Raw genomic sequence first — 114322 nt, 5'->3', positions numbered from 1 at the left:
GCTCGGGACGCTGCTTGCCGCCAAGACGGATAATTTGCTTCAGGCACTGAATTCTTCCGGTTCGGCACTAGCATCTGAATTCGATTCCCGCCTCGGAGCGCTTTCGTCGGCGCTCAGCGAACGCGGTGCACAACTGCTTGGCCAGTTCGAGACGCGCGCGTCCACGCTTGATGTCAGTACGGAAAAGCTCAATGCCGCGCTCGACGAGCGCGCCCATCAGCTCAATGAAATCCTGATCGCCCGCACGCGCGAACTTAATGAGAGCCTGACGGGCGGCGGGCGCAGCATTAGCGGCACCTTGGACGACGTTCTTTCCAAGCTGAACAACGCCCTCGATGAAAGGGGCGCAAGCTTCCGTCAGAGCCTGCAGTCCAGTGTCGACAACGTCGTGATGGATCTTGACCTGCGTTCCGGCTTCTTCGAAGAACGGCTTCAGGGCACTGTCGCGCAGCTCTCCACGTCCTTCGACGAGCGCGTGGCCGAGTTTACGTCCGCCTTTGATAAGCGCGCCGGCTCGCTTGATACCAAGCTCATGGAAAGCCTGGCCCGCATCAACGAGACGCTTGCCGGCGGTTCGGATGCCATCGATGGCGTCCTCAATACGAGCATCGAGCGCATCGGTTCGGCGCTTACCGATCAGTCCTTCGCGCTTGCGACGGCGCTCGGCACGGGTCAAGAAGTGCTGGAAAATACCCTCAGTGGCAAGGTCGACGAGATTACCGGCGCTTTGGCCACCCGCACCGGCGAACTCACCTCCGCTCTGGAGGCGGCAAGCTCAGAGATTTCCTCGACGCTGGCCGGCAGAACAGCCGAATTCAACAACACGCTGGCAGTTCGCGCGGGCGAGCTCACGTCGGCTTTAGAGACGGCAAGCTCAGAGATTTCCTCGACGCTGGCGGGCAGAACGGCCGAATTCAACAACACGCTGGCAGTTCGTGCGGGCGAGCTCACCTCCGCTCTGGAGACGGCAAGTACCGAGATTTCCTCGACGCTGGCGGGCAGAACGGCCGAATTGAACAACACGCTGGCCGTTCGTGCGGGCGAACTCACCTCCGCTCTGGAGACGGCGAGTTCCGAGATTTCCTCGACGCTTGCAGATAGGGCGGCTCAATTCAACAGCACGCTGGCCACACGCACGGATGAACTGACCTCGGCGGTGGAGACGGCAACGTCTGAGATCGCGTCTGCGCTGGCCGGCGGAACGCGCGAGCTCAACAGTACGCTATCGGCACGTTCTGCGGAAATCACGTCCGCTCTGCAAACTGCCGCATCGGATATGTATTCAAGCTTCTCCGACAGCGCCAGCGAGCTCGGCGGAATGCTCACCGCGCGCTCCTATGAATTCACTTCGACACTGCGCAACACGGCATCCGAAGTTACATCCGCGCTCGCGTCCGGAACAGAGGAACTCACCACGGCTTTCGCAGGACGGACGGGTGCCCTGAACGACATGCTTTCCGCCCGAAGCGGCGAGATAGCACAGGCGCTCGGCTCCGCTCACGAGCGGATCGACGCCGTCATGGCTGAACGCAGCGGCGCGCTTTTCAATGCCCTTTCCGACAGCCAGTCCCGCTTCGAGCAGACGCTTGCCAGCCGCTCCGAGGCCATTATCAATACCGTATCGGGCAGCCACGAGCGGCTGTCGGATGCGCTTGACGAGAAGGCGATGGCGCTGGCGATTTCGTTCGATGACAGCCAGAGCCGCTTCGATCAGGCATTGGAGGCAAGGACGAATGCTATACTGGATACGGTCGCCGGCGCGGAGACCCGCATTGCGGAAGCATTCGGCGAGAAGGCTGAGGTAATCCATACCGCCTACACCCAGAACCAGCAGCGGCTCGACCGGTCGCTTGCCGATCACGCAGAGACGCTGTCTGGTGTGCTTGTCAGCGGCGGCGATCGTCTGCAGGAGGTTGTCGGTGGTTCGGCGTCGCGCATTGAGAGCGCCCTCTCCGACACGGCACGCCGTCTCGAAGATGCGGTCGGCGGCGGCGTGTCGAAGCTCGAGGACGGCCTTGTTTCCGCTCATGAACGCATCAGCAAGACGCTGCAGGATCGCACCGACGCGATCAATCTGACCCTCAACAGCGCGCACGCACAGATCAATGAGACGTTGTCCGATCAGGCGACCACCATTGGCACTTCCATCGCGACGAGCGTCGGTCTGCTCGAAATGTCTCTGGAGGATCATGAGGCATCGCTGCGCCAGACGATCGACAATGGCGCGAAGTCGCTCGAGGATCGTCTGCGTGACAGCGCCGGGCATCTTGCGGGTCGGTTCCAGGATGCCGCCGGAGAAATCTCGCGCTCGGCCGAAACCTTCTCTTCCAACCTCGATCAATCGATCGATAGCATGGCGAACCGTTTTGCCGAGACCGGATCCCGCGTGGAAACAAGTCTGTCGGCGCTCGAGAACCGGATTCGCGATGGCGTCGGTGGAATGGCCGATCAGGTGGACGCGGCTGGAAACAGGCTTTCAGAAACGCTCTCGGACGGCATTTCCCGTATGGGAACCATCGGAGACCAGGCCGCAGCTCGGGTGACGGCTGCGATCGACGACCGAGCCGCCGCTCTTGCTGCTGCTGTCGATGAACGGGCTGCCGCACTTGCCACCGCCATGGACGCCCGTGCGACAACCCTTGCGGAAACAATTGAAGGCCGCACCTCAAGCCTTACTCAGGCATTGGATACCGGCGGTGCGCGCATCGATGAACGACTGTCGACCATGGACCGGGCGTTGAATGTCGGCCTCGATGCCGTCAATCGGACGATCGAAGGCAAAGCAGCAGGTCTCGCTTCGACGCTGCGTAGCGCCGTTGCCGAGGCTGCACAGGGAATGGATAGCGAGGCGACCCGCACGGCAGAATTGCTTGGCCGGACGGGGCAGCAGTTTACGGAGCAGCTCGAAGCCAGAAGCGGCGAATTTACCCGTGTGATGGACGAGCGTTCGGAGCAGATCGTCGGCCGTGTGTCCGAGGCGCAGAACCGTCTGGCAAGCCAGGCAGCCGCTGTCGCACAGACGTTCTCGGAAGCCGGGAACGCGATCGTCAACAAGGTCGCGGAGGCGGAGGGCCTGGTCAATAATCAGGTCAGCGCCATTTCGCAGGCGCTATCGCAAGCCGGCGAATCGCTGGAATCCCGCAGCGAATCGATCCGTGCCACGATCTCAGGCAGCACGCAGGAGATTTCGGCGACGATGGCCGAGGTCGATCGCGCTCTGGAGGCTCGCAGCAGCGCCATCCGCTCGAATCTCGAAGAGCGGACCCGGGAACTCGACGACAAACTCACCGATGTCGACAAGGCCCTGGAGGCGCGTGGAAACGCGATCCGTTCCGTTCTCGACGAGCGTACACGTGAACTCAATTCCGTGCTCTCCGGACACACGAGCGAACTGTCACGCATTATTGACGAGAAAGCTCGTCCGGTCATCGACCGCTACGCTGAAACCGGAAAAGAGGCCGCCGAGCGCATTGCTGCGGCTGCACAGACGAGCGCGGAGCGCCTTCGTGCCGAAAATGCGACGCTTGTTGAGGCGATTGCCGCGCGCACCAATGATACCCTTGCCGCGATTACCGCCCGAACGCAGAATACCGCCAGCGCGGTCAATGCGATGGAGACGAGCCTCATCAGCAACGTCAACAGCCTCATCGAGCGGCTGGCGGAAAACAACAGTGCGATGGCGGCGATGATGAGCAAGGCCGCCGAAGACCTGACGGAGGTCGACGGCCGCCTCGGGAACACCACGACCCGCTTCACGGACTCGGCTGCCAAGGCTGCGGAAATGGTCTCGGCCTCGACCCGCCTTCTCGAAGGCAAGGTGGACCGTCTCTCCGACATCTCGGGACAGACGCTCGCACAAGTTGGCGGCATCATCGGCCGCTTCGACGAACATTCGAAGGTCCTGGGCCAGGCCTCCCAACTCCTGTCGGCGGCGCAGTCCAACCTCGTCTCGACACTCGAAGAACGTGAAGGCGCCCTTCAGAGCCTGGCGGTCGGCCTCGTGCAGCGCTCGGAGGAGATCGAGAACACCATGCGCATGTTGAGCAACATGGTGGAAAGCGCCTTCGAACGCGCCGAGCAGCGTTCGACCCAGGTCACAGGAAACCTGCGCCAGAGCGTACAGTCCTCGTTCTCCGATATCGGGCGGGTTCTCGCGGAAACCGAGAAGCGTGCGGAGGAGACGGCAACTGCAATGCGCGAAGCGCTCGCTCGGGCCGGGGAAGAGGCGAACCAGACGATCAACAACACGTTCACCAGCGCCGAACAGCGCTCTGGTGAATTGACCAACCGCTTGCGCGGTGGCCTGACAGCTTCACTCTCCGATGTCGAGCGCATGCTCGGTGAAGCAAACCGCGTCTCCGATAGCGCTGCACAACAGCTTCGTGAATCACTGCGTGAAGCCGTTGAAGAGGCGATCGGTCGCTTCTCTGGCGCCACCGACGAGATCCGTCGTTCCGCCGGCGAGATCCGCAAGGAGCTCGATCTGACACGCAGCGAACTGAAGCGCGGTGCGTTCGATCTACCGGAGGAAGCCAAGGAAAGCGCCGCTGCGATGCGTCGTGCCGTGGCCGAGCAGATCAAGGCGTTGCAGGATATTTCGCTTCTCGTCGGCCGCTCCACCCAGCAACTCGAAGTCTCCGAGCCGGTGGCCCGTTCGCTTGCCGAAATTCAGCCGGCACCACGGCCTTCGCGTCCGGCCCAGCCGACGGCGGCGGTGCCGCAGCCCGCTCCGCAGCCACAGCCGCAATCGGCCGAAGGCATGGGGCTGCGCGGCAGCATCTCTCCTGCGCCGGCGCGTGCCGCGCCGAGCCAGAATCGTCCGGCCGAGCCTGCAACGCCTGCCCGTCAGGAAACTGGCGGCTGGATCAGTGACCTGCTGCGCGGGGCCTCGCGCGACGAACTGCCAGAGGCCGCGGCCCGGGCGGCTCCGCAGATCACGCCGGCCCAACCGGCGCCCGCAGCCCGCAGCAGCGATAGCCGCAACCCGCGCCATGTGGTCGAATCGCTGAACTCGCTTTCCGTCGATATCGCTCGCGCGATTGATCACGACGCTTCCGTCGAGCTCTGGCGGCGCTACCAGCGCGGCGAACGCGATGTCTTTACCAGACGTCTGTACACGCTGAAGGGTCAGCAGACTTTTGACGAGATCAAGCGCAAGTATGATCGCGAGCCGGAATTCCGCACGGCTGTCGACCGCTACATCGGCGATTTCGAAAAGCTGCTGGCAGACGTTGCCAAGACCGACCGCGACCGGACGATCACTCAGTCCTATCTCACGTCGGATACGGGTAAGGTCTACACCATGCTCGCCCACGCCGCTGGCCGGTTGAGCTAAAAGCAACTAAAAATCTTAAGGAAAAAGGGCCGCCTTACAGGGCGGCCCTTTTGATGAAGGTTCTGAGATTAAGCGCGTGAGAACTAGAGCTTAATGCCGAAAAGTGTGCGCGGTTTTTGGGCGACATCCCGTTCTAACTTTTGATTGAGACGATTTCAGGTCGATTTGACCTGAAATCATCCGGCCCTAGCGGTAACGCTTCCGGGAATGAATCAGAGCGCGCGAAGGGTCCAGTCGACGATCTCCCCCGTCACCTGCGCAGCCGCACTGTCCAACGCGCGGACGAAGGCTTCGTTCTGCGCCGCGGCCACGGGAACGGACTTGCGGAAGACATTCTGCGCCCTCACAGTCCCATTGCGGTCATTGAGGATCTTGGCGGAAATCTCGACAACGGCTGATCTTGTGCCGGCCGAAACGATTTCAAAGGATCGGATATCGGTCACGATCTGATAGTCGATGGCCAGCCCCTGCCCTGGCATGCCGACGCCGCCGAATTTGCCGGAGTTTTCGAAAGCCTCAACCAGTCTCGATTGCATCAGGCGAGGAAGACTGTCGCTCCATTGTGCTCTCGAGAGATACTGGATCTCGGATGGAGAGGTGCGCACCACGATCTGCTCGCTGTTCAGCGCCTTCAACGCAGTGGGCGTGGGAATCAGGATCTGGCGGTTGCGGGCGGAGGGACCTTCCACGCTCGCCCTGGCGGTGAGGTCGAATGTGTCTCTTTTGGCGGCGGCTGTGCCGCAGCTGGTCAGCGAAATGGTCAGCAAGGGGAATACTACCGCTGTCCTCAAAATCATCGACGAGCGGCGCAGCACCGGACCCGATACAATCATAATATTATCCCCATTATCGCCGCGTGCGGCCGTCATATTCCTTGACCGTCTCCCCGCCGAAAAGCAGCCTCTGCGGATTGCGATCGAAATTACTAATAGTATTGTTTAGATTGTCCACGGTGCGCCGGGCATCGTTGACGAGCGTCTGCACGTCACGCAAGCCACCCCCCGAAAATCGCTGTAGATTGTCGGCAATCGGCCCGATCCTCGCATTGAGGTTATCGGCCATTCTCTTGAAGGACTCGAGCGTCGTGCGCGCCTCGGTGAAGAGCGATTGCGTATTTTCGCTGCCGAGGAGCGAGTCCACTTTGACCAGGATGCCGTCGACGCGTGTGGAGGCAGCATTTAGCTTGCTGGCGATCTGCGTTACGTTCTGGATCGTCTGGTCGATATCCTTCTGGCGTGTGGAAACCGTATTGGCGACATCACGGATGGAAGCGACAGCCATACGGGCATCCTTCGTCGCCTGGGAGATATCGTCGACCGTGCCCCTCACCTTCGCAGGATCGATCTGGGCCACCAGAGTATCGACGCGATCCAGCGTGCGCTGCGCATTCTGGCCAAACTGATTGAAGGTGCTGGTCGCCTGCTGGAAACTTTGAATGGCGCCCTTGAGATCGCCGGACGCATTGGCGATATCCGAACTGACCTTTTCCGCATTGCTGACAATGTGGTCGATCTTCTGCGGATCGACGGCTCTGACCAGCTTCTCGATGGCATCGACTGTTGAGTCGACACGACCGGAAACACGGGTAACGGTATCGGAAAGCGTACCGACGCTTTTAAGGAAAGCATCGATACTGCCTGAATTGGCAGCCAGCGCATTCGAGAAGGTTTCGGCATTCTTCAGCGTATTGGTAAGAGGACCGCGCGCGTCCTGAACGAAACCCTGAATCTGTCCGACAGCATCGTTCGCCCTGTCGAGAATCTTGTCGGCGGTCGCGAGCAGATTCGTGACACTCGACTGATCCGCCACGAGAACCGCCCGCTTTCCGGTCTCGAGCGACCGTTGCAGGATATTCTCCTCACCCGTTCGTCCCCCTGAAAGTTCAATATAGGCCGCGCCGGTAAGGCCCTGGATTTCGAGCACGGCACGTGTCGAGGGGTAGACCGGCGCGTCGGCGCGCACCTGGGTGAAGGCGAGAGAATACTGCGGGTCGTCGGCGTCGATTGAAAGCGTGCGTACAGAGCCCACCTGAATGCCGTTGAAGCGAACCGGCGAGCCGACGCTCAGACCGTTGGCAGAGCCGGGAATGCGGATGATCAACTCGGCCATGGGACCGCCGCGACCGTATTCTGCCATCCAGTACACGAAGCCAAAGGCAGCCGCGATGACGAGAACGGTGAAAAATCCGACGATCGTGTAATTGGCTCTCGTTTCCATTGTCTCTCGTCACTTCTCGCGCATGTCTTCAGCGCGCACTCCGTTACCGGTACTGCCGTTGCCGTTCGGCACAATCGAACGTGCTCGTTTACCACGGAAATAAGCCTTTACCCACGGATCGTCGCAGGCGAGCATGTCATCAATCGTGCCTTCCACCAATACTCGCTTCTGTCCGAGCACAGCAATACGGTCGCAGACCGAAAAAAGACTGTCCAGATCGTGTGTTACCATATAGACGGTGAGACCCATAGTGTCCCGCAGCCGGGCGATCAGTTCGTCGAATTCTGCCGCTCCGATCGGATCGAGACCGGATGTGGGCTCGTCCAGGAAGAGAAGATCCGGATCGAGGGCAAGCGCGCGGGCGAGTGCCGCCCGTTTGATCATGCCGCCGGAAAGTTCGGACGGATATTTGTCCGCCGCGTCAGGCGCCAAACCGACCAGACGAATCTTCAGATGCGCAAGCTCGTCCATGACCCATTTCGGCAGGTCCAGATATTCCCGCATCGGCACCTGGATGTTTTCCTTGACCGTCAGCGACGAGAACAACGCACCCTGCTGGAACAGCACACCGAGCCGCATGTCGAGCGCGTTGCGATGTGGTTCGTCCAGTTCGTCGTAATTAGCGCCTAGGATTTTGATCGTTCCGGACCGGCGCGGCAGCAAGCGCAGCACCGTTCGCATCAGGACGGATTTGCCTGTTCCGGATGCGCCTACGAATCCGAGGATTTCACCGCGGTAGACATCGAGGCTCAGTTTGTCGAGAACCACCTTCGAACCAAAGCCGACGGTGACGTCACGCACGGACAGGACGACGTCCGCATGGTTCTTCCCGTTGCTTTCCGGCTGCTGGTCCACTCTGTCCGATCCCTCAAAAATCAATGGCTGCGTAGAACATCGCAAACAGCCCGTCCATCAGGATCACCACGAAAATCGACTTCACCACGGATTGGGTCACATGCTGGCCAAGTGACTCGGCACTGCCGCCGACCTTCAATCCCTGCACTGCGGCGACAATGCCGATGATGAGCGCCATGAACGGCGCCTTGATCATTCCGGCAAGAACCGTCGACAGGGTTATAGCCTCGTGCAGGCGCGCGAGAAAGTTAGCGAAGGTGATGCCGGAATAGCCCCAGGCCACGGCCGCTGCGCCCGCAAGTGCCGCAAAATTCGCAATCACGGTCAGGAGCGGCAGCGCGACGGTCAGCGCCACCAGGCGCGGAAAGATCAGCACGCCGACTGGATTGAGGCCCATGACCTTCAGCGCGTCGACCTCTTCGCGCATCTTCATGGAACCGATTTCGGCGGTGATCGCACTGCCGGAACGTCCGGCGATCATGATCGCAGTCAGTAGCACCCCGATCTCTCGCAACTGCAGAATGCCGACCAGATCGACCACGAAGACTTCCGCTCCGAAATATCTGAGCTGAAATGCGCCCTGCTGGGCAATGATCGCGCCGATAAGAAAAGACATGAGCAGGATGATCGGAACGGCCCGCACGCCCATGTGGTCGATCTGATTGACGATCGAGGCCGGGGAAATGCCACTGCCGCGCCCGAACTTCATCTGCGCGCCGCGGACCGCCGAGCCGAGGATATACATGCCGGCGACAAGATTGTCCCACAGGTCGTAGACCGATTCGCCGATCGGCGCGAAAATCCGGTCGATAATGCTGACCTTGGGCTTCTGCTCGGTGTCGGTCTTCTTCGCCGTATCAGCAAAGACCTCCAGCAGCTCGTCGACCCGCTTGCTGGATCCGGTGAGCTTGACCGTCTTGCCCTTGGATTCCTGATCCTTCCTCAAACGGCTGATCAGCCAGGCGCCCGCCGTGTCGATTTCCGAAATGCCGGAAAGATCAAGTGTCAGATCGCTCTTGCCGTTGCGCTTTGTAAGTTCTTCGAGCGGCCGCAGGACCTTGTGAATATCCGCGCTGCGCCAACTGCCTTCGAGATGAGCCACGGGACCGGAATCATCGGTCCGGTCATCGACGTGCAGAGAGGCGGCGCTGGAATTTTCGGAGTTCAAAACTATTGTATCTCTCAGGACTTGCTGCAAACGCACCGACTCTGGAATCTCTCCATCTGCTCGGCGCGTTAATATAACCGAGCCGCCTACAATTTCCATGCTTTTGGGGTCGCAAAATATGCTGCGTTACATCGATGCACAGATGTCTTCCTTTCCGATCGCCGGCTCGTTCACGATCTCGCGTGGCGCCAAAACCGAGGCGGAAGTCGTCACCTGCACGATTGCCGAGAATGGCGTCCGTGGTATAGGCGAATGCGTGCCCTACCGACGCTATGGCGAAAGCATCGAAGGCGTGCTGGCCGATATCGAGGCCATCGCTCCGGCCATTCGGTCCGGACTGACGCGGGCCGAATTGCAGAAGGCGATGAAGCCGGGCGCTGCGCGCAATGCCGTGGATTGTGCGTTGTGGGATATCGAGGCGAAGCTTTCCGGAATTGCGGTCGTATCGCGCATCGGCATCGATGCGCCGAAGTCCCTGACGACCGCCTACACGATTTCGCTCGGTGAACCGGAGGTCATGGCCGCTCAGGCGCGTGATCACGCCGGGCGCGCGCTCCTCAAAGTCAAGGTCGGAACAGGTGATGACGAAAGCCGAATCCGTGCCGTGCGCGCTGCCGCACCCCACGCCGAGATCATTCTTGACGCCAATGAGGGGTGGCCGGAGGATACGCTTTCCCGGCACCTTCATATTGCCGCCGAGGCCGGTATTGTTCTTGTCGAACAACCCCTGCCCGCTGGAAGGGATGCGCGTCTTGCGGCCATCGATCGGCCGGTGATCGTGTGCGCGGACGAAAGCGTTCATCATACCGGTGATCTTGCAAGCCTTCGTGATCGCTACGACGCGATCAATATCAAGCTGGACAAGACCGGCGGCCTTACAGAAGCGCTTTTGATGAAACAGGAGGCGCAGCGGCTCGGGTTCCAGATCATGGTCGGCTGCATGGTCGGAACGTCGCTCGCGATGGCGCCAGCTGTCCTTCTGGCGCAGGATGCGGATTTTGTAGACCTTGACGGCCCGCTCCTGCTTGCCCGCGACCGCCAGCCCGGCCTGCGCTATGCCGATTCGCTCGTCTTTCCGCCGCCAGCCGATCTCTGGGGTTGAAGATAGAAGGCGATCATGACGAGCGCCATCCCGAACAGGGCGACCAAGGCCATTGCATAGTAGCTCGCAAGTCCCAACCGCGCATAGAGATACCCCGAGGCGACAGTCATGAGGCCGAGGAACATGCCGTTATAGAAGAAATAGGCGCCCTGCGCGGAGCCTTCCTCTGATTCATGCACCGCCTCGACGATGCGCCGTTGCATGCCGACATGAACGAAGGCGTAGGTAAAGGCGTGAAAGCACTGCAGCAGGAAATAGCCGGCAAAACCAAGCGGCATCGGAAACAATATCCAGCGACAGACACACACCGCACAGCCAAAGCGGATCATCGTCCAGGCGCTGAAGCGCCGTGCAAGGAACCGTGCCAGAAAAAATACCATTACCTCTGAAAGAACGCCCGCGCTCCACAGGATACCGACCGCCGTGCCGGAAAAGCCGATTTCGTGCCAGTAGATGGACGAGAATGTATAAAGCATGGCGTGGCTGGACTGCTGGATTGCGACTCCCAGCAGCAGAACGAGGAGATGCGGCTGGCGCAGCGAGCGTGCCGGTCCAGTCAGATCGACCGCCTTGCCATATCGACGCGTCGGCCCGATACGTGGACAGAGCGTCGCCATGATGACGGTCGCGATGAAACCGAAGACCATGACCGGCAGGACCATATGTCCTCCCCATCGACCGACGAGCCAGCCACCCAGGAGCGTGGCGAAGATGAAGGCGATCGATCCCCAGACACGCATCGAGCCATAATCGAGGCCCCAACGGCGCACACCCGAGATCGCGATGGATTCCACGACGGGCACATACGGAGCATAGGTGGCCCCTTGCAGGCTGTAGATGATCAGGACCGGCCAGAAGTTGCTCGTCCAGTAAAGGGCGATGGCGGTCAGGAGAGACAGGCCGCTCGACCAGAGCAGCACATCCGCCCGCTCCTTTATCCGGTCCGCGTACATTGCAACGACAGGCCCGACCAGGACACGGACCACCATCGGGACGGCGAGGATCAAACCGATTTCGTGCTCGTTGAAGGAACGCGTCTCGAGCCAGATGGGAAAGAACGGCAGCACGACACCGCTCACAATGAGCGGAGCGCAATAGGAAAGCGCAGTCAGGAGTTGGAAACGCGGAGGCGCGTCGCCGCCTGTCGCGACGTTATTCGCGATATTCATGAGTCGACCTGAAGGAAACTGAGGGTTTCCTATCACATCAACCTATGCGCGACCATCAAAGCAGATGGCGCTGTAGGAGATTTGTTGAAAAAATCGGCGATTGTCGCTGGCTTGCAACGACACCAACAGAAAACTGGTAAGATTCAGAACCGCAAAAAGCGTCTGCTCAGATGGAAGCAGTTCACGCGGCCTGCGGCGCCAATTCCTCGTCATCCGTTTGATCAACGAGGGCAAGAGCGGTTTTCGGGCTCATGATCGTGCGCCACGTCAGCAATTCGAATGTGCCGTCGTCGTGCTCTGCGATCGCCGTGCAGCTTTCGACCCAGTCACCGGTGTTAATGTAGCGGATGCCTTCCATCTCCTCGATGACGGCATGATGGATATGACCGCAGATGACGCCGTCGGCGCCATTGCGCCGAGCCTCTTCGGCCACCACCCGTTGGAATTCACCGATGAAGTTGACCGCGTGCTTAACCTGCAACTTGGCCCAGGCGGAAAACGACCAGTAAGGCATGCCGAGACGGCGACGCACTGCAGCAAGCCCGACATTGATCATGATCGCCATATCGTAGGCCCAATCGCCGAGATAGGCGAGAAGACGGGCATTTCGCACGACGACATCGAATTCGTCGCCGTGCAGAATGAGATATTTTCTGCCGTCGGCACCGTCATACATCATGCGCTCGGCGACCTCGATGCCACCGAAATGGGTGCCGGGAAAATCACGGAGGAATTCGTCGTGATTGCCGGGGATGTAAACGACGCGCGTGCCCTTGCGCGCTTTGCGCAAGAGCTTCTGGACGACATCGTTGCAATCCTGCGGCCAGAACCAGCTCCGCTTCAGTCGCCAGCCGTCGACGATATCTCCGACGAGGACGATGGTATCGGCATCATGGTAGCGCAGGAAATCCAGGAGGAAATCGGTCTTGGCTGCCTTCGAGCCGAGGTGCACGTCGGAAATGAACAATGTCCGAAAGCGTCGGGTTTCCATGTCCTCATTCACGAACCTGATGTTCGTGCCCTATCTATCCCTTTGTCGTGGCTTTCCAAAATCAGACTCGTGTTTCAGGAAGATGACAGAATCGCTGAGACCAGGCTGCAGAGCCGTTACTGCAGCGATCGGAATCAACTATTTGATGCAGCGATGGCGAGGTCGTGAAGCTCGTGATACCGAGTAGTTCGGCTTACTATCGTTGCTGCAGGTGCGCCGCGCCAGGCAGACGTTAGGCTTCTCGTGACATCTCGTGATACCTGGGTGCTATCCCCTATTGGTCCCCAATTCCTCTTGTTCGCGCCGTTTGGGCCGGCGCATGTTCGGCATCTTCGGATTTTTGCTGCGACATGCATTTCCGTACTGTGCGGTTCGGGCGATTGATGTATGCAGGGACTTTCACGACTGCGCCGCGCACTCCGTCCGGACGCGCAAAAGACGCAGCAATATACTGAATCTGCGTAAGTGGAGGTCGGCTATGGACAACAATGACAGTTTGAAGGCGCAAACTAATCTGACGAGCGCGGATCTGGACGAGCAGGCGCTCTATTTTCACCGCTATCCGCGCCCCGGCAAACTGGAAGTCCAGGCAACCAAGCCGCTCGGCAATCAGCGCGACCTCGCGCTTGCCTATTCTCCTGGCGTTGCAGCCCCCTGCCTTGCCATCCGCGACGATCCCGAAACGGCGGCCGACTATACGTCGCGCGCCAATCTTGTCGCCGTCATCTCCAATGGAACCGCCGTTCTCGGCCTTGGCAATATCGGTCCTCTCGCCTCCAAGCCCGTGATGGAAGGCAAGGCGGTCCTCTTCAAAAAGTTCGCTGGTATCGACGTCTTCGACATCGAACTCGATGCCCCCTCGGTCGAACAAATGGTTTCGGCCGTTGCCACGCTGGAGCCGACCTTCGGTGGAATCAATCTGGAAGACATCAAGGCGCCGGAATGTTTCGAGGTCGAGCAGCGCCTGCGCGAGAAGATGAAAATTCCCGTCTTCCACGACGATCAGCATGGAACTGCGATTATCGTTGCCGCCGCGATCCTCAATGGCCTGGAATTGGCCGGCAAGAAGATCGAAGACGTCAAGATTGTCACGTCAGGCGCCGGTGCCGCTGCGCTCGCCTGCCTCAATCTGCTGGTGATCCTCGGCGCAAAGCGCGAAAATATCTGGGTCCATGACATCGAGGGGTTGGTCTACGAGGGCCGGACCGAACTGATGGACAAATGGAAGGCCGTCTATGCGCAGAAGAGTGACATGCGCACGCTTGCCGACAATATCGGCGGCGCCGATGTATTTCTCGGCCTTTCCGCAGCCGGGGTCCTGAAGCCAGATCTGCTCGCGCAAATGTCCGAAAAGCCGCTCATCATGGCGCTCGCCAATCCGACCCCGGAAATCATGCCCGACCTCGCGCGCGCCGCGCGTCCAGATGCGATGATCTGTACCGGCCGTTCGGACTTCCCGAACCAGGTCAACAATGTTCTCTGCTTCCCATATATCTTCCGCGGTGCGCTCGACTGCGGCGCAGAGACCATCAACGAGGAAATGAAGATGGCGGCGGTCCGCGCGATCGCGGCGCTGGCGCGCGAGGAGCCATCGGATGTGGCTGCCCGCGCCTATTCCGGCGAAACACCTATCTTCGGACCGGACTACCTCATTCCTTCGCCGTTTGACCCACGCCTGATCCTCCGGATCGCCCCGGCGGTGGCGAAGGCTGCCGCGGAAAGCGGCGTGGCGCGGCGACCGATCGCGGACTTCGACGCCTATCTCGATCAGCTCAACCGCTTCGTCTTCCGTTCCGGTTTCATCATGAAGCCGATCTTCGCCGCCGCCAAGACGGCAGAACGCAAGCGCGTCGTCTTCTCCGAAGGCGAGGACGAGCGCGTCCTGCGCGCCGCCCAGGTCTTGCTTGAGGAAGGAATCGCAAAACCAATCCTGATCGGCCGCCCCCAGGTCATCGAGACGCGCCTGAAGCGATATGGCTTGAAGATCAGGCCGCATGGCGACTTCGACGTCATCAATCCGGAAGACGATCCGCGCTTCCGCGAATATGTCGATCTCTATTTCTCGCTTGTTGGCCGCCGCGGCGTCATTCCCGAAGCGGCTCGCACGATCGTTCGTACCAATACGACCGTTATCGGCGCCTTGGCTATGCGACGCGGCGAAGCCGATGCCCTCATCTGCGGTCTCGAGGGTCGTTACGAGAAACACCTGCGCGACGTCGGGCAGATCATCGGCAAGCGCGAAAACGTCCGCGATTTCTCCGCTCTTAGCCTGCTGATCTCCCAGCGCGGCGCGACGTTCTTCACCGACACCTATGTGACTTTCAATCCGTCCGCAGAGAGCATAGCCGAGTCGACGGTGCTCGCTGCTCAGGAAGTCCAGCGTTTCGGTATCACCCCACGTGCCGCGCTCGTCTGCCACTCGAATTTCGGTTCGCGCGAATCCGAGAACGCCACGAAGATGCGCAATGCGCTGGAACTCATCCGCAAAGCCGCACCCGATCTGGAGGTCGACGGCGAGATGCACGGTGACAGCGCTATCTCCGAGAGCCTGCGCAAGCGCGTCATGCCGAACAGCACACTCTCAGATGAAGCCAATCTGCTGGTCTTTCCCAATCTCGACGCGGCCAACATCACTCTCGGCGTCGTCAAGACGATGACGGATGGCTTGCATGTCGGACCGATCCTGCTCGGTGCCGCCAAACCGGCGCATATATTGTCGCCCTCTGTCACCTCGCGAGGAGTTGTCAACATGGCCGCTCTCGCGGTGGTAGAGGCATCGCATCCGGATTGAGCCGTAGGTAGTTGGTGTGACGCAAAACAGGACACATGCTGCGCGTCACACCCTTAGATTATTAGGGGTTGAATCGCATTAAACTCTGAATTGCTCTAGACGTTCCCGTTCCGGCCATCGATAGTCGATCCCTATGAATGCTCAGGGTTCAGAAATGGCCGGAAGACACGCCTACTTTGACATGCTTGATTGGCTCGATGCGCAGTATCCGGCCGATCCTTATGAATTTTTCCGGCGGATGCGCTCGGCCTACGGGATCTCTCATCTCTTTTATGCGGACGCGACAGTCTTTGCCCGAACTGTCCATCTGCATCGTGCCCATCACACGTTGACGGCCTCGCAAGAGCGCGAAGTCGCAAGCCTTGATCGGGTGGTATTGCTTTCGGTGCTCAGAACCATACTCGGCACGGTCCGGCCGCTGGAACATGGGACGCTTCGCAAACGCCTTCCCCTTGCCGCTCCCCTTTTTCACCTCATCGAAGCACTCGGGCTGCCGGTAGAAGGGATATCCTATCCATTGGTGTCGACGGCTGGCCGCGCGGCCGCACTTTCGATCACCATTCCCACGTCGCATGCTGATCTCGCGAGCTATCTTAGATGCTATGGCCGCGACATTCATACGCTCTCGGCGCTCTTCCATGCAGGACACGTCGATACCGAGCATAGCGCACCGGCCGACGATAACCCCATATCTCTCCTCACCCCTCGAGAACATGAGGTGCTGCGCTGGTCCGCTGCCGGCAAGAGTTACTGGGAGATCGCTGTCATCCTTGGTATTTCCGAGCGCACCGTACGTTTCTTCATGGGCAATGCCCGGCGCAAGCTTGACGTCGTGTCCAATACACAGGCCGTTGCGGAGGCCGTCTGGCGCGGTTTCCTCCCCCAAGCCTGACATTCGTACATAACTAACAACATAATAGTGTCGCGTATACTGTCGCTAGTGACAGTTTAGGAGGCCTGCTCCTTTTGCCAGTCTTCTTCGGCCAACCCGAAGGAGACTGCCATGATCAAGCTTTTCAACGGAGTGAACCGCCACCAGCACCCCGGCGCAATGGACGCCATGTTTCGGCTCCGCAAAAAGGTCTTCCACGACCTTCTGAAATGGGATGTTCATGTCGAGGACGAATGGGAGATCGACGGATATGACCGGGCCAATCCGATCTATGTGCTTTCCCATGCGCCCCGCACGGGCCGCCTGCGCGGCGCGCTAAGATTGCTTCCGACACTGGGTCCCAACATGCTGGATGATACCTTCCCGATTCTGCTTGGCGGCAAGCCGGAGATCCGCAGCGAAACGATCTGGGAATCCAGCCGCTTTTGCATCGATCCCGAGATTTCCCAGGACCGCGCCTCCAACCAGGTGACGATTGCCGCCGCCGAGCTCATGTGCGGCGTCGGCGAACTGGGTCTCGCCTCCGGGCTTTCCCATATCGTCACGGTGACGGACGTCTTTCTCGAACGTATGTTCCGGCGCATGGGATGCCCGGGCGAGCGGATCGGCGATCCGCAGAAGATCGGTTCCGTCCACGCCGTCGCCATCGCCTGGGAAGTCACGGAGGATCTTCTTGAGAGAATGAAGTCCGTCGCCGAGATCGAGGGGGAACTGCTCGCAAGAGAGACGACACTGGAACTCGCCCGGGCAGCATGATCAGCACAGCCGGCGAGCGTCCGTCGTGGACATTTCTCGCCGGCCGTTCTAATTTTTTGCAAAGGCTTGTTAAGGCTGGAGCTGTATACGATAGCCAACTTAAGTCTTGATGCCCCGTGAGCCGGCTGGAACCTTTCGCCGGTCGCCTGCGAAGGAAGAAACAGTGAAACGCCGGAGCCTTTCCTTTCTTCTCGTCCTGCCCCTCCTTGCAGCACCCGCGGCAGCGCAGACAAGCGCGCTCTGTGACGATCTGAGGGCGCGTCTGGCGGATCTTCGCGAAGTCGTCGGCAACAATCCCGAAACGCGGCAATACGCAAATGCAATCGCCCAGCAGAACCTCGAAATGCGCAAGGTGCAGAACGATCTGCGCGATTACGGCTGCTCGGGCGGCAGCTTCGTCATTGTCAACGGCGAGAACGCCCCAATGTGCGAGGAACTGCAGGCCGCACTTGATCGCATGCGCGACAATATCCGCTACCTGATCGACAGGCGGAACCAGATCAATCTGACCAGTCGTCCGGATGACGGGCTCCGGCGCCATCTGCTCGCCTCGCTGGAGGAAAACGGCTGCAATGAAGCCAGCATTGTGACGCCCGATGCACTCATTGACCCTGACCGGGACATCGGCCGACGGATGCCGCAGGAGACTTTCATTCCGCCGATGGGCAGTGATCCTCGCGACATCGGGAATTATTCTGACCCACGCGAATATCCCGCCGATGTCAGCACCGTCTGCGTGAGAACCTGTGACGGCGGGTTCTTTCCGCTCTCATCCCATGCGGGGCCTAATGATTTCCAGCGGGACGCGGAAACTTGCGCACGGATGTGTCCGGGCGTTCAAACGGAGCTTTTCTATCGGGTCCTCTCCACTCAGGAGGCGGACGACATGGTTTCGGTTTCGACCGGTGCCCCCTATAGCGCAATGCCCAACGCTTTTGCCTATCGAAACCGGCCTCCGGGAGAAAAATCGTCCTGCACCTGCAATTTCTCGGCCTATTACGAGCAGTTGCGGCGCAACGGCGAACAGGCGTCGACACCGGAAAGTTCGGTCACCAGGATAGAAACGAAGAAATCCCAGCCGACGTCGACCACGGCGCTCAATTCGCCAGCACCGCCACCGGAGCGACCTTACGACCCGGCAGCAAACAAGGTCCGCCAGGTCGGTCCACAATTCCTCGACGACGCCCAAGGGAAGATCGACCTGAAAAAACCGGCCCTTCCCGGCCCGCAGCCGCAGCAATAGAGCAGTTCCAGGAAAAGTGCGAAGCGGTTTTCCGTCCGGAATTGCGCAAAAATAAAAAGTTAGAGCGGTTCTGCGCCTCCATGAAAAGCTGAAACGCTATAGGCAAACAGCTCAGGGAGTGTTTCCCCAGCGCTCGCTGAAGACCAGTTCTTCGAGCGGCAGACGTTGCCGCCAGCCCTTCACTGCCAGTTCCGGTTCGCTGTAAAGCTTATCGACATATCCAACACAGAGCCAGGCAACAATCTCGATCCTTTCTGGAATGCCGAGGATATTACGGATGTCGCTGTTATGAAAAATGCTGACCCAGCCAACCCCAACCCCTTCGGCGCGGGCCGCCAGCCATAGGTTCTGAATGGCGCAGACCGTCGAATAGACATCCATGCGCGGATTGTGGGTCCGCCCGATCACGACCTTGCCGCCGCGATCCGGATCGCAGGTGACGCAGATGCTGAGCGGCGCCTTGCGGATGCCTTCGAGTTTCAGGGAGCGATAGGTCTCGCGCCGTTCTTCCTCGAACATCAGCGCCGCCTCGCGGTTCGCCCGGTCGAAGGCCTGCCAGGCTCTCTCACGCACGTCTGCATCGCGCACGAGGATGAAGTTCCATGGCTGCATGAAGCCGACGGAAGGTGCGTTGTGCGCCGCCTGGAGAAGCCGGTTCACCAAGTCATCGGGCAAGGGATCAGGCAGGAACTGGTCACGGACATCCCGCCGTGTTTCAATGGCGTGGTATACAGCCTCACGTTCAGTGACGGAAAAAGCTTCCGCACGGACAAGAAAGTCCGCAGATTCTGGTCGCATCGTCAACTCCCCAACAATGCTGACCTCCCCGCCGTCCACGCGGGTCAGCCTATCTCGCCAGGCCGGTCTTCTGACTAGGCTTCCTCTGCCCGCCGCTGCCTTCCCGGTTCAGGAACCAGTGGCAACCATCTGAAAAGAGCTTGAGAAAGCTCAATCCTGCGGCAGGCATCCGCCATACAGCGTTGGGCACGTTCCGGATTTTCACCGGATTCCCGATTCTCCCGCTTGCGCGGGCACCTGACCCCACCGGTATGCGCGATGCGCTCGCAGAAAGCAAGCGGATCGCAAGGCGCCGGCCGAGGCTCACGTCATCGGTGTGTGGCCGTCAAGAATCGAGAAGAGCGCTTCATCGCCCATTTCCCGTGCCACATGCTTCAGCGAACGGCCGGATGTATTCCTGATCGTGGGATCGGCACCTCGCTTCATCAGGAAATGGATTACCTCGAAGCGGCCGTTGAGAACGGCAAAGCCGAGCGGAGTGAGCCAGTCGCGATCCGGATCCGCTCTGCCGCTGGGCCGGAAGCTTCCAAATGTTCTCTCCATCAGTGACGGATCGGCGTCAAGCAACGCAGTGAGCTGATCCATCATGCCATAGGCAGCCGCAGCGAAGATATCGAGCGACTGATCTCTAAGAAAGTTGACCATGTCCGGCTGGCCGTTGTACTCGGCCCAACCAATCGGCGGCGCATAGTGGTAAGGATCGCGGATTTTCGTATCGGCGCCATGCTCGATCAGGAGCTTTGCCATCTCGATATGGCCATGCAGGGCTGCCTCATGTAGCGGCGCTCGGCTCGTCATGGCGTTGACATCGAAACCGAGCGTCAGCATGCGTCTGACCGGTTCGAAAGCGTTGTCGGCGACCGCTTCATGCAGCATTGCTGGATGGACGCGTTGCATCTGCGCCGGACTGGTGAGCTCCCGCATCATCCCGACCACCTCTTCGATCGGAAGTTCCGTATTCATGATCGAAATATGGAGCTGGTCTTCTGGCTTCAGTCGGACCGCAACTGCTCCCTTTCTCACGAGATACAACGCCAGCTCCCGGTCGCCGCCGAGCTGGGCCCATTCGAAAGGCGTCCGTCCGTTGACCGGTCTGATGACATCGGCGCCGTGTTCAACCAGCAGCCTGACGCGCTCGGGCATGCGTTTTTCCAGTGCCCAGGCGAGCTGGTAGTCGAACACGGTCTGCGAATTCTCCACGAATTTTCCGTCTGTCCGCACCAGCCAATTGTTGCGATGCTGAGCCGAGAGCCCGTATTCGAGAAGCAATTTCAAACATGAATTATCCGGTTCGAACATGCGATTATAAAGCGCCTGGCTGTCGTTCGGATCGGCACCGGCATCGAGCAGATGCGCGCGAAAGCGATGCAATCCGGATGTTCGGGCTGACGCAGCTTGCCCGCTTCCCCCTCGCCGAAGGCGCCAGTTAGCGCCGTGAAACGATATTGTCCGTCATCGAGGTAGAAGGCGTTGGGACTGGCGCCGCGTTCGATCAGCAGTCGTGCTGCCGGAAGGCTTGAGCGACCCGGCACACGCGCATAGGCGGCATAGAGCAGCGGTGGCCAATCATAAGGTCCGCCCTTGCGGTCGAGAAGCTGCGGCTGGCGGTCAAGCCAGCGGGCAACGCGCGTGGCGTCGCCGATGGCAGCCGCGACATGAATGTTCTCGTCCGCAATGACGGGGTGGTCCTGCAGCAGGCGGAGAGCTGCCTCGAAACGGGCTGGATCGGCGGAAATGCGGGCGAAATAGGAAACCGTCGCAAGCGAGAGAAAGTGATTGGCGAGCTGATCGCGCGGCAGTTCGTCGGGACTGATCCTGTCGAAATGGGCCTTGAGCTTGGTCCAGCTCGAAAAGCCATGTTCACGGGCGATGACAAGCTGGACGTCCTGCAGTCCGACGTCCTCGATTTTGGAGAAATAGGATTCAACGCGAGCGCGGGCCGACGCATCACCGGATTGCACGGATCGGAGGAGAAGTTTCGCCTTTTTTTTAGGGATTCAATGCTGGCGCTCGCGGCAGATGGGCGCGTGGTCATGACGACCTCCTTTCGTTCACGTCCGGTATCCGCGCCCACAGACTGAAAAGAGGTGTGGCAGTCTATAAATTCAACATCAGGTGGGCTTTGCCCTTCCCGCGGATCGGATGCGCCCTGCGAACGGTCAATTCCTAACGAGGAAAGCTGTCACTGTCCAGAGAGGTCATTTCTCGGGCGCGTATCGAACATAGGCGAATTCGTCACCGTCCGGTGACCAGTTCGGCACGTTGATCGTCCCCTGCCCGCCGAAGAGCTCGAACAGCGTCGTCAGATTGCCCCCATCCATATCCATCAGGCGCAACCGCACATGGAGATCGCGCGGATGGTCGAAGACATCGGGGTCATAGGAGATCAGCACGACCTTCTCGTTCCTGGGGCAAGGATGGGCGAACCAGTTGCCGTAGTCGTCATGGGTGAGCTGTTGCAGACCGCTGCCGTCAGGACGGATGCGCCAGATCTGCATGAGGCCAGTACGACTGGAATTGAAATAGATCCACTCCCCGTCCGCAGACCAATCGGGGCCATCGTTGCGGCCTTTGCCTTGTGTCAGCCGCGTCTCCTCGCCGCCATCGATCGAAATCGTATAAATATCGAAGACCTGATCACGGATGCCGCAATAGGCGACGCGCTGCCCGTCCGGAGACCAGCCGTGCCAATAGGAAGGCAGGTTTGTCGTCACCTGGCGTGGCGTTCCGCCCGCAGCCGGCAGCACGTAGATGCAGGACTTGCCGAATTCCGTCTTGTCGGAAATGGCGATAAGCGTGCCATCCGGCGAGATGCCATGATCGTTGTTGCACAATCGCGCGAAGCCGGTATCGATGAGCACCGGCTCTGGATCGCCTTCGAGGGCAAGACGATAAAGCAGCCCATCGCCGTTGATGAGCAAAAACCGGCCGTCGCGGGAAAAATTCGGGGCTTCCACGAGCCGCTCCGTCTGCCAGACGATCCGGGAACTGCCCGTAGGGATATTGTAGATCTCGACCGAACTGCGCATTGCTCCCCCAATGTGCCCGATAGGCGGTAGACTTACCGATCCCGGAACCGGTTGGTGATCGGATAGCGCCGGTCGCGGCCGAAATTCTTCTTGGTGATCTTCACGCCGGGCGCCGACTGCCGCCGTTTGTATTCGGCGAGATAGAGCAGATGCTCGACACGATGCACTGTTGCAACATCATGACCGCGCGCAACGATCTCATGGACCGCCATCTCTTTTTCGACAAGGCATTCGAGAATGTCATCAAGCACGGGATAGGGCGGCAGCGAATCCTGGTCCGTCTGGTTCGGGCGCAATTCCGCCGACGGTGCTTTTTCGATGATATTGTGTGGGATCACCTCACCCGACGGGCCGAGCGCGCCTGGTGGCACATGCGCATTGCGCCAGCGCGCCAGCGCGTAGACCTGCATCTTGTACAGGTCCTTGATCGGATTGAAGCCGCCGTTCATGTCGCCGTAGAGCGTTGCATAGCCGACCGACATTTCCGACTTGTTGCCGGTGGTAACCACCATCGAACCGAACTTGTTGGAGATCGCCATCAAGATAGTGCCACGTGCGCGGCTCTGCAGGTTCTCCTCGGTAATGCCGCTGTCGGTGCCTTCGAAAAGGTCCGAAAGCGCCGAGCTGAATCCCGTTACCGGTTCCTCGATCGGTACGATATCGTAGCGGCAGCCGAGAGCGCGCGCACAATCGGCGGCGTCCTTTAGTGAATCACTCGAAGTATAACGATACGGCAACATCACCGTACGGACGCGCTCCTCACCGAGCGCGTCGACCGCGATCGCCGCGCAGATCGCGGAATCGATGCCGCCGGAAAGGCCCAGTACGACAGTCTTGAAGCCATTCTTGTTGACATAGTCGCGGAAGCCGAGCAGGCAGGCGCGATAGTCCGCCTCCTCGCGTTCGGGAATATGCGCCATCGGGCTTTCGGCGCAGTGCCAGCCATCGCCGTTCTTCTTCCAGGTCGTGACCGCCACCGCCGTTTCGAACTGGCTCATCTGGAAGGCCAGCGTCCTGTCGGCATTGAAGGCAAAGCTCGCCCCGTCGAAGACAAGTTCGTCCTGGCCGCCGAGCTGGGCCGCATAGATCATCGGCAGACCGGTCTCGATCACCTGCTTGAGGACGACCTGATGACGCACGTCCACCTTGCCGCGATAATAGGGCGAACCATTCGGCGACAGCAGAATTTCGGCACCGCTTTCGGCTAATGTCTCGCATACGCCGAGCTCGCCCCAGATATCCTCGCAGATCGGAATACCCAGCCGGACGCCACGGAAATTTATCGGACCCGGCATGGCGCCCTGGTCGAATACACGTTTCTCGTCGAATTCGCCGTAGTTCGGCAGATCCACCTTGTCACGGACGGCGATGACCTTGCCGCCGTCGAGCACGGCGATGGAATTGTAGCGACCACTCTGATCCTGACGCGGAAAACCGATAACGACGCCTGGTCCCCCATCGGCGGTGTCGGCGGCGAGGCTTTCGACTGCTTTCCAGCAAGCACGAATGAAAGCCGGCTTCAGTACCAGGTCTTCCGGCGGATAACCGGAGATGAAAAGCTCGGTCAGCATCAGCAGATGCGCGCCCTCGCGCGCCGCATCAGCACGTGCCTCCCGGGCCTTGGCGAGATTGCCGGCAACATCGCCGACGGTTGGATTGAGCTGTCCAACGGCGATGCGAAGGGTCTGAGCGATCGAGTTTTGTTCTGTCATGCCATTCATTTAGCTCTAGCCGATAGGCTCCGCAATGATCTGCGCGCAGAAATAGATGGGCTGGTGTCGAAAGAAAACAAGCGCGATGGCATGAGTCGGTGGAACCGGCACGGTTCATCCCGCATTCATGACAGTAATGTGACAATTGCATGAAATTTCTTTAAAGACCGGAGAAGCCGTTGGCCGCACTGGTTTGGAAATTTGTACCGTTTCGCGGATCGGCTATCTTCTTTCTCAGTACACAGGAAGGAAGCTTTTCTGCCCGTGCCGCACGTGGGTTGTGTAACTGTCTGATTTCGTTGCTACTCGCGCTCGGGACCGTGGTGGCTGTGGAGTGGGTCGCCAGCGGCTCCTTTGTAAACGTCCGAGATTTTCTGATATCTCCCATTCGCCCAGGCCTGACGACAGTCGGCGTTCTCATGCTCCTGATGGTCCTGCTGGATGCGCTTTCTGGCCGCGCTTACCTGTCTGCGCTTGCTCTTGCTCCGCTTGCCGCCGTTCCCGCCTTCGTGTCGAGCCAGAAGCAGCTCTACCTTCCCGACCCGCTCTATCCGTCCGATTTTCTCTTTACCGGACAGATCCTGCAGTTAATGCCCGTGATCGTTAGGGATCGTCCCTGGTTTTCGACAATGGTTGTGGTTGGCGTCGTCGCTCTCCTCGTCGGTCTCGTCTTCCTCTGGCGTTACGCGTGGCGGCATTTTCCAAGACTGACGTGGCGTGCGCGAGTGGCGCGTCTTTTGATCTGTCTGCCGGTCCTGGCGGCCTTCGTATCGCTCGTAAGCGATTATTCTCAATATTCCTGGATCCGCGACCGGCTGCAGGTCGTTCCGATAATGTGGGACCAGAAGGAGAATTATCGCCAGAACGGTTTCATCATGGCCTTTTCGCTCAACCTGCCGATGGCCCATGTAACCGCGCCCTCCGGATTTAATTCCGAGGCCATCGACGCTATCCCGGCACGCAGCTACGGCTATCCGGCGGGACCGGACGAAAAGCCGGATGTCATCATGCTCATGAGCGAATCTCTTTGGGATCCGACCCGTCTTGCGACGGTTAAGCTGACGCCGGATCCGATGCCGACCATACGCGCATTGCAGTCTGGCTACGTCTTTTCACCGGAATTCGGCGGAATGACCGCAAACGTCGAGTTCGAGGCGTTGACCGGCTTTTCCAACGCTTTCCTGCCCTATGGCAGTATTCCCTACCAGCAATATATCCGCCATTCGCTGCCGTCTCTTGCGACTTTCTTTCGTGGCCAAGGCTACACGACACGATCCATTCATCCCTTTACCGGATGGTTCTGGAATCGCAGCGAAGTCTACAAGGATTTTGGTTTCGATGCGTTCCGTACCGAGGAAAGCATGCCACCGATGGAAAAACGCGGCATCTTTACCTCCGATGATGCTCTGATGAAGGAAGTCATGCGTGAAGGCGATGACGTTGATCGGCCCTTCTTTTTCTTTGCAGTAACCCTGCAGGGTCACGGCCCTTATGAACCGAACCGCTATGCACGCAATACAGTTGCCATCGAAGGCAATCTGACGGATGGCGACGGTGATGCACTCGCCACCTATACACAAGGTGTCAGGGAAGCAGACGAAAGCCTCAAAATGCTTGTTGACTGGGCTTCAAAGCGCAGCCGCGAGACAATCATAGTGCTCTGGGGAGATCATCTGCCTCCGCTGGGAAACATCTATCTTGACACCGGCTACATGCCTGAGCAGGTGGCCACCAGAAAGGCCCCGCTCGACGTCATGAAGCGCGAGCACGAGACACCGCTCGTCATATGGTCGAGCAAAAAGGGTATCCGCAGAAATGTCGGCACCATAAGCCCGGCGCTGCTGCCTTACCATGTTCTCAAATTCGCCGGTTACGAGCATCCCTTTTATACTGGTTTTCTTGGCCGCGTGCAGAAGAAGTATGCGATCCTCGATCGGTATCAACTCGCCGCACGCGATGGCAGCACCTCACCCGGATGGATTCTGCAGGAGAAGAAGCTCGATCCGCTTTTAAAGGATTATCGATACCTGCAATACGATATCATGTTCGGCAAACAGCATTCGCTGGAGCGCTTCTTTCCATCACATTATTGGCTGACGGATTCCGGCCTCTGACGGATTTCGCATTGCAATTTACCGGCGCAAAAGAATACTGGCGCGGAAAAGAGCTTGTTCGCGGAGTCTCCCATGTCCAGTTTCCCAAATTTCGCCCACATGCATTTCGGCAAGACCATGGAAGAGCTTGGAGATATCGAAAGACGTGTGCTGAAGAAGGCGCATGAACGCAAGGTCATCTCGACGGACATCAACGCCGCATTTTCCGCCGAGGCGTCTTTCGGTGAGCGGTTTGCCGACAAGATTGCGCGCGTTGGCGGTTCCTGGACTTTCATCATTGCCTTTCTTCTGTTTCTCGCTTTCTGGTGCGTGATCAATACCATCGTGCTTTTGACACGTGCCTTTGATCCCTACCCCTTCATTTTTCTCAATCTCGTACTTTCCATGGTCGCTGCCATCCAGGCCCCGATCATCATGATGTCACAGAACCGCCAGGCTGAACGTGACCGCTTCGAGGCTGCCAAGGACTACGAAGTCAATTTGAAGGCGGAGCTGGAAGTGCTCTCGCTGCATCAGAAGATAGATATGCAGGTTATGACGGAGTTGTCGGCTTTGCGCCAGGAAATCACACGGCTGAATGAGCTTCTTTCGAAGTCATGAAATGAATTGCGCGGCTACGCTGTCATGTCTCGAGCACGCCCGTCCCGCCGGACTGTAATGAAAAACGGGCCGGCTTTCGACCGGCCCGTTCCACAGCTATTCTGGCATCCTTGCCGGTTCAGGCGTTGACCGCCATCCGCTTCTCGTCCCGACCGCCCTTCATGCGCTCGGCAAGCAGGAAGGCAAGCTCGAGCGCCTGATCGGCGTTGAGGCGCGGGTCGCAATGCGTATGGTAGCGATCCTGCAGGTTCTCGGCCGAAACAGCGCGTGCGCCACCGGTGCATTCGGTCACGTCCTTGCCGGTCATTTCGACATGGATGCCGCCTGGATGCGTGCCTTCGGCGCGGTGAATCTGGAAGAAGCTCTCCACTTCCGAAAGAATGCGTTCGAACGGACGGGTCTTGTAGTTGTTGAGGGTGATCGTATTGCCATGCATCGGATCGCATGACCAGACGACCTTGCGGCCCTCGCGCTCGACGGCGCGGATGAGCTTCGGCAGGCAGTCGGCGACCTTGTCATGGCCGAAGCGGCAGATCAGCGTCAAGCGGCCGGCTTCGTTCGCCGGATTCAGGACATCGATCAACTCGATCAGGTTGTCGGCCGTCAGCGACGGGCCGCACTTCAGGCCGATCGGGTTCTTGATGCCGCGGAAATATTCGACATGGGCGTGATCGAGCTGACGCGTGCGGTCACCGATCCAGATCATGTGGCCGGACGTCGCGTACCAGTCGCCCGAGGTCGAATCCACTCGGGTCAGCGCTTCCTCGTAACCGAGCAGCAGCGCCTCGTGGCTCGTGAAGAAATCGGTCTCGCGCAGGCTCGGATGGTTTTCCGAGGTGATGCCGATCGCCTTCATGAACTCCATCGTTTCGCTGATGCGGTCGGCAAGCCTCCGGTAGCGTTCGCCCTGCGGACTATCCTTCACGAAGCCGAGCATCCATTTGTGCACATTTTCGAGATTGGCATAGCCGCCCATGGCGAAGGCGCGCAGCAGGTTGAGCGTCGCAGCCGACTGCCGGTAGGCCATCATCAGGCGTTCCGGATTTGGCATACGCGCCTCCTCCGTAAAATCCGTGCCGTTGACGATATCGCCGCGATAGGTCAGGAGCGTCAGGTCGCCCTGCTTTTCGAAAGCTGAACTGCGCGGCTTGGCGAACTGGCCGGCAATACGGCCGACCTTGACCACCGGCAACTGGGCGCCATAGGTGAGCACAACGGCCATCTGCAGGAAGGCGCGGAAGAAGTCGCGGATCGTATCGGCGCCGTGTTCGACGAAGCTCTCGGCGCAATCGCCGCCCTGGAGCAGGAAAGCGTCCCCCTCGGCGACCTTGGCAAGAGCCGTTTTCAGCCGGCGCGCTTCACCGGCAAAAACGAGCGGCGGATAGGTCGCAAGCGTTGCTTCCGTAGCAGCAAGAGCTGCCGCATCCGGATAATCCGGAACCTGCTGGATCGGTTTCTGCCGCCAACTGCTCGGGGTCCAATTCTCTGCCATCTCACTCACCTGTTTGCACCCGATCTGAGCCGGATGTCCGTCATCGCCGATAAATATCGGCGGCTTATAAACCTTTAGGTCAGGCTTGCATAGCAGCCATCAGGTCTTTTGCATGACGACGTTTTCGACCCCGTTCAGCGGGGTCAGGCCCTTGATTTCAGATCGCTCAGACGCGCTCGCCGTTGCGGATGCGATAGCTTGGCGAATACATCGTCACCAGCTCTTCCGCCGCCGTTGGATGCAGCGCCATTGTCCTGTCGAAATCGTCCTTGGTGCAGCCTGCCTTCAAGGTGATGCCGAGAATCTGCGCCATCTCGCCTGCGTCATGGCCGAGGACATGCACGCCCACCACCTTGCGATCTTCAGCATTGACCAGGATCTTCATCATCATCTTTTCGGCGCGGCCGGAAAGTGTGGCCTTCATCGGGCGGAACTGGGCCCGGTAGACTTCAACCGTATCGTAGCGCTTGGCGGCCTCCTCTTCGCTGAGGCCGACGGTGCCGATTTCCGGCTGAGAGAAGACCGCTGTCGGGATGAGATCGTGATCAGGCTTCGTCGGATTGTTTTTGTAGACCGTTTCGATGAAGCACATGGCTTCGTGAATGGCGACCGGCGTCAGTTGTACCCGGTCGGTAACGTCGCCGAGCGCATAGATGTTGGCGACGTTTGTGCGCGAGTATTCGTCGACGACAATGGCGCCGCGTTCATCGAGCGCGACACCCGCCGCTTCCAGCCCAAGGTTTTTCGTGTTCGGATCACGTCCGAGCGCCAGCATGATCTGCCCGACGTGCAGGACTTTGTTGTTCTTGGTCCGAGCCTTGAGACCGTCTTCGGTCCTGGTGACTTCCTCGATGATATCATGGCAGAGGACGCGGATGCCCTTTGCCTCCATCGCCTCATGCAGTCCGCGCCGAAGGTCGTGATCGAAGCGCGACAGGATTTCTGCGCCGCGGTAGATGAGTGTCGTTTCCACCCCGAGACCATGGAAGATGTTGGCGAATTCGACGGCAATATAACCGCCGCCGGCAATCAGGATCGATTTCGGCAGTTCCTCGAGATGGAATGCCTCGTTGGAGGAAATGCAGAGTTCGTGGCCCGGCAATGCGTTGTGCGGATTTGGCGCTCCGCCGGTCGCGATCACGATCGTCTCGGCGGTCACGATCCTGTCGTTCCTGAGCAGCCGGATCGTGTGAGCGTCGACCAGTTCGGCGCGCGTGTCAAACGTCTCTGCCCCGGCATTGGAAAGGCCTTTGCGATAGAGTCCCTCGAGCCGTTCGATTTCCTTGTCCTTGGCTGCAATCAGCTTCTTCCACTCGAACGTGCTTTCGCCGACCGTCCAGCCGAAGCCGGCAGCATCTTCAAAATGCTCATGATACTGTGATGCATAGACAAACAGCTTCTTCGGCACGCAACCGCGGATCACGCAGGTGCCGCCATAACGATATTCCTCGGCGATCCCGACCTTTTTGCCCAGCGACGCTGCCACGCGCGCGGCGCGCACACCGCCGGAACCACCGCCGATAACAAAAAGATCATAGTCGAAGGAAGGCATCGAAAAACTCCTTAAGCAGCAAAACATGCGAAGAAGCGCGCATGCATATATGCATGGCGTGACAAAAACAAAAGCCCGGAACGACCGGGCTTTTGGTATGGGTGAAGCTAGCTTACTTCTTCTGCTGCTGCTGTTGCTGAGGCGGATTGGCCGCCGCATCACCGGCGGCTGGTTGCGCTGGAACCTTGATGATCTTGGCGAGCGCAGCGTTGCTCTGGTTGGCAAGATCGCGCGAGATACCGGAGGCCCAGATATCGGCCGCCTTCAGCAGTTCCCGCGATGCGATCGGACCATCCTGAAGAAGCTTCTTGCCGGTGGGAGAGGTGTAGAACTGGGCAATGGCGTTCAACTCCTCGACGGTAAAGGTCTTGGCATAGGTAGTCGCGGCTTCGCGCTCGAGATCGGCCCGACGTGAAGCGAGAGCCAGTGCCTGGTCATCGACGGTGGAGATGATGACATCCTGGTAATTCGGCGAATCCTGAATAAGCCCGCTCTTCAGCCGCTCCGCCAGGTTAGGAAGGATGTTGTCGAACTGGTTGGTGACACCGAGAGCATTGATTGCAGCACGTGCTGCCTTGAGCTGCTCCTCGGTAACCTCCTGCGCGCTTGCGGAAGAGCCGAGCACAACGCCCGAAAGAACAATGGCCGCAGCGGCAAAACGGCCAAGACCCGCAAGTTTCATCATGATTGCTCCTGTTTATTGTCTGCCTGAAGCGTGCGCACGCCTGCCGGACCGGCAATGATCGCAAGCGTCGCCATATTTAAGAAAAGCCCGTGTTCGACGACACCGGGTATGGAATTCAATTCCGTCGACAGCGCCTCTGCATCAGGAATGCGGCCAAAAGATGCATCGATGATGTAGTGGCCGCCATCCGTGGTAAATTCGCCGTCACCGGATTGGCGCAGCTTCAATTCACCGCTGAGGCCGAGGCGGGATGCGGCTTTATCGATTGCAAGCCGTGTCGCTGAAAGTCCGAAGGGATTGACCTCGATCGGCAGGGCGAAAGCGCCGAGAACATCGACCAGCTTGCTCTCGTCGGCGATGACGATCATACGGGCCGAGGCGGATGCGACGATCTTCTCCCGAAGCAGCGCGCCGCCACCACCCTTGATAAGACGCAGGTGTCCATCGACTTCATCGGCGCCGTCGATCGTGATGTCGAGTTCGGGAAGTTCATCCAGGGACTTCAGCGGAACACCAAGCTCGACGCAGAGCCTTGCCGTGCGCTCGGAAGTCGGCACACCTTCCACCCTCAGCCCTGCGGCGCATTTTTCGGCCAGCATGCGCACGAATTCTTCCGCCGTACTGCCGGTTCCGATGCCGAGGCGCATTCCGTTCTCGACATACGCCAGAGCCGCCTCGGCAGCCTTGATCTTCATTTGCCGGGCGTCCATGCGCCGCGTGCTCCCCGTCTGTTTCATTCGAGTGCTGTTTACACGGCCTTCATTGCAAACGAAAGCCAAAATAACGGGGCTGAAATGAAAAGCAAAATGGCGTGAAGGCATTTGGAACCGGTCCCCGCCGTTGCTTTTCTGCGGGCAATCTCCTACTTCGGAGAGGCTTATTTCCCGGATCACCGAGGCTTATTCTTTGACCCCTGCTCCCGCTCTTGTCATTTTTGATCTCGACGGAACGTTGATCGATACCGCTCCCGATCTCGTCGCCAGTCTCAATCACACGATCGCAGCACTTGACCTGCCGCCTGTAGGCTATTCTGACCTTACCCACCTGGTCGGACACGGTGCGAAGGCTATGATTGAGCGCGCCTGTAAGCTCCGCGGCTATTCCTTGGAACCGCAGAGCCTGGAACCACTGCTTGAACGTTTCGTCGCCTTCTACACCGAAACGATGCCCGGCGACAGCAGGCCCTATCCAGGGCTGGTCGAGGCGATGGACGCCCTCAAGGCCGACGGCTTCAAGCTCGCCGTCTGCACGAACAAACTCGAGTCGCTCGCCTTGCCGCTGATCCGACATCTCGGCCTGATGCACTATTTCGATGCCATTACGGGCGGAGATAGCTTTCCGGTGCGCAAACCCGATGCCCGACACCTCGTCGGCACGGTTGAGCGCGCCGGTGGCGAGCTGCAGCGCAGCGTCATGGTTGGCGACAGCATCAATGACATTCTCGTCGCAAGAAATGCCGGAATTCCGTCGATTGCCGTTCCCTTCGGTTACTCGGATGTCCCGGTCGCGACATTGGGTCCGGACGCAATGATTGCGCATTTTGACGAGCTGAGGCCTGCTTTAATCGAGAACCTTTTGGCGGGTGGGCAGACAACACGTAGCCAATCGATCGCATGATCAAAAGAAAAGGCGGCCCCTCGGCCGCCTTTTCCATGCTGATCTCCGGATCAAATTTCCGCCGTGCGGGACTTCGCCGTGGCGTCGAAAGCCTTGTCCATATAGGCGTCACGACCGTAGACGTCGTCGAAATATTCGACGACTCCGTCCTTGTTCGGCCAGGCGGTGAAATAGGAGACGTAAACCGGGATCTTCTGCGGCACCTGGACCGCATGGTTCTTTCCGGTCGCGATCTGCTTGGCGATATCACTCACGGTCGTATTGAGAACGGCTGCAGCCATCGCGCGCGGATCGGCAAGCCGGACGCAGCCGTGGCTGAGCGCCCGCATATCCTTTTTGAAGAAGCTCTTTGAAGGCGTGTCATGCATGTAGATGGCATGCGAGTTCGGAAAGAGGATCTTCAGCTCGCCGAGCGCATTGTCGCTGCTTGGTGGCTGGCGGACCGAGATTGCGTTCGTGGAGCTGTACCAGTTGACGCTCGATGAGGAGACAGGCTGACCGTTGACCGCGACCTGATATCCCATCCGATCGAGATAGCCCGGATCCTGGCGCAGCTTGGGCAGCATCTCGTTGATGATGATCGACTGGGGCACGCCCCAGAACGGATTGAATTCCACCGTCTCAATCTGATCCTGAAAGAAATAGGTCTGATTGGTCTTCTGCCCGACCACTGCACGCATCGCCAGCTGTTGCTGGTTATCGTTGTAGTAGTAGACCATGTAGGCGGGTTGATTGATGAAGACATAGCGCGAGCCGAGATCCGCCGGCAACCAGCGAGACTGCTCCATCGCGATTATGAGCTTGTCGATCTTGGCCGCATTGCTTTCTTCCGTCATGGCGCGGATGGTCGCCTGTCCGATCACACCATCCGACGTCAAGCCCTTTTCCCTCTGGAAACCTTCCACGAGCGCGACAAGATCAGGCGTATATTCCGGGGTGTTCCGGTAGCTTGCGAGCGTCACGGCCTGCTCGGTCTTGAGCGCCTTCGAGCCATGTTTGTCTATCGCCTTGATGATATCCGCCAGCTGCGGCGAACTGTCGCCGGGTTTGATGAGACCGTCGAGCATGATGCTCACGGCGCCCTCATCGCTCGCATCTTCCGCCTTCAGCTTGGCGAGCTCGGCCTTGAGCGCCTGGAATTGCGGGCCGTTCGGGCTACGGCTATTCAGATAGGCGGCTACATCAGGACTTGAGGTGATCAGCTTGAGGACCGGGGCGAGATTAACGGTCTTACGCGTGAAGTCGTGGTAGCCGGAAATCCTGTTGGGGTCGATCCTTCCGCGTACCGTATCCTGAACATAGGTGAGCACCTTTGCGGAGAGCTCGAGCTCGAACTGCATCAGGGCGCGCTCGCGGAGCGTCGGATCGGGATTGGACGGATCGACGGTCGGAAGCTCGACTGCGTAGTCGGTCGGGTCGAGCCCTACTGTGCCGACATCCTTCAGAACATCGAGCGCCGCCCTTGCGCGGTCGTTTACGTCATTTCCTGAGATCCAGACAAGTGGGCGGGTGTTGTCGCTATAATAGCTCTCGAGCACTTTTGCGACGTCGCTATTCGCCTTCACCTTGGCGTCGATGAGGAAGCGCCGCTGCATGTTCTGGCTTGCAGCAATGTCGGCCTGTGGCACTGAGGACGCATCCACGACTGCACCCGTTACGATCGTATCGGCAAATCTTCCCGTATCAACATAACGAAGAGGATCCGGCTTGTAGGTATAATAGGTCGGTCCGGTGACTTTCGGCAGCGGGCTGGGCCTCTGCGGAGCCATTCTTTGCAACGCGGAACCGCCGGGATCAATGATCGTGCTCTGCGTCCGTTCACGATGGCCGCGAAACAAATCCATCAGCGTATAGGCGTTGGCCGGCTTGGCGCCGATCATCGCTATGCTGCAAGAAAGAGCGAGCGCCGAAACGGCGCTTTTTGTCAGAAAACTCATACTTAGTCACATCCCCGTAACATGCGGTTGCCTTCGGCAGGCCCATTCCATTTCGCACGACGCTATCGCATCGGCCGGTTACTGAAAGAAAACGGCCCGGCCCGCCAGAGCCGCTCATGTCAACTTATGTTACAAAGCGGAACGGCCGGTCCGTGTTCCAGTTCACACAAAATTATGAAATTATTAGTTAATTTTTTACCGATTTTTCCGTCTCGAGGTGAGTGCGAAAAAGCACATCCGATCGAATATATCGCCAGCGTGTCATAAAGGGCACGCAGGGCTGTGGAAGGTCGTAAATCCTGATTTGGCGCCTCATGATTTTTGCTGTTCAACCTGTTTTCTTGTGTGGCGATCGGACCTATAAAGCGCCATCTTTCGTGGAGCCGATCTGCTCGAAGCATTTTCAAAGGAAGGCACGCAAACATGACCTCTACACGCACGGAAACCGATACGTTTGGCCCCATCGAGGTGGCGAGCGATCGCTATTGGGGTGCCCAGGCGCAACGCTCACTCGGCAATTTCAAGATAGGTTGGGAAAAACAGCCCCTGTCGATCGTGCGCGCGCTCGGAATTGTCAAGCAGGCGGCCGCTCGCGCCAATATGGAGCTCGGCCAGCTGGATCCTGCCCTCGGCAAGGTGATCGTCGAGGCGGCGCAGGAGGTGATCGACGGCAAGCTTAACGACCACTTCCCCCTCGTCGTCTGGCAGACCGGCTCCGGCACCCAGTCCAACATGAACGCCAACGAAGTTATCTCCAACCGGGCAATTGAAATGCTTGGCGGCGTCATGGGGTCGAAGAAGCCCGTCCATCCGAACGACCATGTCAATATGAGCCAGTCGTCGAACGACACCTATCCGACGGCGATGCACATCGCCTCTGCCGAGCAGATCGTTCATCATCTCCTGCCGGCGCTGAAGCATCTTCATGCTGCGCTCGAAAAGAAGGTGAAAGAGTTCGATCACATCATCAAGATCGGCCGTACCCATACGCAGGATGCAACGCCACTGACGCTGGGCCAGGAATTTTCCGGCTATGCCGCGCAGGTCGCCTCTGCCATCAAGCGCATAGAGATGACGCTGCCGGGCCTATGCGAACTCGCCCAAGGAGGCACGGCCGTCGGCACCGGTCTTAATGCACCGGTCGGTTTTGCCGAGAAGGTTGCCGATGAAATCGCAAAGATCACCGGCCTGCCCTTCGTGACCGCGCCGAACAAGTTTGAGGCGCTCGCCGCCCATGACTCCATGGTCTTCAGCCATGGCGCCATCAACGCCGCCGCTGCCGCGCTTTTCAAGATCGCCAACGATATTCGCCTGCTTGGTTCCGGGCCCCGCTCCGGTCTCGGCGAACTGGCGCTCCCGGAAAACGAGCCCGGCTCCTCGATCATGCCCGGGAAGGTCAATCCGACCCAATGCGAAGCTCTGACGCAGGTCTGCGTCCAAGTCTTCGGCAATCACGCCGCCTTGACATTCGCCGGCAGCCAGGGGCACTTCGAACTCAACGTCTACAATCCGATAATGGCCTATAGCTTCCTGCAGTCGGTCCAGCTGCTGGGTGATGCTGCAGTCTCCTTCACTGACAATTGCGTCACCGGGATCGAGGCGCGCGAAGACAATATCAAGGTCGGGCTGGAGCGTTCGCTGATGCTTGTCACTGCGCTGGCGCCGAAGATCGGCTACGACGCCGCGGCCAAGATCGCCAAGACAGCGCATAAGAACGGTACGACCCTGAAGGAAGAGGCGCTCGCGAGCGGTCTCGTCTCGGCCGAAGAATATGACGCGATTGTTCGTCCGGAGACGATGATCGGGCCGAAGTAAACCGCCAGCACTTTCCGAACTGCTCAAGACCCGCTCACATGGCCGTTGTGAGCGGGTCTTTTTTTACGCAGTTGCGTACGTTTTGCGCAATTATTGTGCAATGCAAAATATGCACAAAAAAGAGCTTGACCGAGCGATGGATTTGCCGTTGCATTGAACCAATCGGAAATTGGTTCGGACCATTTTAACGGCATGACAACTGACATCACTCAGCAGAATTCCATCTACGCGCTGGAGAAGCTGCGCGGCTTGCTGCGTTCGGGCGGGCTTGAACCGGATGGTAAGCTGCCGACCGAGCGGGCTCTGTCGGAGATGTTCGGCGTCAGCCGCAGGGCGATTCGTCGCTCGCTCGAGGTACTGGAAGCGGAAGGTCTCATTTGGCGCCGTCAGGGCTCAGGCACCTATGCCGGTCAGCGTCCAGACCAATGGGCGGACCACGTGGATTCCATCGTCGCCGGGACCGATTTCATGGAAGTCATGGAAGTGCGTCTGCGCATCGAGCCGCAACTTGCACAACTTGCCGCCATGCGAGCGAAACCTGCCGATGTTAAGCGCATGTATGAACTCATTGGAAAGATCTACGAAAGCACGGATGCGGACGCCAAGGAACTATGGGATGGCGCTCTGCACCGCCAGATCGCCCAATGTGCGGGAAATCATCTCTTCCTGACCATTTTCGACGTCATCAATCGAGTGCGACAGGACGACGCCTGGCAAACAATCCGCGAGAGAGCGCGCAGCGCAAGCAGGACGAAGTCCGTCACCTTCGCCCAGCATACCGCCATCGTCGACGCGATCGCCGCCCGCGATCCGGCCACGGCCGGAGAGGCGATGCGCCGGCATCTGCTCACGCTACAGGAGAGCCTGATCCGGGTGACTTCGCTCGACCATCAGGAGGAAGGACAAGCCCCTGAATTTATCTGAACGGTCCCCCATCCAACGTGGCAAGGGCTGACAGCGCAGTACCGTTTTGAACTCTAAAAATATCCAGAGGAGAACATAAGAAAATGAAAACTGCCAAATTTCTGACAACGCTGATGGCTGGGGCGCTGATGGCCGTTCCGGCCTTCGCCGTCGAGCTGAAGATCGGTCTGCAGGATGATGCCGATGTGCTCGATCCGGCGCAATCGCGGACCTTCGTCGGTCGCATCGTCTACACGGCGCTGTGCGACAAACTGGTCGACGTCACGCCAGACCTCAAGATCGTTCCGCAGCTTGCGACGGGATGGAAATGGTCCGACGACGGCAAGGAACTCACCATGAAGCTCCGCGAAGGCGTGAAATTTCATGACGAGACGCCGTTCAATGCCGAAGCAGTCGTCGCCACCATCGAACGCAACATCAACATGCCGGAGTCCCGCCGCAAGAGCGAGCTGACCTCCGTTTCGAAGATCGAGGCGACCGGCGACTATGAAGTCAAATTCACCCTGAAGAGCCCGGATGTCACGCTCCTTGCGCAGCTTTCCGACCGCGCCGGCATGATCGTTTCGCCCAAGGCGGCCAAGGAAATGGGTGCCAAGTTCGGTGACCACCCCGTCTGCGCAGGTCCGTTCAAGTTCGTCGAGCGGGTGCAGCAGGACCGTATCGTGCTGGAGAAGTTCCAGGATTACTGGAACAAGGACAACATCTTCATTGACAAGGTTACCTACATGCCGATCCCGGACACGACGGTGCGCCTTGCCAACCTGCGATCCGGTGATCTCGACATGATCGAGCGTCTGGCGGCAACTGACGCGCAGGCGGTAAAATCGGATGCGAACCTCACCTATGCGGATGCGATCAGCACCGGCTGGCTGGGCGTTTACGCCAATATCGGCAACGGTCCGCGTGCAGACAATCCGATGGGCAAGGACAAGCGCCTTCGTCAGGCCTTTTCTCTCGCAATCGATCGTGATGCACTAAACCAGATCGTCTATGAAGGCACGGCCGTTGCCGGAAATCAGCCCTTCCCGCCCAGCAGCCCGTGGTTCGACAAGAACATTCCGGTCCCTGCTCGAGACCTCGACACGGCCAAGGCGCTGATCAAGGAAGCCGGTTTCGATCGTATCCCGGTCGAGATGCAGGTTCCGAACAATCCGGTCGCGATGCAGATGATGCAGATTGTTCAATCGATGGTCGCCGAAGCAGGCTTCGACCTTACCCTCAAGGCAACCGAATTTGCGACGCTTCTCAACGAGCAGACGGCTGGCAACTATCAGCTTAGCCGTTCTGACTGGTCCGGCCGCGTTGATCCGGACGGCAACATCCAGCAGTTCGTAACCTGTAACGCGGGCCTCAATGACAGCAAGTATTGCAATCCGGAAGTGGACAAGCTGCTCAACGAAGCGCGCCAGTCTCCGGATGAGGCCGTGCGCAAGCAGAAGTATGACGCTGCCGCGGCCATCCTGAACGACGATTTGCCGATCATTTATCTCGGCCATCAGGCATGGATCTGGGCGCTCAACAAAAAGATCACCGGTTTTGTCCCCTCTCCTGATGGCATGATCCGACTGGTCGGCGTCAAGAAGAACGGCTGATGGTAAGATGAAACGCCCATACGGGACGCCTCCGGTCCCGTATGGGCTGCAATGATGTCCGAATGGACTACGGGATCGCTATGTACACCTACATCGGAAAAAGGCTGCTGGTCGCCATACCGACGATACTGATTATCTCGGTCTTCGTCTTTTCGCTGCAGAAGCTTCTGCCGGGTGATCCGATCCTTGCCATGGCCGGCGAGGAACGCGATCCCCAAGTGATCGAGTTCCTGCGCGAGAAATACCGCCTGAATGATCCCGTGCCCTATCAGTACGCCTATTGGCTGGGCTCCGTGCTCAAGGGCGATCTCGGCATCTCGCTGCGCACCAATCAGCCCGTGCTCGAGCTTGTCGCTGAAAAGCTGCCCGTCACGATCCAGCTCGCCATCATGTCGATGATCTTCGCCTTCGTGATCGGCGTGCCGATGGGTATTCTTGCGGCGGTCAAGAAGAACACGGTCATCGATTACGTCGCCAATCTGATTGCGCTGTCCGGTCTGTCGATCCCGAACTTCTGGCTCGGCATCATGCTGATCCTTCTGGTCTCGGTAAATCTCGGCTGGCTTCCTGCCTCAGGCTACGAGCCGTTCTTCAGCAATCCCTTGCGCTCCATCGAGACAATGCTCATGCCATCCTTCGTGCTCGGCAACGCGCTTGCGGCGACGCTGATGCGGCACACGCGCTCCTCCATGCTGACCGTGCTCAGCCAGGACTACATCCGCACCGCCCGCGCCAAAGGGCTCTCGGAAGGGTCGGTCATTCTCTCGCATACCTTCCGCAACGCAGTGCTGCCGATCGTCACGCTGAGCGCCTTGCTCTTCGGCGAACTGTTGGCCGGCGCCGTCCTGACCGAGCAGATCTTTACAATTCCTGGCTTCGGCAAGCTCATCGTCGATGCCGTCTTCAATCGCGACTATGCCGTGGTGCAAGGTGTCGTGCTCTGCACCGCCGTCGGCTTCATCTTGATGAACCTGGTCGCCGACGTGCTCTATGTTCTGCTCAACCCGCGCATGAGGGCCGCCCTATGACCGCCGCAATCGAACAGACCGCCGCCATGCCGGCAGCGACCGAACGCCGCGCGCCGAACCGTGCATGGCGCAAGCTGAGGGCCAACAAGGGCGCCCTCGTCGGCCTTGCCATCATCGTCTTCTTCACGCTCCTCGCCATCCTGGCCCCTTTGCTCCCGATCCCTGATCCAACGGCGACGAGCTGGTCGGCAATCCGCAAGGCGCCGTCTGCTGCCCACTGGCTCGGCACGGACGATATCGGCCGCGATATCCTCTCGCGCATGATCTGGGGCGCACAGGCATCGCTGATGGCCGGCGTTTTTTCGGTCGCAATCGCCGTTTTGATCGGCGTGCCCTTCGGTCTTGTCTCAGGCTATTACGGTGGTTGGATCGATCAGATCATCTCCCGTATCACCGAGGCTTTCCTCGCGATGCCCTTCCTCATTACCGCGATCGCGTTGGCCGCCTTCCTCGGGCCGAGCCTCACCAACGCCATGATCGCCATCGGTCTTTCGGCCATGCCGGTCTTCGTCCGGTTGACACGTGGGCAGGTACTCGCGGTCAAGACCGAGGAATATGTCGAGGGTGCTCGCTCGATTGGTCTTCGTCATTCCAGCATCATCACTCGCTACATCCTGCCCAATGTCTTCGCTCCGATCCTCGTACAGGCAACTCTCACGATCGCGACCGCGATCATAGCCGAGGCAAGCCTCTCCTTCCTGGGTCTCGGTCAGCAGCCGCCAGCGCCAAGCTGGGGCTCCATGCTGAATGTGGCCAAGAACTTCCTGAGCCAGGCGCCCTGGATGGCCATGTGGCCTGGTGCGGCGATCTTTCTCGTTGTCATCGGTTTCAATCTTCTCGGCGACGGACTGCGCGATGCGCTCGATCCGCGCGAGGCATGAGCATCAAGTAAAGTCGAAAGGAATTCTCAAATGGCTGCATTTACGACCCGTCCCGAAATTCTCGGCACCTTCGGCGTCGTCGCCTCGACCCACTGGATCGCCTCCTCGGTGGGCATGAGCATCCTTGAAAAGGGCGGCAACGCTTTCGACGCTGCCGTCGCGACCGGTTTCGTGCTCCAGATCGTCGAACCGCATCTTTGTGGGCCGGGCGGCGATCTGCCGGCAGTGATCTATTCGAAGAAGAAAGACAAGGTCGAGGTCATCTGCGCGCAGGGGCCCGCTCCCGCGGGCGCCACGATTGAACATTACACGCGCGAAGGGCTCTCCCTCATTCCCGGTGACGGCCTGCTTTCGACCGTCATTCCTGGTGCCTTCGACGGCTGGATGCTGATGCTGCGCGACTACGGCAGGCTGACTGTTCGCGATGTGCTGGAACCCGCAATCTACTATGCCGAACACGGCCATCCCGTCCTGCCGCGCGTCTCGGCGACCATCAAGGACCTCGGCGAATTCTTCCGCAAGGAATGGCCGACGTCCTTTGAGACCTGGCTGCCGGGCGGCTCAGCTCCGGAACCGCTGTCGAACTTCAAGAACCCGGTTCTTGCCGAGACATGGAAGCGCATCGTCGCGGAAGCCGAGAGCAAAGCCGGCCGCGAGGCGCAGATCGAGGCGGCCCGCGACGCCTTCTACCGCGGCTTCGTCGCCGAAGCGATGGATGCTTATTTGCGCGTAGCCGAGGTCATGGATGCAAGCGGCAACCGCCACAAGGGCGTGCTGACCGCTGACGACATGGCGAACTGGTCGGCCACGATCGAAGAGCCGCAGACCTATGATTATCACGGCTGGACGATTGCAAAGCAGAAGCCCTGGGGCCAAGGCCCGGTACTCCTGCAATCTCTTTCATTGCTGAAAGGCTTCGACATCGGCGCAATGGATCCCGCCGGTGCCGAATTCGTCCACACCGTCACCGAAGCGATGAAGCTCGCCTATGCCGACCGCGAGGTTTATTACGGCGACCCGAACTTCACCAATGTGCCGATGGAATACCTGCTGTCGGACACTTATGCCGCCGAGCGCCGCAAGCTCATCGGCTCGGAAGCGTCGCTGGAGCTGCGCCCCGGCAGGTTGCCAGATCTTGAAAGCCAATACGATCTGACCATGGAGATGCTCGAAAGACCCGATGCCAAGACCGGCGCGGTCTACGAGCCGACCATGGCGCATCTGACGGAAAAGCGCGGTGACACGGTGCATATCGACGTCATCGACCGCGAGGGCAATATAGTGTCCGTCACGCCATCCGGCGGCTGGCTGCAATCGTCCCCGATTGTGCCGGGGATCGGCTTCTGCCTCAATTCGCGTGCCCAGATGTTCTGGTTGAAGCCCGGCCTGCCCTCGTCGCTCGCCCCGGGCAAACGTCCGCGCACGACGCTGACACCTTCTCTTGGGCTCTATGAAGGCCGCCCGACGCTCGCCTTCGGCACGCCCGGCGGCGACCAGCAGGATCAGTGGCAGCTTGCCTTCTTTCTGCGCTACGCCCATTACGGCCTGAACCTCCAGGAAGCGATCGACCAGCCGCTATTCCACACCTCGCACTTCCCGAGCTCCTTCTATCCGCGCACCCGTGAGCCGGGTGGCATTACCGCGGAAGCGAATTTCAGCCCTGAGGTGCTCGACGCGTTGCGCAAGAAGGGTCACAAGCTGACCGTCGCGGATCCATGGACGGTCGGCCGCCTGACCGCTGCAAAACGTGAAGCCGACGGCCTGATGCGGGCCGCCGCGACGCCGCGGATGATGCAGGCCTATGCGGTTGGGAGATAGTCGCCAATGACCTGGTCGATCGTTGCCCGCGATCCGCTGACAGGCCATCTTGGTATTGCCGTCGCCAGCCGCTTTTTCGCGGTCGGCGCCATTGTGCCTCATATCCGCGGCAATGTGGGCGCCGTTGCGACCCAGGCTTTTGTAAGCCCTCTCTATGGAACCGACGGACTGTCCTTGCTGGCCGCCGGCCACGCTCCCGAGGAGGTCGTTAGGACGCTCACTCTTCGCGATGAGGGGTGCGATCAACGGCAGTTGCATCTGATCGATGCGAGCGGCCGCAATGCCGCTTTCACTGGGGCCAGATGCATCGACTGGGCCGGGCATTTGATTGACGAGAATGTTTCCGTCGCGGGCAACATGCTCGCTGGTCCGCAGGTGATCGCAGAGACCCTCGCAACCTTCAATAAGCTTGCCGACAGACCGCTGGTCGAAAGGCTACTCGAAGCCATGCGGGCCGGCGAGGACGCGGGTGGCGACAAGCGTGGCAAGCAGTCGGCGGCCCTCGTGATCTATCGCGATCAGGACTACCCCTGGCTGAGCGTTCGCGCGGATGATCATCCCGATCCTCTGGCCGAACTCGGCCGCCTCCATGCTGTTGCTCAGGAGCGCTATCTGCACGTGGCAGAGGTCATGCCGACGCGGCAAAACCCGACCGGGATGATCGACCGCAGCGAGATCGACCGCAAGATCGCGGCATTGGAGGCGGCACGGATCGCCGAAGGGCGGCCATCGCCCTCTTTTGCCACCCCCTTGAAACCTCCTGAACCGGCTGCTGACGCGGCACCACGAACTGACAATAAAGGTGAACCATGACAACCGCAGCCCTCGAGACGAAAGCCGGTATTGCCCCGGTCCTCTCCGTCTCCAATCTGACGACGTCCTTCCTGGCCGACGGCGAGTGGCGGCCGGTGGTAAAGAATGTCTCCTTCGATGTCATGCCCGGCGAGACGGTTGCGATCGTCGGGGAGTCCGGCTCCGGCAAGAGCGTGACTTCCCTTTCCATCATGCGGCTTCTGGCGAAGGCGACCAGTCGGATCGAGGGAAAGATCACTCTCAATGACAAGGATATACTGTCGCTCTCCGACAAGGAGATGCGCCGCGTGCGCGGCAATGACGCCGCGATGATCTTCCAGGAGCCGATGACGAGCCTCAACCCGATTTTCACCATCGGCCGCCAGATCTCCGAAGCGCTCACTTGCCACGGCGACATTTCCCAGGCCGAGGCCAAGGCGGAAACCATCCGCCTGCTCGAGAAGGTTCGTATCCCGAATGCGTCATCACGCTTCGATGAATATCCGCACCAGTTTTCCGGGGGAATGCGCCAGCGCGTCATGATCGCCATGGCCCTTGCCAGCCGCCCGAAACTGCTGATCGCCGACGAGCCGACGACAGCGCTCGATGTCACCATCCAGGGACAAATTCTCGATCTCATCAAACTGCTGCAGGAAGAGGAAGGCATGTCCGTTCTCTTCATCACCCATGACATGGGTGTGGTTGCCGAAATTTCCGACCGCACCATCGTCATGTATCGTGGTGAGGCCGTCGAGACCGGCAAGACGGACGATATTTTCCACCGCGGCAGGCACCCCTACACGCGTGCGCTGCTCTCCGCCGTGCCGCGTCTCGGTTCGATGGCGGATCGTAAATGGCCGCTGCGTTTTCCGATCGTCGATACGGCGACGGGTGAGCGTAGCGAACCGGTGGAAGTCGCCGAAACCGTCGATCGCCACAAGACCCCGATCCTCGAGGTGAAGAACCTTGTCACCCGGTTCGACATCCGCGGCGGAATATTCGGCCGCAAGAAGGGCGCCATCCATGCGGTGGAGGATGTCTCCTTCGATCTTTTCCAGGGCGAAACACTTGCCCTCGTTGGCGAATCCGGCTGCGGAAAGTCCACGACCGGTCGTTCGATCACCCGTCTGGTGCAGCCTTATGCCGGTACGGTCAATCTTAACGGCTATGACGTCATGACCCTTGACGCGATGAACCTGCGCCATATGCGCCGCAGTATCCAGATGATCTTCCAGGATCCCTTCGCCAGCCTCAATCCGCGCATGACCATTGGTGCGGCTGTCGCCGAACCTTTCATCGAACACGGTCTTGGCACGCGCGCGCAGGCACGCGACAAGGCTGCGGACCTGCTCGAACGCGTCGGGCTGAAGGCCGACATGATGAAACGCTATCCGCATGAATTCTCCGGCGGACAGCGCCAGCGTATCTGCATCGCCCGCGCGCTCGCGCTCGATCCCAAGGTCATTGTCGCCGACGAGAGCGTCTCGGCCCTCGACGTCTCGATCAAGGCGCAGGTCTGTAATCTGCTCATGGATCTGCAGCAGAGCCTGAACCTTGCTTTCCTCTTCATCTCGCACGACATGGCGGTCGTTGAACGCGTCAGCCATCGGGTAGCGGTCATGTATCTTGGCGAAATCGTCGAGATTGGTCCGCGCGCCGCCGTCTTCGAAAACCCGCAGCATGCCTATACAAAGAAGTTGATGGCCGCCGTCCCCGTCCCCGATCCCACCCGCCGCGGCATAAAGCGCAATCTTTCCGCCGATGAATTGAAAAGCCCTATCAGACCCTTGGGTTACACGCCGGAAAGGAGGAATTACCGGCAGGTGTCGGAAGGCCACCTTGTCATGGCGTGAGGCATTTTCTTGAGGAAAATCAGCAAGTTTTAGAGCAATTGCAATTGGCTGGCTGCGCGAATAGACCATGGGCGACTTCCCTTCAGGTCTGCACAAAAGGTCTATTCGATGGCTGACGATCTCTTCCCCCTCGCCAAGGACAACACCCCTTACCGTAAGATCACGAGCGATTATGTCTCGGTCGATACCTTCAAGGGACAGGATGTTCTGACGGTCGAACCGGAGGGCATGCGCCTGCTTGCAGAGACCGCCTTCGCCGAGATCAACCATCTGCTGCGACCCGGCCATCTGAAGCAGCTTGCCTCGATCCTTCAAGATCCGGAGGCAACCGAGAATGACCGCTTCGTCGCCTACGATCTTCTGAAGAACGCCAATATCGCTGCAGGCGGCGTGCTCCCCATGTGCCAGGATACGGGCACGGCCATCATCATGGGCAAGAAGGGGCGACGCGTCTGGACCGAAGGGGGCGATTATTCCGCGCTCGCCAAGGGCGTCATGGACGCCTACGAGAAGAAGAACCTGCGCTATTCGCAGCTAGCGCCGATCAGGATGTTCGAAGAGAAGAACACCAGGAACAACCTGCCAGCCCAGATCGACATCTACGAGGAAGGCACGGACGCCTACGAATTCCTCTTCGTCGCCAAAGGGGGCGGCTCTGCCAACAAGACCTTTCTCTATCAGGGCACGCCCTCGCTCCTGACCCATGATCGCATGATCGACTTCCTCAAGGAGAAGATCCTGACGCTGGGGACCGCCGCCTGTCCCCCCTATCATCTCGCGGTCGTCATCGGCGGCACTTCCGCCGAGATGAACCTGAAGACCGTCAAGCTTGCTTCCACGCGCTATCTCGATGACCTGCCGACTGAGGGGTCGGAAAGCGGCCACGCTTTCCGCGATATTGAAATGGAAAAGGAAATTCACACGCTGACGCAGCAGATGGGCGTCGGTGCACAGTTCGGCGGCAAGTATTTCTGTCATGACGTGCGCGTTATCCGCCTGCCCCGCCACGGCGCCTCGTTGCCGATCGGTCTCGGTGTTTCCTGTTCGGCCGACCGTCAGGCCAGGGGCAAGATCACCCGCGACGGCATCTTCATCGAGCAACTCGAGACGGATCCCTCGAAATACATGCCGGAGATCGATGAGGCTAAGCTCTCCGAATCGATGGTCCGCATCGACCTCAACCGGCCGATGGCCGAAGTGCTGGCGGAACTGTCGAAGCATCCGGTAAAGACGCGCCTCTCGCTGACCGGCACCATCATCGTCGCCCGCGACCTCGCCCACGCAAAGATTCGCGAGCGGTTGGAACGGGGCGAAGGCATGCCGGATTATATGAAGAACCATCCGGTCTACTACGCCGGGCCGGCCAAGACGCCGGCAGGTTATGCCTCAGGTTCCTTCGGGCCGACGACGGCTGGCCGCATGGACAGTTATGTCGACCAGTTCCAGTCCTTTGGTGGTTCGATGGTCATGCTTGCCAAGGGCAACCGCTCTCGTGCCGTGCGCGAAGCCTGCAAAAAACACGGCGGTTTCTATCTCGGCTCGATCGGTGGTCCTGCAGCCCGCCTTGCGCAGGACTGCATCAAGAAGGTGGACGTGCTGGAATATCCCGAACTGGGGATGGAGGCCGTCTGGAAGATCGAGGTGGAAGATTTCCCCGCGTTTATCGTCATAGACGACAAGGGCAACGACTTCTTTCAGGAGCTCAATCTCGGCTGAGCTCTGAGAGCGTTCCGGTCGGACAGTTTTTTCGACCGGGACCGTATTAATGTATGGAAGAGGTTTGATCGCCGTCCAGCGCGGCCGCCGGAACCTTCGTCGTTGCGCCAAGATCATTCGCGGTCAGGACATCCTCTGCCTTGACGCTGGCGAGGATTTCCGTGCGGTCAAAGAAGCCGTTGTGGTTCAACATGAAAACGGAGCCGGCGACGATCGCGGCAGCGAAGATTGCAGGTGACAGATGATGAGATGTTTTCATTATCTCATGCCTTTTACTGACCATGACCGAGCGGCCTGCGTCGGATTTTCGTGGTTCGCGCCACGTCTTATGACTACTGATTGAAGAATGGGCACCTTCCGCCCCAATCGAAAGGCCAGACTCTGGCGACCGATCGTCAATGTTCTGTAGACAGTGACCCACTCTGCGATAGCAGATTAAAATTTTTTGAGCTGAGAAAACCACGGCGAGACGACTGAGGAGAATTCGAACTTGGCCGATTGACTAATGAAATCAGCAACATCATGCAACAACTTTATGGTGGCACAGTAGTTCATATGTAATTTTTAGTATGCGCATCTTTAATCATTTCCAAAGAATTTTAAGCTAACCAATAAAAAGTCTCTTTACCAAAACTTTCAGGGAGTTCGCGGGATGAATACGGCTGTTGCACCGAAGGTGCAGGTTCCCGATGTGGCAGGCCAGATCACCTACGCCATGCGCTCCATGGGCGTTGCCCCAATCCCCCGCAATTACGAACTCTTTTACGAGGCCTACATCGGATCGAACCCGGCTCTCACCCGTGAGCTTGCCGCTCTCGGCAGCAATGCGACGCAGCAGGATCTCGACGCCCTCGGTGCGCAGTATTTCACACATCCCCATCCGAGCCGATTGTTCGATGACGCTCATTCCCGCATCATCGCCGAGCTCGACGGATTGCTACGTGTGTTGCGGCAAGAACAGACCTCGCTCGAAAGCTACAATAGGCTGCTCGGCGAAACCTTCAAGCGCATCAGCTCGAAGAGCAGCGCCAGCGCCGATATTCTGCAGAGCGCTATCACGCTCCTGACGGAGGCGACCGGCAACACGATGGCGCATGGCGAGAAGACCGTGGAGGACATGAACCTCCGTTCGCACGAAATGGATCAAGTGCGCAAGGAACTCGACGAATATAAGCGCATCGCCAATACCGACTCGCTGACGCGCCTTTCGAATCGACGCGCCTTCGACGATCGTCTCGCCGCGATCTTCAACAATCCTGTCGTCCGCCCGGTTACGGCTCTGGTTCTGGCCGACATCGATCATTTCAAGAAGATCAACGATACCTATGGCCATCCGGTCGGTGACAAAATCCTCGCAACCGTGGCCTCCGTCATTCGTGCCAATGTCCGCAAGGATGTCTTTGTCGCCCGCACCGGCGGCGAGGAATTCGCTCTCATCATTGAGGGCAATACAAGTGACGAAGTCATGGGCATCTGCGAGCGCATCCGCCGCACACTCGAGGCCACTCCCTTCAAGAACTCCCGCACCCGGGTCAACTACGGCCCGGTCACGATCTCGGTTGGCATCTGCATGGCCTCGAACGCGCAAGATCCCGGCGAGCTTTACAGCAAGACGGACATCGCCCTCTATTGCGCCAAGAATGCCGGGCGCAATTGCTCCGTCGAATATCAGGACGGCATGCAGAAGGATTTTGCGCCCAAGAACTGGCTGATCTACAAATCATAAAGATCTTGCCCTACTGCATGTTTCCTTAAATCGGAGCCGATTTAAGAAAACATGCAGCATTTCAAAGTGCTACAGCGACTTTGTGCGTCTTATAAGACGCACGGCGCTGTAGTCCGGGCAGTGTCTACCACATGGTCTTGGCGGCGCGCCCGGGCCATTCGCGATCATAGGTCTCGTGATCGAAGTCTTCTTTGGCCGCTTTCAACATCAGCCCCGGTGTCGGCAGCGACAACGGGGCGACAAAATTTTCAGCGTTCCACAATTCCGCACGCATGACGGCTCGTGCGCATTGGAAATAGACTTCATCGATCGTAATGACGACGACGCTGCGCGGATGCTTGCCGTCCATCTCGAAACTCATCAGCAGTTCCTCTTCGATCGCGACCACGGCGCGGCCATTGAGGCGCATTGTCGTGTTCGAACCAGGGATCAGGAACATCAGAGCGATGCGTGGATCGCGCACGATATTGGCAAGCGAATCCACCCGGTTGTTGCCTCGCCAGTCCGGCAGGTGCAGCGTCGTCTCATTGATCACCCGCACGACGCCGCCGAGGTCTCCGCGCGGAGAGCAGTCCAATCCTTCAGGTCCGACGGTCGCGAGCGCCATGAAGGGTGAGGCTTCGATCATCTGTCGGTAGATGGGCGTCAGCGCCTTGGTCACCTTAGCCACCGATGCCTCGCCAACGCCGCCATAGCGCTCGTTCAGTTCTTCGACGGAGGTGATAAGCCGCATGCGAATGTCCTATGAATTGCGATCAGGTGTTATTGGAGGTCGGTCGTGACGCTATAATGACATTCTCCTGCCGGGAAGACCAAAAAGAGGTACGATCTTCATCATTCCGTCGGGCCTTTCCGGTTCCTGTTTCAGAAAGTCGGAGATTGCGGCGATGACATCGTGCGCGGCGATGATGCGCCTATGCCCAAAGCCGTTGGCCCAGAGTAGGCGGACATGGTCTCCGCCCGTCGCATAGGCCCAAGCGTGATCGGCGCTTACTTCCTTGTCTTCCTCGGCATGAACGACGAGCACCGGCCGTCGAATGCATCCCCCAGCATGGGCCATGTCGAAATCCTCGAGCCTGCGGCCGGTGACGCGAAGGATCTCGGCCTCGAAATGCGCCTGCGCCGCTGCTCCAAGGCCCAGCAATTTTCCGAGGCCGACAAAGAGCCACCGCATCCTGCTCGGCGCGCCGATCAGCACCAATTTGCCCGGAAGGACCTGCGCAACATCCGGCAGCAGACCGGCAGCCGAAACCATGAGCGCCGCACCGCCAAATGAGTGCCCGATTGCCGCATCGAATGCACCGAAACGCGCTTCAGCCGCCGCGATCGCTTTTACCGCCATGCCCATATGCAGGAAGCGCCCGCTGGCACTACCGTGCCCGGGAAAGTCGAGCGCGACCACTTCGGATCCGTCGCCCGCCAGCGCTGCGATCAGTTCGGACATGTAAGCGCTGCCGGAGCCCCAGCCATGCACGACGAGATAGCGCTTGCGCCGACCCTTTGCGCCTCCGTTGAGACGGTAGGCCGCCGCTCGCGCGCCGCCTGGAATGACAAGATCAAAAGTCTCCGCTTCGCGTAGACGCTCTTGTCCCATGGTATGAATCTTCTTCGCCCTCTCGCCTTTCGGGCGACGCCCGGGTGTGAGGCAGAAGAGCTTGAACGCGAGTTTGCCCGCAAGCCGCGGCGACAGGGCCTGCGCAACCGAAAAGCCAAGGCGGGTGACCTTGGGGAGAAACGATGGCATAGTGGGAATCCGGAATATGTTCAATGATGAACAATAAAGTACAGCCATGAACAAAAATCAATCCCTTCCCTGGGATCACCCGCGATTTCGCAGCTGGATCGCCGTCGCCCGCGCCTGTCAGATGATGCAGCAATCCCTGGGTCGAGCGCTTGTCCACCTCGACATCAAGACCCCGCATCTCGATATCCTGATCAACCTCTACCGCTTCGAAGGCATCTCGCAGCAGGAACTCGCCCGCAAGCTCCTTGTCGGCCGCTCCAACATGAGCATGCTGTTACCGCAGATGGAAAAACAGGGGCTGATTGAACGGCGCGACGATCCGCGCGACAAGCGCGTGCTGCGTCTTTTCCTTACCGGACGAGGGCGGGACGTCACGGAAAAAGCGATGGCCATTCAGACAGATCTGATTGAGCGCACTCTTTCGGCGACCCCCCTCGACCAGTGCATGAAGATCGCCGATTCCATGGAACGGATCATCGGCATCCTGCAGCAGGACGAGCGGGAGGATGCTTGATGCAGATCAGTGGTGGGAAGCGATCTCCGACACACGGCTCAGCGACGTATACTCCCAGGCTGCCACGACAATAAGGACCAGCGTGGCGAGGATGCCGAGCAGATAGCTCTCCATGAAGGGTGCTGCAAAGGCGATCAGGATGAGCAGCACCAGTCCGGCAAAATGCGACAACGGAGGGCGTCCCGTCGTCGCGCCCTTGAACCACAGATTGCCGAGCAGGAAGATGACCGGGGCGCCGATAATGGCCGATGCAATCGCAAGGTCGCCGGCCTCGTGCGGATGAGAGAACATGAATTCGACGGCCACCGCATGCAGGATAATGCCGGCCAGGACCGGGATATGCGCATAGGTGAAGGCCTGCCGCGCCAGGCTTCCGGGCGTCTCGGCGTGTTCGAGGCGGTGTGCCGCGCGCCGATGTCCGAAGCGGAAATAGAGCCACCACATCGCGACCGTGCCGACAAAGGCGGAAACGAAGACGATTCCGGTGAGCCAGGAAAACGGCAGCTCGGAAAAGGTTCGGCCTGAGACGAGTACGGCTTCGCCGAGGCAGATGATGATGAACAGGGCGCAGCGCTCCGCCATATGCGCGCCCGAGACGTTCCATTCCTGCGTTGTCGACCATCCGAGACCGGGTACTCGGAAACCAGTTGCAGGGCCGATATATTCGATCGCGAGCGCGACTATCCAGAGGATCAGCCTAGCTTCGTGTTCGACGAGCGCTCCCGCAATCCAGAACAGGCCCGCTGCAGCCAACCAGATGGCGATCCGAAGGAAGTTGAGGTAGCGCGACCGGCTGACGGCTTTAAATGCATGGGTGGCGAAGAGCGAGCGTCCGACCTGCATGAAGACATAGGCGCCGGCAAAGAGCAGGCCCTTGTCGCCAAACGCCTCTGGGATAGACGCCGAAAGAACAAGCCCGGCCATCATCAGCACCACGAGCATGGTGCGTACGGGCATCTTTTCCGGAGCGAGCCAATTGGTGACCCATGCCGTGAATATCCAGACCCACCAAATGGCGAAGGTCAGGAGGGTCGCTTCCAGCGCACCCGCTACCGTGAAATGCGCGGCGAGCGCATGGGAAAGCTGGGAGATCGAAAAGACGAAAACCAGATCGAAGAAAAGCTCGATGAATGTGACCTTGTGATCCCCGTGTGCGCGCTGCCAGTTACCCCTGCCCTGTTCAGCCATGCGGTTCCCTCTTAGTGTCTTGCTTGTTACCCCTCAGCGCGGCTTTTCCGAAACGTCACGGCTCAAGCCCTTTTCCTTGAGTTCGTCCTCGTAGGCAACAAAAAGCTCGGCTCCCTTTTCTCCGAGCTCCCGAAGATAGGTCCAGGTGTAGATGCCGGTATCGTGCATGTCGTCGAACCCGATTCGCACCGCATAATTGCCGGTCGGGGTAATCGACATGATTGCGACATTGCGTTTGCCGGGAACCGTGACCTTTTGCCCCGGCCCATGGCCTTGCACTTCAGCCGATGGCGACAGGACACGCAGCATTTCGGCCGAAAGATCGAAGCTCGCACCGTCGCTGAAGGTCACCGCGAGCCGCTGGCGATCCTTCGATACCCTAAGTTCGGTTGGCCAGACATCGCTCATTTCACATCCCCTATTGCCTTGCGCCGAGAAGTAGGCTTTGGCTCAATGCCAATCAAGCGCATTTTACCCTGGGACATGGGTATTTCCCTTGACGTGACAACGGCATGTGCACACATATCCATCATTGCGGAGGTTTTCGTGAACAGCAATGTAGGAAACACAGGCAACGCGATCCCAATGATCGCTGGTGCCACCCCGATGATCGACCCCTTTGGGCGGGCGGTAACCTATCTGCGTGTTTCCGTCACCGACCGCTGTGATTTCCGCTGCACCTATTGCATGGCGGAAAACATGACATTTCTGCCGAAGAAGGACCTTCTGACTCTGGAAGAGCTGAACCGGCTCTGTTCCGCCTTCATCGCGAAGGGGGTGCGCAAGATTCGCCTCACCGGCGGAGAGCCGCTCGTGCGCAAGAATATCATGTTCCTCGTCCGCGAACTCGGCGCCAGGATCGGTGCCGGCCTCGATGAGCTGACAATCACTACCAACGGCTCGCAGCTTGCCCGTCATGCGGAAGAACTCTACGATTGCGGCGTGCGGCGCATCAATGTCTCTCTCGACACGCTCGATGCGGACAAGTTCCGCAAGGTCACCCGCTGGGGCGATCTTGCAAAAGTCATGGAAGGCATCGACGCCGCGCAGAAGGCGGGGCTGAAGATCAAGCTCAATGCCGTCGCGCTCAAGGACTTCAACGAGTTCGAAATTCCGGACCTTTTGCGCTTCGCCCATGGCCGTGGCATGGATCTGACCGTCATCGAGACCATGCCGATGGGCGAGATCGATGAGGATCGCACCGATCAATATCTGCCGCTCTCGAAGCTGCGCACTGATCTCGAGCGTCAATTCACGCTGACGGACATCGCCTACAAGACCGGCGGCCCGGCCCGCTATGTGACGGTCGAGGAAACCGGTGGTCGGCTCGGCTTCATCACTCCGATGACCCATAATTTCTGCGAGAGCTGCAATCGCGTGCGTGTGACCTGCACCGGCACGCTCTACATGTGTCTTGGCCAGAATGATGCCGCCGACCTGCGTTCGGCGCTTCGCGCCTCCGAGGATGACGCCCTGCTCAATGCGACGATTGACGAGGCCATCACCCGCAAGCCGAAAGGTCATGACTTCATCATCGACCGCACCCACAAGCGCCCGGCCGTCGCCCGTCACATGAGTGTCACCGGCGGCTGATGCCGTGAGGCGTCGCCCGGGCAGAATATTCCTTCAGGTTCGGTTGATCGAAACCCCGCCATTGACGAGCATCGCCGATCCCGTGACGAAACTTCCCATATCCGATCCGAGGAAAAGGGCTGCCTTGGCTATTTCCTCCGGTTCCGCGACACGTTTCAGAGCATGCAGGCCCTTTATGAAGGAGATTGTTTCAGGGGCGGCGTTCGGAAAATTAATCGGGTTGAGACGGGTATTCACGCCGCCTGGAAGCAACGCATTGACGCGAATGTTCCTCGGCCCGAGTTCGGCGGCAAGCACCTGGACAAGCCCTATCAATCCTGCCTTGCTCGCCGCATAGGCACCCATCCCCGGCATGCCCGCCGTGTGGCCGACGAAGCTCGAGGTGAAGACGATGGAGCCCCTGCCCCGCGCAATCATCGCTGGCGCCTGATATTTCGTCGCCAGGAATGCGCTCGTGAGGTTGAGTTCCATCGTCTCACGCCAGCCCTTCAGCGATATGTCGCAGAGAGCGCCAAGCTCACCGCTTCCACCGGCATTGTTGTAGGCGATATCCAATCCGCCGAAGCGCTCGACGGCGGTCTCGACCAAGGTTCCATGCAGTGCTTCGTCCGTGATGTCGCCCGTAACCGCTACGGCTTCTCCGCCGGCCTCCGCGATTTCCGCCACCACCATTTCCAGTTCATGCTTACGGCGGGCCGTCACGATCACTTTCGCGCCTTCGGCGGCGAAGAGCTTGGCGGCTGCTCGCCCGATGCCGGAACTGGCGCCGGTGACGATCGCGATCTTTTCCCTCAGGATAGTCATTTTGAACCTCCGCTATTTGAAATTCCGATTGCAGAGTTCAATTCTCAAATCACATCACCTGCAGCCACCCGTTTCTTGCCAGCGTGCGGGCGCGGTTGCATTTTGTTGCATCGCACAATCAAATTTGATTCCCAAGCACTTAACCCGTGATTCCCTTCGCCGCTTTTCCGCTCTAGAAGGGCATGTACGGGAATAGGGAATCTCTTGATGACGCGGTCACGAAATACCCAGGGTGCGATCTACATGACCCTGGCAATGGCAGGTTTTTCCAGCAGCGACGCAATCTCCAAATCGGTCATCGTTCATATGAACGCCGGCGAGATCATGTTTCTCCGCGGTCTCTTCACCACTGCCATCGTCTATCTTATCGCCCGCTATGTCGGCGCGTTGCGCTCCTGGAGCGTCGTGCTGCAGCCGATGATGCTGCTGCGTATTGCCGGCGAGATCATTGCCGCAATCACCTACATCACCGCCCTCGGCATGATGCCGATCGCGAATGCTTCCGCCATTCTTCAGGCCTTGCCGCTGGTCGTCACCCTTGGAGCAGCCCTGTTCCTTCGGGAGCCTGTGGGTTGGCGTCGCTGGACCGCGATCATTGTCGGCCTGATCGGCGTCCTGATCATCATTCGGCCAGGCCCTGAGGGCTTCACTGCCGCCGCCCTTCTCTGCGTCGGCAGTGTGCTCTCGACCGCCACGCGCGATCTTGCCACCCGTCGCCTCAACACGGACGTTCCTTCGCTGATGGTAACGGTTATTACGGCGTCCTCGGTTGCGATCTTCGGTGCCCTTTCAATCGTGCCGCTTGGTGGATGGCAGCCTGTCAGCCTTGAATCGCTTTTTCATCTGCTGTTGGCTTCCGTATTGGTGCTCGTGGGCTATCATTCCGTCATTACTGCAATGCGCACTGGCGAGATCTCCTTCGTTGCGCCATTTCGCTATACGAGCCTGATTTGTTCGGCGCTTCTTGGTCTCGCCTTTTTTGGGGAGGTGCCCGATCTTTGGACGGTCGTCGGAGCGGCCATCGTCATCGGTTCGGGCCTTTACGCATTCTATCGCGAGAGTATGCGTCGTCGCGCGCAACCGATAGCTCAGGAAACGACGGCGCGCGCCACGGTCTAGGAACGAAACCATGGTGGATAGCAATTCTCCTCTCTCCGACATACCGGGCGTCGTCCTGGCAGGCGGCCGGTCGCAGCGTATGGGCATCGATAAGGCTCTTGTCCGACTTGGCGGACTGAGCCTGTTGGACCGCGCCATCGACCGCTTTTCGCCACAGATTTCCTCGGTTGCACTTAATGCGGACAGTAATGGATCGCAAACGCATTATTTGCCGCTGGTGCCCGACACCATTCCGGGCAAGGCAGGACCCCTTGCCGGCGTGCTGGCCGCCATGCGCTATACCGCTGAAAATCATGGCAATGCCACGCATGTCGCGACTGTTCCCGTCGACACGCCCTTCTTCCCCTTGAATTTAATTAGTCGGCTAATAACGGGCATTGGTCCTGGCAATACGATCGCGATTGCCGCCTCGAATGGACGCCGCCACCCGGTGTTCGGCCTTTGGCCTGTTGCGATCGCCGACGATTTGCAGGACTGGCTGAACCGGAACGAAACGCGCCGCGTTCTCGACTTTCTCCGACGTCACGACGTGCAGGACGTTGATTTCCCGATGACCGTTACGCGCGTCGGCCTTCTGGATCCCTTCTTCAATATCAATACGCCTGATGATCTTGCCCAGGCGGAACGCTGGCTGGAGGTGCTTGGATCATGACGCGACCAAGGGTATTCGGCATTGCAGGATGGAAGAATTCGGGAAAAACGGACCTCACTGTTCGGCTGGTCGCCGAATTCACCCGGCGTGGCTACCGCATTTCCACGATCAAGCACGCGCATCACGATTTCGACATCGATAAGGTCGGTACTGATAGCTACCGCCATCGTCAGGCAGGCGCGCATGAGGTTACGATCGTGTCCGGTACGCGCTATGCCGTCATGCATGAATTACGCGGTGACCCCGAGCCCGCCTTCAAGGAAGTCCTGGCCCGGCTGTCGCCCTGCGATCTCGTGCTGATCGAGGGATACAAGCGCGAGCCTATACCGAAGATCGAAGCAAGACGCCTGGAATCGGCAAAGCGCGAGCCGCTCGCACCACAGGATCCACATATCGTCGCCATCGCCGCGGATCATCCGGTGGCAGACACGTCCCTACCCGTCTTCAATCTTGATGACACGGATGCCATAGCGGATTTCATTGCTTCCGCCACAGGGCTCCAGAGCGCGGAAAAATGAAAGCCGCCGGTTAAACGGCGGCTCCTCATGTTTGCTTGCATAAAATATCAGTTGGAGGCGACCGGTCGCACCAGCGGCGTCACACGGCGGATGGTAACACGTCTGTTCTCCTGTTCCGGCCCGGGCGTGTTTACTTTCAGATAGCGCTCACCATAGCCCTGCGTCGCGAGATTCTCCGGAGGAACGCCGTAGACGTCGGTCAGCACGTTCGCGACTGATTCCGCCCGCTGATCGGAGAGGATCAGGTTGCTCTGATCCGAGCCGACGGCGTCCGTGTGACCCTCGATCAGAAAGGTCTCGCTATGATTCTTTTCAAGAACCTCATTGATCGCGTCTGCCACCTTGCGCAGCGTGCGCGCCTGGCTCATCGGAATTTCGGCACTGCCGGTCGCAAAGGTGATCGTATCAAGGTCGATGCGTCGCACCTTGTCGCGAATGCGGGCCGAATATTTCACCTCGTTGAGTGAATAGACGCGTTCGACGGGTTCCACCGGCGGTTCGCTCAGGAACTCGTAATAGTCACGATCCGGGTCGGTGCTGGTGTCGATGATATAGTCTCGCACCGGAATGCCAAGACGCATTGGCGGCAGGTCTGCGCCGGGATCCTCGAAATAGCCTCGGTCCGGATCTTCATAAAGTTCGGGCGAATAGTAGAGAACGGATTCCCGTCCCGCCTCGTCGATGCGCGAGCGCTGGATGATATCGCCGTACCGGTTGCGGATCGTGACGATCCGATATCCTTCCGGGCGCTCGATCGTCTCGCGGTAGCGATCCCGCGAGAGCTCCTCGTAAAGCGGGCGCTCGCCATTGCGCAGGAAGCGCCGATCGTCGTCACTGCGTACGATAACGTTATTGTTGATTTGCATGATGACGCGATCATCCTGCCGCTCACCAAAACGGGCGCCTTCGGGCTGCAGGAAGTCCGGACGGTCCCGCAACCTGCGGCCCTCCTCCCGCGTCACCGCCTCAATCTTTATAGGCTCACGCCGTGAGCCTTCACCTGCCGCCTGTGCGTCGGCATCCGATGTCGGCGCCTTCACTGGAGCTTCCTCGGCACGAAGCTGACGACGTTCCTGGCCACCTCGAACGGCATCCTTGTCGCTGTCGAGAACTGCGGCACCGTTTTCGACCGGCAGGATGACAGGCTGGTCAGTCTTGGTCGGATCCTCTGCAATCTGCTTGCGACGCTCGAGCTCCTGCGGCGAAACCTTCTCCGGCTGTGGGATCGGCTGCTCGGTCTGCCCGGTTTGATCAAGCGGCTGCTTCTCGGGAGCCGCCTGCTCCTGCTGGGCTGGTGCCTTGCCGGTATCAGGTTGAATTTGTGGCTGCGCCTGCTCCTTCTGTTGCGGAACTGGGGCCTTCTCGGGTGCGGGCGAAGGCTCGGGAGTTGGGACCGCCTGCTCTACGGGCGGCTGTTGCTCGGAAGGTTGGCTTTTCGGCTTTGTTTCGATTGGCGGTTTCTTCAATCCCTTTTCCGGCCGTTGTCCTTCGGACTCCGCATTTGCCCGGTCTTTCTGATTCTCGCGTGGCTTTGGTTGCGCCGGCTGCTCGGCCGTAGTTGCGGGCTGCTCGGCTGTGGGTTCCGGCTGTTTCTGGGGCTCCTGCTGTTTCGGTGCCGGTGCGGCTTCCTCTTGCGTCGGCGCCTTGCGCTTCCTTGGAGGCTGCTCCTCCTGCTGAGCGGGCTCTACCGCCCCGGCCTCCGGCGCCTGCTGAGCTGGCGCGGCTCCTTGACTTTGCTGCTTGTCGCGTCGCGGGCGTTCCTGTGTCGGCTGTTCAGGCTCGGCGCCGGGTGCCTGCTGCTCCTGTGTAGCTTCCTTCTGGCGCTGCTGCTTGTCGCGTCGCGGGCGCTCCTGCTGCTGCGCGGGTTGCTCCGGCGCAGCCTCTGGCGCTCGTTGTTCCTGTGCCGACTCTGGCTGCTGCTCAGACTGCCGTTCCTTTTTCGGCTTGGGTGCCGATTCTTCCTGCTGCTGCGATTGGGCCGCCGGGGCTTGCTCCTCCTGCTGTTTTTTCCGCTTCTTCGGCAGTTCTTCCTCGGACTGCGGTGCATCCTGCGCTATTTCATAACTGCCGTTTGCGGCCTTGGCGGCGATCGGTCGTTCACTCGACAGGATGCTGCGTACATGAACCTCTGCATGGGCCGGCGGTACCATCAGCGACAGCGAAAGCAGCGGAAAGGCCGCGCTTGCGAACAGTCTGTATTTCATACCCATTGGCTTTCCTTCGTCATGTTGAATTCGTCTGCCTTAAGTCCCTAGGCCCCCCGCATCCATTTCGAGATGCGGCTACGAACGAGAATTGCACAAATCGCGATTTGTTCCTGTTTGTGTAGGAGACCGAAAATTAATCTCGGATGAACGAGGCGGCAGGCTGCGGTTCACTTTTGACCGTCTGAACAAGCCGTAGAGAATGTTTTTTGCGCCGCAAAATCGCCTGCGATTCTGATTGCATTTTTATGAAAAAAGGTTTGATTATCGCGCCAAGGCGGATTAGCCCCAAGGCATTACGGCTGCCAGGCGGAAAACAAGAACACCCGGCGGCCATCAACCAGAGAGGATCCCTTATGCGTAACGCAACCCGTTTCTTCGCCGCAGCTTCGATCGTGGCGATGTCGCTCTTTGCCGGTTCCGCGATGGCGGACGGCGAAAAGGTCGTCATCGGCACGGAAGGCGCCTATCCGCCCTTCAACAATCTCGAGGCCGACGGTTCGCTCACCGGCTTTGATGTTGACATCGCCAAGGCACTCTGCACGGAAATGAAGGCAGACTGCACCTTCGTCACCAACGATTGGGAAGGCATCATTCCCGCGCTGCAGGCCAAGAAGTTCGACGCAATCATAGCCTCCATGTCGATCACGCCCGAACGCAAAGAAAAGGTCGACTTCACCAACAAGTACTATAACACCCCGCCGGCGATCGCAGTGCCGAAGGATTCCACGATTACCGATGTCGCAGGACTGGCCGGCAAGACGATCGGGGCGCAGGCATCCACGACCCATTCGAACTATGCCGAAGCCCACATGAAGGATTCGGAGCTGAAGCTCTATCCGACGGCTGACGAGTACAAACTGGATATTTCCAACGGCCGCATCGATGCCGTCATCGACGATGTCGTGGTGCTGTCTCAATGGGTCAAGTCTGACGCGGGCAGCTGCTGCAAGATCCTGACGACACTGCCGATCGACAAGGAAATCAACGGTGAAGGCGCCGGTATCGCCATCCGCAAGGGCGACGACGCGCTTCGCGAGAAGTTCAATGCCGCGATCACCGCCATTCGCGCCAACGGCACGTACAAGAAGATCAACGACAAATACTTCGATTTCGACGTCTACGGCGACTGATCGGAACTGAGTAGTCTTGAAGCGAATGGCGGAAGACTTGCTCTTCCGCCATTTTTGTCTGACAAGTAATCAAGAGCAAAAACGGCAAAAGCCGTAAAGGGAAATTGGTATGAGCGGATTGTTTTCCGCGTTGGCTTCGTTCCTGGCCTGGATCGGCAACATCGTCGATCCGCTTTGCGGCCCCGCCGGCATTTTCACCTGGTTCGGTTCCTCCACGATTGTGGCTTGCGGCGATACCGGTTGGGGCGACGAGATCGCACTCGGCCTGAAGATAACGGTGGCCGTTGCAATCGCCACGCTACCGGTCGGACTCATCATCGGTTTCCTTGTCGCGCTGGCGCAGCAGTCGCAAGAAAAGTCCACGCGTCTTGCCGCCGGTATTTATACGACGATCTTCCGCGGGCTTCCCGAGCTCCTCACTCTCTTCATCATCTATTACGGCCTCCAGATCCTGCTGCAATCCATCTTCGGCCTGATGGGAATCAATGAGCGTATCGAGATCAACGCCTTCGTAGCCGGGATGATCGCTCTATCGGTCGTGTTTTCGGCCTATTGTGCCGAAGTCCTGCTGTCGGCTTTCCGGGCTATCCCCAGGGGACAATATGAAGCGGGAGACGCGCTCGGCTTCCATCACGGCAAGACGATGTACCTCATCATTCTGCCGCAACTCGTTCGCATTGCCCTCCCCGGCCTCACCAATCTCTGGCTCATCCTGCTCAAGGATACCTCCTATGTCTCGGTCATTGGCCTTTCCGATATCCTGCGCCAGACCGGCATTGCGGCCAAGGTCAGCAAGGAGGCCTTTCTTTTCTATTCGATCGCCTGCCTTCTCTATCTTGCGCTGGCCATAATTTCCTCCTTCGGCCTCGGCTTTCTCGACAGATGGGCGAAACGCGCGGAGACTCGCCGATGAGCCATGCCGAAGTTCTGATCCCGCCGCGGCCGGCGCCCGAAGAGGCGATCAAACCCATCACGCCCGCCCGGATGGCCGCTTATGCCATTCTGGCGCTCTGGGCGGTACTCGCCCTGTCACTCGTGTTCATGATGGTCGCCAATTGGGATACGGATAAATTCATCCGCTATGGTCCGCGCTATCTCCACGGCCTCTCTCTCACCTTATCGCTCGTTGGCGCCTCTGTCGTATGCGGAGCCGTGCTGTCATTGCCGCTCGCTTTTGCCCGCATATCGAAGAACCGGGTGCTCAACGGAATTGCCTATGCGTACGTCTACCTCTTCCGAGGAACGCCGCTGCTTGCTCAGCTCTTCCTTGTCTATTACGGCATCGGCAGCTTCCGGCCGCAGCTGGAGGCAATAGGTGTATGGTGGTTCTTCCGCAATGCCTGGAATTGTGGCTTCTTTGCTATGACCCTGAACACGGCCGCCTATCAGACCGAGATTCTGCGCGGCGCGATCCAGAGCGTTCCGCACGGTCAGCATGAGGCCGCCGCCGCCCTCGGGATTCCCAAGATGGTCGCTTTCCGCAAGATTGTCCTGCCGCAAGCACTTATCGTCGCGCTCCGCCCCTATGGCAACGAGATCGTTCTGCTCGTCAAGGGATCGGCCGTCGTCGCCATCATCACCGTGCTCGATCTCATGGGCGAGACCCGCTACGCCTTCTCCCGCACATTCGACTACCAGACCTATCTCTGGGCAGCAATCTTCTATCTCGCAATCGTCGAAACCCTTCGTCATGTCTGGGCATGGATAGAAGCGCGTCTGACCAGGCACCTTAAGCGATGAGCATGTGTGCTGCGAATTCTATGTTTGGCAGCACTCCGGTTGGTTCGCTGCTAACCTATTGATTTTTAAAATAAAAATGTCTAATATTAGGCATCGGTAAAGCTTTGGTTAATCATGCCGTGTTTCCATTTTGGAACGGCCAACGAGCCGTCCAGAATGGGAACAGAAAAGCGAGATGCAGATGCACAAGGACATGGAAATGCGGCTCAAAGGCTACGGCCTGACGACCGCGCAAATTCTCTACCGCCTGCCCGATCATCCGGCGATCCTGCAGACCTATGTGTGGCAGGACTACGACCTTGCACCTGATTTTCCCGAGATGAGAGGTTTCCTGAAATTCTGGCAGGAGAAACTCGACGGACCGCTCCACTCGGTCCGCTATGTCCACCGTAAGCTTATTTCCGCGACGGAGTGGCGGGCTTTGAAGGGAGAATTCATCCTCCACTGAAGATACGGCCATATCGCTCAGACATGCACCTGACCGTGGGCGAACTCGCCCTCATCCGGCTCTCTGTGGATTGCTCCGTAGAGAATGCAGAGATAGGCGGCAACAACCGCGACTATGACGATCCAGCCGGGGACGGGTCCCAGGGACGCATGTGCCGACAGTTCGCTCCATGACCGAACGTGATCGGCTGGAATGCCGCCCGGCTGAAGATCCGGCGCGGAAATCTTCAGGGCCCAGGCGAGCAGCAAAATGAGATACATCCAACAGTAATTGCGCCGCAGCCGACGCTGCAGCGCTTCGCGATATCCCATGATGAAGCTCGGTACGAGCAGGCTCTTGGCGATTGCCGCGGACCATTCCGTATTGAGTTCGGTCTGAGGCGCCAGGATTGGCGCGAAATAGCCGCGCTCCAACCGTCGAACGCGTGCCCTGTAAACATCGAAGAAGCGATAGCGCCGCGCTTCGATCAGAAGCAGCAGTGTGGTCAGCAGCATTGCGAAAAGCACGACGCCGTGATGCGAATTTGGCGTCGACAGCGATACGGAGAGCAGCGCCGCCGTGACCGTGATCGCCCAGTTCGATGTTCGGTCTATTCGGTCCCGCCAACTGATCATCCGGCTAAGCTCGCCACGATAATAATGGCACAGGACGGTCGTGATTTCCGCGGGGGCGATCGGAAGGGACGGCGGTTTCAAGTCCGGTTTGCCGTCCTCGGACACGACTTTGCTAAGCTCGGAAACCATGGCGAGACCTCCCTCATTCTTTTTATGGTAACCGCAGTATTCGCTCTTTGTTCCTGTTTCACAATGCCCCAAGCCTTGCCAAAGACCGCCAACAGCCGTAGAGCCTGATCAATCTCTTGTGACCGGAAAAGCGATGAAGAAGAAGATCGACGAGGACGCACTGGCGGAGGCTTATAATCGCGCGCTTGCCCTTGAAAAAGCGGGCGAAATTGATGCCGCCGTAAAAGCCTATGAAGAAGTTCTGGCCATCGACCCTGAAGATCACGGCGGCGCAGCTGTCCGGATCGCCTCCATGGGACGCGGCGAGACGCCGGTGAAGGCGCCGGACGCTTACGTCGAGACCCTGTTCGACCAGCATGCCGGAGTCTTCGAAGACGTGCTTGTCGAGCAGCTCGGCTATCACGTGCCCCTGCTCGTTCGTCAACGTCTCCAGGCTCTGGGCCTCGGTCCCTTCAAGCGAATGCTTGATCTCGGCTGCGGCACCGGGCTAACGGGCGGCACATTGCGCGACATGGTCGAGGACATCACGGGTATCGACATTTCCGAAAAGATGGTCGAGACTGCGCATGAGAAAGACCTCTATGAGACGCTGTTCGTTGCCGAAGTCGAGGATTTCCTTGATGACAACGACGAGGAATCCTTTGATCTCATCACCGCAACCGACGTCCTTCCCTATCTCGGCGCGCTGGAACCGCTCTTCTTCGGCGCGGCCGACAACCTGACGCCTGGCGGCATTTTCGTTTTTTCCTCCGAAAGCCTGCCCGACGATGTGATGGCCGGCCGTGCCTATATGGTCGGCCCGCATCAGCGCTTCGCCCATGCAGAAAGCTATGTCCGAGGGCGTCTGTCCGCGACCGGTTTTGAACTCGTCGAACTTTCGGAGATCAACGTTCGCATGCAGGACGGCCACCCCACGCCCGGCCATCTGGTAATTGCCCGCTTCGTCGGCTGACGCAAAGGATTGTTGCCTTCACGGCTGCAAGGATCTGCCGGCCAGACGATGCTGAAATCGATGGCGGGCACCTAACTGACCTTTCGCGATCATGCCCTTTCCGGTAAGCCTCTGAACTCTGTTTGTGGAAGGAGCATCGCTGATGGCAAAAGTCGCGTTCATAGGTCTGGGTGTCATGGGATTTCCAATGGCTGGTCATCTCAAAACGAAGGGCGGGCACGACGTCACAGTCTATAACAGGACCGCCTCCAAGGCCCAGGATTGGGTGGCGAAATTTGGCGGCAAAAGCGCCCCTACTCCGGCGCAGGCTGCCGAAGATGCAGATTTCGTTTTCACCTGTGTCGGCAATGACGACGACCTCCGCTCGGTGACAACAGGCGAACAAGGGGTCCTTCAAGCGATGAAGCCCGGCTCGATTCTGATCGACAATACGACGGCAAGTGCAGAGGTTGCCCGTGAGCTCCATGCTGCAGCGAAGGCAAAGGGCTGCGATTTCATCGATGCTCCGGTCTCCGGCGGCCAGGCAGGCGCCGAGAACGGCGCTCTGACCGTCATGTGCGGCGGAGAACCGGCGACCTTCGAAATAGCGAGACCGGTCATCGACGCCTATGCTCGCATGGTCGGCTTGATGGGAAACGTCGGCGCGGGGCAGCTGACCAAGATGATCAATCAGATCTGCATCGCCGGTCTGGTCCAGGGTCTGGCCGAAGGCATCCATTTTGGCAAGCGGGCCGGTCTCGACATCGAGAAGGTGGTCGAGGTGATTTCCAAGGGTGCGGCAGGCTCCTGGCAGATGGAAAATCGCCACAAGACCATGAACCAGGGTAAATATGACTTCGGCTTTGCCGTTGAATGGATGCGCAAGGATCTCGGCATCGTCCTGGCGGAAGCGCGCAGCAATGGTGCGAAACTGCCGGTCACTGCCCTCGTCGACCAGTTTTATGGCGACGTGCAGGCCATGGGCGGCAGCCGTTGGGATACGTCCTCGCTGCTCGCCCGCCTCGAAAAATGATAGGTCCCTCTTCCAGCGCGACCGATCTGATCGCCCATCTTCAGACGCTGCGCTCGGAGAAGAATATTGCCGGGATGGCGCGTTTCGGGATCGTCACCGGAACGGCGCTAGGCATTTCCAATCCCGATATGCAGAAGATCGCCCGCCGCGCCGGATGTCATCACCGCCGTGCGCTGGAATTATGGCAGAGCGACATACGTGAAGCGCGCATGCTGGCGCTCTATACCGCCGACCCTGCGCGCCTGACGGCAGAGGAGGCCCGCGTTTGGGCCTGGGAATTCAATTCCTGGGAAATTGTCGATACTGCCGCCGACCTGTTCGTTGACGCCCGCCTTGATAGGATCCTTGTGCCTGAATTCGCGGCAAACGACCGCGAATTCATCCGTCGGACGGCCTTCGCCATGATCGCCGGCGCCGCCGTGCACCTGAAGAAGGAACCGGATGAAGCCCTTCTCGCTTGGCTTCCCCTGATTGAAGCCCATTCCCGGGACCCGCGCAATTTCGTGAAAAAGGCCGTCAGCTAGGCCCTACGCAATATCGGCAAACGCAATCGCGCCTGCCATGCCGCTGCGCTTGCCGTGGCCGAGCGCCTTGCGGCAAGCGATGACAGGACCGCGCGCTGGATTGGAAAGGACGCTGTCAGGGAATTGAGGAGCGCAAAGATAATGGCACGGCTGAAGACGTGACCCTCTACCTCTTTTATTCTAGTCGTCGCTCGACTTGGCGTTCTCCAGGATCATGTAATCGAGCGGCAGCTCCGTCGAATATTTAATCTGCTCCATGGCGAAGGCGGAGGAAACGTCGCGGATTTCGATCTTTGCGATCATCCGCTTGTAGAAGGCATCATAGGCCGCGATATCGGGCACGACGACGCGTAACAGATAATCGACATCACCGCTCATACGGTAGAATTCCACCACTTCGGGAAACTCCACCACGACCTCGGAGAAGCGCTTCAGCCATTCGATCGAGTGGCTGCTGGTTCTAATGGACACGAACACCGTAACTTTGGTGTTCACCTTCGCCGGATCGAGAATGGCGACGCGTCGCTGGATTACACCATCCTCTTCCATCTTCTGAATGCGCCGCCAGCAAGGTGTCGTGGACAATCCGACTTTCTTGGCGAGATCGGCGACGGCCAGCGTCGAGTCTTCCTGGAGAAGGCGGAGTATCTTGCGGTCTAGGCGATCCATTCCATAGTCCTTTCGAATTATTTTCTCTGTATAGCGCGATTCCGCCGGGGGGAAAGAAACTTGTTTCAAGAAATCAGAGATCTGACGCGATCTTGAAGAACCGGCAGCAATTCCTCCTCGAACCAGGGGTTCCGTTTCAGCCAGCCGCTGTTGCGCCAGCTTGGATGCGGCAGCGGCAGCATGGCCGGCAATTCATTCCTCCAAAGGTAACTTCGCCATTCGGAAACCGTTTCCGTCATGGAGGCCCTGCGGGCGCGGCCGAGATGCCAGGCTTGTGCATATTGGCCCACGGTGAGCACCAGTTCGATCTGCGGCATGGCGGCGATCACGCGAGCACGCCAAAGCGGCGCGCATTCTCGCCGCGGCGGCAGATCGCTTCCTGCCGCGTCATAACCGGGAAAGCAGAACCCCATCGGCACAATCGCAAAACGGTTGCGATCATAGAAACTGTCGCGATCGACACTCAGCCATTGTCGCAACCTGTCTCCCGAAGCATCGTTGAAAGGTAAGCCGCTTTCATGCACCCTGAGACCGGGCGCCTGTCCTGCGATCAGGATTTTTGCCTGTGACGACATTACCACCACCGGCCGCGGTTCGTGTGGCAGCGCGTCCGCTTCGCCGCCTGCGGGAACATCGCGGCAGATGCGGCAGGCCGCTATTTCCGCATGCAGCGCTTCGAGATCCTGCTCCGGATTTGGTCTTGCCCTTTCGAAAACCGCTGCCATCCTTGCCTCAATTCCATCCGGCGAGCCGTTTCACGAATTCGGCAACGCTGGCAAATGCATCTGAACCATCCGTATCATCGTCGTGATGACGAACGTCCTGGGGCATTTCGAAGCGCCCTGCCCAAAGACCCGCCCTTGCCTGCCGGGCGTCGGCCTCTTCTTTCCGGTAGGCGCCATAGGAAACCGCCATCCCCTGACGGACCATTTCGCCATTGACGTTCGCCCCGCCAGCCACGCAGGTCACGAGCAGCCTGTGGTAACGGTCGCGCTCCCCACCCCGGCATTCGGCCGCTCCTGTCGCCATCAGCTTTTGGAGCAGCGCTCGTGCCGCGCGTCCGCAGGGCCATGACGTGCCGTTACGTTCGCAGCTTTGCTGATATTCCGGAGCATCGATTCCCTTCAGCCGCAACCTTTCGCCGTTGCGTGAAAGCGTATCGCCGTCGACGGTAAAAAAGCCTCCGGAATGAATGGTTTCCGGCCCTCCGTTCAGTTTCAGCGCGATGAGGCCTATTAAGGCCAGAAGGGCAAAAGCGGTCGTTCCGTCGCGCAGCAGGCGGACAAACCGCGTCACGCTTTTGCCTCCTTAAAGAACAAATCCTTGGCAAAGATGGCAAACAAATGATTTCCTCGGCAGCATCTTCTTAAGGATTGGGCGCTATGCTTTAACTATCCGCGGAAGAAGTTTCAACCTGCACATGAGTACCGGCGTCAGTACATCGACAGATAAAATCATTGTCGACAAGTCGCGTAGCCACCGCAACAAAGCCGTGTCCAAGGCTGTGCGGCAGACACGCGAGCGCCTCCAGTCGGGCCATGCTGCCGGGCCCCTTTTCGACCGCGAAATTCTGATGATGCATGTGCATGCGGCGTTGCAGAGCGCATCGATCATGCCGCTTTTCATCCTCATCATCGCTGGGCTTGGCACCTATTTCACCCGTGATCCGCAGATATTTGCCTGGGCCGCTTTCACGCTCTGTGCCCACTCGGTCAACATGCTGCTCGTGCGCCGCGCGCGCAAACAGGAGATCACGGCGGAAAGCGCCCGTAAATGGCGGCGGATCCTGCTTTGCGGTCAGATACTGATCGGCTGCTGTTGGGCGGTCTTCGCTGTCCAAGGCTGTTCGGCCTGCGCACCGGAAAGCTTCATTCTCTACAAGGGTGCAACGCTGCTGATAGCGCTGTCTCTGACGGCGATGTCGAGCTTCATGCTGCCGGCGGCCGTCCTTGTCGCCTTTGCGCCCGCTGTCGTTGCACTGTCCGTCAAGGCTGGTATTTCCCGAGACATCCTCGAATTGTGCCTGGCGGCAGTTTTCACAACGACAGTCATCTTCTTCAGCTACATCACAGACCGGCTTTTCCAGTCCAATCTCAAGATCCTGTCGTTCCAGTCGGAAAAGGACGACCTGATCGCCGAGCTGGAGGTCGCCAAATCCATGTCCGACGAAGCCCGCCGCCGCGCCGAGGAGGCCAACCTCGCCAAGTCGCGATTCCTTGCGTCGATGTCGCATGAGCTACGCACGCCACTCAACGCGATTCTCGGCTTTTCTGAAGTCATGGCTTCCGAAGTCATGGGGCCGCTTAACAATCCCACCTACAAGGAATATACCGGCGACATCCACCGTTCCGGCCAGCATTTGCTCAATCTTATCAACGAAATTCTGGACCTGTCGCGCATCGAGGCCGGCAGGTATGAGCTAAGTGAGGAAGCGATTTCGCTGCTCGACATCGCCGAAGATTGTATCGGTATGGTGCAGTTGCGCGCCCGCGGCAAGAATATCTCCATTTCCGAGCAATTCGAGCCGGAGCTCCCAGCGGTCTGGGCGGATGAGAAGTCGATACGGCAGGTTGTGCTCAATCTTCTGTCGAACGCCGTGAAGTTTACGCCCCAGTCGGGCGAGGTCACCGTCAAGGTGGGCTGGACCGCCGGCGGCGGTCAATATATCGCCATCAAGGACAATGGCCCCGGCATCCCAGAGGAGGAAATTCCGATCGTGCTTTCCGCCTTCGGCCAGGGCTCGATTGCTATCAAGAGCGCCGAACAGGGCACCGGCCTCGGACTTCCGATCGTGCAGGCCATTCTTGCCAAGCATGACGGCCAGTTCATCCTGAAATCGAAACTGCGCGAAGGCACCGAGGCGATCGCGATCCTGCCTGCCAAGCGCGTGATGCAGACCATCCCGGCCGTCGAGGATGCGCCGGCCGTCGCGCGCAAGCGCAGAAGCTTTGCCTAGGATATCCTGCGTTCGAACGCACGGCGGCTTATGCCAACAAATGGCGGCCGACGATGAAGATGAGGTAGAGGCCGCAGGCGGCAATCATACAGAACACGGCAAAGGAACCGAGATCCTTCGCATGCTTGCCGACGATCGAGATTTCCGGCGATATCCGATCGATCATTTCCTCGATTGCCGTGTTCATCGCCTCGACGGAAAATAGCCCGAGAAACAGCACGATGGAAATAACGATTTCCACTATGCTGGCTCCGACAGCAACAAGCAGAATCTCGGCGGCGGCAAAGAACAGAAGCTCCTGGCGAAAGGCTGATTCCTGCAAGAGCCGAAGGAACCCCGCCCAGGAATAACCCGCGGCCGCAAAAAGATGCCGGAAGCCCCGTTCCTTGGTCACCGCTGGTTTCTCCAATTCGCTCATGCCCTGCACCGCAATTGGAACGACATCAGGCATGCCGTCGTTGCGCTTTCACGCCATTATAATTAGCGATCATGCGAATACAGATTTGTCCACCTGTTCGCAAGATAGCGAGCTTGGACATCAATGGCTGTTGCTGACACCCGCGCTTGTGAAGGTTGCCATGCCGGAATGGCAAGCCGCGGCCGCTTTGACGATCCCTGCGGCAAGTGCGGCGCCAGTGCCCTCGCCAAGGCGCATTCCGAGCGCCAGCAGCGGTGTCTTGCCCAACTGTTCGATCGCCCGGAGATGTCCGGGTTCGCCCGAAACATGGCCGATTAGACAATGATCGAGCGCGGAAGGATTGGCGGCCTTGAGGATCGCACCGGCCGCGGTCGCCACATAACCGTCGATGATCACGGGGATCTTCTCCACCCGTGCGGCGAGGATGGCGCCCGCCATGGCAGCGATCTCGCGGCCGCCGAGGCGACGCATGATTTCAAGCGGATCGGACAGGTGATCGCTATGAAGCTCGACAGCCCTTTCGACTGCCGCCACCTTGCGCTCCAGCATCTCGCCTTCCGAGCCGGTACCAGGGCCGACCCAGTCGCGCGCCGTTCCGCCATAGAGCGCGTAATTGATCGCTGCGGCAATGGTCGTGTTACCGATGCCCATTTCGCCAATGCAGAGAAGATCCGTCCCGCCGGCGATCGCCTCCATGCCAAAGGCCATCGTGGCAGCGCAGTCGCGTTCCGAAAGGGCCGGCTCTTCGGTGATGTCGCCGGTCGGGTAGTCGAGCGCCAGGTCGAAGACCTTCAACCCGAGATCATTGGCGACGCAGATTTGATTGATGGCCGCGCCCCCGGCAGCGAAATTCTCCACCATCTGCTGCGTCACCGCCTGCGGAAAGGGCGTTATTCCCTGGTTAACCACACCGTGGTTGCCAGCGAAGATCGCCACCAGCGGCCGGTTGACGGCCGGGCTGCGGCCCGTCCAGGCAGCAAGCCAGAAGGCGATTTCCTCGAGCCGCCCAAGCGCCCCCTGCGGTTTCGTCAGTTGCGCATCGCGTGCGCGAGCCGCCGCCAGCGCTCTGGAATCCGGTCCCGGCAGTTCGCGCAACAGGGCACGGAAATCGTCGAATGGCAGGCCGGAGACGCTCATGGATACGGATTCCTTGTCTTTCTTTGTCAAATCAGGTCTTTTGCGTGGCGACTCTATTAAAGGCGGAACAAGGCGCTCACAACTGCAAAAGCGCCGCATCCGGTTGGAAGGCGAAGGTGGATATGGGAGTGAGGAAATATGGCGATGATGTCGCGCGCGCCATCGCGTTTCTGAGCCGCCTTCCCGTGCCGCAACGCTTTTTTCTGGGCCATGACGGAAAGCTTACACGTGTCGCCCGTACCTTCCCCACCGCGGGCCTTCTTATTGCCCTGCCCGCGGCACTGACCCTCGTGCTCGTATCGTCCCTCCATGCCGATCCGCTTCTCGCTGTCCTGCTTACCCTTGCGGTTCAGACGCTTGCGACCGGCGCGCTGCACGAAGATGGCCTTGCCGATACCGCCGATGGGCTCGGCGGTCGTGACCGCGAGCGCGCGTTGGCAATCATGAAGGACAGCCACATCGGCACCTACGGCGTCATCGTCCTTCTTCTTTCCTTCGGCATCAGAGCTGCCGCGCTTGCGCAGATCGTGCGGGATCTCGCGCCGGCCACCGGCGCACTCTGCCTCCTCGCCACCGCGGCTATCAGCCGCGGTGCCCTCGTCTGGCACTGGTACGTCCTGCCAGCCGCAAAGCCAGATGGTGTCGCCGCCGCTGCGGGCAAGCCTGACGAGGCATCCATGCAGATCGCGCTTGTTACCGGAGGCTTGGTCGCCGCCCTGCTGTTGTGGCCTGCGCTATCGCTGCCGCCGCTCATCTTCTCGCTTCTCGCTGCCGCGACCGTTGCCGCCATCTTCACCGCGCACGTCCGGAAGCGTCTTTCCGGCCACACCGGCGATACACTTGGCGCCATGCAACAGATTTGCGAGATCGCCGTTCTCGCCACTCTTGCCATGGCTTCCTGAAACACCGATATATTTCGCTATGCAAACGCCCTGCATTCTCGTCTGCTCTATCGATATCGCGACCGGCTACTGTTTCGGCTGCGGCCGCACGCAACAGGAGATTGGGGCATGGACAGTCTATTCGGATGAGGAGCGCCGCGACATTATGGCCTTGCTGCCCGAAAGGCTGGCCACAATCGAGCGCCGGCCGCGGCGGGAGACGCGCCGCCAGCGGATGGCGCGGGAGCGCAGCTCCGCATGAGTCGCCTGACGATCTTTCTTGTCATCATCGGCATCGGCCTGGCGCTCCTGATCTTCAACAACGACACCGGCATGACCTTTGGCATGGACAATGACGACTTCGGTCGCCTGGTCTATCTGCTGCCGATCGCCCTCATGTTGAGCGCCGCCATCTGGGCAAGCCGCCGCAATATCGGCCAGACGGCGCGTCACTTGTTGATCTGGCTCGTCATCATTCTCGGCCTTGCCACCCTTTATCTCTACCGCACGGAAGCCGAGCAGGTCGCGAATCGCCTCGTCGCCGGCCTGGTGCCGGGCCACGCCGTAGTCGTCACCACCAGCGAAGGCGGTCGGGAAATCATCATTCACAAACAGCTGAACGGCCATTTTGAAGCGGATGTCGCGGTCAACGGCCAGCCGATCGAGATGCTGATCGATACGGGCTCCAGCATGGTTGCGCTCTCGCATGAAGACGCCGTGCGCCTGGGCATCGACCCCGATAGCCTCACCTACTCCATGACCGTGATGACGGCGAACGGCCGTGCCCGGGCCGCCCCGGTCAGCCTCTCGGAGGTGGCGATCGGCCCGATCGTCCGCCGCGACGTTGCGGCAAGCGTCGCCGAGGAGGGCCGGCTGGATCAGAGCCTCCTCGGCATGAGCTTCCTCGAAACCCTAGGCTCGCTGCAGATGCAGACGGACGAGCTCCGATTGCGCGACTGACCGCTGCACCGACCGCACGCTTCAGTTTCTCAGCCTGTAGCCCGTCTTGAAGATCCAGCCGAGCGTCCCGAGGCAGATCGCCAGGAAGAGCGTGATCATCGCCAGGCTGATCAACGGGTCGACGTCGGCAATTCCGTAAAAGCTCCAGCGAAAGCCGCTGACCAGATAGAGTACTGGGTTGAAATGACTGACTGCTTGCCAGAAGGGCGGCAGCATGCTGATCGAATAGAAGCTGCCGCCGAGAAAGGTCAGTGGCGGCACGACGAGCATCGGGATGAGGTTAAGCTGTTCGAAATTGCCCGCCCATATGCCGATCATGAAGCCGAACAGACTGAAGCTTATGGCCGTCAGAAGGAAGAACAGGATCATCATGAATGGATGCTCGATCCGTATGTCGACGAAGAGGTTGGCCGTCAGCAGGATGATGAGCCCGATGAGAATGCCCTTCGTTGCCGCCGCGCCGACATAGCCGATCAGGATTTCCGTCATCGCCACCGGCGCTGAAAGGATCTCATAGATGGTACCGGTGAATTTCGGAAAATAGATGCCGAAGGAACCATTGGCGATGCATTGCCCGAGCAGCGTCAGCATGATGAGACCCGGCGTAATGAAGGCGCCGTAGGACACGCCCTCCACCACCTGGATGCGCGAGCCGATCGCCGCGCCAAAGACGATGAAATAGAGCGAAGTGGAGATGACAGGCGAGACGACGCTCTGCAAAAGCGTACGGCGGGTGCGCGCCATCTCGAACCTGTAGATCGACTTGATCGCTTCGAAGTTCATTTCGCGCCTCCCACCAGTTCTACGAAGATATCCTCGAGCGAACTCTGCCGGGTCGACAGATCCTTGAAATGGATGCCTTCCTCGCTGAGTTTCGTCAGCAGCGAAGCAATGCTTTCCTGCTCGTTATGCGCATCGAAATCATAGATCAGGCGGTTGCCGCCCGCCTCGAGGGACAAACCGTTGCCGGAAAAGCGTTTCGGCAGACAATCCAGTGCGTCCGAAAGATCGAGGATCAACTGTTTGCGGCCGAGCTTCGCCATCAGCGCCGTCTTTGCCTCGACCAGCAGCAGTTTGCCGCCGTTGATGACGCCCACGCGGTCGGCGATTTCCTCGGCCTCTTCGATATAGTGTGTCGTCAGGATGATGGTGACACCGGAAGCGCGCAACCGCTTGACGACATTCCACATGTCCTTGCGCAGCGTCACGTCGACGCCGGCTGTCGGCTCATCGAGGAACAGGATTTGCGGCTCGTGCGACAATGCTTTGGCGATCAGCACGCGCCGCTTCATGCCGCCTGACAGCTCGCGCAGCATATTGTCCTTTTTTTCCCAGAGCGAAAGGTCGCGCAGCACCTTCTCGATATGGGTCGGGTTTGCTTTCTTTCCGTGCAGCCCGCGCGAAAAGCTGACGGTGTTCCAGACCGTTTCGAACTGGTCGGTGGTTAGCTCCTGCGGCACGAGGCCGATCATGGTCCGCGTCGCGCGAAAGTCCTTGATGACGTCATGGCCGGCAACAAGTACCTGCCCTCCGCTCGGATTGGCGATGCCGCAAATGATGGAGATCATCGTTGTCTTGCCGGCGCCGTTCGGTCCAAGCAGCGCCAAAATCTCGCCCTGCTCGACCTCGAGATCGATACCCTTGAGGGCTTGGAAGCCGTTTGCATAGGTTTTGGTGAGATTTTTGATGGAAATGATTGCAGGCATGCCTGGTTCTTCGCCGTTTTCCTCGAATTTTGCCCGCTATATACCCTGCCACGCCCGTTTTGACACCCCGCCTTTGCAGAACACAGTGTTCCATTGGAGGGTATAAATCGATTGCAGGTCAGAGGATGTGAAAAGTGCGGAGGCCGGAGAAGAATTGCCGCAGACGGCCGTATTTGTCATCAAATCGTGATCTTTTTAAAGCATAACCTTCAGCAAGGCACGCGACGGTTCCCGCCCGCCGCCTCCTTCAATTTTGGCGGAACCGTAATTACCTAGTGTTGTTGGCAATTGATTGCAGCTGCCTTGCGTTATACTGGAAATATCACGATATAAGTTTGTTGCCGAGAGCTGGCATATCTTGCCGCTCTAATTCCGCCTGCTGCCGGCCATAAGCCGGCTTTTTCTTTTATTGCCAAGTTCTTTCTTGCCAGCTCAATTGCAATAGGCTCTTCCGGGCTTGTGCGCGCGCAGATCAAAATGGAAATGGTTCCAATGCTCAGGATTGCTGCCGGGGCCGAGCACGGTTGTGAAATACCTGCAGCTGTCGCTGCGTACCGCCTTGAGCAGGCGGCCCTCACGGAATGAGAACAGCCCCTTCCTGCGAACATCGATCTGATGGCCGTTCTTCAGCACGAACTTGCCGACGTCGATGGCGTTGCCGTGCGCGTGCTCGGACATGGGATTGTATCGCTGGCGGCTGTTGTTCATCCGGCGGCAGGAATATCCGCCGAGTGGTACGATCGTTCGGATCCCTGTCCAGTAGCGGTAGCGGGCGGAGGGCGCGAGTTCGTTCTTGACCCATTTCGCGAAAGCGAGCGTCACCTGACAATTGAGCGTCACGGCAGGCTTCACGCCAATATTGCCCGAAAGCCCCTGCAGTGAGACCGGATAGTCAATACCGCAACTCGGCCCCTGGGAAATGCGCGGCTTATCGCTGTAGACGACGCCCAGTTTCTTCAGTTCCCGGCGACAGGCAAGCTCGGACGACGGCATCACATCCGGCTGCGGCGCCGGCTCGCTTTCCATCGGGTTCTGCGCGCGCGGCAGGAAGGCGACCTGCTCATTCTCCTCGGGCACGCGCCTGGGTGCGACCACCGGCGAACCATCACCCCATGTCGGCTGCCGGCTCATCTGCGCCTGCGCCGCTGGCGGCGGCAGCGCCGTCTGGTTCATCTGGGTGGGAGTATCGGTTCCGATACCGTCGACCACGGGTTCGGCTGAGTTGCCTTCGGCGATGGTCTGCGCTTCCTCTTGCGCCAGACCGGTCACCGGCTCTGCGCCGAGTTCCGCATCCATGTTGACGCCTTCCGATGGAACACTCATCGCCTGGCCGTCCGCTGACTGATTGGCGGTGACGGCCATAGCCTCGTCGCTGTCGATCATCGGCAATCGTCGCCGCTGGCCCTGCTGCACGGGTGTCGCTGCCTGAGCCGAAGGCTGTGACTGAGTGCCTGTGCCGACCCTGCGACTGGTACCAGCGAGGTTCGGAGTATCGAGATAGTCGACGGATTCCTGCGTATTTCGCACGGGCTCGCTTGCTTGCGGATAGGGGTTCTGGCTTTCGATGGGCGCCATACGGACAGATGCACGCGGCTGCATCGCCGGCGCGACCGAGCCGACCCGTGTACCGCTATCCACGCTCTCGGGGGGAACCAGCCCATCGGTGGAGCAGGTCGTCAATGCCACTGACAGCAATACCGGCATTGCATATCGCCGTACAAAGGAACCAACCGCCATACTCTGTCCCTTCCGCTGTCGGCAAGGATCGGGAAATTTCAATCAAATTTAAATAAAAACGGTGAATGAAAACTTACCGGCACTCAAAACCGCATAGCGGGATTGCGGCGGGGCCTTTTCCCTTTTTCCGCACTTGCCTTAGGATGGCGCGGAATCGCAGCCCTCGGACGGGAAGGACAGGAGCAAATAATGACCGACGCCACGAAGCCGAGAGGCGAACTCACCCTGCGCACCTTGGCGATGCCGGCCGACGCCAATCCCGCAGGTGACATTTTCGGCGGATGGGTTATGGCCCAGATGGACCTGGCGAGCGGCATTCGAGCCGCCGAACGTGCCAGAGGGCGTGTCGTGACCGCGGCGGTCAAGGAAATGGCCTTCGAGCTGCCGGTCAAGATCGGCGACACGCTCAGCGTCTTTACGCACATCGAGCGTGTCGGCCGCACCTCCATCACGCTCCTGGTCGAGGCATGGGCGCATCGCTCGCGTTATGACAAGCTGGAGAAGGTAACCGCTGGCATCTTCATCATGGTCGCGCTCGACGAACATGGCGCGCCGAAGCCGGTGCCGGCGGAGGAATAAGCGTGGAGTCGGTGAGTTCGGCCGAGGTCTTCCTTCACATCAAGGTGGTGATGGGGATGGTCATCAGCTTGAGTCTTGCCCGGCTGCTCACCGGGGTTGCCGCTATCATCCAGCATCCCGCCAAAGGCAAGGTCTATGCCGTTCACCTAGGCTGGGTCCTGTCGATGTTCCTGTTCATCATCCACATCTGGTGGTGGGAATATCGATTACACGGCCTTCCGACGTTCCACTTCGGGATCTATCTTTTCCTTATCTGTTTCTGCAGCCTGTTCTTTCTGCTGTGCGCCTTGCTCTTTCCCACTTCGCTCGACGAATACGGCGGCTACGAGGAATATTTCATCTCGCGGCGCGGATGGTTCTTCGGCGTCCTGGGCCTGACCTATGCGGTCGATATACTTGATACGGCCATCAAGGGATCGGACCGCATGTCGTCGCTCGGTTGGGAATATCCGCTGCGCAATATTGGCTATATCATTCTCTGCGCCATCGCCGCCTATACGCCGAACCGTCGCTTCCATGCGCTCTTCGTCACGCTGGGTCTGATCTACCAGGTGAGCTTCATCTTCCGCGTCTATGATGTATTGGGGTGAGACGCGGTCCGACGAAGTCGGAGCAATCGATCCAATGAATCGATTGCAGAGCCGAACGCCCCTGAGCTCAAGCGAAGAGCGGGTGTCCGGACCGAATAGATGGTAGCAGAACGGACGGTTCACTTAGGTCACAGTTCTCTCAGGGGCTGGAGGAATGGAGGTCGCGGTCCCCTCGCCCCGCTTGCGAGAGAGGGCTAGGGCGAGGGGCAAAACTCTCAGCGAATCCGATAGTTGCGGATCAAAATTCGAGTGCCGCGACAGCCCCTCATCCGACCCTTCGGGCCACCTCTCCCCGCAAGCGGGGCGAAGGGGAGTCGCACCCTCCGTTGTCCCTCACGGCCATCAGAAAAAACTGTCACCGAGGTGAACCGTCCGTTCTGCTATCCATCGGTCTGGTTTGAATGCCGGAGTCGCTCCGCATCTTCATTTTATCTCAAAAGCGCAACTTTCAAGTTGCCAATCCCATCCTTTTCCTGCAAGGTAAAAGGCAACCAGGAGGTTGCTAATATGACTGATCGCATCGAAAAGAACATCGAGCTGAAGGCGCCGGTCGAGCGGGTCTGGCGTGCTTTGACAGACCACAACGAGTTTGGCGAATGGTTCCGCGTGAAGCTTGACGGTCCATTCATACCGGGTCAAGTAGCGACGGGCCGCATATTGTATCCCGGTTATGAGCACCTGAAATGGGAAGCCCGGATCCAGCGGATGGACGCCCCCAAGCTGTTCTCCTTTACCTGGCATCCCTACGCGGTCGATGCGGATGTCGACTATTCGAAGGAGCCGCCTACCCTTGTCGAGTTCCGTCTCGAACCGAGCCCGAACGGCACTTTCTTGACGATCGTCGAGTCCGGTTTCGATGCGCTGCCGCCGGGAAGAAAATCGATTGCCCTGCGGATGAACGATGAAGGATGGACCGGGCAGAGCGAGAATATAAGGACCTATGTTGAACGATAACTTTACGAACGTGGACGCAGACCCCGCCCCTCTTTTCGCGGCTCTTGGCGATCGCACCCGGCTTTCGCTTCTAAGGAAGCTGAGCGACGGACAGGTACTATCCATCGCCGGTCTTTCGGCCGATACGAATCTTACCCGGCAAGCCATCACCAAGCACTTGCACGTGCTGGAGAATGCCGGGCTGGTCAAAAGCAGCCGCGTCGGTCGAGAGAGCCATTTCGCGTTTCGCCCCGACGCGATCAGCGAAGCCAAGGCCTATCTCGACAGCGTCTCCAGACAATGGGACGACGCACTGTCGCGGCTTCGCTCTTTCGTGGAGCAATAGGCTCGAGATATGCTCAGGCCCTGAGAAACTGCGAGCTCTTGTCGAAACTCAAGCCCGGAAAGATCTTTGCCGTCAGATCGTCGGCAGTGACGTCGAATTGCCGGTAGAGCATCGCTGCAGTCAGCTCTCGCACGTCCGCCGTCGGCGTCAGGTCGCGGTCGTCGAGCAACATGCCATCCTTCAATCCCGGCCATCTTCCGAGAATCCGGCCACCATGAATGGCGCCGCCGGCAAGCACCGCGCAGCCGCCCGTGCCGTGATCCGTACCGCCCGAACCGTTCTGGCGTACCGTGCGTCCGAATTCGGTCATGGCCAGCACGACCGTTCTCGACCAGATGTCCGACCCGAGCGTCGCCTTCAGCGTCGTGATCGCTTTTGTCAGATCCTGTACCGGACGCTTGAATTGCTCCGCCTGACCGACATGTGTGTCCCAGCCGGTGATCGAAAAACTGGCGATCCGGTATTCTTTCCGCAGCATGTTTCCTGCCAAGGCCGCTATATCGGTGATTTTCTCGCCGCGCAGCCCTGCCGGCTCGGACAGGGCGGAAGCGTCGTTCGCCCGGTTCGCCTCTTGCATCGCTTTGGCGAAAGGCGGATCGTTGGCATAGAGTCGCATCAGGAACTGTATTTCATCCTTTGCCGTATTCAGATTTGAATCGGACGACCAGACATCGACGATGTTCGGTCCCGACAGGATCAGTTCCGTGGACGTGTTGATGTCGATTGCCTTGCGCGCTTCGGAGCGCGGAATGACCGCGAGCGCTCGATTGAGCCAGCCGGTCTTTTCTTCGCTGACGGTTTCGCCGCCCGATTCCAGCATGTCCTGACCGTCGAAATGACTGCGCTGATCACGATAGGGCGTGGAAACGGCATGTACGAAGGCGAGCTCACGACTTTTCCAGAGCGGCAGAAGATCGGCGGCTGCGGGGTTCAGGCCGAAATAGCCGTCGAGATCGAGCAGACCCTTGTCGGGCGTCAGCGCCAGGGTCGGCCGCAGCGCCGCAAAGCCGGGCTCGCCGTAGGGCTGCACCAGATCGAGGCCGTCCATGGCGCCGCGCAGCACGATCGTCACGAAACGATTGTCGCCCGGCATTGCGGCGAATGTCACAGGCGTGAAGATCGGCGCTGCCGCCAGGCAGCAGGCTGAGGCGAGAAAACCGCGGCGGGAGAGCGAAATGTCCTTGTTCATCGGTCTGTCCTATCGCCGGTTGAATTCGGGAGATGCGAGTACGAGCGTCAGTCCGCTGGTCCTGTCCGGCGCCTGCGAGACCACGCGGATCGTGTCGTCGCGCGCCGCATCCGCGAGCGTCGCCTTCAGGAATTGGCGAGGATCCTGTTGTGCCCCGAATTGCGCCGAGGCGCGCCGCGCCCAGGCAAGCCGCTCCGCAAGCTGGCTCGCGGTAATCCAGGCGTCAAAACCCTCCTCGAAGCCTGCCGGGCTTGGCGGCTGCCATATCGGCTGCCCCATGCGCCGCAGCGCACCCGCGCCCAACGCCCGCGCCGCCCGGAATGCCTTTCGACGCTTTATATCCGCGGCGTCGTTCGTATCCATTGGAACCGGTTCGGTGCCGTTCATGTTTTCCGTTGCTTTTTCACCGACGGACATGTCTTGGCCGATCATGTCGCCATCGTCGGTATCCTCATTGGCTTCCAGGAAACGGCCGACATTGCCGTCGTCATCACCGGTATTCAGCGCCCGCAGCCCCGTCACGATATAGTCGAAAGGCTGGCGGGCCTTGGCTCCTTCGTTACGCCAGGCGTCCGGATGATCAAGCATTGCGCCGTAGACGGCCATCAGATTGCCGTCAGTCTTCTTCCAGGCCTCAGCCATGGCCTCCACCAGTTCCTGAGGCGGCTGGTCGGAGATGAAATGCACGGCGAGCTTGCGGCTGACATGCTGCGCGGTCTTCGGGTTGGCTGCGAGATCGTCCAGCAGGGCCAGATTGTCTCCGGGAGTCCGCCGCTGACCGCCATAGCTGACGCCAAGGACATCGTGCTCGCCCGGCTCGGCAAGGCCCGGCCGAAAGGTGGTTTCCATCGAGCTGCGATCGATCGTCAGGCCCGTGAGCACCATTGCCGCCGAACGTACGTCCGCCTGCGTATAGCCGCTGCCGGCGCCGAGCGTATGCAGTTCGAGCAGCTCCCGCCCAAGATTCTCATTCAGCCCCTTCTTGCGCTTCATGCCGTTGGGCGAATCCGGTCCTTGCGATAGTGCCTGATCGAGATAGATCAGCATGGCCGGATGCTCGGTTGCACTGCGCAGGAGATCCCGGAAGGAGCCGCCGATATGCGGCCGGACCGCCTCCGCTTCATAGAGCGGCACCAGCAGCCGCATCGGCAGGCTCTTGCTGGTGCTGGTGGAAAAATGATTGGTCCAGAAGGTCGCCAGCCGCTCGTAGAAGCCGTTCGGTGACAGCGCTGCCTGCATCAGGCGTGCATCGGCATCGCGCCGCAACAGCTCCTGCGACTGTCTTTGGATGACCTTGCGTGCATCTCGCTTTGCCTGGTCATCGAGATTGCGAATATCTTTCAGCCGTTGCTGTTGCTCGAGAAGCTGCTGGTGCCGCCGGTTGATGCCGCCGACCGGAAAGGAAGGCGCGGCACCGGCACCGACCCTGACCTGGTTGAGCAGCTCGTCTTTGCTTCCCGGCGGCGTTTCTCCGGGGCGGAAGCCATAGCCGAAGCGGATGGCGGCCATGGTAGAAAAGGAAAGACTCATCGCGGATCACCTGAAATCACAAACTGGTGACAAGGGGTCCGCAGGATGAGTCTCGATTGGAGATAAAATGCGGCCGTTTCCAGACATGGATGAAATGTAATGAAAGGCTATCCTTCCAGCATCATCCCCGGAACACAAAGGATGCGCCGAGTGCGATCAGGGCGAAGCCGATCGCATGGTTCCAGGTCAGACTTTCCTCAAGGATGAAGACCGAAAAGCCGGAAAAGACGATCAGTGTGATCACCTCCTGCATCGTCTTCAACTGCGCCGTCGTATAGACCGCCGAACCGATCCGGTTGGCCGGCACCGCCAGGCAATATTCGAAGAAGGCGATTGCCCAGCTCGAGACGATGGCGATGAAGATGGCGGTACTCTTGTGCTTCAGATGCCCATACCAGGCGAAGGTCATGAAGATATTGGAGGCGAAGAGCATGATGACCGGCCAGACGGCGGCAGGGCTTAGCGTGAACGGCATGAACGAATCCTGTGAAAATTGATCGGCGCACCATGGGGCGTGTCGCGGTGATGATCAATGCGCATAAAAGCCGACGGAGGGAACCCTCCGCCGGCCGTCTTCCCAGCCATTATCTCTAGTCAAGCTCGTCAGATTCGCATCGCCCCCCGCGGCTCTTCCGCCTCCTTCGTGCCGAAGCGGACGTTCTTCTTCTCGAAACCGAAACCGGAAAGCAGTGCCACCACGATCGCCACGACGATGGCGACGATCAGCAGCGCGAAGGCGTAGTCGCCGTTCCAGCGGGCGGCAAGCCCAGCCTGCAACGTCGCATTGCCCGAAGCCAGCAGGTTTCCGAGCTGGTACGCAAAACCCGGGAAGGTCCCGCGCACCTCATCCGGTGACAGCTCGTTCAGATGCACCGGTATGATGCCCCAGGCGCCCTGCACGAAGAACTGCATCAGGAAGGCGCCGATTGCGAGCAGCACCGGTCCCGGCGCATAGGCCCAGAGCGGCGCCACGGGTATCGCCAGCACCGAGGCGATGACAATCGCCCTGCGCCGCCCGATCCGCTGCGAGAGGGCGCCAAAGGCAAGACCACCCACGATTGCGCCGATATTGTAGACGATTGCAATCGCGCCGACCGTGTAGCTCGAATAGTTGCGTTGGGTTTCCAGGAAGGTGGGATAGATGTCTTGCGTGCCGTGGCTGAAGAAGTTGAAGGCGGTCATCAGCAGCACGGCCCAGATGAACAGCGGAATATTCTCTCTCAGGACCGCCAGGAACGGACGACCCCCCTCGGCCTGGCGTTTCAGGAAGACGGGCGATTCCTGGACATTGCTGCGGATATACAGCACCAGCAGTGCCGGTAATGCGCCGAAGAAGAACATGCCGCGCCAGCCGATGATCGGAAACAGCAGGAAGAACACGATCGAGGCAATCAGGTAGCCGGACGGATAACCCGCCTGCAATATGCCTGAGACGATACCGCGTGATTCCTCCGGCACTGTCTCCATCGTCAGCGAGGCGCCGACGCCCCATTCGCCGCCCATGGCGATGCCGTAGAGTGCGCGTAGCACGAGGAACATGCTGAGCCCGGTCGAAAAGCCCGTGAGGAATTCGAACAGCGAATAAAGCAGCACATTCGCCATCAGCGTCACTCGCCGCCCGTATCTGTCCGCCGCCAGTCCGAAAACGAGCGCGCCGAGCGCCCGCATGGCGAGCGTCAGGAAGATTGCCGTCGAGACGGTCGGAACGTCGGTATGGAACTCCTCGGCGATATATTTGAGAACGAAAACGAGAATGAAGAAGTCGAAGGCGTCGAGCGTCCAGCCGAGATAGCTGGCGATGACGGTATGGCGCTGCTGCGGTGTCAGCGACCGCAGACTATCCAATGCGGACATTATATTTCCTCCGTCCGAATGGCGGCGGCGAGGCGGGCAATTCCGGATGCCGTCGGAGAGAGTAAGCCCGGAGCGGGCAGGTTTGAGGTTGCGGATGCAACCTGTTCAGAACGCTGGCATCGCCGTTGCCGTTCCATCACAATATGCGTGATCGCGCAGTGACTATTTCGTTTCCCTTTTGTACTCTTAACCCCTTCCCTTTCGTCGGGTTTATCTCCATATTCCGCCCATGGCCAAATCTCCGAAAAAATCCCCTGCCCCGAATGGTTTCGAGGAAGCTCCGCAATCGTCGTTTGAAGGCGAGCCCTATTCCGGGACGCCCTTAGAGCGCAGCGAGAAGGATCAGCGAGTCGCGGACACAAAATTGTCCGGTTCCGTTGCCGATTGGGTGAAACAGCTCGAGGCCGACGCCGAAGCTTCCGGCGTCGAGACCCAGCGCCAGATCGCGTCAAAGGCCGGCAAGCACCGCAAGAAGGTGGAAATGACCGCGGGCAAGACGGCACGCGGCGTCTCGATGGGCGGCTCGACCGATCCGAAGACACGCGCCGCCGCCGGTCTCAATCCGGTCGCAGGCCTCGATATCGCGCTGGAGGATGCAGACAGGATCTCTCCCGGCGGCGTCACCGCAACGGTCGAAGCTCTTTCAAAGCTGATCGAATCCGGCAATCCGCTGCACAAGAACGGCAAGATTTGGACGCCGCACCGCCCCGCCCGCCCGGAAAAATCGGAAGGCGGCATCACCATTCGCATGGCCTCGGATTACCAGCCGGCCGGCGACCAGCCTACCGCGATCAAGGATCTCGTCGAGGGATTGCAGGATGGCGAACGCTCGCAGGTCCTGCTCGGCGTCACCGGCTCGGGCAAGACCTTCACCATGGCCAAGGTGATCGAAGCGACCCAACGTCCCGCCGTTATCCTGGCTCCGAACAAGACGCTCGCCGCGCAGCTGTATTCCGAGTTCAAGAACTTCTTTCCCGACAACGCGGTCGAGTATTTCGTCTCTTACTACGACTACTACCAGCCGGAGGCGTACGTCCCGCGCTCGGACACCTATATCGAGAAGGAATCCTCGATCAACGAGCAGATCGACCGCATGCGCCACTCGGCGACGCGATCCCTGCTCGAACGTGACGACTGCATCATCGTCGCCTCTGTCTCCTGCATTTATGGTATCGGTTCGGTCGAAACCTACACCGCGATGACCTTCCAGATGTCGGTCGGCGATCGGCTCGACCAGCGCCAGCTGCTGGCCGACCTCGTCGCACAACAGTACAAGCGTCGTGACATGGATTTTATCCGCGGCTCCTTCCGCGTCCGCGGCGACACGATCGAAATCTTCCCCGCCCACCTCGAGGATGCCGCCTGGCGCATCTCGATGTTTGGTGACGAGATCGACGCCATCACCGAATTCGATCCGCTGACCGGCCAGAAGACCGGCGACCTGCGCTCGGTCAAGATCTATGCCAATTCGCACTATGTCACCCCGCGCCCGACACTGAACGGCGCCATCAAGGCGATCAAGGAGGAGTTGAAGTTCCGTCTTGTCGAACTGGAAAAGGCAGGCCGCCTGCTGGAAGCTCAGCGTCTGGAGCAGCGTACCCGTTATGATCTCGAGATGCTCGAAGCCACCGGCTCCTGCCAGGGCATCGAGAATTATTCGCGCTATCTCACCGGCCGCAACCCCGGCGAACCGCCGCCGACGCTCTTTGAATACATTCCCGACAACGCCATCATCTTCATTGATGAGAGCCATGTCACCGTACCGCAGATCGGCGGCATGTATCGCGGCGACTTCCGTCGCAAGGCGACGCTCGCCGAATACGGCTTCCGCCTCCCCTCCTGCATGGACAACCGCCCCCTGCGATTCGAGGAATGGGACGCCATGCGCCCGGACACGATCGCCGTTTCTGCCACGCCTGGCGGCTGGGAATTGGAACAGTCCGGCGGCGTCTTCGCCGAACAGGTGATTCGTCCGACCGGCCTGATCGATCCGCCGGTGGAAGTCCGCTCCGCCCGCTCCCAGGTCGACGACGTGCTTGGCGAGATTCGCGAGACGGCGGCCAAGGGCTACCGCACCCTCTGCACTGTTCTGACCAAGCGCATGGCCGAAGACCTCACCGAATATCTGCACGAACAGGGCGTGCGCGTCCGCTACATGCACTCGGATATCGACACACTGGAGCGCATCGAGATCATCCGCGATCTTCGCCTCGGCGCCTTCGACGTGCTGGTCGGCATCAACCTGCTGCGCGAAGGTCTCGACATCCCCGAGTGCGGCTTCGTCGCCATCCTCGACGCTGACAAGGAAGGTTTCCTGCGCTCGGAAACCTCGCTGATCCAGACAATCGGCCGCGCCGCCCGAAACGTTGATGGCAAGGTCATCCTCTACGCCGACACCGTCACCGGCTCCATGGCCCGCGCCATGGAAGAGACGGGGCGTCGTCGCGAAAAACAGATGGCCTATAATCTGGAGAATGGCATTACGCCGGAATCGGTGAAGGCCAAGATCTCCGACATCCTCGACTCGGTCTACGAGAAGGATCACGTCCGGGCCGACATCTCCGGTGTCACAGGCAAGGGCTTTGCGGAAGGCGGCCACCTCGTCGGCAACAATCTGCAGGCCCATCTCAATGCGCTCGAAAAACAGATGCGCGATGCCGCCGCCGATCTCGACTTCGAGACGGCCGCGCGCCTGCGTGACGAGATCAAGCGCCTGAAGGCCGCGGAATTGGCTGTCATGGACGATCCGATGGCGCGAGAGGAAGCAAGGTCCGTGGAGAGCAGGCGCGGCGGTGGCACCTCTTCTTCTTCGCGTTCACAGAAAGGTGCGGATGAAGGACAGGCTTCCTACTTCGCCAAGCCCTCCCTCGATGACATGGGTCCTGGCACCGACACCGCACGTCCTCTCTTCCGCAAGCCTGAGCTTGACGAAATGGGCCGCGACGTCGCGACCCCTTCTCCCCGGCGGGGAGAAGGCGCCCGAAGGGCGGATGAGGTGGATTCTTCGCGCTCCCTTTTCCGTCGCAATACCCTCGACGAAATGACCGTCGGCCGGACCGAAAAACCGGTGAGTGGCAAGGTGCCGGAGAAGCCGGATGCATCAAAAGCCACGAAGCGGTTTGGCTCGCCGGAGGATACGAATGACGGTCCGGTCATCCGTGGTAGACCCGGCGTAGGCTCCTATGAGGATCCCGTGGATGAGCGGCAACGTAAGAAACGGACAAAGGGAAAGACCGGCAGACCCGGCCACTGAGCAGTTCTGCGTTCGATTGCATAAAGGCATAACATTACAAATAGTTATGCCATTCAATGGATTCCATACATGAAGGTCCTTGCGGTCCGTACATTTGTTTGCTGACAGTTCACCCGCGGTCGCTCATGCTTGGGCCGCACCGCCCGAAGCGGCGAGCTCCATATAGCGCCGTACCCGACAACAGCCAGCCGAAATCCACCGGGCGCACGCCGAAGTCCAATCCCACTCCGATACGGAATCCGAAATTGAGACGCCTTTATTAGGCCTTGGTTACAATTCATCAAGTCCCTGAATTTTTGAGGATTCCCGTCATGGTCAACTTTATGCCACAATAATGCCGCTTGCCTTTTGTCCCGAATACTGGCACCAACGGCGCCGCTCGGGCATTTGCATGCCGGTGACTGGACTGATGTGGTAATGCCATCCAATGATTGGATGGCGGTGGGGTAGCATCCCACGCGCGTAGATGTTCTTTCCCCGTACGTGACGTCTCGACTGACCTTTCCGCCCTGCCGGGGGGAAGGAAAAGCGTCCGCCTCCTTTCGAGGGTGTGGATATCAACTTATAAAGGGAAAAGGACTTCTCCCATGGCCACCAAAGGCATCGTAAAATTCTTCAACCAGGACAAGGGTTTTGGTTTCATCACGCCGGACGGCGGTGCAAAGGACGTTTTCGTCCACATCTCCGCTCTGCAGGCTGCCGGTCTCCAGACGCTGCGCGAAGGCCAGCAGGTAACCTTCGACACCGAGCCGGATCGCATGGGCAAGGGCCCGAAGGCCGTCAACATCCGCGCTGCATAAGCTGGTTTCCGACGGAAAGTTTCGAACGGCGTCCCGCGAGGGGCGCCGTTTTTCATTGCGCTATCGCGCTTTCCCGTGTCGATCCCAGAAGACCGGAGGCCGATGCTACGCGCTGATCGCTTGCTTTTCGTCGGCCGAGAAATCCACCGCAGCGAAGGCGGCGGCAATTACCTCCGGCCCTGCCCCGTTCCGGGTGGCATCGGTCGAAAGGATCTGACGGTAGCGTCGCGCGCCAGGCAGGCCGCTGAAGAGGCCGACCATGTGGCGCGCCACATGCTGCAAGCGTCCGCCGGCCACGATATGATGGGCTGCATAGGCAATCATCCTGTCTTGAAGCTGCGTCCAGTCCGGTTCGGTAGCCGGCGCGCCGTAGAAACGGCGGTCGACATTCGCAAGGATTGCCGCGTTCTGGTAGGCGGCACGGCCGAGCATGGCGCCGTCGACATGGGCAAGATGGGCCTCCGCCTCATCCAGCGTCTGAATGCCGCCGTTGATGCCGATGAAAACCTCCGGCCAGCGCTGCTTCATGCGATAGACGATCTCGTAATCGAGCGGCGGAATCTCGCGGTTCTCCTTCGGCGACAAGCCCTTCAGCCAGGCCTTGCGCGCATGGATCCAGATCGCATCCGCGCCGGCATCGAGCACGCGGGTAATCAACTCCGGCAAAGCCGATTCCGGCTCCTGCTCGTCGACCCCGATCCGGCACTTCACCGTCACCGGCACTTTGGCCACCGCCTTCATCGCCGCGATACTCGCGGCAACAGTCTGTGGCTCCAGCATTAAGCAAGCGCCGAACGTCCCGGATTGGACGCGGTCCGACGGGCAGCCGACATTGAGATTGATCTCATCATAGCCGTAAGGCTCCGCGATCCTGACTGCCACGGCAAGCTTCGCCGGATCCGATCCCCCGAGCTGCAGGGCAACGGGATGCTCGGCCGCATCATGCGCAAGCAAGCGATCCCGCGGACCATGAATGATTGCGTCCGCTACCACCATTTCGGTATAGAGCAGCGCCTGACGGCTGATCTGCCGGTGCAGATAGCGGCAGTGACGATCCGTCCAATCGATCATGGGGGCCACGGCAAAGATCTTGCGGCCTTCTTTCAGGGCATCGGCATACATCGGCAAACCTTTCTGCCCGCCCTCTACAGCAAAATCACCGGGATTGCCAGTTTGCGGAGGCTTCCAAATAATGACATTGCCCTATTGGAGCATTCAGAGAAGCCGACGGCACAAATCAATTTCATCCCTGATGGGAATCCCATCATCACCGATCTTTGGAATAGACGGCTTCAGCAGCCGCGCCTCATCTACTGCTCCAGGTCGAATCCGCCGTAGTTCGAAGCCTCGGCGCTGGTAGAAACGCAATGCGGTGAGATTATCGTTCGTCGTCATGACCCAAAGGTCGCAAATTCCTCGACGCCGCAACATATCGGCTAAAGCTTCTATCAATACAGTTCCTACTCCCTGACCGGGGCACACAGCGTCCAGCGACATCAGTTCTGCATCGTCCCCTCGCAACCGATACGTAGCGAGTCCCTGATCGGGTTCAGCCACAAGAGCTGGAAGGCTCAGCAGGTCAAATACTTCCCCGTGAGCGACGATGGTCGTGCCGCCCCATCGCTCTGCAAGGAGTTTAGCAATCCAATCGGCATCTTGTTGTCTGGGTTCGCGAGTAATCATGCATCAATATATAGCAGGGACTGGCTTTCTGAGGAGCACGAGTAAGACCGCTCCATGTTGACACCTGCTTTGTAATTCATTACGTCACGCTCATGCCAGCCCGCTGGCCGTAAGCGTTTGACGTCAAGCAACGCACTTATCGATCCTCGTCGGTCGGAGTGCGTTTTTTTGTGCCCGTCGGACGAGGAACAGCCAGGAGCACGTCATGGCTTTCCTATTTACGCGCGATCCTCAGCAGGGCCGCCTTCTTCTGCTGACCGCAATCCTCTTCATCTCCTATCTCTGTGTTGCAATTTCGCTGCCGATCGTCCCGATTTATGTGACAGCGACGCTTGGTTTCGGCAACGGCTGGGCTGGTTTCGGCGTTGGCATTGCCTTTCTCGCGACCATCGTTAGCCGAGGCTATGCCGGCGGTCTTTCGGATGGCCGGGGAGCCAAGGTTGCGGTGCAACGCGGTCTTGCTCTGTATGTCCTTGGGGCGCTCGTGTCGCTGGTCTCCGGCCTTGCGGCGAACGTACCTATAACGGCATTCATCACCCTCATCGCCGGACGGCTGCTTCTCGGATTCGGGGAAAGTCTGGTTGCGGTCGGCGTGATAGCATGGGGTATTGGTGTTGTCGGGCCGTCGCGTTCCGGCAAGGTCCTCGCACTGATCGGCGCAGCAATCTACGGTGCACTTGCCTTTGGCGGACCGATCGGCCTCCTCTTGCTTGATCGTCTTGGCTTTGCCGGGACGATGGCGATCAGTGCGATCCTTCCCTTGCTCGGATTGCTGGCGATTCGGACCATACCCACAGTTCTGGCCCATCCTGGCGGGGAGCGCCCGCCGCTGTGGGCCGTGATCGGCAGGATATGGCCTCACGGCTTGATCGTCTGCCTCCAAGGAATGGGATTTGCAGCAATCGGGTCGTTCTTCACGCTCTACTTTCGTGACCAGGACTGGGGCTTTGCCGGGCTTGGCCTGACCGCGTTCGGCCTCGGATTTGTTTCGGTGCGAATACTCTTTGGCCACCTGCCGGATCGCTTCGGCGGCCTCATCGTGGCTGTGGTGTCATTAGCGGTCGAAGCGGTAGGTCAATTCCTGATCTGGAGCGCCACTGACCCCTATCTTGCTCTGATCGGCGCGTTCATGACGGGATTGGGCTGCTCGATGATTTTCCCGGCCATGGGCCGCGAGGTCGTCCATCTCGTCGCCCCTCATCTGCGCGGGACGGCACTTGGTGGCTTCTCGGCGTTCCAGGATGTCGCCTATGGGCTGACTGGACCGTTGGCTGGAATTCTGGCTGACCGAGCGGGATATGAGAGCGTCTTTCTCGTCGGGAGCACGACAGCAGCGTTCGGCTTCTTGATCGCTATCGTGCTTTGCAGAAGGCAGGCTGTCGCGGCTTGCTGAAGGCACATGGTCGTTCGTCATTCGCCGGGCGGCCATCTTGCTTTCCAGTTTGTCCAACCTGCAAATTAGTGCTGGTCTTGGCACCTGATTTGCGAGACAAAAGGCTCCCTCCATTTCCTTGAAGAGTCTCCCCATGTCCGAATCGCCCGCGACCATCATCCCGCTCCCTGCCCCTGTCCTGCTTCCGATCGAAGGTGCTGCGGAGAGCTTTCCGGTTCGCCGCGTCTACTGCGTCGGGCGCAACTATGCCGATCACGCAATCGAGATGGGACATGATCCGAACCGTGAACCGCCATTCTTCTTTCAGAAGAACCCGGACAACCTGCTGCCGCCGGGCAAGGATTTCCCCTACCCGCCGCTTTCCTCCGATGTGCATCACGAGGTCGAATGCATCATCGCGCTGAAATCCGGCGGCGCGGATATCCCGGTCGACCGCGCGCTCGACTGCATCTATGGCTATGGCGTCGGTATCGATTTCACCCGCCGCGATCTGCAGGGCGAGGCCAAGAAAGCCGGCAGGCCTTGGGAGGTCGCCAAGGCCTTCGAAGCGTCCGCGCCGGTTTCGGCGATCGTACCGGCGAGCCGCCTTGCTCATCCGGGAAAGGGTAAAGTCTGGCTCGAGCTCAACGGCAAGCGTATGCAGGATGGCGATCTCGCTCAGATGATATGGAAGACGCCGGAAATCATTGCCGAGCTTTCCAAACTCTTTGTTCTGGCGCCTGGCGACATCATCATGACGGGAACCCCGGCCGGCGTCGGCGCCGTGCAGAAGGGCGACCGCATTTCCTGCGGCGTCGAGGGCATCGCAACGCTGTCGCTGTCGGTGATCTAGAGCAATTCCAGGAAAAGTGCGAAGCGGCTTTCCGTCCGGAATTGCATAAAGACAAAAAGGTAGAGCGGTTCTGCGATTCCATGAAAGGCTGAACAGCTCCAACGAGGAGGATTTCGAATGCCGCTCTACGCTCTGGCAGATCTGCAGCCGAAGACGCCCGCCGCCGGTCTTTTCTGGATCGCGCCGGACGCCCATGTCATCGGTCGGGTGGAAATCGCGGAGGAGGTTGGCATCTGGTTCGGTGCTGTGTTGCGCGGCGACAACGAACCGATCATTATCCGCAAGGGCACGAATATCCAGGAAAACGCCATGGTGCATACTGATCCTGGCCATCCGGCGACTATCGGCGAAGGCTGCACCATCGGCCATCATGCCGTCATCCATGGCTGCACGATCGGCGACAATTCTCTGGTCGGTATGGGAGCAACCATCCTCAACGGCGCGAAGATCGGCAAGAATTGCCTGGTCGGCGCGAACGCCCTCATCACCGAAGGCAAGACATTCCCGGACAATTCCCTGATCGTGGGCTCCCCTGCCCGCGTGGTTCGCACTCTGGAAGATGCGGCGGTTGAGGGATTGCGGCGCTCGGCTGAGAAATATGTCGCTAACTGGCAGCGCTTCGCCCGTGACTTGAAGCGCATAGACTGAAGCAGCGCGTTCGAGCGAACGCGCAAGGCACGCCCTTGATTTTTCAGGCCGCGCAAGCGGCGCATTGGCCACGGATTTCGATTGTCGTCTTTTCCGGCTTGAATTTCTGGCCGCGAACCCAGTTCATCAGGCGGTGATCGACTTCATGGTCTTGGAATTCGATGACTTGCCCACAGCTCTCGCAGATCGCGAAGGCGACTATGCCATGGCTGTGGCAATTCTCGCCGGGATGGGCGCAGGCGACGAAGGAATTGATGCTCTCGAGCCGGTGCACCACGCCATATTCAAGCAGCTTTTCCAGCGCCCGATAGACCTGTAGCGGCGCTCGAAAACCTTGGTCGCGAAGCCTGTCGAGAATGGTGTAAGCGCTGAGCGGCCCGTCGGCGCGCGACAGGACATCAAAAACAAGCGCCTGGTTCTTGGTCATTTGCGGTGTGCTCATGGACGTTGTCCTTGCTGGTTTGCCGTCAGGGCGCCGGTCCGGCGCGACAGCGGAAGCAGGCTGACGATGAAGAGCGCCAGGGCGGCTACCACAATGGAAGGGCCTGATGGCGTATCGTAGTGAAGGGAGCCGAATAGCCCGCCGACGACAGCAGCGGCCCCGATCAGCGAAGCGAGGACGGCCATGATCTCCGGCGTCGACGAAAACCGACGGGCCGTCGCGGCGGGGATGATGAGGAGTGACGTGATCAGCATGATGCCGACGATCTTCATGGCGATCGCGATGACGGCGGCCATCAGCAGCATGAATAAGAGACGCGCCCGCTCCGGCCGCAGCCCCTCCGCTTCGGCGAGCTCCATATTGACCGTCGAGGCGAGCAGCGGTCGCCAGAGCCAGACGAGAGCCAGGATCACTAGGATGCCGCCGCCCCAGATGAGCGCGATATCGGTCGGCGTGACGGCGAGGATATCGCCGAACAGGAAAGCAATGAGATCGATGCGGACCCAGGTCATGAAGGCGACCATGACCAGGCCGATCGCAAGCGTGGCATGCGATAGAATGCCGAGGAGCGCATCGGCGGAGAGTGCCTGACGCTTCTGCAGCAGCAGCAACAGGACCGAGACTGTCGCGGCAACGACGAAGACAGCCAGGATCAGGTTCAATTCGAAGAGCAGCGACAGGGCGACGCCAAGCAGCGCCGAATGGGCGATCGTATCGCCGAAATAGGCCATGCGCCGCCAGACGATGAAGCAGCCGAGCGGACCGGTGGTCAAGGCCAGGCCGATACCAGCGATCAGAGCGCGCGTGAAAAAGTCGTCAAGCATGGCGTTCTCCCGCCGGATGCCGATGCTGATCATGATCATGCGTATGGTGATCGTGTGCGTGGTCGTGATGTCCGTCTTCGGGATGGCAATGATCCGTGATGGAGCCGTCCGAATGCAGCACGCGGCCGTCCGCCAGGTGCGTATGATCGTGATGATGACTATAGACAGCTAGAGCCTGAGCCGCCCGCGTTCCGAACAACCGGACATATTCGGGGCTGCGGCTGACGGATTGGGGTGTGCCGCGGCAGCAGACATGCCCGTTCAGGCAGATCACGGTGTCGGTCGCGGCCATGACGACATGCAGATCGTGGGAGATCAGCAGGATGCCGCAGCCGGTGGAATTGCGGATCTGCTTAATGAGGTCGTAAAGCGCAATTTCGCCGGTGAAATCGACCCCTTGGACCGGCTCATCAAGCACCAGCAGATCCGGTTTGCGGGCAATCGCCCGGGCAAGCAGCACGCGCTGGAATTCCCCACCCGATAGATGCTGCACCTCGGCCTTCTCCATATGCGCGACGCCGGCCGCTTCGAGAGCCGCCTTCAGTTCACGCTCAGGCAGTGGCCCGGTCAACGTCATCAGACGCCGAACCGTCAGAGGCAGCGTCCAGTCGATCGAAAGCTTCTGTGGGACGTAACCGACGGTGAGACCGCGCATTCGCTCCACGCTGCCCTCATCGGGCTTCAGCACGCCGATCGCAAGCTTGGCGCTCGTTGACTTGCCGGAACCGTTCGGGCCGATCAGCGTGACGATCTCACCTCTGCTGACGGAAAAATCCACGCCGCGTACCAGCCAGCGATCGCCACGCCTGCTACCTGCATTAGAAAGCGAGACCAGTGTCTGCGTTGGGGCATTTCCGGAAGAGGGCATATTTTCCACTTAGGTACTGTTGCGTCCTGCTATCGCACACGTTATAGCATTACGCAATTGATGTAATAACATAACAGATCTGAATCAAGCGGAGACCCTGAATGAATGCGCCCAAGAGCAGCCTCCTCGCAGCGACAGTCCTGCTCCTTGCAGGATCGGCGTCAGCGGCCGATACACCTCTGGTCGTCGCCTCGGTAAAACCGATTCATTCGCTGGTCGCCTCCATCATGGAGGGCGTCGGCAAACCGAAACTGATCGTCGAAGGCGCCGCCTCGCCGCATACCTATAATCTGAAGCCTTCCAATGCGAGCACCCTGGAAAAGGCAAATGTCGTTTTCTGGGTTGGTCCCGGCCTGGAAGCCTTTCTCGAAAAGCCTCTGGAGGCCCTCGGTTCCGATGCGACGGTCGTGGCGCTCGAGGACGCGCCGGGTCTGAAGAAGCTCGGCTTCCGCGAGGGAGGCCCTTTCGAGGCTCATAGTGACGAGGATAAAGGTGATCATGATCACGCTGCTGAGGCGCATGACCATGAAGAGGATCGCCACCACGGCTACGACACCCATCTTTGGCTCGATCCGATGAACGCCAAGGCGATGGCGGCAGAGATCACCACCTCGCTGGTGGCGGCAGATCCCGCCAATGCCCTGACCTACCAGGCCAACGCGAAAGCGCTGGATGATCGGCTCGACGCCCTCGACAAGGAAATCGCGAGCACCATAACGCCTGTGAAGGACAAGCCCTTCATCGTCTTTCACGATGCCTATCAGTATTTCGAAAATCGCTACGGCGTCCATGTCGCCGGATCAATCACCGTCAGCCCGGAGACCATTCCGGGCGCCGAGCGCATCGCGGAGATCCACCGGAAGGTTACCGACCTCGGAGCAACCTGCGTTTTCGCCGAGCCGCAGTTCGAGCCACGGCTGATCGATGTCGTGATCGAAGGGACGCAGGCAAAGTCCGGCGTTCTCGATCCGGAAGCCGCTACACTGAAGGAAGGCCCGGATCTTTATTTCGATCTCATGCGCGGCATCGCCAATTCCGTGAAGGATTGCTTGTCGCGCAGTAGCTGAACGCCAGTATAGAGGAGGCGGATTGCGAGTCCGCCGAGACGAAGTCTCAAAAAAGAAAGGGCGGCACAAAGGCCGCCCTGTTTGTTTGATTCGGTGCGCTCAGCGCGTAATAAAGTTTGAAATGATGCCGCTGGTGATGCCGACGAGCAGATAGTCATTGTCGACTTTAACCCAGTGATAGCCGCGCGGCGGAGCCGACAGGTGATAACGGCGATAGTCGCGGATAGCCATCATGCGGCGACGTTCGGCGGGAGTCATGCGGTGTCCCCTGGCCCAACGCGGCTTGACGACGACCTTCTTTGTTACGTGCTTTTCGACGATGACATGACGCTCAGGCGCGGCATTGGCCTCGGAGGAAAAGACCATCGGGGAAATCATGAAAGAGGCGGAAAGAAGAGCGGCAAAGAGCTTTTTCATTTTGGGGGTTCCTGTGTTGAACACGCCCGCAATCTAGGTCCGCAAAGATGAACCAAATCTGAAATTTAAATTAAACTTTCGTAATGAAAACCATGACTTATAAGAAAGAACTCATAAGCGTTCTTACTTTCTGTCAATGCGCTTGCGGCGAGTGATTTGTCAATCCAGCCGCTGACAAATTCCCCTGGCCGACCCTTCAAAGCTCATCATAATTGAACCAGTCGAAGTCGGCTCCCCGTCCTCGTCCGGAGCTGTCGAAGGCGAAGACGCCGGCAAAAGCACCGGTAAAGGACCCGTGCTCGCCGCGGCCGCCTTCGTCCGACACGACACCTGCATCCAGGACGGGTCCAATCGGCTGCCAGGCCCCCTTGCCTTCCGTTTGCCAGAAGAATTGCAGGTCGTTGTCGCGAATTTCCATGGAAAGCTGGACACGGCCATCAGGAACCGCAATACCGCTTTCGGCTGGATAGCTGAGGCGGCTGTTCGGATAGTCGCCATTGCAGGACAGGATCGTGACGCAGCGACCTAGGGTCTCGTGCAGCGTCACCGCGACGGCATGAAACTTGTGCCTGTTGTAGTAATGGGTCAGGCCGGCAACCTGCTGATAGGTATCCGGCTGGAACTCCACGACCGTCTCGGCGCGGAAGCTGTGATGCTCCTGTCGGCGGGCTACCAGCGCCTGCTCGAACCAGGAGCCGATGCTCTCACGACCGAACAGCCGCAGATGGCCCGGTCGCTCCGTCAGGCTGAAAAGCCGCTCCGGCTGTGGGGAGCGAAGCCACTGGAAATCGGAAGGCAGATCGGCGCCGTCGAAATTATACCCGGAGCGCATCGGCTTTTGACGGAGAGTGGCGCCACTCGGGGCCGGAACCTCGACATCGGGTACGGCCGTGCCGTTTTCGAGATAGAGCCAGCCGTCCTCCCTCCAGACGCATTTCTGCAATGCCGTCTCGCGGCCGAGCGTGCACCGCCGCTTTGGCGGCAATGGCCGTCCGCAGAGATGCGTATGGTAGGCCTGGCCGTCGGGGGTCTCGACATATTGGCCGTGCCCTGCCCGCTGCAGGACTGCTTCCGGATGATCTTTCGATGTGATGAGATGTGTATTCGGATGCATCTCGTAAGGGCCGTCGATCGTGCGCGACCGCGCCATGGTCACCGCATGACTGTATCCGGTGCCGCCCTCGGCGGTTGTCAGGTAGTACCAGCCGTTGCGCTTGAAGAGGTGCGGGCCTTCGACCAGGCCGAGTGAACTGCCCGCGAAAATGTTCTTGATCGGGCCCTTCAGCGCCTTCGACTGCGAATCCCACTCCTGCAGGAGAATACCGTCGAAGGCGGGCGACTTCGGTGCTCCGCCATAGCTTTCCGTTCGGTGGTTCCACTGCATGTTGACGAACCACTTGCGACCGTCGTCGTCATGGAAGAGCGACGGATCGAAGCCCGACGAGTTGACATAGATCGGATCCGACCACGCACCCTCGATCGTCGGTGAGGTGACGATGTAGTTATGCGCATCCTTGAAATTGCCGTCTAAGCGCTTGACGTCGGTATAGACCAGCCAGAAGAGTCCATCGGCATAGGAAAGGCATGGCGCCCAGACGCCGCAGCTGTCCGGATTGCCGCGCATGTCGAGCTGCGATTTGCGTTCGAGCGGCCGCCGCACCAGCGTCCAGTTTACCAGATCGCGCGAATGGTGGATCTGAACGCCCGGGTACCATTCGAAGGTGGAGGTGGCGATATAGTAATCCTCACCGACGCGGCAAATGGACGGGTCGGGATTGAATCCCGGCAGGATAGGGTTGCGGATCATGGAAGCCGTCTCCTCCGTGTGTGGCCCTGCATGGTTCCCTAAATCGGAACCGGTTTAAAGATAAAACCATGCAGCAATTCAAAGTATTACAGCGACCTTTGCGTCTTGTAAGACGCACGGCACTGCAGGATCGAAGGCGCCGCCCGGAAATTGCCGGGCGGCGGCCGCTTTATTTCGCCCGCTCGGCCGATTTGGCCCAGAGATTAATATCCGCTTCGCGCGCATAGGAATCGATCTCGGCCAGTTCCTCAACCGTGAATGCGAGGTGTTCGAGCGCCTTGACGCAATCTTCAACCTGGCTCGGGCGGCTGGCGCCGATGAGCGCCGAGGTGATGCGTCCGCCGCGCAGGACCCATGCGATGGCCATCTGCGCCAGGGTCTGGCCGCGCTTTTCGGCGATGGCGTTGAGGGCGCGGATGTTCGCAAGGTTCTTTTCGTTGAGGAAGGCCGGGTTCAGCGACTTCTGCTGCGCCGCGCGGCTCTCGTCCGGAATACCCTTCAGATATTTCGAGGTCAGCATGCCTTGCGCAAGCGGCGAGAAGACAATGGAGCCGATGCCGAGCTCCTCCAGCGTGTCGACCAGCCCGTCTTCCTCGATCCAGCGGTTGATCATCGAGTAGCTGGGCTGGTGGATGATGCAGGGTGTTCCGAGCTGCTTGAGGATGGTCACCGCTTCGCGCGTGCGCTGTGAATTATAAGAGGAGATGCCCACATAGAGCGCCCTGCCCGACCGGACGATATGATCGAGCGCCCCACAGGTCTCCTCGAGCGGTGTGTTGGGATCGAAGCGGTGGGAGTAGAAGATGTCGACATAGTCGAGACCCATGCGCTTCAGGCTTTGGTCGCAGGAGGCAATCACATATTTCCGGCTACCCCACTCGCCGTATGGGCCTGGCCACATGAGATAGCCGGCTTTGGACGAGATGATGAGTTCGTCGCGCAGGCTCGCGAAGTCCGTGCGCAGGATCTCGCCGAACGCGGTTTCGGCGCTTCCGGGCGGTGGACCGTAATTGTTGGCGAGGTCGAAATGGGTGACGCCAAGATCGAACGCTTTCTGACAGATCGCTCGCTTGGTCTCATGGGGCGTGTCGCCGCCGAAATTGTGCCACAGGCCAAGCGAGATGGCGGGCAGCTTCAGCCCTGTCCGTCCGCAATAATTATATTTCATCTTGGAATATCGGTCTTCGGCCGGTTGCCAGCTCATAATCTCAATCCTTTCAGGAAAACGGCGCGGGAAATTCCCGCGCCGACAATAGGGTGTTGGCGGCTTACTTCAAGAGCGCCTGCGCCTCCTCGATGCCAAGGGCTGCCGGCTGGGTGCAGGTCGTCGAGAGCTCGATGAAACGTCCCTCCGCCCCGGATTTCAGGATCGACGTCATCACATCGACGCCGTGCAGGGTCCTGTCCAGCGAGCAGCGGGCATCGCGTCCCTCGATCAGGGACATCGCCATGTCGGCAAGCCCTGCCGTGCGATAGTTGGCGCGGGGGCCCTGCGGGCTTTCCTGGTTGAAGATGCCAAAGGGATGATCCCACGCCTCGAGCGGCTGGATGTCCTTGTTCGAACCGCTTGCCTCGACCACGCCGCCGAAGAAGTTCGGATCCGGAACATAGAGCGAGCCATCAGTGCCATAAAGCTCCATATTGGCGTGACGATGCGACCAGACATCCCAGCTGGCCGTCAGCGTTATGGTTGCGCCGCTGACGAATTCCAGCAGTGCCTGGATCGTCGTTGGCGTCTTCACCGGGATGACTTCGCCCTTGCGTGGCTGGCTGGTGATGGTGCGGGTCGTCCGCGCCATCGAAGTAAGCGCGCCGACACGCTTGACCGGCCCGACGAGGTTGATGAGGTTGGCGATGTAATAGGGGCCCATGTCGAGGATCGGACCGCCACCCGGCAAGAAGAAGAAATCCGGGTTCGGATGCCACATCTCCATCCCCGGCCCCATGACATAGCAGGCACCTGAGGTGATGCGGCCGATACCGCCTTCGTCCACATATTTGCGGGCGAGCTGATGGGCGCCGCCGAGAAACGTATCCGGTGCGCAGCCGACGGCCAGGTTCTTTTCCCTGGCGATGCGGCGCAGAACCTCGCCCTGTTCCAGCGAAAGCACCAGCGGCTTTTCGGAATAGACGTGCTTGCCGGCCTCAAGGATCTGTTTGGAAACCGCAAAATGCGCATCGGGAATCGTCAGGTTGACGATAACGTCAAGCTCGTCATTGGCCAGCAGATCGTCGATCGTCTGCGCTTTGACGCCGTATTCCTCGGCGCGCAGTTCCGCCGCATTCATGTTGATGTCGGCGCAGGCGAGCACCTTCAGGCCCTTGAAGAGCGGCGCCAGCGAAAAATAGGTGGTGGAGATATTGCCGCATCCGATGATGCCGACGCCAAGTTCCTTGGTCATATTATGCCTCGATCAATAGGTCTTGAAAGAAGCGATGGACCGGGTGATGACTCGGTCAAGATCGCTCGGGTTGTCATGTTCGACGACGTAATGCTTTGCCTTCGTCGCCCTCAAAAGCGGCATCAGCTTGGCCCAGTCGAGGGTGCCGTGGCCGACATCCGCCCAGCCGCCTTCGCTAATTGCCTCGCCGCCCGGCGCGATATCTTTCACATGGACGGCCGTGATGCGGTGCCCGAACTTCTCGATCCATTCGAAAGGATCGGCGCCGCCCCGCACCACCCACGCGATATCCGCCTCCCAGGAAAGCTCCGGCCCGCCCGTGAAGATCTGCTCGATCGGCCGTGAACCGTCTTCCAGTGTCACGAACTCGAAGTCGTGATTGTGCCAGCCGAAATCGTAACCCGAATCCTTATAGGGCTTGCTGATCTTTTGCAGGCGTACGCCGAAATCATGCCATCCCTCGGCGGTCTTCGGACGCTGGTCCGGCATTAAGAACGGGGCATAGATCGCCTCAACGCCAAGCACCTTGGCGATCCTCAGCGCGCGATTCGGTTCTCCTTCGAGCATGTCGATGCTGAAATGTCCTGTTGGCATGGTCAGGCCGTTGCGGTCGAGCTCGGTGCGCAGGCTCTTCAGTCCTGCCTCGTCCAGTTCGGCGTACATGGCGCCATAGCCTTCGACTTCTTTGTACCCGGCTTTAGCGACCTTGATGAAGACCTCTGAAAACGGCGGGAAATTGCGAGCGCTGTAAAGCTGAAAACCAAGTTTCGTCACGATATTCCTCCTTGGGCTGGGGTGCCCCTCTCGATGTGAGCTCAGTCGACCGACTGGCTGGACTGCAGGTCGTAGAAGCGGAAATCCGGCCGCGCGCCCGCAAGCGGCGTCGCCGGGGTAAAGACGATGCGGCGGCTTTCGCCCGCTGCGAGATCGAAGGCATTGTCGGAATATTTTCCGTCCGTATCGGTTTCGATCATCACGAAGAGCGCAAGTCCCTTGGCCATCACCGTGATGTCGATGCTGCCGTTTTCCTCGACATATTCGTGCGTGACGCTCAGTCCGGACGGTTCCAGTTCCAGAGCCTTGTAGGTGCTATGCACATAGTGGCCCTCCCCGCCCATGCCGTTCGACGCCGTGAAGTGCCAGGCAAGCAAGGCGCCTTCCGGTATATCGGCCGCATCGACAGAAAGCGCCGTCACGGCTGCATCCGGAGAGCAGACCGCCTGCACGTTCCTCAGATGCCTGCGCTCGCCCTTCATCGTCAGGATCGAGATATTGAGATCGACGCTGATTTCCTCGAGGGTGTCGTTGACCAATGAAAAGCGCACTGTCCGGTTGTCATCCGACGGAATGGCAGCGACCGCAACCGGCTGGAAGAAGCGGCGCACCAGATAGTGCATGGCCTTCCAGCGGCCGCCATAGTCAAGGCTCGACCAGGAGGCGACGGGCCATGTATCGTTGAGCTGCCAATAGATCGTGCCCATGCAATGTGGCTTCAGTGAGCGCCAGTATTCGACCGCCGTCTTGATCGCGAGACCCTGCTGGATCTGGCTCAGATAGACGAAATTCGGAAAATCCTTGGGGAAGCGGAAGTAACGGAACATGGTACCGGCGATGCGCTCGTTGCCGCCGGCATTCTTCTGGTGCAGCTCCATGACGGGAGACGCGATATTCATATCCTTGGGGTCGGCATAGGTCTTGATGACCGGCAGCGACGTATAGGACTGGAAGCCGAATTCCGAACAGAAGCGCGGGCGGACGGAGCGGTAATTGTCGAAGGACTTGTTCTCGTGCCATACCGACCAGTAGTGCATGTCCCCGGACCCGTCCGCATGCCAGGCGTCACCAAAATCGAGATAACCGGAAGCCGGGCTCGACGGCCACCAGATGGCGCCGGGCGCCGCCTTCTTCACCGCCTGTTCGATCGTCCGGTTCAGGCGATCGTAGGAGACAAGATAGCGATCGCGATCCTTGCGCGATTCGTCAAACCAGGTGAGCGCACCGACCAGTTCGTTGTCCCCGCACCAGAGCGCGATCGAAGGATGCGAGGAAAGACGGCGCACCTGGTAATCGACCTCGATCGCGACATTGTCGAGGAAGTCTGTGGTCGAAGGATAGAGATTGCAGGCGAACATGAAATCCTGCCAGACCATCAGGCCGAGCCGGTCACAGAGATCGTAGAACCAGTCCTGCTCGTAGAAGCCGCCACCCCAGACGCGGATCATGTTCATATTGGCGGCCTTGGCCGATTGCAGCAGGTCCTCGGTCTTGGCCGGGCTGGAAAGCGAGAAGAGCGCATCAGCCGGAATCCAGTTGGCGCCGCGGCAGAAGATCTCGCGTCCATTGACTTTAAACGCAAAGCGACTGCCCGCAGCATCCGGCGTGGTAATGAGTTCGACGGTGCGAAGGCCAATCTGTTTACTGACTGTATCCGACGGCAGGTCGACGATCAGCGTGTAAAGCGCCTGCTTGCCACTGCCGGCAGGCCACCAAAGGCGCGCCTTGTCGATCTGGAAGACGTGATTGATCACCGTTTCGCCAGCGCCCACGCCGACGTCCAGCCGGACGCGCTCACCGTCCAGCGAGAAATGCACCGGCACGATACCCGGATCCTTGGCGTAGAGCGTCGCCGTAACCTGCAATTCAACAGAGCCGTTGAGATTATGCGTCTGCCGGGTCGTCACCTGCTCGATGCGCGCCGTCTCCATCTTGCACAGCGCGATCGTTCCATAAAGACCAAGCGGCGCGATAGCGATGTTCCAGTCCCAGCCGAAATGGCATTGAGGCTTGCGCAGCATATTGCCATTGGCGATCGGCGAATTACCGGGATGATAAGGAATATAGAAAGGCTGCTTGACCTGCCGGTCTGCGCCGGCCGCAATGCTTGAATGCAGGACGATGCGCATGACGTTGTCGCCCTCCTTCAGCATGCTCGTTATATCGGGGCGATAGCGTCGGAAGCAATTGTCGGCGGAAAGCGCCAGCATGCCGTTCACATAGACCGTTGCGACGGTATCAAGGTAGTCGATGTCGAGATACCAGTCGCCTGCGGCGTCATCGAGCCGGAAGCTGCGCTCGAGCACCCAGTCGCGATGCGCGACCCACTGCACCACTTCCTCGTTGCGACCGAAATAGGGATCCGGAATGAGTTCGGCGGCATGCAGCGCCGTGTGCACATCGCCCGGCAGCCTGATCGATGTCGCGACTTCGCCATCCGCTGAAGTGAGCTTCCAGGATCCGGATAGGTCTTGGCTGAACCCGTTTGTCGGCAAGGATGTCATGGCATTGTCCCGAACAGACTGCGCTTGGGATCGCCCGCACATGCAGGCCGCAGCCGAACTTGATGGCCTGGTGGCCGATTGTAGGAACGGGCGGAACCGATGACCCCACCCGCATTGCGAATTCTAACTAGATGCGAAGCTCGGTTTCAGCATCAAAGATCGATGCCAGCGACATGTCGAAACCGAGCTTGACGGCCGAACCGGGGTTGAAGCGACGCGCACCGTTGATGCGTACCGACAGCGTATGGCCGGCATGCTTCAGCCACAGAAGATTGTCGGCGCCCATCGGCTCCTCGATATCGACGGTCGCATCGTGGACTTCCGAGCCGAGATTCTCATTGACCTTCACATGTTCCGGGCGAACGCCGAGGATGACCTTGGAGCCCGGCCGCAATGCTTCGGGGGTGTCATAGTCGGCAACAGAGAAGTTCACGCCATTGGCCGTGAAGAACAGCTGCTCGCCCTGCTTGGTAATCTCGCCGCGCAGGAAGTTCATGGACGGCGATCCGATGAAGCCAGCCACGAAGAGATTGCGCGGCTTGTTGTAGATCGTCGTCGGATCGTCGAGCTGCTGGATGATGCCGCTCTTCATGATCGCGATGCGGTCAGCGAGCGTGAGCGCCTCGATCTGATCATGGGTGACGTAGATCATCGTGTTCTTGAGCGACTGGTGCAGGCGTTTGATTTCGACGCGCAGTTCCGAGCGCAGCTTTGCGTCAAGGTTCGACAGCGGCTCGTCGAACAGGAACACATCAACGTCGCGCACCAGGGCACGGCCGATCGCGACACGCTGGCGCTGACCGCCCGAAAGCTCAGCCGGCTTACGCTTCAGCAGCGGCTGGATCTGCAGGATTTCGGCGGCGCGAGCAACGCGCTTGTCGATCTCCTTCTGTGGCACCTTGGCGACCTGCAAGCCGAAGGATAGGTTCTTCTCGACGCTCATCTGCGGATAAAGCGCGTAGGACTGGAACACCATGCCGATGCCGCGGTCCTTCGGCTCTTCCCAGGTGACGTTCTTGCCCTTGATGAAGATCTGGCCGGCCGACGCATCGAGCAGGCCGGCAATGCAGTTCAGCAAGGTGGACTTGCCGCAGCCGGAGGAGCCGAGGAGAACGAGGAATTCGCCGTCGTTGATTTCGAGATTGAGGTCTTTGAGAACGCTGACCGAGCCGAAATTCAACGAAAGCTCTTTGATGGAAACGCTTGAATTCATTGATCAGCCTTTCACTGCGCCAGCGGCGATGCCGCGGACGAAAAGTCGTCCCGATACGAAGTAGACAACGAGCGGCACCAGACCCGTCAGGATCGTTGCGGCCATGTTGACGTTGTATTCCTTCACGCCCTGGACAGAATTGACAATGTTGTTGAGCTGGACGGTCATCGGATATGTGTCGGGCCTGGTGAAGACGACACCGAACAGGAAGTCGTTCCAGATACCGGTGACCTGCAGGATCATGGCGACCACGAAGATCGGCAGTGACATGGGCAGCATGATCTTGAAGAAGATCTGCCAGAAGCCCGCTCCGTCGATACGCGCAGCCTTGAACAACTCCTGTGGCAACGATGCAAAATAGTTGCGGAACAGGAGCGTCAGGATCGGCATGCCGAAGATGCTGTGCACGATAATGAGACCCGTCAGCGTTCCATAGATGCCGATTTCGCGCAGCACGATGACGATCGGATAGATCATGACCTGGTAGGGAATGAAGGCGCCGATGACGAGGATCGAGAAGAAGAGCTCGGCTCCCTTGAAGCGCCAGTTGGCCAGCGCATAGCCGTTGACCGAGGCAATGGCGATCGAGAGGACCACCGAGGGAACGGTGATGCGGACCGAATTCCAGAAGCCGCGCGAAAGCCCGTCGCAGTTGAGACCCGTGCAGGCGGTCGCCCAGGCCTTCACCCAGGGCTCGAACGTGATTTCGACAGGTGGCGAGAAGATATTGCCGAGACGGATCTCCGGCATCCCTTTCAGGGAAGTGACGATCATCACGTAAAGCGGAAGCAGGTAATATGCCGCGGCCACGAAGAGAGTGCCATAGAGCATGATGTTGCGTGGAGATAACACCGGCTTCGGTTTCGGTCCGCTCGGACCCGAGAAGGATTTTTCCGACACGCTGCTATCGGCGGTCTTGAGAGCAATAACGTCAGGCATGCTTACGCCCTCCTCCGAATTCCAGATACGCCCAGGGAATGATGATGATCGCAACCGTGATCAGCATCATAGTCGAGGCCGCAAAGCCCTGCCCCAGATTCTGAGCCTGGAACATGTAGTCGTAGACGTATTTCGCGGGCACTTCCGACGCGATGCCGGGACCGCCGCTGGTCTGGGCGACGACGAGGTCATAGACCTTGACGATGCCGCTCGTGATGATGACGAGCGTGGTGATGAAGACCGGCCGCATCATCGGAATGACGATGAAGAGATAGGTCTTCCACATCGGAATGCCGTCAACGCGGGCAGCCTTCCAGATGTCTTCGTCAATACCGCGTAGTCCCGCAAGCATCAGGCACATGACGAGGCCCGTGCCCTGCCAGAGGGCGGCGATGAGGATGCCGTAGATGACAATGCTGGGCGTATAGAGCGGGTCGAAGGTGAAGCTCGTCCAGCCAAGCGAGCGCACCACGGACTGGACGCCGAACTCGGGATTAAGGATCCATTGCCAGACAAGGCCTGTTACAATGAAGGACAGGGCGAAGGGATAAAGGAAGATCGTGCGAAACGTGTTCTCGAAACGGATCTTCTGGTCCATCAGCGCGGCCAGGACGAAGCCGATCACGAGGCTGAAGATAAGAGAAAGAATGCCGTACACGGCAAGGTTCTCGATCGAGACGATCCAGCGGGGAGCAGCCCAAAGGCGCTTGTACTGATCTAAACCGACGAAGCTCAACCGCGGGAGGAGCTTCGAGTTGGTGAATGAATAGAATACCGTCCAGAGCGTGCCGCCGAGAAAGATAACAAGGGCGGTAAGAATCATGGGGATAGATGCAATCTTCGAGTTCAGATTGCGCAGTAACTGATTTGGCCGGCGTGCTTTCGCTTGACCCGTCATTATGACTCCTCCTGAATCGCAATTCCTCTGTGATCCAGAGCGGCGCACCGTCTGCCGGTCGCCTCCTCTTCTTACTTCCATGCCGCGACCGAACCGCCACATCAGCGCAGCCCTGCCGCGGACGCTGCCGCTACCGGTTCATGATAGGAGTTCCGGGCAGATCCGGCTCCACAGGGCGGAGCCGGATCGCAACAGCATCGGAATGCAGCGATCAGTCGGCAGAAGCGATGATGTCAGCGAAGCGCTTCTGAGCATCTTCCGGCGTCATCGACGGATTTGCGAAGAACTCGGAGAAGAGATCGTTTTTCTGATTCTGGCTGTCAGCGGACAGCAACTGGTCGGTCCAGGAGACCACATTTCCCTTCGCAAGAATGTCGAGACCCTTTTTCATGCAGTCGTTGGCCGCTCCGAGATCGACGTCGCCGCGCACCGGCAGGGAACCCTTCTTGAGGTTGAAGGCGACCTGCGTCTTCGGGTCAAGCAGCGTCGAGGCAAGCGCTTCCTGCGCCTTGGCTTTTTCGGGGTCCTTCAGAAGCGGGAAGTAGAAGGCGTCGCCGCCGGTTGCGATGATATCGGTCACGCCGAGGCCAGGCAGGCAGGTATAATCCTTGCCGGCGACCTGACCGGCCACCTGGAACTCGCCCTGCGCCCAATCGCCCATGATCTGACCGCCGGCCTTGCCGGTGATCACCAAGTTGGTTGCCTGGTTCCAGTCTTGAACGTTGCTGCCCTTCGCCATCTTGCGTGCATCATCGGCCGCTTTGAACACTTTGGCGATCTCGGGACCAGCGGCCACCTCGGCGTCCTTGTCGTGGAACACCTTCAGGAACGTGTCCTTGCCGGCGATCGCCAGCAACAGCACGTCGAAGGCGCCGGAGGACTGCCAGGGCTGGCCACCGAGCGCCAGCGGAATCTTTCCGGCCTTTTGGAGCGCGGGGGCCGCCGCGACGAACTCGTCCCAGTTCTTCGGCACCGGCACGCCGGCGTCGGCGAATGCCTTGTTAGACAGCCAGAGCCACTGCCAGGAGTGGATGTTGACCGGTACGCAGTAGATCTTGCCGTCGATCGTGCAGGAATCGAGCAGGCTCGACGGACGCACGATATCCTTCCAGTGCTCCGCGGTCGCGACATCGGTCAGGTCGCGCATCAGGCCGGCCTGGACGAGTTCTTCCGCCTGACGGCCATGGTTGAACTGCGTCGCGCCCATCGGGTCACCGCCGGTGATGCGGCTGATCATGATCGGACGCGCGGTACTGCCGGCACCGGCAATTGCGCCGTCGACCCAATGGTTGCCGGTCGCGTCGAATGCCTTTGCGAGCTCTGCCACGGCAGCAGCCTCGCCGCCCGAGGTCCACCAATGAGTGACTTCGAGATCGGTGGCGTTCGCGACGCCGGCGGGAATTGCCACGGAGGCAGCGAACATGGCCGCCATCAAACGAATATTCATGAGTTTTCCTCCCTCACTGTAACGTTGCCGAAAAAACTTAATTCAAACGATCTGACCACGCAACAGCCCGCTCCTAAAATTTTCCTTAGCCGCGGAATTTGCCACCATAGCCTGTGCGGCGATCAGCGCGAATGGAAATATGAGCCAGATCGAGTCCGTCAAGCCGCATGCGGAAATTTTGACATAGTTACTTGAAATAACAAAGATATTTGGAAAATAACTTCAACCGGTTCATCGGCCTGTCTTCGCAGCTGCAAAAGATTGAGATCATCTCCACAGCTTTCACCGCCAAGTACCGTTGCAGATTTCCTATCATAAAAAGTACTCGACATTTTCACTGTATCGTTACAGTTTATGAGGACAGGGGGAGCGGTTCCGGCGCCCGTGCTTGCGACACGGTCAAAAGCAAATATAAGCGGATGAATGGCGAAGAACGGCGTAAAGGGATGAACAGCAAAGGAAATTTGGGAAACAGGACGGCATCGCCGATCTCGCAGGAACGGCCGACCCTGAAGACGATCGCATTCATGACCGGACTAGGCGTAACGACGGTCTCGCGGGCACTGAAAGATGCCCCTGATATCGGTGCCGAGACCAAAGAACGGGTGCGCATGGTCGCGCGGCAGCTCGGCTATCAGCCGAACCGGGCCGGCGTGCGCCTCAGAACCGGCAAGACCAATGTCATTGCGCTCGTCCTCAGTATCGACGAGGAAATCATGGGCTTCACCAGCCAGATGGTCTTCGGTATTTCGGAAGTGCTGACTGGGACCCAATATCATCTGGTGGTCACCCCACACTCGCACAGCCGGGACCCGATGGTTCCCGTGCGCTATATCCTGGATACCGGTTCGGCGGACGGCGTCATCATTTCCCGCATCGAACCTGACGATCCGCGCGTCCGGCTCCTGTCTGAACGCAACATGCCGTTTGCCACCCATGGGCGGACGGATATGGGGCTCGTTCATCCCTTCCACGATTTTGACAACGAGGCTTTCGCCCATGAGGCGGTGAAATCGCTCGTGCTCAAGGGGCGGCGGCGCATCGCGCTGCTGCAGCCCCCGAGCAAGCTGTCCTTCTATTCGCACACTCGCATCGGCTTCCAGACCGGGCTGCACGACTACGGTGCCGAGGAGATCCCGCTCAGGGTCACGATCGACACGCCGCTTAACGATATCCGCGATGCCGTCGAGGCGCTGATGCGCTCGCCGAACGCGCCTGATGGCATCGTATGCTCGAGCGGCAGCGGCGCGATCGCCGTCAATGCCGGGATCGAGGCGGCGGGCAAAAGGCTCGGCAAGGATGTGGATATGGTGGCCAAACAATCGTCCACCATCCTTAACTGGATCAGGCCTGAGATCATGACCATTTTCGAGGACGTTCGCCATGCCGGCCGGGAACTTGCCAAGGCGGTTATCGCCCGGATCGATGGTGTCGAGCCCGAGCTTTTGCAGAGCATCAGTGCTCCCGTATGGCCTGAGAACCGCAAATAGCAACAAAAAGCCCGACGCTGCGGCCGGGCTGTCTCCTGAGTGCGATGCATCGCACATTGGCACGATCCCGTTCTAGAAGATCGCGGCGCCGCTTCCCCACGGGCCATGATGCAGGTCCTTGCCGTCGAGCCGGTCGAAACCGTGGGCGCCAAAGAAGTCGCGTTGGGCCTGAATGAGGTTCGCCGTGCCCCTGCCCTGACGATAGGCATCGAAATAAGTCAACGCCGAAGCAAGTGCGGGAACCGGAAGACCGGCGGAGACGGCTGCCGCAACGATACGGCGAAGCGCCGGGATCGATTCCTTGACCATTTCGGAGAAGGCCGGCGTGACAACCAGGTTTGCGGCATCCGGTGACTTTGTGAAGGCACTGGTGATTTCGTCGAGGAATTGCGAGCGGATGATGCAGCCGGCGCGCCAGATCTTGGCGATGACAGGCATGGGCAGCGACCAGTTGAATTCGCGCGAGGCTTCAGCCATTACCGCAAAACCCTGGGCATAGGCGCCGATCTTGGCGGCGAAGAGCGCAAGTTCCAGATCCTTGTTCAGTTCGGGACCGTAGGCGATCGGGAACTCGTATTTCGGCGCTCCGAAGATCTTCTCGGCGGCTTCGCGCTGGCTCTTCATCGAGGAGATGCTGCGGGCCGCGACGGCGGCCTCGATGGCGGTTGCCGGAATACCCATGTTCTGGGCCTCGATCGCCGACCACTTGCCGGTGCCCTTCTGGCCCGCCTTGTCGAGGATCATATCGACCATCGGCCCGCCCGAAGCCGGGTCGGTTGCTGCCAATACCTTTTCGGTAATCTCGATCAGATAGGAATTCAGCCTGCCCTTGTTCCAGGCACCGAAAATTTCGCTGATTTCAGCCGCCTTCTTGCCGAGACCGTCGCGCAGGATGCCGTAGATTTCGGCGATCATCTGCATGTCGGCATATTCGATGCCGTTATGGATCGTCTTGACGAAATGGCCGGCGCCGTCATTGCCGAGCCATGCGCAGCACGGATCATTGTTGTATTTGGCTGCAATCGACGTCAGCACCTTTTCGACGCGCTTATAGGATTCCTCCGTGCCGCCGACCATGATTGACGGACCATGGCGCGCACCTTCTTCGCCCCCGGAAACGCCCATGCCGATGAAGGTCAGGCCGGTGTCCTTGAGGCGCTCGAAGCGAGCGACCGTGTCACGGAAGTTGGCGTTGCCGGCATCGATCATGATGTCGCCCTTGGACAGATGCGGGCGCAGCGCCTCCATCTGCTGGTCGACGGCATCGCCCGCCTTGATCATGATGATGATCGGGCGCGGTGGCCGGATGGAATCGACGAACTCCTCGATCGTCTTGCAGGGAATGATCTGCTCCTGCAGCGCGCCTGCGCTGGCGTAGAATTCATCCGTTTTCTCAGGAGTGCGATTGAATACTGCGATCTTGTTGCCTTTTTCAGCAATGTTGAGCGCCAGGTTGGAGCCCATGACAGCAAGACCGATCAGTCCGATTTCTGCCTTTTCCACGACAAACCTCCGATGAGTCATTCAGGACCGGTGTTGTGGCACTCTATCGATCGGACGGCAAGCCTCGGAAGGCCTGTTTCATACTGGAAGTGCGGGTCATCGAAGTCGCCATGTCGAGGACATTGCTTTACAATTGTTGCCACCACTGCAGAACGATAACGTTATGACCGAACCCATGCAGGACGCAGCTTTGACACCGCTTTTGGCATCGCGCGTCGGACGCTATGAAGAGATGTTGCCTCCTGCCGCGCTGGCGGATCATTTCCGTTGCGCCTGGATCCATGAAATCGGAAAGACCCCTACCTGCGACATTGCCGTTGTGCCCGACGGCTGCTGCGACATCATCTGGACCGGAGGCGAGCTGATGGTGGTCGGTCCAGACAGGACCGCCGCGTTTCCCATGCTCTCGGATGGCATGAGGATTACGGGTATGCGGTTCCATCCCGGATCGGCATTCTCCTGGTTGGGTCTGCCTCTGTCCGAGATCGTGGGCCGCACACTTCCCCTCGATGATCTCTGGGGAAAGGCAGCCCGAGATATCGGCCAGCGGGTGGGCGAGTGCCGATCGGACCGGCAGCGCCTTTTCACGCTCTGCCACGCACTGGAACAGAGATTGGTCAACGCTCGTGCCCTCCCGCGTGAGACGCGGGTTGCTTTCGACCTCTTGAGCCGACAAAAGGAGACCGTCGCCCATCTCTCTAAAGAACTCGGGATTAGCGAGCGCAGCCTGCGCAGACGCTGCTACGAGATTTTCGGCTACGGACCGAAGACACTCGAGCGCATTTTGCGCTTCCAGCGGTTCCTTGCGCTTGGCCAGCAATCTCCGGAGACCACGCTTGCGGCTCTCGCTATCGATACCGGATATGCCGACCAGGCGCATATGACACGTGAAGTCCGCCTGCTCTCTTGTCTCACGCCTCGCGAGATCCTGCAGCAGCTCCAGCGCCCACCTCTCGGCAATGGAGCGTTCTAGGAGCGTCCTGACGGACGCAAGGCGCTCCAGCATCGGTTGGCCGTTTTGTTCAAGACCTGGCCACGTTTCGCAGCGATAATGAGAGACAAGGAGACCCACATGTCCACCATGATGGCACGAATCATTCATACCTCCATCGATCGGGATTGGCGGGAGGTTTACAGCTTCGCGGCGCAACCCGAGAACATGCCTCTCTGGGCCTCGGGGCTTGCCTCAGGTCTGGAGCGTGACGGCGATGATTGGATCGGCCGCGGCATTATTGGAACTGTCCGCGTCAGCTTCGTGCCGCAAAACGAATTCGGTGTGCTCGACCACACGGTGACGATCGAATCCGGATTGCGGGTCTACAACGCTCTGCGCGTCGTGCCAAACGGCGACGGATGCGAAGTGATGTTCACGCTGCTCAGAATGCCCGACGTGACCGATGAACAGTTTGCCGCCGATGCAGCCCACATACAGAAAGATCTGACGACGCTGAAGACGCTGATGGAACGATAGAAAGGAAAAAAGATGGCCACCGAAGGCAATGACCGCAAGATCGACTATATCGAATTCAACGTGGCCGATATTGCTGCGGCCAAGGCTTTCTACGGCACGGCCTTCGGCTGGACTTTCACCGACTATGGACCGGAATATTGTGAATTCGCCGACGGACGGCTGACGGGAGGTTTCACGACGCTCGGTCCCGTCCGGACTGGCGGACCGCTCGTGATCCTCTATGCGGACGATTTGGAGGCGGCATGCGCAAGGGTCGAGGCTGCCGGCGGCCGAATCCTGCGACCAATCTATAGCTTTCCCGGTGGTCGTCGTTTCCACTTCGCCGACAAGGACGGTTACGAACTGGCGGTCTGGTCGAAGAATTGAAAATCAGGCAGCAATCACGCCGCGAGCACCTCAAGTCTCACGCCGATATCCTGTAGAACGATAAGAGCACCGACGATCTCGTCCGGGGCGGCTCGGAACGGAGTCATCCGGCAGCGCACTGTCTTCATTCCGCCATCGGACAACTCGACTTCATAGCTGTAGTCAACTATCTCGCCGGCGAAGCAGGCATCGAGCCTTGCCCTCACCTGCTGCTCGAAGCGCGCCTCCCCGATGAATTCGACCAGATGTCGACCAATCAGTTCGACGGGCTTGCTGTTGAGATACAGAGCATTTGCAGGGTTGGAATAGAGATATCGATAGTCTTTCGTTATCACCGCGACACGATCGGGCAGGCTGTCGAGGATGACGCCGTTAAAGGCATTGTCATTGTTCGAAAACAGACGGGCCGCCGAAGGCGCGAATTGCGGAAGAAACGCCTGAAATTCCGCGTCGCTGTCCCGTGGTGCGCCGAAGTAGCGATCCAGAAGAAATGACAGCGCCGTCGAATGCCGCAAGACACAGGTGCTGTCGGCCGCCTGATGGCGAATAAGGTAGCTCATGAACTGAAGCTGTATATAGATTTCCGGGATGCTGTCCGCCCGAAACGCCAGGATAGCGGCCACGAGAGGCTCCAATTCGCGATCGAGCGCGCTTACCAATTCATCGTCGCCAGCTTCGATGGCTTCCTGGATCTGCATGCACTTTGAATAAAAAGCCTCGACGAATGCGAGCAAAATGCCCCTCCAAATCGCTTTCTTTGATATTCTTTGAAATATACTGTTGGCCAGCACAGCCCCTATCTGTTACTGCCTGGCCTTGTTTGCATGCGTTGCCATTTTGTCGTGGGATAACATGAACTTCCCTCACCTTCAATCGGCCGCGATACCGTGAATTTTAGGGAGGCCACTGCATAAAGATGCAGCATTCCAAAATGCTGCTGCGATCTTTGTGCGTCTAAAGGTAAACGGCGCTGTCGTTTATCCCTTGAGCTTACGCTTTATATTCCAGCGATCGTGATACCAGAGCCATTGTTCGGGATACTGCCGAACCCAGCTCTCGACTTTATCGTTCAGCATCTGCGCCGTTGCCGTAAGGTCAAGATTACCTTTGGCATCGCGCGGGAGTTCCATTTTAGGCTCGATTTCAAGCCGGTAACGATTGCCTGGAAGACGGATGCAGCGGGCGGGATAGACTTCGCAATTAAACTGGCGCACCAGCTTCGGGAGCAAAGGATTGGTCGTGACCGGTTGTCCGAAGAAGGTCGTCTTCAGCCCCTTGCGAAATTTTTGATCGACGAGCACGCCGACCCCGGCCCCTGCTTCTAGCTGGCGGGCGAGAGCGAACGAAGAACCTGCATGCGAAGGCACGAGCTTACCCATGCGTGCGCTGCGGAACGAGAAGACCTTTTCGGCGACATAGGGGTTGTTGGGCGGACGAAAGAGCACGGTGACATGGAGGCCAAAGGCCGCACCAGCCACCGGCAACAGTTCGAAATTGGCGGTATGACCGGTGAAAACGATGAAAGGCCGCGGATTGTCTCTCAGATCGAGAAAGATCGGAATACCGGAAACTTCGACGCGCCCCTGCCCTTCGCGATATGGGTCGAAGTCGAAGAGCCGGTCGAGAAAGACATACTCGGCGGCAAGCCGCCCCATGTTGCCCCAACTCGAAAGCGCGATCGCTTCGATCTCTTCTGCGCTCTTTTCCGGAAAGGCATTGCGCAGATTGGTCAGCATCAGCTTATGCCGGAAAGTGCGGGGGCCGATCCGCCGAGTGAGCCCATCCGCCAGGCGTATGGCCGAATCCGCAGGAAACAGTTTCAGGAAATTCAGGAAGGCGAACATCATCTGCGCGATCAGCCATTGCTGAAAACGCATTAGTGAAAGCACGATCCGGGCGATGACGAGCTTCAAACCGTCAGTCCACCCTAAGGATGATCTTGCCGAAGACCTGGCGCGATTCCATACGCTCCAGCGCCCGGTCGATATTGTCGAAGCCAACCTCGGTATCGATGACCGGATGCACTAGACCCCGCGCCATCTTCTGCATGGCGTTCGCCATGTTTTCCATGCGGCAGCCGAATGAGCCGAGCAGCTTCAGTTGTTGCTGGAACAGCATCATCAGGTTCACGTCAGTCGAAACACCCGAGGTCGAGCCGCAGGTGACGAGGCGGCCGCCGCGCTTCATCGACAGCATCGAACCGGCCCAGGTGTCCTTGCCGACATGTTCGAAGACGACATCAACGCCCTTCTTCTTCGTGAGCTTGCGCACGACGCCTTCGAAGCGGTCTGTGCGATAGTTGATGACATGATCGGCGCCAAGCGCCTTCGCCTTGTCGATCTTGTCGTCGGACCCGACGGTCGTGATGACCGTGCAGCCGATCTTCTTGGCGAGCTGGATTGCCGCGGTACCAATGCCTGAACCGCCGGCATGGACGAGGATCGTCTCGCCAGGCTCCAGTTTCGCATTGTCGAAAAGCATGTGTTCGACGGTGCCGAAGGTCACAGGCGCAAGAGCGGCGCCGACCGCATCGACGCCGGGAGGCGCCGGGACCAGCAGCCGCGCCGGCAGGTTGACCTTTTCCTGCGCGAAGCCGTCGAGATGGAACCCGTGCACACCACCGACATGTTCGCAAAGATTGTCGCGGCCTTCGCGACAGGCTCGGCAGAGACCGCAGGTGCGCGCGCCGTAGATCGAGACGAGTTGAC

Annotated in this window: 101 protein-coding genes, 2 pseudogenes and 1 riboswitch (2 of these 104 cut by a window edge); of the genes and pseudogenes, 49 read left to right on the top strand and 54 right to left on the bottom strand. The window is 59.2% G+C overall.

From position 1 onward, the window contains the following. Positions 1-5335 carry the 3' portion of a hypothetical protein gene (locus AAE029_RS06030; RefSeq protein ID WP_371071888.1) on the top strand. It extends 986 nt beyond the left edge of the window, so 5335 of the gene's 6321 nt are visible here — the last part of the coding sequence; the start codon falls outside the window, past its left edge; it ends in the stop codon at positions 5333-5335. Positions 5336-5547: 212 nt separating this feature from the next. On the opposite strand, the gene AAE029_RS06025 is transcribed toward AAE029_RS06030, so the two are convergent. Genes AAE029_RS06025 through AAE029_RS06010 form a run of 4 tightly spaced genes read right to left on the bottom strand, consistent with a single transcriptional unit; the run spans position 5548 to position 9593 of the window. Continuing rightward, positions 5548-6165, bottom strand: coding sequence for an ABC-type transport auxiliary lipoprotein family protein (locus AAE029_RS06025; protein WP_371072114.1), 618 nt, complete (start codon positions 6163-6165; stop codon positions 5548-5550). A 16-nt stretch (positions 6166-6181) separates the two neighbouring features. Continuing rightward, the gene (locus AAE029_RS06020) at positions 6182-7552 is read right to left on the bottom strand and encodes an MlaD family protein (protein ID WP_371071887.1); all 1371 of its coding nucleotides are present in this window, start codon (positions 7550-7552) and stop codon (positions 6182-6184) included. A 9-nt stretch (positions 7553-7561) separates the two neighbouring features. Then, positions 7562-8428 carry an ABC transporter ATP-binding protein gene (locus tag AAE029_RS06015; protein ID WP_371072113.1) on the bottom strand — a complete coding sequence of 289 codons (867 nt, stop codon included), beginning with the start codon at positions 8426-8428 and terminating at the stop codon, positions 7562-7564. After that, complete coding sequence (locus tag AAE029_RS06010; RefSeq protein ID WP_371072112.1) at positions 8421-9593, bottom strand: ABC transporter permease; 1173 nt, start codon at positions 9591-9593, stop codon at positions 8421-8423. Before AAE029_RS06010 ends, AAE029_RS06015 begins: the two co-directional genes overlap by 8 nt. Before the next feature lie 100 nt (positions 9594-9693). Here AAE029_RS06010 and dgcA point away from each other — a divergent pair, with 100 nt between their 5' ends. Continuing rightward, entirely contained in the window at positions 9694-10677 is a 984-nt protein-coding gene (dgcA, locus tag AAE029_RS06005) for an N-acetyl-D-Glu racemase DgcA (protein WP_371071886.1), read from the top strand. Here dgcA and AAE029_RS06000 read toward each other — a convergent pair. Together AAE029_RS06000 and AAE029_RS05995 are read right to left on the bottom strand one after the other, a co-directional pair. Next, positions 10629-11846: an MFS transporter gene (locus tag AAE029_RS06000; RefSeq protein WP_371071885.1), complete on the bottom strand. Its 1218-nt coding sequence runs from the start codon at positions 11844-11846 to the stop codon at positions 10629-10631. The two genes, dgcA and AAE029_RS06000, sit on opposite strands and share 49 nt — an antisense overlap. Before the next feature lie 181 nt (positions 11847-12027). Further along, the gene (locus tag AAE029_RS05995) at positions 12028-12837 is read right to left on the bottom strand and encodes a UDP-2,3-diacylglucosamine diphosphatase (protein WP_371071884.1); all 810 of its coding nucleotides are present in this window, start codon (positions 12835-12837) and stop codon (positions 12028-12030) included. Positions 12838-13315: 478 nt separating this feature from the next. On the opposite strand from AAE029_RS05995, the gene AAE029_RS05990 reads away from it, so the two are divergent. The 4 genes from AAE029_RS05990 (at position 13316) to AAE029_RS05975 (ending at position 18519) form a co-directional block, all read left to right on the top strand. Then, positions 13316-15628, top strand: a complete 2313-nt coding sequence (locus tag AAE029_RS05990; RefSeq protein ID WP_371071883.1) for an NADP-dependent malic enzyme — start codon at positions 13316-13318, stop codon at positions 15626-15628. A gap of 154 nt (positions 15629-15782) precedes the next feature. Beyond that, on the top strand, positions 15783-16520 hold the full coding sequence (locus tag AAE029_RS05985; RefSeq protein ID WP_371071882.1) for a LuxR C-terminal-related transcriptional regulator: 738 nt from the start codon (positions 15783-15785) through the stop codon (positions 16518-16520). Positions 16521-16631: 111 nt separating this feature from the next. Beyond that, a complete protein-coding gene (locus AAE029_RS05980) occupies positions 16632-17276 on the top strand; it encodes an acyl-homoserine-lactone synthase (RefSeq protein ID WP_371071881.1) in 645 nt (214 codons plus the stop codon). 163 nt (positions 17277-17439) lie between these two features. Further along, positions 17440-18519, top strand: a complete 1080-nt coding sequence (locus AAE029_RS05975; RefSeq protein WP_371071880.1) for a DUF2865 domain-containing protein — start codon at positions 17440-17442, stop codon at positions 18517-18519. Between the two features lie 111 nt (positions 18520-18630). On the opposite strand, the gene bluB is transcribed toward AAE029_RS05975, so the two are convergent. From bluB to AAE029_RS05955, 4 genes and pseudogenes are all read right to left on the bottom strand, one after another. Then, the gene (bluB, locus tag AAE029_RS05970; RefSeq protein ID WP_371071879.1) at positions 18631-19317 is read right to left on the bottom strand and encodes a 5,6-dimethylbenzimidazole synthase; all 687 of its coding nucleotides are present in this window, start codon (positions 19315-19317) and stop codon (positions 18631-18633) included. A 42-nt stretch (positions 19318-19359) separates the two neighbouring features. Beyond that, positions 19360-19573: riboswitch (cobalamin riboswitch) on the bottom strand. A gap of 47 nt (positions 19574-19620) precedes the next feature. Next, positions 19621-21352 (bottom strand): annotated as a pseudogene (locus AAE029_RS05965) (ankyrin repeat domain-containing protein). 163 nt (positions 21353-21515) lie between these two features. Continuing rightward, entirely contained in the window at positions 21516-22346 is an 831-nt protein-coding gene (locus tag AAE029_RS05960) for a hypothetical protein (protein WP_371071878.1), read from the bottom strand. Positions 22347-22378: 32 nt separating this feature from the next. Next, a complete protein-coding gene (locus tag AAE029_RS05955; RefSeq protein WP_371071877.1) occupies positions 22379-24058 on the bottom strand; it encodes an NAD+ synthase in 1680 nt (559 codons plus the stop codon). 224 nt (positions 24059-24282) lie between these two features. On the opposite strand from AAE029_RS05955, the gene AAE029_RS05950 reads away from it, so the two are divergent. Together AAE029_RS05950 and AAE029_RS05945 are read left to right on the top strand one after the other, a co-directional pair. After that, positions 24283-26172: an LTA synthase family protein gene (locus AAE029_RS05950; protein ID WP_371072111.1), complete on the top strand. Its 1890-nt coding sequence runs from the start codon at positions 24283-24285 to the stop codon at positions 26170-26172. A 72-nt stretch (positions 26173-26244) separates the two neighbouring features. Continuing rightward, positions 26245-26772 (top strand): DUF1003 domain-containing protein, encoded by a 528-nt coding sequence (locus AAE029_RS05945; RefSeq protein ID WP_371071876.1) that lies wholly within the window; start codon positions 26245-26247, stop codon positions 26770-26772. 118 nt (positions 26773-26890) lie between these two features. On the opposite strand, the gene AAE029_RS05940 is transcribed toward AAE029_RS05945, so the two are convergent. The 4 genes from AAE029_RS05940 to rpiA form a co-directional block, all read right to left on the bottom strand. Next, complete coding sequence (locus AAE029_RS05940) at positions 26891-28264, bottom strand: class II 3-deoxy-7-phosphoheptulonate synthase (RefSeq protein WP_371071875.1); 1374 nt, start codon at positions 28262-28264, stop codon at positions 26891-26893. Between the two features lie 166 nt (positions 28265-28430). Continuing rightward, positions 28431-29816 carry a glutathione-disulfide reductase gene (gene gor / locus AAE029_RS05935; RefSeq protein WP_371071874.1) on the bottom strand — a complete coding sequence of 462 codons (1386 nt, stop codon included), beginning with the start codon at positions 29814-29816 and terminating at the stop codon, positions 28431-28433. Between the two features lie 112 nt (positions 29817-29928). After that, positions 29929-30501 carry a DUF2059 domain-containing protein gene (locus AAE029_RS05930; RefSeq protein ID WP_371071873.1) on the bottom strand — a complete coding sequence of 191 codons (573 nt, stop codon included), beginning with the start codon at positions 30499-30501 and terminating at the stop codon, positions 29929-29931. Beyond that, a complete protein-coding gene (gene rpiA / locus AAE029_RS05925; protein ID WP_371071872.1) occupies positions 30498-31211 on the bottom strand; it encodes a ribose-5-phosphate isomerase RpiA in 714 nt (237 codons plus the stop codon). Before rpiA ends, AAE029_RS05930 begins: the two co-directional genes overlap by 4 nt. Before the next feature lie 196 nt (positions 31212-31407). Here rpiA and gph point away from each other — a divergent pair, with 196 nt between their 5' ends. Next, entirely contained in the window at positions 31408-32118 is a 711-nt protein-coding gene (gene gph / locus AAE029_RS05920) for a phosphoglycolate phosphatase (protein ID WP_371071871.1), read from the top strand. Positions 32119-32168: 50 nt separating this feature from the next. Here gph and AAE029_RS05915 read toward each other — a convergent pair whose 3' ends face one another. Continuing rightward, entirely contained in the window at positions 32169-34055 is a 1887-nt protein-coding gene (locus AAE029_RS05915) for a murein L,D-transpeptidase (RefSeq protein ID WP_371071870.1), read from the bottom strand. A gap of 423 nt (positions 34056-34478) precedes the next feature. Here AAE029_RS05915 and fumC point away from each other — a divergent pair, with 423 nt between their 5' ends. The 9 genes from fumC to AAE029_RS05870 all read left to right on the top strand — a co-directional run bounded on the left by fumC (position 34479) and on the right by AAE029_RS05870 (position 46474). Continuing rightward, entirely contained in the window at positions 34479-35870 is a 1392-nt protein-coding gene (gene fumC, locus AAE029_RS05910) for a class II fumarate hydratase (protein WP_371071869.1), read from the top strand. 192 nt (positions 35871-36062) lie between these two features. Continuing rightward, positions 36063-36794: a FadR/GntR family transcriptional regulator gene (locus AAE029_RS05905; protein WP_371071868.1), complete on the top strand. Its 732-nt coding sequence runs from the start codon at positions 36063-36065 to the stop codon at positions 36792-36794. An 83-nt stretch (positions 36795-36877) separates the two neighbouring features. Next, positions 36878-38386 carry an ABC transporter substrate-binding protein gene (locus tag AAE029_RS05900; protein ID WP_371071867.1) on the top strand — a complete coding sequence of 503 codons (1509 nt, stop codon included), beginning with the start codon at positions 36878-36880 and terminating at the stop codon, positions 38384-38386. A gap of 80 nt (positions 38387-38466) precedes the next feature. Further along, complete coding sequence (locus tag AAE029_RS05895; RefSeq protein ID WP_371072110.1) at positions 38467-39414, top strand: ABC transporter permease; 948 nt, start codon at positions 38467-38469, stop codon at positions 39412-39414. After that, a complete protein-coding gene (locus AAE029_RS05890) occupies positions 39411-40295 on the top strand; it encodes an ABC transporter permease (protein ID WP_371071866.1) in 885 nt (294 codons plus the stop codon). Before AAE029_RS05895 ends, AAE029_RS05890 begins: the two co-directional genes overlap by 4 nt. 30 nt (positions 40296-40325) lie before the next feature. Continuing rightward, positions 40326-42113 (top strand): gamma-glutamyltransferase family protein, encoded by a 1788-nt coding sequence (locus AAE029_RS05885; RefSeq protein WP_371071865.1) that lies wholly within the window; start codon positions 40326-40328, stop codon positions 42111-42113. Between the two features lie 6 nt (positions 42114-42119). Beyond that, on the top strand, positions 42120-42926 hold the full coding sequence (locus AAE029_RS05880) for a DUF1028 domain-containing protein (protein ID WP_371071864.1): 807 nt from the start codon (positions 42120-42122) through the stop codon (positions 42924-42926). Beyond that, positions 42923-44758 carry an ABC transporter ATP-binding protein gene (locus AAE029_RS05875; RefSeq protein WP_371071863.1) on the top strand — a complete coding sequence of 612 codons (1836 nt, stop codon included), beginning with the start codon at positions 42923-42925 and terminating at the stop codon, positions 44756-44758. Before AAE029_RS05880 ends, AAE029_RS05875 begins: the two co-directional genes overlap by 4 nt. A 108-nt stretch (positions 44759-44866) precedes the next feature. Beyond that, positions 44867-46474 carry a fumarate hydratase gene (locus AAE029_RS05870; protein WP_371071862.1) on the top strand — a complete coding sequence of 536 codons (1608 nt, stop codon included), beginning with the start codon at positions 44867-44869 and terminating at the stop codon, positions 46472-46474. A gap of 46 nt (positions 46475-46520) precedes the next feature. Here AAE029_RS05870 and AAE029_RS05865 read toward each other — a convergent pair whose 3' ends face one another. Next, on the bottom strand, positions 46521-46733 hold the full coding sequence (locus AAE029_RS05865; protein WP_371071861.1) for a hypothetical protein: 213 nt from the start codon (positions 46731-46733) through the stop codon (positions 46521-46523). 393 nt (positions 46734-47126) lie between these two features. Here AAE029_RS05865 and AAE029_RS05860 point away from each other — a divergent pair, with 393 nt between their 5' ends. Then, positions 47127-48200 carry a GGDEF domain-containing protein gene (locus tag AAE029_RS05860; protein ID WP_371071860.1) on the top strand — a complete coding sequence of 358 codons (1074 nt, stop codon included), beginning with the start codon at positions 47127-47129 and terminating at the stop codon, positions 48198-48200. 124 nt (positions 48201-48324) lie between these two features. Here AAE029_RS05860 and AAE029_RS05855 read toward each other — a convergent pair whose 3' ends face one another. Both AAE029_RS05855 and AAE029_RS05850 read right to left on the bottom strand, forming a co-directional pair. After that, positions 48325-48933, bottom strand: a complete 609-nt coding sequence (locus AAE029_RS05855) for a pyridoxamine 5'-phosphate oxidase family protein (RefSeq protein WP_371071859.1) — start codon at positions 48931-48933, stop codon at positions 48325-48327. A gap of 51 nt (positions 48934-48984) precedes the next feature. Next, on the bottom strand, positions 48985-49944 hold the full coding sequence (locus tag AAE029_RS05850; protein ID WP_371071858.1) for an alpha/beta hydrolase: 960 nt from the start codon (positions 49942-49944) through the stop codon (positions 48985-48987). Between the two features lie 46 nt (positions 49945-49990). Here AAE029_RS05850 and AAE029_RS05845 point away from each other — a divergent pair, with 46 nt between their 5' ends. Next, positions 49991-50458, top strand: coding sequence for a MarR family winged helix-turn-helix transcriptional regulator (locus AAE029_RS05845; RefSeq protein ID WP_371071857.1), 468 nt, complete (start codon positions 49991-49993; stop codon positions 50456-50458). A gap of 6 nt (positions 50459-50464) precedes the next feature. Here AAE029_RS05845 and AAE029_RS05840 read toward each other — a convergent pair whose 3' ends face one another. Next, positions 50465-51646 (bottom strand): low temperature requirement protein A, encoded by a 1182-nt coding sequence (locus AAE029_RS05840; RefSeq protein WP_371071856.1) that lies wholly within the window; start codon positions 51644-51646, stop codon positions 50465-50467. A gap of 33 nt (positions 51647-51679) precedes the next feature. Beyond that, positions 51680-52054, bottom strand: coding sequence for a gamma-butyrobetaine hydroxylase-like domain-containing protein (locus tag AAE029_RS05835; RefSeq protein WP_371071855.1), 375 nt, complete (start codon positions 52052-52054; stop codon positions 51680-51682). A 177-nt stretch (positions 52055-52231) separates the two neighbouring features. Here AAE029_RS05835 and moaA point away from each other — a divergent pair, with 177 nt between their 5' ends. Continuing rightward, a complete protein-coding gene (gene moaA, locus AAE029_RS05830) occupies positions 52232-53239 on the top strand; it encodes a GTP 3',8-cyclase MoaA (protein WP_371072109.1) in 1008 nt (335 codons plus the stop codon). A 33-nt stretch (positions 53240-53272) separates the two neighbouring features. Here moaA and AAE029_RS05825 read toward each other — a convergent pair whose 3' ends face one another. Continuing rightward, a complete protein-coding gene (locus AAE029_RS05825; protein WP_371071854.1) occupies positions 53273-54043 on the bottom strand; it encodes an SDR family oxidoreductase in 771 nt (256 codons plus the stop codon). A 207-nt stretch (positions 54044-54250) separates the two neighbouring features. Between AAE029_RS05825 and AAE029_RS05820 the strand changes: the two genes are divergently transcribed. Genes AAE029_RS05820 through mobB form a run of 3 tightly spaced genes read left to right on the top strand, consistent with a single transcriptional unit; the run spans position 54251 to position 56332 of the window. Continuing rightward, positions 54251-55162, top strand: a complete 912-nt coding sequence (locus AAE029_RS05820) for a DMT family transporter (RefSeq protein WP_371071853.1) — start codon at positions 54251-54253, stop codon at positions 55160-55162. A 10-nt stretch (positions 55163-55172) separates the two neighbouring features. Then, positions 55173-55814: a molybdenum cofactor guanylyltransferase MobA gene (gene mobA / locus AAE029_RS05815; protein ID WP_371071852.1), complete on the top strand. Its 642-nt coding sequence runs from the start codon at positions 55173-55175 to the stop codon at positions 55812-55814. Continuing rightward, positions 55811-56332 carry a molybdopterin-guanine dinucleotide biosynthesis protein B gene (gene mobB, locus AAE029_RS05810; RefSeq protein ID WP_371071851.1) on the top strand — a complete coding sequence of 174 codons (522 nt, stop codon included), beginning with the start codon at positions 55811-55813 and terminating at the stop codon, positions 56330-56332. The genes mobA and mobB overlap by 4 nt, the downstream gene beginning before the upstream one ends. A gap of 47 nt (positions 56333-56379) precedes the next feature. On the opposite strand, the gene AAE029_RS05805 is transcribed toward mobB, so the two are convergent. Continuing rightward, complete coding sequence (locus AAE029_RS05805; RefSeq protein ID WP_371071850.1) at positions 56380-58542, bottom strand: OmpA family protein; 2163 nt, start codon at positions 58540-58542, stop codon at positions 56380-56382. 350 nt (positions 58543-58892) lie between these two features. Between AAE029_RS05805 and AAE029_RS05800 the strand changes: the two genes are divergently transcribed. The 4 genes from AAE029_RS05800 to AAE029_RS05785 all read left to right on the top strand — a co-directional run bounded on the left by AAE029_RS05800 (position 58893) and on the right by AAE029_RS05785 (position 61857). Beyond that, positions 58893-59669 (top strand): ABC transporter substrate-binding protein, encoded by a 777-nt coding sequence (locus tag AAE029_RS05800; RefSeq protein ID WP_371071849.1) that lies wholly within the window; start codon positions 58893-58895, stop codon positions 59667-59669. Between the two features lie 109 nt (positions 59670-59778). Next, a complete protein-coding gene (locus AAE029_RS05795) occupies positions 59779-60582 on the top strand; it encodes an ABC transporter permease (RefSeq protein ID WP_371071848.1) in 804 nt (267 codons plus the stop codon). Continuing rightward, positions 60579-61409 (top strand): ABC transporter permease, encoded by an 831-nt coding sequence (locus tag AAE029_RS05790; protein ID WP_371071847.1) that lies wholly within the window; start codon positions 60579-60581, stop codon positions 61407-61409. Before AAE029_RS05795 ends, AAE029_RS05790 begins: the two co-directional genes overlap by 4 nt. A gap of 181 nt (positions 61410-61590) precedes the next feature. Then, entirely contained in the window at positions 61591-61857 is a 267-nt protein-coding gene (locus AAE029_RS05785; protein WP_371072108.1) for an usg protein, read from the top strand. Between the two features lie 17 nt (positions 61858-61874). On the opposite strand, the gene AAE029_RS05780 is transcribed toward AAE029_RS05785, so the two are convergent. After that, a complete protein-coding gene (locus AAE029_RS05780) occupies positions 61875-62600 on the bottom strand; it encodes a DUF2270 domain-containing protein (RefSeq protein ID WP_371071846.1) in 726 nt (241 codons plus the stop codon). A gap of 133 nt (positions 62601-62733) precedes the next feature. Between AAE029_RS05780 and AAE029_RS05775 the strand changes: the two genes are divergently transcribed. From AAE029_RS05775 to AAE029_RS05765, 3 genes and pseudogenes are all read left to right on the top strand, one after another. Beyond that, positions 62734-63552: a methyltransferase domain-containing protein gene (locus AAE029_RS05775; protein ID WP_371071845.1), complete on the top strand. Its 819-nt coding sequence runs from the start codon at positions 62734-62736 to the stop codon at positions 63550-63552. A 142-nt stretch (positions 63553-63694) separates the two neighbouring features. Then, positions 63695-64564, top strand: a complete 870-nt coding sequence (locus AAE029_RS05770) for an NAD(P)-dependent oxidoreductase (protein ID WP_371071844.1) — start codon at positions 63695-63697, stop codon at positions 64562-64564. After that, a pseudogene (locus tag AAE029_RS05765) lies at positions 64561-65250 on the top strand (DNA alkylation repair protein). Before AAE029_RS05770 ends, AAE029_RS05765 begins: the two are co-directional and overlap by 4 nt. Positions 65251-65268: 18 nt before the next feature. Here AAE029_RS05765 and AAE029_RS05760 read toward each other — a convergent pair. From AAE029_RS05760 to AAE029_RS05750, 3 genes are all read right to left on the bottom strand, one after another. Beyond that, positions 65269-65757, bottom strand: a complete 489-nt coding sequence (locus AAE029_RS05760; protein ID WP_371071843.1) for an Lrp/AsnC family transcriptional regulator — start codon at positions 65755-65757, stop codon at positions 65269-65271. A 65-nt stretch (positions 65758-65822) separates the two neighbouring features. Beyond that, on the bottom strand, positions 65823-66482 hold the full coding sequence (locus AAE029_RS05755; protein WP_371071842.1) for a uracil-DNA glycosylase family protein: 660 nt from the start codon (positions 66480-66482) through the stop codon (positions 65823-65825). Between the two features lie 7 nt (positions 66483-66489). Further along, the gene (locus AAE029_RS05750; protein WP_371071841.1) at positions 66490-67053 is read right to left on the bottom strand and encodes a thermonuclease family protein; all 564 of its coding nucleotides are present in this window, start codon (positions 67051-67053) and stop codon (positions 66490-66492) included. A gap of 124 nt (positions 67054-67177) precedes the next feature. On the opposite strand from AAE029_RS05750, the gene AAE029_RS05745 reads away from it, so the two are divergent. Next, a complete protein-coding gene (locus AAE029_RS05745; protein ID WP_371071840.1) occupies positions 67178-68713 on the top strand; it encodes a sensor histidine kinase in 1536 nt (511 codons plus the stop codon). A gap of 28 nt (positions 68714-68741) precedes the next feature. Here AAE029_RS05745 and AAE029_RS05740 read toward each other — a convergent pair whose 3' ends face one another. Beyond that, a complete protein-coding gene (locus tag AAE029_RS05740; RefSeq protein ID WP_371072107.1) occupies positions 68742-69122 on the bottom strand; it encodes a diacylglycerol kinase in 381 nt (126 codons plus the stop codon). 129 nt (positions 69123-69251) lie between these two features. Further along, positions 69252-70268, bottom strand: a complete 1017-nt coding sequence (gene cobT, locus AAE029_RS05735) for a nicotinate-nucleotide--dimethylbenzimidazole phosphoribosyltransferase (RefSeq protein WP_371071839.1) — start codon at positions 70266-70268, stop codon at positions 69252-69254. Between the two features lie 122 nt (positions 70269-70390). Here cobT and AAE029_RS05730 point away from each other — a divergent pair, with 122 nt between their 5' ends. From AAE029_RS05730 to AAE029_RS05720, 3 genes are read left to right on the top strand one after another with little or no spacing between them, the layout of a single operon-like run. Beyond that, complete coding sequence (locus AAE029_RS05730) at positions 70391-71170, top strand: adenosylcobinamide-GDP ribazoletransferase (protein ID WP_371072106.1); 780 nt, start codon at positions 70391-70393, stop codon at positions 71168-71170. 19 nt (positions 71171-71189) lie between these two features. Beyond that, complete coding sequence (locus tag AAE029_RS05725) at positions 71190-71411, top strand: DUF1289 domain-containing protein (protein WP_371071838.1); 222 nt, start codon at positions 71190-71192, stop codon at positions 71409-71411. Continuing rightward, on the top strand, positions 71408-72109 hold the full coding sequence (locus AAE029_RS05720; RefSeq protein WP_371071837.1) for a TIGR02281 family clan AA aspartic protease: 702 nt from the start codon (positions 71408-71410) through the stop codon (positions 72107-72109). Before AAE029_RS05725 ends, AAE029_RS05720 begins: the two co-directional genes overlap by 4 nt. Positions 72110-72130: 21 nt before the next feature. On the opposite strand, the gene AAE029_RS05715 is transcribed toward AAE029_RS05720, so the two are convergent. The 3 genes from AAE029_RS05715 to AAE029_RS05705 all read right to left on the bottom strand — a co-directional run bounded on the left by AAE029_RS05715 (position 72131) and on the right by AAE029_RS05705 (position 75552). Further along, positions 72131-72892, bottom strand: coding sequence for an ABC transporter permease (locus AAE029_RS05715; RefSeq protein WP_371071836.1), 762 nt, complete (start codon positions 72890-72892; stop codon positions 72131-72133). Beyond that, positions 72889-73815 (bottom strand): ABC transporter ATP-binding protein, encoded by a 927-nt coding sequence (locus tag AAE029_RS05710; RefSeq protein ID WP_371071835.1) that lies wholly within the window; start codon positions 73813-73815, stop codon positions 72889-72891. The genes AAE029_RS05715 and AAE029_RS05710 overlap by 4 nt, the downstream gene beginning before the upstream one ends. A 432-nt stretch (positions 73816-74247) precedes the next feature. Then, positions 74248-75552: an extensin family protein gene (locus AAE029_RS05705; protein ID WP_371071834.1), complete on the bottom strand. Its 1305-nt coding sequence runs from the start codon at positions 75550-75552 to the stop codon at positions 74248-74250. 189 nt (positions 75553-75741) lie between these two features. On the opposite strand from AAE029_RS05705, the gene AAE029_RS05700 reads away from it, so the two are divergent. From AAE029_RS05700 to AAE029_RS05685, 4 genes are all read left to right on the top strand, one after another. After that, entirely contained in the window at positions 75742-76131 is a 390-nt protein-coding gene (locus AAE029_RS05700; RefSeq protein ID WP_371071833.1) for an acyl-CoA thioesterase, read from the top strand. A gap of 2 nt (positions 76132-76133) precedes the next feature. Beyond that, positions 76134-76721, top strand: coding sequence for a hypothetical protein (locus tag AAE029_RS05695; protein ID WP_371071832.1), 588 nt, complete (start codon positions 76134-76136; stop codon positions 76719-76721). A 507-nt stretch (positions 76722-77228) separates the two neighbouring features. After that, positions 77229-77675 carry an SRPBCC family protein gene (locus tag AAE029_RS05690; RefSeq protein WP_371071831.1) on the top strand — a complete coding sequence of 149 codons (447 nt, stop codon included), beginning with the start codon at positions 77229-77231 and terminating at the stop codon, positions 77673-77675. Beyond that, positions 77662-78000: an ArsR/SmtB family transcription factor gene (locus AAE029_RS05685; protein WP_371071830.1), complete on the top strand. Its 339-nt coding sequence runs from the start codon at positions 77662-77664 to the stop codon at positions 77998-78000. Before AAE029_RS05690 ends, AAE029_RS05685 begins: the two co-directional genes overlap by 14 nt. Before the next feature lie 13 nt (positions 78001-78013). Here the strand turns inward: AAE029_RS05685 and AAE029_RS05680 are convergent, their stop codons facing one another. From AAE029_RS05680 to AAE029_RS05665, 4 genes are all read right to left on the bottom strand, one after another. Beyond that, positions 78014-79189: a DUF1501 domain-containing protein gene (locus AAE029_RS05680; RefSeq protein ID WP_371071829.1), complete on the bottom strand. Its 1176-nt coding sequence runs from the start codon at positions 79187-79189 to the stop codon at positions 78014-78016. A 9-nt stretch (positions 79190-79198) separates the two neighbouring features. Beyond that, complete coding sequence (locus AAE029_RS05675) at positions 79199-80719, bottom strand: DUF1800 family protein (RefSeq protein ID WP_371071828.1); 1521 nt, start codon at positions 80717-80719, stop codon at positions 79199-79201. A gap of 121 nt (positions 80720-80840) precedes the next feature. Then, the gene (locus AAE029_RS05670; RefSeq protein ID WP_371071827.1) at positions 80841-81194 is read right to left on the bottom strand and encodes a DMT family protein; all 354 of its coding nucleotides are present in this window, start codon (positions 81192-81194) and stop codon (positions 80841-80843) included. A 128-nt stretch (positions 81195-81322) separates the two neighbouring features. Continuing rightward, positions 81323-82573 carry an MFS transporter gene (locus tag AAE029_RS05665; RefSeq protein WP_371071826.1) on the bottom strand — a complete coding sequence of 417 codons (1251 nt, stop codon included), beginning with the start codon at positions 82571-82573 and terminating at the stop codon, positions 81323-81325. Between the two features lie 229 nt (positions 82574-82802). Here AAE029_RS05665 and uvrB point away from each other — a divergent pair, with 229 nt between their 5' ends. Both uvrB and AAE029_RS05655 read left to right on the top strand, forming a co-directional pair. Further along, positions 82803-85826: an excinuclease ABC subunit UvrB gene (gene uvrB / locus AAE029_RS05660; protein ID WP_371071825.1), complete on the top strand. Its 3024-nt coding sequence runs from the start codon at positions 82803-82805 to the stop codon at positions 85824-85826. Positions 85827-86413: 587 nt separating this feature from the next. Further along, positions 86414-86626: a cold-shock protein gene (locus tag AAE029_RS05655; protein WP_371071824.1), complete on the top strand. Its 213-nt coding sequence runs from the start codon at positions 86414-86416 to the stop codon at positions 86624-86626. A 105-nt stretch (positions 86627-86731) separates the two neighbouring features. Here AAE029_RS05655 and dusA read toward each other — a convergent pair whose 3' ends face one another. Together dusA and AAE029_RS05645 are read right to left on the bottom strand one after the other, a co-directional pair. Continuing rightward, entirely contained in the window at positions 86732-87733 is a 1002-nt protein-coding gene (gene dusA / locus AAE029_RS05650; protein WP_371072105.1) for a tRNA dihydrouridine(20/20a) synthase DusA, read from the bottom strand. A 108-nt stretch (positions 87734-87841) separates the two neighbouring features. Next, the gene (locus tag AAE029_RS05645) at positions 87842-88309 is read right to left on the bottom strand and encodes a GNAT family N-acetyltransferase (protein ID WP_371071823.1); all 468 of its coding nucleotides are present in this window, start codon (positions 88307-88309) and stop codon (positions 87842-87844) included. 205 nt (positions 88310-88514) lie between these two features. On the opposite strand from AAE029_RS05645, the gene AAE029_RS05640 reads away from it, so the two are divergent. The 3 genes from AAE029_RS05640 (at position 88515) to AAE029_RS05630 (ending at position 91182) form a co-directional block, all read left to right on the top strand. Continuing rightward, the gene (locus tag AAE029_RS05640; RefSeq protein WP_371071822.1) at positions 88515-89702 is read left to right on the top strand and encodes an arabinose transporter; all 1188 of its coding nucleotides are present in this window, start codon (positions 88515-88517) and stop codon (positions 89700-89702) included. Positions 89703-89835: 133 nt separating this feature from the next. Then, positions 89836-90534 (top strand): fumarylacetoacetate hydrolase family protein, encoded by a 699-nt coding sequence (locus tag AAE029_RS05635; RefSeq protein ID WP_371071821.1) that lies wholly within the window; start codon positions 89836-89838, stop codon positions 90532-90534. A gap of 117 nt (positions 90535-90651) precedes the next feature. Continuing rightward, positions 90652-91182: a gamma carbonic anhydrase family protein gene (locus AAE029_RS05630; protein WP_371071820.1), complete on the top strand. Its 531-nt coding sequence runs from the start codon at positions 90652-90654 to the stop codon at positions 91180-91182. Between the two features lie 43 nt (positions 91183-91225). On the opposite strand, the gene AAE029_RS05625 is transcribed toward AAE029_RS05630, so the two are convergent. Genes AAE029_RS05625 through AAE029_RS05615 form a run of 3 tightly spaced genes read right to left on the bottom strand, consistent with a single transcriptional unit; the run spans position 91226 to position 93316 of the window. Further along, positions 91226-91624, bottom strand: coding sequence for a Fur family transcriptional regulator (locus AAE029_RS05625; RefSeq protein ID WP_371071819.1), 399 nt, complete (start codon positions 91622-91624; stop codon positions 91226-91228). Continuing rightward, entirely contained in the window at positions 91621-92448 is an 828-nt protein-coding gene (locus AAE029_RS05620; RefSeq protein WP_371071818.1) for a metal ABC transporter permease, read from the bottom strand. Before AAE029_RS05620 ends, AAE029_RS05625 begins: the two co-directional genes overlap by 4 nt. Beyond that, a complete protein-coding gene (locus AAE029_RS05615; RefSeq protein ID WP_371071817.1) occupies positions 92441-93316 on the bottom strand; it encodes an ATP-binding cassette domain-containing protein in 876 nt (291 codons plus the stop codon). The genes AAE029_RS05620 and AAE029_RS05615 overlap by 8 nt, the downstream gene beginning before the upstream one ends. Before the next feature lie 101 nt (positions 93317-93417). Between AAE029_RS05615 and znuA the strand changes: the two genes are divergently transcribed. Next, positions 93418-94383 (top strand): zinc ABC transporter substrate-binding protein ZnuA, encoded by a 966-nt coding sequence (gene znuA, locus AAE029_RS05610; RefSeq protein WP_371071816.1) that lies wholly within the window; start codon positions 93418-93420, stop codon positions 94381-94383. Positions 94384-94482: 99 nt separating this feature from the next. Here the strand turns inward: znuA and AAE029_RS05605 are convergent, their stop codons facing one another. From AAE029_RS05605 to AAE029_RS05560, 10 genes are all read right to left on the bottom strand, one after another. After that, a complete protein-coding gene (locus AAE029_RS05605; RefSeq protein WP_371071815.1) occupies positions 94483-94800 on the bottom strand; it encodes an RcnB family protein in 318 nt (105 codons plus the stop codon). Positions 94801-94996: 196 nt separating this feature from the next. Next, positions 94997-96607, bottom strand: a complete 1611-nt coding sequence (locus tag AAE029_RS05600; RefSeq protein WP_371071814.1) for a glycoside hydrolase family 43 protein — start codon at positions 96605-96607, stop codon at positions 94997-94999. A 169-nt stretch (positions 96608-96776) separates the two neighbouring features. Next, on the bottom strand, positions 96777-97811 hold the full coding sequence (mgrA, locus tag AAE029_RS05595) for an L-glyceraldehyde 3-phosphate reductase (protein WP_371071813.1): 1035 nt from the start codon (positions 97809-97811) through the stop codon (positions 96777-96779). Positions 97812-97875: 64 nt separating this feature from the next. Then, on the bottom strand, positions 97876-99009 hold the full coding sequence (locus AAE029_RS05590) for a Gfo/Idh/MocA family protein (RefSeq protein ID WP_371071812.1): 1134 nt from the start codon (positions 99007-99009) through the stop codon (positions 97876-97878). A gap of 12 nt (positions 99010-99021) precedes the next feature. Next, positions 99022-99783: a sugar phosphate isomerase/epimerase family protein gene (locus AAE029_RS05585; RefSeq protein WP_371071811.1), complete on the bottom strand. Its 762-nt coding sequence runs from the start codon at positions 99781-99783 to the stop codon at positions 99022-99024. Positions 99784-99824: 41 nt separating this feature from the next. Further along, positions 99825-102287 (bottom strand): glycoside hydrolase family 2 protein, encoded by a 2463-nt coding sequence (locus AAE029_RS05580; protein ID WP_371071810.1) that lies wholly within the window; start codon positions 102285-102287, stop codon positions 99825-99827. Positions 102288-102414: 127 nt separating this feature from the next. Next, complete coding sequence (locus AAE029_RS05575) at positions 102415-103500, bottom strand: ABC transporter ATP-binding protein (RefSeq protein WP_371071809.1); 1086 nt, start codon at positions 103498-103500, stop codon at positions 102415-102417. 3 nt (positions 103501-103503) lie between these two features. Further along, positions 103504-104439: a carbohydrate ABC transporter permease gene (locus tag AAE029_RS05570; protein ID WP_371071808.1), complete on the bottom strand. Its 936-nt coding sequence runs from the start codon at positions 104437-104439 to the stop codon at positions 103504-103506. After that, the gene (locus tag AAE029_RS05565) at positions 104432-105337 is read right to left on the bottom strand and encodes a carbohydrate ABC transporter permease (RefSeq protein ID WP_371071807.1); all 906 of its coding nucleotides are present in this window, start codon (positions 105335-105337) and stop codon (positions 104432-104434) included. The genes AAE029_RS05570 and AAE029_RS05565 overlap by 8 nt, the downstream gene beginning before the upstream one ends. Positions 105338-105548: 211 nt before the next feature. Further along, entirely contained in the window at positions 105549-106784 is a 1236-nt protein-coding gene (locus AAE029_RS05560; RefSeq protein ID WP_371071806.1) for an ABC transporter substrate-binding protein, read from the bottom strand. Between the two features lie 446 nt (positions 106785-107230). Here AAE029_RS05560 and AAE029_RS05555 point away from each other — a divergent pair, with 446 nt between their 5' ends. Beyond that, a complete protein-coding gene (locus AAE029_RS05555) occupies positions 107231-108274 on the top strand; it encodes a LacI family transcriptional regulator (protein ID WP_371071805.1) in 1044 nt (347 codons plus the stop codon). 72 nt (positions 108275-108346) lie between these two features. Here AAE029_RS05555 and gndA read toward each other — a convergent pair whose 3' ends face one another. Further along, complete coding sequence (gene gndA, locus AAE029_RS05550) at positions 108347-109798, bottom strand: NADP-dependent phosphogluconate dehydrogenase (RefSeq protein WP_371071804.1); 1452 nt, start codon at positions 109796-109798, stop codon at positions 108347-108349. Between the two features lie 142 nt (positions 109799-109940). Between gndA and AAE029_RS05545 the strand changes: the two genes are divergently transcribed. From AAE029_RS05545 to AAE029_RS05535, 3 genes are all read left to right on the top strand, one after another. Further along, a complete protein-coding gene (locus tag AAE029_RS05545; RefSeq protein WP_371071803.1) occupies positions 109941-110750 on the top strand; it encodes a DUF6597 domain-containing transcriptional factor in 810 nt (269 codons plus the stop codon). A gap of 99 nt (positions 110751-110849) precedes the next feature. Further along, positions 110850-111248 carry an SRPBCC family protein gene (locus AAE029_RS05540; RefSeq protein ID WP_371071802.1) on the top strand — a complete coding sequence of 133 codons (399 nt, stop codon included), beginning with the start codon at positions 110850-110852 and terminating at the stop codon, positions 111246-111248. A 12-nt stretch (positions 111249-111260) separates the two neighbouring features. Beyond that, on the top strand, positions 111261-111614 hold the full coding sequence (locus tag AAE029_RS05535; RefSeq protein ID WP_371071801.1) for a VOC family protein: 354 nt from the start codon (positions 111261-111263) through the stop codon (positions 111612-111614). A gap of 14 nt (positions 111615-111628) precedes the next feature. Here AAE029_RS05535 and AAE029_RS05530 read toward each other — a convergent pair whose 3' ends face one another. The 3 genes from AAE029_RS05530 to AAE029_RS05520 form a co-directional block, all read right to left on the bottom strand. Next, positions 111629-112348 carry a PAS domain-containing protein gene (locus tag AAE029_RS05530; protein ID WP_371071800.1) on the bottom strand — a complete coding sequence of 240 codons (720 nt, stop codon included), beginning with the start codon at positions 112346-112348 and terminating at the stop codon, positions 111629-111631. A 243-nt stretch (positions 112349-112591) separates the two neighbouring features. Further along, positions 112592-113527, bottom strand: a complete 936-nt coding sequence (locus AAE029_RS05525; RefSeq protein ID WP_371071799.1) for a lipid A biosynthesis lauroyl acyltransferase — start codon at positions 113525-113527, stop codon at positions 112592-112594. Between the two features lie 4 nt (positions 113528-113531). Continuing rightward, positions 113532-114322 carry the 3' portion of a zinc-binding dehydrogenase gene (locus tag AAE029_RS05520; protein WP_371071798.1) on the bottom strand. It continues 238 nt past the right edge of the window, so only the last 791 of its 1029 coding nucleotides appear in the window; its start codon lies beyond the right edge, outside the window; the stop codon is at positions 113532-113534.

Source organism: Sinorhizobium sp. CB7 (assembly GCF_041357635.1).
Classification (GTDB): Bacteria; Pseudomonadota; Alphaproteobacteria; order Rhizobiales; family Rhizobiaceae; genus Rhizobium.
This window is presented reverse-complemented; position numbering and strand designations above follow the sequence as displayed.

What these genes read in the sequence shown, in the direction of transcription:
- AAE029_RS06020 (WP_371071887.1), bottom strand. Translation starts at nt 7,552, where the DNA reads ATGGAAACGAGAGCCAATTACACGATCGTCGGATTTTTCACCGTTCTC.
- dgcA (WP_371071886.1), top strand. Translation starts at nt 9,694, where the DNA reads ATGCTGCGTTACATCGATGCACAGATGTCTTCCTTTCCGATCGCCGGC.
- AAE029_RS06000 (WP_371071885.1), bottom strand. Translation starts at nt 11,846, where the DNA reads ATGAATATCGCGAATAACGTCGCGACAGGCGGCGACGCGCCTCCGCGT.
- AAE029_RS05995 (WP_371071884.1), bottom strand. Translation starts at nt 12,837, where the DNA reads ATGGAAACCCGACGCTTTCGGACATTGTTCATTTCCGACGTGCACCTC.
- AAE029_RS05990 (WP_371071883.1), top strand. Translation starts at nt 13,316, where the DNA reads ATGGACAACAATGACAGTTTGAAGGCGCAAACTAATCTGACGAGCGCG.
- AAE029_RS05985 (WP_371071882.1), top strand. Translation starts at nt 15,783, where the DNA reads ATGGCCGGAAGACACGCCTACTTTGACATGCTTGATTGGCTCGATGCG.
- AAE029_RS05980 (WP_371071881.1), top strand. Translation starts at nt 16,632, where the DNA reads ATGATCAAGCTTTTCAACGGAGTGAACCGCCACCAGCACCCCGGCGCA.
- bluB (WP_371071879.1), bottom strand. Translation starts at nt 19,317, where the DNA reads ATGCGACCAGAATCTGCGGACTTTCTTGTCCGTGCGGAAGCTTTTTCC.
- AAE029_RS05960 (WP_371071878.1), bottom strand. Translation starts at nt 22,346, where the DNA reads ATGCGCAGTTCGGTCGAGATCTACAATATCCCTACGGGCAGTTCCCGG.
- AAE029_RS05955 (WP_371071877.1), bottom strand. Translation starts at nt 24,058, where the DNA reads ATGACAGAACAAAACTCGATCGCTCAGACCCTTCGCATCGCCGTTGGA.
- AAE029_RS05945 (WP_371071876.1), top strand. Translation starts at nt 26,245, where the DNA reads ATGTCCAGTTTCCCAAATTTCGCCCACATGCATTTCGGCAAGACCATG.
- AAE029_RS05940 (WP_371071875.1), bottom strand. Translation starts at nt 28,264, where the DNA reads ATGGCAGAGAATTGGACCCCGAGCAGTTGGCGGCAGAAACCGATCCAG.
- gor (WP_371071874.1), bottom strand. Translation starts at nt 29,816, where the DNA reads ATGCCTTCCTTCGACTATGATCTTTTTGTTATCGGCGGTGGTTCCGGC.
- AAE029_RS05930 (WP_371071873.1), bottom strand. Translation starts at nt 30,501, where the DNA reads ATGATGAAACTTGCGGGTCTTGGCCGTTTTGCCGCTGCGGCCATTGTT.
- rpiA (WP_371071872.1), bottom strand. Translation starts at nt 31,211, where the DNA reads ATGGACGCCCGGCAAATGAAGATCAAGGCTGCCGAGGCGGCTCTGGCG.
- AAE029_RS05915 (WP_371071870.1), bottom strand. Translation starts at nt 34,055, where the DNA reads ATGAGTTTTCTGACAAAAAGCGCCGTTTCGGCGCTCGCTCTTTCTTGC.
- fumC (WP_371071869.1), top strand. Translation starts at nt 34,479, where the DNA reads ATGACCTCTACACGCACGGAAACCGATACGTTTGGCCCCATCGAGGTG.
- AAE029_RS05905 (WP_371071868.1), top strand. Translation starts at nt 36,063, where the DNA reads ATGACAACTGACATCACTCAGCAGAATTCCATCTACGCGCTGGAGAAG.
- AAE029_RS05900 (WP_371071867.1), top strand. Translation starts at nt 36,878, where the DNA reads ATGAAAACTGCCAAATTTCTGACAACGCTGATGGCTGGGGCGCTGATG.
- AAE029_RS05895 (WP_371072110.1), top strand. Translation starts at nt 38,467, where the DNA reads ATGTACACCTACATCGGAAAAAGGCTGCTGGTCGCCATACCGACGATA.
- AAE029_RS05890 (WP_371071866.1), top strand. Translation starts at nt 39,411, where the DNA reads ATGACCGCCGCAATCGAACAGACCGCCGCCATGCCGGCAGCGACCGAA.
- AAE029_RS05885 (WP_371071865.1), top strand. Translation starts at nt 40,326, where the DNA reads ATGGCTGCATTTACGACCCGTCCCGAAATTCTCGGCACCTTCGGCGTC.
- AAE029_RS05880 (WP_371071864.1), top strand. Translation starts at nt 42,120, where the DNA reads ATGACCTGGTCGATCGTTGCCCGCGATCCGCTGACAGGCCATCTTGGT.
- AAE029_RS05875 (WP_371071863.1), top strand. Translation starts at nt 42,923, where the DNA reads ATGACAACCGCAGCCCTCGAGACGAAAGCCGGTATTGCCCCGGTCCTC.
- AAE029_RS05870 (WP_371071862.1), top strand. Translation starts at nt 44,867, where the DNA reads ATGGCTGACGATCTCTTCCCCCTCGCCAAGGACAACACCCCTTACCGT.
- AAE029_RS05865 (WP_371071861.1), bottom strand. Translation starts at nt 46,733, where the DNA reads ATGAAAACATCTCATCATCTGTCACCTGCAATCTTCGCTGCCGCGATC.
- AAE029_RS05860 (WP_371071860.1), top strand. Translation starts at nt 47,127, where the DNA reads ATGAATACGGCTGTTGCACCGAAGGTGCAGGTTCCCGATGTGGCAGGC.
- AAE029_RS05855 (WP_371071859.1), bottom strand. Translation starts at nt 48,933, where the DNA reads ATGCGGCTTATCACCTCCGTCGAAGAACTGAACGAGCGCTATGGCGGC.
- AAE029_RS05850 (WP_371071858.1), bottom strand. Translation starts at nt 49,944, where the DNA reads ATGCCATCGTTTCTCCCCAAGGTCACCCGCCTTGGCTTTTCGGTTGCG.
- AAE029_RS05845 (WP_371071857.1), top strand. Translation starts at nt 49,991, where the DNA reads ATGAACAAAAATCAATCCCTTCCCTGGGATCACCCGCGATTTCGCAGC.
- AAE029_RS05840 (WP_371071856.1), bottom strand. Translation starts at nt 51,646, where the DNA reads ATGGCTGAACAGGGCAGGGGTAACTGGCAGCGCGCACACGGGGATCAC.
- AAE029_RS05835 (WP_371071855.1), bottom strand. Translation starts at nt 52,054, where the DNA reads ATGAGCGATGTCTGGCCAACCGAACTTAGGGTATCGAAGGATCGCCAG.
- moaA (WP_371072109.1), top strand. Translation starts at nt 52,232, where the DNA reads ATGATCGCTGGTGCCACCCCGATGATCGACCCCTTTGGGCGGGCGGTA.
- AAE029_RS05825 (WP_371071854.1), bottom strand. Translation starts at nt 54,043, where the DNA reads ATGACTATCCTGAGGGAAAAGATCGCGATCGTCACCGGCGCCAGTTCC.
- AAE029_RS05820 (WP_371071853.1), top strand. Translation starts at nt 54,251, where the DNA reads ATGACGCGGTCACGAAATACCCAGGGTGCGATCTACATGACCCTGGCA.
- mobA (WP_371071852.1), top strand. Translation starts at nt 55,173, where the DNA reads ATGGTGGATAGCAATTCTCCTCTCTCCGACATACCGGGCGTCGTCCTG.
- mobB (WP_371071851.1), top strand. Translation starts at nt 55,811, where the DNA reads ATGACGCGACCAAGGGTATTCGGCATTGCAGGATGGAAGAATTCGGGA.
- AAE029_RS05805 (WP_371071850.1), bottom strand. Translation starts at nt 58,542, where the DNA reads ATGGGTATGAAATACAGACTGTTCGCAAGCGCGGCCTTTCCGCTGCTT.
- AAE029_RS05800 (WP_371071849.1), top strand. Translation starts at nt 58,893, where the DNA reads ATGCGTAACGCAACCCGTTTCTTCGCCGCAGCTTCGATCGTGGCGATG.
- AAE029_RS05795 (WP_371071848.1), top strand. Translation starts at nt 59,779, where the DNA reads ATGAGCGGATTGTTTTCCGCGTTGGCTTCGTTCCTGGCCTGGATCGGC.
- AAE029_RS05790 (WP_371071847.1), top strand. Translation starts at nt 60,579, where the DNA reads ATGAGCCATGCCGAAGTTCTGATCCCGCCGCGGCCGGCGCCCGAAGAG.
- AAE029_RS05785 (WP_371072108.1), top strand. Translation starts at nt 61,591, where the DNA reads ATGCACAAGGACATGGAAATGCGGCTCAAAGGCTACGGCCTGACGACC.
- AAE029_RS05780 (WP_371071846.1), bottom strand. Translation starts at nt 62,600, where the DNA reads ATGGTTTCCGAGCTTAGCAAAGTCGTGTCCGAGGACGGCAAACCGGAC.
- AAE029_RS05775 (WP_371071845.1), top strand. Translation starts at nt 62,734, where the DNA reads ATGAAGAAGAAGATCGACGAGGACGCACTGGCGGAGGCTTATAATCGC.
- AAE029_RS05770 (WP_371071844.1), top strand. Translation starts at nt 63,695, where the DNA reads ATGGCAAAAGTCGCGTTCATAGGTCTGGGTGTCATGGGATTTCCAATG.
- AAE029_RS05760 (WP_371071843.1), bottom strand. Translation starts at nt 65,757, where the DNA reads ATGGATCGCCTAGACCGCAAGATACTCCGCCTTCTCCAGGAAGACTCG.
- AAE029_RS05755 (WP_371071842.1), bottom strand. Translation starts at nt 66,482, where the DNA reads ATGGCAGCGGTTTTCGAAAGGGCAAGACCAAATCCGGAGCAGGATCTC.
- AAE029_RS05745 (WP_371071840.1), top strand. Translation starts at nt 67,178, where the DNA reads ATGAGTACCGGCGTCAGTACATCGACAGATAAAATCATTGTCGACAAG.
- cobT (WP_371071839.1), bottom strand. Translation starts at nt 70,268, where the DNA reads ATGAGCGTCTCCGGCCTGCCATTCGACGATTTCCGTGCCCTGTTGCGC.
- AAE029_RS05730 (WP_371072106.1), top strand. Translation starts at nt 70,391, where the DNA reads ATGGGAGTGAGGAAATATGGCGATGATGTCGCGCGCGCCATCGCGTTT.
- AAE029_RS05725 (WP_371071838.1), top strand. Translation starts at nt 71,190, where the DNA reads ATGCAAACGCCCTGCATTCTCGTCTGCTCTATCGATATCGCGACCGGC.
- AAE029_RS05720 (WP_371071837.1), top strand. Translation starts at nt 71,408, where the DNA reads ATGAGTCGCCTGACGATCTTTCTTGTCATCATCGGCATCGGCCTGGCG.
- AAE029_RS05715 (WP_371071836.1), bottom strand. Translation starts at nt 72,892, where the DNA reads ATGAACTTCGAAGCGATCAAGTCGATCTACAGGTTCGAGATGGCGCGC.
- AAE029_RS05710 (WP_371071835.1), bottom strand. Translation starts at nt 73,815, where the DNA reads ATGCCTGCAATCATTTCCATCAAAAATCTCACCAAAACCTATGCAAAC.
- AAE029_RS05705 (WP_371071834.1), bottom strand. Translation starts at nt 75,552, where the DNA reads ATGGCGGTTGGTTCCTTTGTACGGCGATATGCAATGCCGGTATTGCTG.
- AAE029_RS05700 (WP_371071833.1), top strand. Translation starts at nt 75,742, where the DNA reads ATGACCGACGCCACGAAGCCGAGAGGCGAACTCACCCTGCGCACCTTG.
- AAE029_RS05690 (WP_371071831.1), top strand. Translation starts at nt 77,229, where the DNA reads ATGACTGATCGCATCGAAAAGAACATCGAGCTGAAGGCGCCGGTCGAG.
- AAE029_RS05685 (WP_371071830.1), top strand. Translation starts at nt 77,662, where the DNA reads ATGTTGAACGATAACTTTACGAACGTGGACGCAGACCCCGCCCCTCTT.
- AAE029_RS05680 (WP_371071829.1), bottom strand. Translation starts at nt 79,189, where the DNA reads ATGAACAAGGACATTTCGCTCTCCCGCCGCGGTTTTCTCGCCTCAGCC.
- AAE029_RS05675 (WP_371071828.1), bottom strand. Translation starts at nt 80,719, where the DNA reads ATGAGTCTTTCCTTTTCTACCATGGCCGCCATCCGCTTCGGCTATGGC.
- AAE029_RS05670 (WP_371071827.1), bottom strand. Translation starts at nt 81,194, where the DNA reads ATGCCGTTCACGCTAAGCCCTGCCGCCGTCTGGCCGGTCATCATGCTC.
- AAE029_RS05665 (WP_371071826.1), bottom strand. Translation starts at nt 82,573, where the DNA reads ATGTCCGCATTGGATAGTCTGCGGTCGCTGACACCGCAGCAGCGCCAT.
- uvrB (WP_371071825.1), top strand. Translation starts at nt 82,803, where the DNA reads ATGGCCAAATCTCCGAAAAAATCCCCTGCCCCGAATGGTTTCGAGGAA.
- AAE029_RS05655 (WP_371071824.1), top strand. Translation starts at nt 86,414, where the DNA reads ATGGCCACCAAAGGCATCGTAAAATTCTTCAACCAGGACAAGGGTTTT.
- AAE029_RS05645 (WP_371071823.1), bottom strand. Translation starts at nt 88,309, where the DNA reads ATGATTACTCGCGAACCCAGACAACAAGATGCCGATTGGATTGCTAAA.
- AAE029_RS05640 (WP_371071822.1), top strand. Translation starts at nt 88,515, where the DNA reads ATGGCTTTCCTATTTACGCGCGATCCTCAGCAGGGCCGCCTTCTTCTG.
- AAE029_RS05635 (WP_371071821.1), top strand. Translation starts at nt 89,836, where the DNA reads ATGTCCGAATCGCCCGCGACCATCATCCCGCTCCCTGCCCCTGTCCTG.
- AAE029_RS05630 (WP_371071820.1), top strand. Translation starts at nt 90,652, where the DNA reads ATGCCGCTCTACGCTCTGGCAGATCTGCAGCCGAAGACGCCCGCCGCC.
- AAE029_RS05625 (WP_371071819.1), bottom strand. Translation starts at nt 91,624, where the DNA reads ATGAGCACACCGCAAATGACCAAGAACCAGGCGCTTGTTTTTGATGTC.
- AAE029_RS05620 (WP_371071818.1), bottom strand. Translation starts at nt 92,448, where the DNA reads ATGCTTGACGACTTTTTCACGCGCGCTCTGATCGCTGGTATCGGCCTG.
- AAE029_RS05615 (WP_371071817.1), bottom strand. Translation starts at nt 93,316, where the DNA reads ATGCCCTCTTCCGGAAATGCCCCAACGCAGACACTGGTCTCGCTTTCT.
- znuA (WP_371071816.1), top strand. Translation starts at nt 93,418, where the DNA reads ATGAATGCGCCCAAGAGCAGCCTCCTCGCAGCGACAGTCCTGCTCCTT.
- AAE029_RS05605 (WP_371071815.1), bottom strand. Translation starts at nt 94,800, where the DNA reads ATGAAAAAGCTCTTTGCCGCTCTTCTTTCCGCCTCTTTCATGATTTCC.
- AAE029_RS05600 (WP_371071814.1), bottom strand. Translation starts at nt 96,607, where the DNA reads ATGATCCGCAACCCTATCCTGCCGGGATTCAATCCCGACCCGTCCATT.
- mgrA (WP_371071813.1), bottom strand. Translation starts at nt 97,811, where the DNA reads ATGAGCTGGCAACCGGCCGAAGACCGATATTCCAAGATGAAATATAAT.
- AAE029_RS05590 (WP_371071812.1), bottom strand. Translation starts at nt 99,009, where the DNA reads ATGACCAAGGAACTTGGCGTCGGCATCATCGGATGCGGCAATATCTCC.
- AAE029_RS05580 (WP_371071810.1), bottom strand. Translation starts at nt 102,287, where the DNA reads ATGACATCCTTGCCGACAAACGGGTTCAGCCAAGACCTATCCGGATCC.
- AAE029_RS05575 (WP_371071809.1), bottom strand. Translation starts at nt 103,500, where the DNA reads ATGAATTCAAGCGTTTCCATCAAAGAGCTTTCGTTGAATTTCGGCTCG.
- AAE029_RS05570 (WP_371071808.1), bottom strand. Translation starts at nt 104,439, where the DNA reads ATGCCTGACGTTATTGCTCTCAAGACCGCCGATAGCAGCGTGTCGGAA.
- AAE029_RS05565 (WP_371071807.1), bottom strand. Translation starts at nt 105,337, where the DNA reads ATGACGGGTCAAGCGAAAGCACGCCGGCCAAATCAGTTACTGCGCAAT.
- AAE029_RS05560 (WP_371071806.1), bottom strand. Translation starts at nt 106,784, where the DNA reads ATGAATATTCGTTTGATGGCGGCCATGTTCGCTGCCTCCGTGGCAATT.
- AAE029_RS05555 (WP_371071805.1), top strand. Translation starts at nt 107,231, where the DNA reads ATGAACAGCAAAGGAAATTTGGGAAACAGGACGGCATCGCCGATCTCG.
- gndA (WP_371071804.1), bottom strand. Translation starts at nt 109,798, where the DNA reads ATGACTCATCGGAGGTTTGTCGTGGAAAAGGCAGAAATCGGACTGATC.
- AAE029_RS05545 (WP_371071803.1), top strand. Translation starts at nt 109,941, where the DNA reads ATGACCGAACCCATGCAGGACGCAGCTTTGACACCGCTTTTGGCATCG.
- AAE029_RS05540 (WP_371071802.1), top strand. Translation starts at nt 110,850, where the DNA reads ATGTCCACCATGATGGCACGAATCATTCATACCTCCATCGATCGGGAT.
- AAE029_RS05535 (WP_371071801.1), top strand. Translation starts at nt 111,261, where the DNA reads ATGGCCACCGAAGGCAATGACCGCAAGATCGACTATATCGAATTCAAC.